Here is a 115,343-nt window from a genome sequence, read left to right as displayed (position 1 = left end):
TACGCGGCGGGCTAGCTATGCTGTCTGAGTTTAAAATAGCAAGCGTGGCGGCCTTATGGGAATGGTTGGAAGAATACTGGTTTAAGTTTGTGTTAGATTTAGGTAAATAAAGGCAAGATGGCACAATCAGCCACCTTATCCCATTGGCAGACTCTGATAGAATCGGCAACAATTCGTCTATCGTCAGATACCATGGCAACATTTTGCGCACAACTGCTGCACAACAAGGAATGCAAATGAAGAAACTGCTCCCCCTTCTTATCGGACTGAGCCTTGCCGGTTTCAGTACCATGAGCCAGGCAGAGAACCTGCTGCAAGTTTATAAACAAGCGCGGGACAGCAATCCCGACTTACGTAAATCTGCCGCTGACCGTGATGCTGCATTCGAAAAAATCAATCAATCTCGCAGCCCGCTGTTACCACAGCTCGGTTTAGGCGCAGGTTATACCTATACCAACGGTTTCCGCGATAACAATGGCGTAGACAGCAATTCCACCTCAGGATCGCTGCAACTGACCCAAACCATTTTCGATATGTCAAAATGGCGCGCGCTGACCTTACAAGAAAAAGCTGCCGGTATTCAGGACGTTTCGTTCCAGACCAGCGAACAATCGTTAATCCTGACCACCGCTACCGCCTATTTCAACGTACTGAGAGCGATTGACTCTCTGTCTTACGTTCAGGCGCAGAAAGAATCGGTATACCGTCAGTTGGATCAAACCACTCAGCGTTTTAACGTCGGTCTGGATCCAATCACCGACGTACAAAACGCCCGCGCCAGCTATGACACTGTGCTGGCCGATGAAGTGACGGCGCGTAATAATCTGGATAACGCACTGGAAGTTCTGCGTCAGGTCACCGGCGTTTACTACCCGGAACTGGCCTCTCTGAACGTTGAACGTTTGAAAACCGATAAACCAGACGCAGTCAATAACCTGTTGAAAGAAGCAGAAAAACGCAACCTGGCGTTGCTGACTGCTCGCTTAAATCAGGATTTGGCTCGTGAGCAGATTAAAGCGGCCGAAACTGGCTATATGCCAACGATTGATCTGACCGCTTCTTCATCAATTACTAATACCCGTTACAGCGGTAGCGCCAGTTCGCAGCAAATCAATAATGACGCTGGTCAGAACAAAATCGGCGTGCAGCTTAGCCTGCCATTATACAGCGGCGGAGCAACCAACTCGGCGGTTAAACAGGCGCAGTTCAACTTTGTTGGCGCCAGCGAGCAGTTGGAAAGCGCACACCGTGGCGTCGTGCAGAACGTTCGTTCCTCGTTTAACAACATTTCGGCATCAATCAGCAGCATCAATGCCTACAAACAGGTTGTGATTTCAGCCCAAAGTTCATTGGATGCCATTGAAGCCGGTTATCAGGTAGGAACTCGTACCATTCTGGATGTGTTGACTGCAACCACCACGTTGTACAATGCAAAACAGCAGTTAGCCAATGCCCGTTATGACTATCTGATCAATCAGTTAAACATTAAATCTGCTCTGGGTACTCTGAATCAGAACGATTTGATGTCGCTGAACGCAGTATTGGATAAGCCGGTTCCAACTGCACCAGACGCTGTGGCGCCCGAGGGTAAACAGCAACCTGCGGGCAGCTACGCACAGACCGCGTCTCAAACTGTGCCGGTGACTCAGCCAGCGGCGGCGACAACCCGCAGTTCTGGTAATCCATTCCGCAACTGATTCTGACGTCGGCCTTTCCCCAAGGCCGACATTCTTCGGGCGTAGCATTGTATACGCCCGATTATTACTTTTCTCATGATTTCCTCCACTTTAGGGACAAGCATTTTTCATCGATGAAAAAAGAGAGCTAGCCCGCAGCATTTCGTATAGCAATGTAAAGTATGCCGCTGACCTCCCCCTGCGCTTTAATTTTATACATCTTTCCCCTATTCTTATGGCCACGCTATATGACTATAAATGGGATAAAGGGCAAAAAGCCCGGACACAGGACCAATGACGATGAAACGGACTAAAAACATCAATCAAGAGACATTCCGTAAATCCTGGCGTAACTATCGCTTAGCGCCTGTCGCGTTGGCGGTCAGTGCCGTATTTATGCTTGCCGGTTGCGAAAAAACCGATGAAACCGTCTCTCTGTACCAGAATGCAGACGACTGCTCACAGGCAAATCCATCTAAAAGCGCCGAATGCACTGCGTCTTACAATAATGCCTTGCAGGAAGCGGCTAAAACCGCGCCTAAATATGCAACGCGTGCAGACTGTGTGGCTGAATTTGGTGAGTCTCAGTGTACTCAGGCACCGGCTCAGGCCGGTATGGCTCCGACTTCAGCACCCGCAGAAGCTGGCGCAACGGCGCAGCCACAGCAGAGCGGCAGTATGTGGATGCCTCTGATGGCCGGTTACATGATGGGCCGAATGATGGGCGGCGGCGCAAGCCAACCACTGTTTACCTCTAAATCAGCAGGCAGCCCGGCTAACGGCAAATTTGTTGACGCAACCGGTAAAAACTACGGCCCTGCTACCACCGGTCGTACCATGACCGTGCCTAAAACCGCGCTGGCACCAAAACCTGCGGTAACCAACACTATCACTCGCGGTGGCTTCGGTGAATCAGTAGCCAAACAGACCTCTATGCAGCGCAGCAATGCTTCATCATCCAATTCCAGCTCGCGCAGTATGGGTGGCTAAGGTCTGATTAATGAAACGTTTACCGATTACCGAGCGTCCAGACTGGCGCGAAAAGGCGACCGAGTTTGGCTTTAAATTTCACACCATGTATGGCGAGCCGTACTGGTGTGAGGATGCCTACTACGAATTTACGCTGGCGCAGATTGAAGAGCTGGAAGATACCACGGCAGAATTGCATCAAATGTGCCTGCAGGTGGTAGAAAAGGTCATTAATAGCGATGAGCTGATGGCAAAATTCCGCATTCCTAAACATGTTTGGGATTTCGTCCGCACTTCGTGGCGCACCAACCAGCCTTCTCTCTATTCCCGCCTTGATTTAGCCTACGACGGTAAAAGTCCGGCCAAGTTACTGGAAAATAACGCAGATACGCCAACGTCACTGTATGAAGCGGCATTCTTCCAATGGCTGTGGCTGGAAGATCAGATCAACGCTGGCAATCTGAGCGGCGATGCAGATCAGTTCAACAGCCTGCAGGAAAAGCTAATCGAACGCTTTACTGAACTGCGGGAAAACCACGGTTTTAGCCTGTTGCATCTGGCCTGCTGTCAGGACACCGAAGAAGATCGCGGTACGGTGCAATATCTACAAGATTGTGCTCTTGAGGCCGGATTACCAACCGAATTCCTGTTTATGGAAGAAATCGGCCTGGGTGAAAAAGGGCAATTTACCGATCTGGATAACCAGGTTATCAGTAATTTGTTCAAGCTCTATCCATGGGAATTCATGTTCCGCGAAATGTTCTCCACCAAGCTGGAAGACGCGGGCGTTCGCTGGCTGGAACCGGCGTGGAAAAGCATTATTTCCAACAAAGCACTGCTGCCGCTGCTGTGGGAGATGTTCCCTAATCACCCAAATCTACTGCCAGCATACTTTGCCGAAGACGACCATCCGCCGTTGGATCACTATGTGACCAAGCCTTTGTTCTCACGGGAAGGTGCCAATATCCAGATCGTGGAAAATGGCAAAGAAGTGGCCCGCGTGGATGGCCCTTACGGTGAAGAAGGCATGATCGTACAGCAATTCCATCCGTTGCCACGCTTTGGCGATAGCTACACGCTGATTGGCAGCTGGTTGATCAACGATCAGCCCTGCGGTATTGGTCTGCGCGAAGATCGCGAATTGATCACGCAGGATCTGTCTCGATTCTACCCACATATTATTTTTGGCTAATCCCCAACTATGATGTGCAAAAGGGAAGGCAATCGCCTTCCCTTCTTATATTTATAAAACCACTTATATCAATCAAATCATTAGCCTAAACGAACCGACAGCATACTCAGCGATCCCATTTCGATTCCTTCGGTCGGTAGAGAAATAGCTTCTTTTCCGTCCCAGGCTCCCAAAATATACAGCAGCGGCAGGAAGTGTTCCGGAGTCGGGTTTGACAGCGCCGCGCCCTCATGATCCATAAAATGGACCAGTGGATGGTTATCCCCCTGATAATCAAGGTTATCCCTGACGTACTGTTCAAAAGATTCGGCCCACGGATAAGGGCTAGCCTCTCCCTTCCAGTTAACCATTCTCAGGTTATGAACCACGTTACCACTGGCCACAATCAGCACACCCTGCTCACGTAGCACCGCCAGCTTACGCCCTAATTCATAGTGATAAGCCGCTGGCTGGGTACCATCAACACTGAGTTGCACCACCGGAATATCGGCGTCAGGGTACATTTTAATTAACACTCCCCAAGCTCCGTGATCCAAACCCCATTCGCGGGTATCGGCCATCACTTCAGCAGGTTTCAGCAGTTGCTGAATTTGCTCTGCAAGCTCAGGCGAACCGGGAGCCGGATACTGAGTATCAAACAAAGCCTGTGGAAATCCGCCAAAATCGTGAATAGTCCGCGGTTTTCCCATTGCTGTTACCGCAGTTCCACGGGTATACCAGTGGGCGGAAATAGCCAAAATCGCTTTCGGCCTAGGAATCGCCTTACCCAACGCACGCCATGCCAAGGTATGACTGTTTTCTTCCAGCACGTTCATCGGGCTACCGTGGCCGAGAAACAGTGCAGGCATACGAGAGGTGTTCATAGGAAATCCTTACAGTTAAATGAAATTATCAGGCTCTAGCTACAGGTTGGTCGCCAGACCTTGCAACTACATTACGCGCTTTCTTTTCATTGCACAGCCGGATAACCATGAAGAAGATAGTCAAGAAATTTGAATGTATAGCGAGGGAAGACAAAGCGGGAATCCACAGCGGAAACAGAAATGAAAAAACCGGGCTATTTTACCTGTTAAGGAAAATAAAACCCGGTTAACTCAGTCAGTTAAATCAGACAGCATTCAGAATGCTGCTAACCAAACTCAGCTGGCTTTCTGTGCATGAGCCAAGCGGTATTCCGCCAGGTCATCAATAGTGACTACTGGCATATCATGCTGTTTAGCAAAGGCAATCACTTCTGGCGCATGCGCCATGCTGCCATCGTCATTGGTCAATTCGCACAGTACGCCTGCGGGTTTAAAACCGGCCAGCGTTGCCAAGTCAATGGATGCTTCGGTATGACCACGACGAGTCAGTACGCCACCCGGTTGACCGCGCAGTGGGAAAACGTGGCCTGGACGGCTAAGATCCGCAGGTGCCGCGTTATCCGCAATGGCCGCACGAATGGTGGTCAAGCGGTCAGCGGCAGATACGCCCGTAGTAACGCCTTTAGCGGCTTCAATAGTCACGGTGAATGCGGTCTGGAACTGGCTGGAGTTGTTGGTCACCATCATTGGCAACTCAAGCTGCTGACGACGTTCTTCGGTGATACACAGACACACAATCCCACTGCCGTGACGAATTGTCAGAGCCATTTGTTCTACGGTCATGGTTTCTGCGGCGAAGACAAGATCGCCTTCGTTTTCGCGGTTTTCGTCGTCTAGCACCATCACACCTTTGCCATTACGCAAGGCGTCCAATGCACGCTCTACACGCTCGAAAGGCGTGCCAAAATCTGATAGAAGGGTCTGATTCATGGTAAAAAACCTCATTAAATTATGGATTACCAGAATCAGGGCGGTCTTGAGGAGTGTTCGCCAAATATACGGCAAAAATAACGCAAGCGGGCAGTATGCCCGGCAGATACCGTTACTCTCTCCCATCCGGACTATAACCGTCGGCCCCGGAATTACACCGGATCTGCTGACCTCTACGCTGAATGAAATTAACCACTCAATGTGAGCGCTCGCGGGCTTCCACAACGCGATACAAAAGTACCTAACTATGGTTTACCGCCGGTGGGGACTTTCACCCCGCCCTGAGAATAAGCGTAAAGACTATAACGCTAATGATTCGTCCGGGCAATTGGCAAAATGCAGAATTAAACCCTGGTCACAAAGGTTTATAGAATTGACGCCAGGCATTACACTATTAGGCAATCACTAAACATCAAATTAGGGAAATACCATGATTGACCCGAAAAAAATTGAACAAATCGCCCGCCAGGTGCATGAATCCATGCCGAAAGGTATCCGCGAGTTCGGGGATGACGTCGAAAAGAAAATCCGCCAGGTGCTGCAATCGCAACTGACTCGTTTGGATTTGGTTAATCGTGAAGATTTCGACGTGCAAACGCAGGTGTTACTGCGCACCCGCGAAAAACTGGCAATGTTGGAACAGCGGATGAGCGAGCTGGAAGCCAAATTTAACGCGGCGCCAGTTGCTGCGCAGGACGAAGCCGAGAAAACCAGCGAGTAATTATTTCCAGCGTTCAGCTTAAAGGGGCTAGAATGCCCCTTTTTTCGTTGATAAAAAACATCTTAATGTTAGCCGATGAGTCAGCGATCAACCGTTGATATGGTTGTTTTTGGCAAAATGAGCCAAAGTCCCGCAAACATAACCAGAGCGTATAAACTCTTCCACCCAATCATCAACAGCAATATGCAGCACAGCAGGCTGCCAATCATCGCCATCCAGCGTGAACGCCCTTTCAACAAGCGAATACCCGCCAACATACACAGCAAATAAATCAGCACGAAAATACCGTTGGCGTAGACGATCAGCATATCCAGCGGCAGAGAAAACCAATAAGTCAGCAACGTAGCAGCCAGACAGCAACCCACTACGGCGCTAAGGGCATTGACCGGCGTTTGGCCAGCGGATAAGCGAGCCAAAGGGCTTTCTGGGCGACTGACAGCCTGTGACCACACCATGCGAGCAAAACTCTGGGTATAAATATTCACACTGGCGAAGCACGCCAGATAGCCAATAATACAAGCGACCCAAAGTGCGCGCTGACCAAAAAGTTGCACCACTATGCCCGGTAGAGATGCGGCCGCGGCCTGCTCTGTGCCATAGGCATGGAAATGGAGTACGGCAACGGTACAACCCCAGTAAACCGCACCGGCCACCAACATGCCGATCAGCAAGGCGCGAGGAAAATCCCGTTTAGGATGGCGGAATTCTGTCGCCAGATGCGCAAAGGCTTCCAGACCGACAAAACACCAGAACATTACCGCTAATGCATTGAATATATTAGGAGGAGAAACATCGGTAATCGCTGGCCAGGGAATCTGAGCGGGGCTGATATCCCCCCGCCACCAAATCGCCGCAACCAGAGCGATAATCAACAGGGCAATCAGAGTTTGAATATTGGCGCTGGAACCTGCGCTACGGGTGCCCAGTAGCCAAATCACCAGTAAAGTAGCCAGTTGCACTATCAGCAAGCCGGTAGCACTCCAGCCAAAGATGGCCTGCCAGAAGCCAGCGGCAATCTGCAATGCCGCTGGTAACCCCACGGGAATCACCGATAAAAACAGCCAGCCCGCCACTTTACCCAAACGTGGGCCAAACGCCATATTGACGAAATGAGCCGCGCCACCAGCACTAGGGAAATGACGCCCCAGCGCGGCGAAGGCGATAGCAATAGGGAACACCAGGGCAATCAGCAGTGGCCACGCCCATAGGCTGTCGTCGCCCGCCAGCATGGCGGCTAACGCCGGTACAGCAAATACGCCGGTGCCCAGCAAGGACGTAGATAACAAACCAACGCCCTGCGCCAACCCCAACTCCTGCTTCAATCCACTCACCGTACCGCCTTATGCCATTGGCCATGGCGCAGCATCCTTACCCTGATTCAGCGGATTGAGTTAACCGCGCCCGTTTTTGATCGACTGAATAATATTAGTAGTGGAAACACCGTCTTCAAAGTTAAGTACCTTAACTTCACCGCCTGCGGCCCAGACTTCAGCGCTACCGGCGATATCTTCAGGCTTATAGTCTCCGCCCTTCACCAGTAAATCTGGTAGAACACCAGCAATTAAGCGCTGTGGCGTGTCTTCTTCGAAAGAAACGACCCAATCAACAGACTCCAACGCACCCAACACAATCATGCGTTGATCCAACGGGTTAACCGGACGTTTCTCTCCTTTCAGGCGTTTAGTGGACGCATCACTGTTAACCGCGACAATCAAACGATCGCCCAGTTTACGGGCGTTAGCCAGATAAGAGACATGACCTGCGTGCAGGATGTCAAAAATCCCGTTGGTCATGACGATTTTTTCGCCGCGCTGACGCGCCTGAGCCACCGCAGTTTTAAGCTGTTCTTCGGTCATCACGCCAAAACCAGTACTGGCACGGCCACGGATGGCGTTTTCCAGTTCGATCGGAGAAACCGTTGAAGTACCCAGCTTGCCCACCACGACACCTGCGGCGGCGTTCGCCAGGAAGCAAGATTCTTCCAGCGTTTTACCCGCGGCCAATGCCGAAGCCAATACGCCAATCACAGTGTCACCCGCGCCGGTTACATCGAACACTTCCTGCGCCTGAGTTGGTAAGTGCAGCGGCGGCTGCCCCAGTTGCAACAAGGTCATTCCCTGCTCGGAGCGCGTCACCAGCAGCGCTGACAGCTCGAAATCAGCAACCAGTTTCATACCGCGACTCACTAACTCATCTTCGGTTTTACAATGCCCTACTACCGCCTCAAATTCAGACAGATTAGGCGTCAGCAGGGTTGCACCGCGATAGCGTTCAAAATCACTGCCTTTCGGATCGATAAGCACTGGTACCTTAGCCGCACGCGCCAATTTTATCATCTGCTGAACGCTAACCAGAGCGCCTTTGGCGTAGTCAGAAAGCACCAATGCGCCAATATGAGGCAATGCCTGCTGGATACGATCAAACATAGGCTGAGGATCGACACCGTCAAATCCTTCTTCAAAATCAAGGCGGATCAACTGTTGGTTACGGGAAAGCACCCGCAGCTTGGTAATGGTGGGATGCGTTGGCAGAGACACAAAATCACAGCGCACGTTGACTTCATTCAGCTTGCTGGTCAACGCCCGCGCCGCATCATCAATGCCGGTTAAGCCAACCAACTGTGACGCGGCACCCAGGGAGGCGATATTCATAGCAACGTTAGCTGCACCACCCGGACGCTCTTCGATAGTGTCCACTTTCACCACTGGCACCGGTGCTTCCGGCGATATCCGACTGGTCGGCCCATACCAATAACGGTCCAACATCACGTCGCCAACCACCAGTACACCAGCGCGGCGAAAATCGGGCAGTGTAACTTTCATCCCATAGCTCCAAAACAGGTCATTATATTGTGGCGGATAATATCACAGGCTTTCGTTTACCAATAAAATCGGTTTTGCCTTATTACCTCAGGTAGATGAATTTCAGTACAGGCAAAGGGATTTGAATAGCGGTTTTTTCCCCTTTTGCGCAGTGCATGGCAAAAAACCGGTGTCAGAGGCAACATGCCGCAATGAAAAGGGCTATCCACTTCCCATCCACTGCCAATTTCAATTTACAGGTCAGAAAAAGGGGCGATATTCGCCCTACAGACTATTTCCAATAGATAATTAATAAAAATGATAAGAAAAGTGAAATAGTTATCCCAGCCAATGTTGCCAGCTAGCGGCCACCTGCTCTCTCTCGGCAATAAAGCAATCGGCGGCAACTTTGCTGGATAGCTCCTGTAAAGCCAGATGGTGAATCTCATCCCGCATGGTGACGTAGGCTTGGGTCAACGCCACCGCTTCCTGCTGTTCCATAATGCCGTAATTGGCCATCAGCTCGAAAATACGCACGTTATCAGACCAACGGGTTAAACGCGGCTCACCGGCGGCGTAGCGCAATACCAGATACTGGGCGATAAACTCGATATCGGTAATACCTCCCGCATCGGCTTTAATATCAAAGGTATCCCGCTGTTTACTGCCTAAGTGATTGCGCATTTTCTCACGCATTTCGCGAACTTCCTGCTGCAATGTCAGATCGTTACGCGGTTGACACAAAATACGCTGGCGAATGGCCACAAATTCCTGCTGCAGGCTTTCATCGCCATACACCATGCGTGCCCGCACCAGCGCCTGATGTTCCCAGGTCCAAGCTTCGCTTTGCTGATATTCTGCAAAGGCTTCAATGGTGCTCACCAGCATCCCTGACTCACCGGAAGGGCGTAACCGTGCATCCACTTCATATAAAATACCCGATGAAGTGCGGGTGCTAAACAGATGCATCACGCGCTGCGCCAGACGCAGATAGAACTGGCGGCCATCGATACTGCGCTCGCCGTCCGTCATCACATCTAACGGACAGTCCAGCAGGAAAACCAAGTCTAGATCAGAGCTATATCCCAGTTCCCATCCGCCCAGTTTGCCATAACCAATGACGGCAAAACCGCGCCCTTCCCGATTTTGTAAATGAGTTGGCTGGCCGTAGCGTTTGACCATTTGATTCCAGGCTTGTTGAATCACCGCGTCAATAATGGCTTCGGCAAGATAGGTTAAGTGATCGCTCACTTTCATTACCGGCAGTGCTTCAGTGATATCGCCGGCAGCAATTCGTAGCTGCTGCGCCTGTTTAAACTGACGCAACGCTTCCAGTTGTTGCTCCTCGTCATCCTCCGGCACCCGCAGTAAATACTGACGCAATTCATCACGATAAGCGCCAGGAGCAAGGGGTTGATACAGCGAATGAGGATCGAGTAATTCATCCAATAAAAGCGGGTAACGCGCAAGCTGGCTGGCCACCATCGGTGAAGCGGCGCACAGCTTAATAACGTGAGTCAGCGCTGCATGGTATTCCAGCAGCAGCTCCAGATAGGTGGTACGGGTCACAATGCTCAACAGCAGTTGAATCAGGCGGCTTAGAGCGATATCCGCATCGCGACGCGGACAAACCTCCGCCAGCAAACGCGGCATCAGTTGATCCAGCTTATCCCGACCGCGCGGCCCAATGGTGCGTTTATCCACGTCATGACGGAAAGAAGCGAGCGTGCTAAGGAAGTGTCTGCGCGCATGTTCATCTAAATGCGGAGTCAAGGGCGCCAAATCACCTTCATCCAACGCATCCTGCCACAGACTGTTATACGAAACATAGCAGGCATCTTCGCCAACATCAGGGGTATCATCGCCAATTAGATCGTCAAATACCAAACGAACGGACTGCATGTGATTGTCCAGCGTATCCGTCAGCTCCGCCCAATTCCGTTTCCCCATTCCCCACGCCAGACGCGCTTGATTCAGCCCATCACTCGGCAAAGTTTGGGTTTGTTCATCACCAATCGCCTGTAAAAGATTCTCTAAACGGCGTAAAAACAGGTAGCTGGTGCAGAGATAGTCAACCTGCCGCTGAGTGAGTAATCCCAGCTCTGCTACCGCCTGTAGCGTGGGCAGCAACGCTCGTTCCTGCAAACGCGGCTCGCGGCCACCGCGAATCAATTGGAATACCTGCGTAATAAATTCGATTTCCCGAATTCCACCTGCGCCCAGTTTTATATTGTCTTTTAGGCCGCGGCGTCGTACTTCGCGGGCGATCATGCCTTTCATATTACGCAGCGATTGAATCACGCTAAAATCTATATAGCGACGGAATACGAAAGGCCGCAGAGTTCGACGCAGCTCCTGGCTATAATAATCCTCCGCACCGCCCATCAGCCGCGCCTTCACCATCGCATAACGTTCCCAATCGCGACCTTGTTCCTGATAATAGTCTTCCAGCGCGGCGAAGCTCAGCACCAGCGGGCCGCTATCGCCAAAGGGACGCAGCCGCATATCGACCCGATAGACAAAACCATCAATGGTTTGCTGATCCAACGCCTTTATCAGCCGCTGCCCTAAACGAGTAAAGAACTGCGCGTTATCCAGCTCCCGACGGCCACCTTGGGTATGGCCATTTTCCGGATAAGAGAAAATCAGATCGATATCAGAGGAAAAGTTCAGTTCTCCGCCGCCTAGCTTTCCCATCCCTAAAATCAGCAAAGGTTGTGGAACTCCCTCGCTATTACAAGGCGTTCCCCATTCTTTGCAGCAGGTTTGATACAGCCAATCGCGGCTGGCAATAATAATGCTTTCCGCCAGCCCGCTCAGCTGTTGCAAGGTTTCTTCCGTGGTACTGGTCTGCAACGCCTGCGACCACGCAATACGCACCATCATTCGCCGCCTGAATAAGCGCAGTGCCTTCATCAGCGCGGCTTCATCCTGCACTTCGCTCAGCACCTGGCCCAGCCAATCCGGGTATCGTTGCCACTCATCCGCCTGCGGCGGCTGCTGGTGTAGCTCATCCAACCATTCGGGATGAATCAACAACATATCACTGACAAAATCACTTAGCGTCAGCACTGCAACGTCTTCTTCTGTTAACGTCCGGCTTATCGGAAGCTCATGAAAACGCTGTACAATACTTTGCGCTTGCACCTGTAATTCTGAGGAGAGTGGCAACATTTCGAATCCCTATACAAAACAGCCTGCAAAAAGCAGGCTGTTAATCAGTTAACGCGCAGCTCCGTTGAGCCAGAAAGCGGGCTGAGCCAACGCCTCTTTACGGGCGGTATCACGCCAGTGTCCCTGACGTTCAACAATAGCCTGTTGCAGACCAAACCATCCATCAATGTATGGATGCCATTCGCTCTGCGGATAGAAACCGGATAATAGCTGGAAAGAAAGAATCTGACGATTCAAGCGAGGCAACTGCGCCAGATAGCCATCGTCATCCATATGATGTGTAAAGGCTTCTTTCAAATCTGCAGCGCTGCGACTCAGCATAATATCGGCAAAACGCTTAAAGGAACCCTGTAGCTTTGACTGCCCTTTAGCATCGAGGAACGGACGCCAGCCAGCGTTAACCAGCCAAGATGTGAGCGCCAACTTACATTTAAGATAAGCGGCGCTGTAGCACAATTGTTCCGCCTCGGCATTTTTCGCCGCCAGTAAAGGTTCCAGCTCGGTCAAGAGTGCCCGCAGCTCAGTGCTGGCTTTACGTGGCACCAAACCACCAAATACCGTCATGATCTGACGAATCATCGCTAACGCTTCGATTATCATGGCTTTTGCTGATTCATCGCCACGCAGCCACAGTTCTTCATGGTATTGCCAGTGATCCAAGGCCATTTCCAGACCCGCAGACATTCCCTGCTCAACGGTAGACTTAGGCGCAGGCTGCACCACCAACAACGGACGAACTTCCCGCGCCGGATTGCCTTTTGCCAAATGGTAGCCGCGCGCAGCTTTACTCAGGCTCCCCTGACGCAGACCGCCGTTTTGCGCCAGTTCTGCCGCCAACGCCAGAAGATCCGCCTGATTCCCCTGCTTTAGCTCCAGCTCCACTTCGTGCAAAGCTTCGCTGAGATCGTTGGCTGTAACATTGCCCAGATCCAAAGCCAGTTCAATCAGGCTTTGCTGGTAAGTAACTACCCACTTTTCACGCACAAAGTCGGTCTGGAATAGTGGTTTCAGTTCAGCCTGAAGCGCGGTGACATCCCAGCCTTCCGGCCAGATTTCCACAGGAAATTGCGCCAAATCCAACTCTGGTTTATCAATAGTGACATTATATTCTGGGCGCTGATGCAAACCGCCGACCACCTTGCCACCGGTTTTTATCGTCATTTCAAATTGCCCATCACAGCCGCGAATACGTAAGCCCATATCATGCTCGCGCAGGCGACCGTCTTCGGTTTCAAAGTAGATATTGGTCAGCGTTTGTGGCGCGAAATGTTCATGTGGCCAGGACGCAATCTGGCCCGGCAAGGCAGCAATGGCTGCTGGAGTAGCGATAAATTTTAATTCTATTTCAACGGTCATAATTTCATTCACACCGATATTTGCGAGATTATGGGCATTATGCGCCATTCGCGATAATTTGCCTGTTTTACACCGCTTTTTCTGTACGAAAAGTCTCGTGCAGCAGGCGAGTCAAACCCTATTTTAACCTGATTTGCCGAGTCTGCCCTACTAGCTTGATCAGACTAATTTTAGTTTCTGAAAAACCGGCGAAAATCGCGCTAAACCCGCACTGGCATTGAGAGTAAGATAGTTCTCATTCCGGTTTATGCGTTGCGTCGGCAAACTGAACCCTCTACTATCGTTCCATAAATTCACTCATAAACGATGATCTAATGCAGAAATTACGCCTAATTTGTCTCGCAGTGCTAAGTCTAAGCATCAGTTGGGGCGCGCACGCTGAAGAAAAACGCTACATCTCCGATGAGCTAATCACCTACGTCCATAGCGGCCCCGGTAACCAATACCGCATTCTCGGCACGCTAAATGCCGGCGATGAAGTCACCCTGATCAGCGTTAACGAAGCGGCAGATTATGGCCAAATTCGCGACAGTAAAGGGCGTACCACTTGGATCCCAATGGATCAATTGAGTCAGTCGCCAAGTATGCGAGTGCGTTTACCTGATTTGGAACAACAGGTTAAAACCCTGACGGACAAACTGGCTAATATTGATAATAGCTGGAATCAGCGTACCGCTGAAATGCAGCAGAAAGTTGCGGCCAGCGACGGCGTGATTAACGCGCTGAAACAAGAAAATGCAGCGCTGAAAAACCAATTGGTTGTCGCGCAGAAGAAAGTGAACGCCGTCAACCTACAGTTGGATGACAAGCAGCGCACCATTATTCTGCAATGGTTTATGTACGGTGGCGGCGTTGCCGGTATCGGTCTGCTGCTGGGTCTGGTATTGCCGCACCTTATCCCAAGCCGTAAGAAAAATAACCGCTGGATGAATTAATCGCGGAAACTGTAGATTGAATCCTATCGGCTGCCATCAGGCGGCCGATTTTATTTGCTCGCCCCACCTCGCTATACTCTGGTCAGGCCTTAAGCCTCTTATTTCAGAATCATCGATACAATCGGTATCAGGAGAATAACAGTGAATATCTACCTGGTCGGCGGTGCCGTACGCGACAATTTATTAAATCTGCCGGTCACCGAGCGGGATTGGGTAGTGGTCGGTGCCACTCCTGAGCAGTTGCTTTCTCTAGGTTATCAGCAGGTCGGCAAGGATTTCCCGGTATTCCTTCATCCGGTCAGCCGTGAAGAATATGCTTTGGCACGTACCGAGCGAAAATCCGGTCAGGGTTACACCGGCTTTACCTGCTATGCCGCACCGGACGTCACGCTGGAAGAAGATTTACTCCGTCGGGATCTGACCATCAACGCCATTGCCCGTAGCGCGGAAGGCGAACTTTTTGATCCTTATCATGGCCAAAAGGATCTGGAAAACCGCATTTTGCGCCATGTTTCTGACGCCTTTGGCGAAGATCCACTACGCGTACTGCGAGTCGCCCGCTTTGCCGCTCGCTTTGCTCATCTGGGCTTTTCTATCGCGCCAGAGACTCAGATATTAATGCGCCAAATGGCCGACAGCGGCGAGCTTTCGGCGCTCACGCCAGAGCGCGTATGGAAAGAAACAGAAAAAGCCTTAATCAGCCAGAGTCCACAAACCTATTTTCAGGTTTTACGCGACTGCGGCGCGCTGGCTGTGCTGTTCCCGGAAATTGACGCGCTGTTTGGCGTGCCTGCTCCGGAGAAATGGCATCCAGAGATTGATACCGGTATCCATACTTTGATGACGCTGGCCATTGCCGCACAGCTTAGTCCAGACATTGATATTCGCTTCGCCGCACTGTGCCACGATTTAGGCAAGGGACTGACGCCCAAAGAATTCTGGCCGCGTCACCACGGCCATGGCCCCGCAGGTGTCAAACGGGTAGAGAAAATGTGCCAACGCCTGCGAGTACCCAATCCTATTCGGGATTTGGCAAAACTAGTGGCGGAATATCACGATTTGATTCATACCGTCGATAAATTGCGCCCGGAAACCCTACTCAAGTTGTTTGACGCCATTGACGTCTGGCGCAAACCGGAACGTTTAGAGCAAATGATTATGACCAGCGAAGCCGATGCCCGTGGACGCACCGGTTTTGAAAATAATCCTTATCCGCAGGGCGATTATCTGCGCGCGGCCTATCAGGTTGCTAATGGCGTGTCGATCAAGGAAGTGGTTGCCAGCGGCCTGCAAGGTCTGGCGATTAGGGATGAAGTCAAACGTCGCCGCCAGCAAGCGTTGGCAGACTGGAAACTGACTCTCTGCGAAACTAACCAGAACAGCGAATTTCAATAAACAGGTGTAAAAAAGCCCTGTTAAATCAGGGCTTTTTTTGGCATTTATTAACTTAAAAAGTTTACATAAATACCCAATACACTGCCGCGGCCACTACAAAACGGTAAATAGCGAAAGGCACAAACGAGATTCGCTTAATCAATGACAGGAAGGTTTTGATAGCAATCAGCGCCACCACGAATGCCGTAGCAAAACCAACGGCAAACATCGGTAAATCGCCCAAAGTCAGGAAGTGCAGGCTCTTATACAAATCCAATCCGCTGGCACCCAACATCATAGGTACGGCCAGAATAAACGAAAATTCAGATGCTGCATAACGGCTCACGCCGGTCAGCATACCGCCAGAAATGGTCGCCCCAGAGCGGGAGAAGCCCGGCCACAGAGCTAAACACTGGAAGCAGCCAATCATAAATGCCTGACGATACGTAATATCGTCCAACCCAACCGCTTTAGGGTTTTTAGGTTTCAGCCATTCCGCCGCCAGCAGCAGCAGGCCGCCGACCACCAAGGCGTACATCACACTTTGAGGCTGAAACAATGACTTTATCGCATCGTGGAATACCAGACCCAAGACGACCGCCGGAATCATGGCCAATAATATGTGCCCGAGCGTTAAATGACCGCCGGTCTGGCCATCGTTAGCCACTTTCTTACCGCCAAAGTGGATACCGATCAGGCCGAACAACCTGCGCCAGAACACCACGACCACGGCCAGAATCGAGCCTAACTGGATGATAACTTCGAAAGTTTCAGCTTTCTCACCGGTAAAGCCCAAGAGATGGCCCACGATGATCATATGTCCGGTTGATGATACTGGTAGAAACTCGGTTAAACCTTCGACCACGCCCAGAATAAATGCCACAAACAGCGAATACATATCCGTCATCTACGCTACCCATACCCAATAAGAGAAAACCACAAAAAACGGCAATGTTATAGAAAAACACTGCCGTTTAAATTCTATTAAATTGAAAACATCAACCGCCGTAATATGACCAGCTTATCAATGGATGGTTTCATTTTTATGGCACTTTGTCGCCAGAAAAATCAGCAGGTTCGCTCACCGCGTTCAATTATTACGCCGACGTTGCGAGCTTCCGCTACTGCGCCAGGTTTGCTGACCTTGATTCTCACCCAGGGAGAAGCAAAACGCTGCAATAATATTTCGGCAACTTCTTCTGCCACTCGCTCAACCAACGCAAAACGCTGGCCTTCGACGTGTTTCAAGATGGCATCGCTGATATCAGCATAGCTTAAACAATCGCTGACATCGTCACTGGCGGCCGCTTTGCGGTTATTCCATCCCATTTCGATATCGAACACTAACTTCTGTTTAATAGTCTGTTCCCAGTCATAAACACCGATGGTGGTAATCACGCTGAGTTCTTCAATAAATACGATGTCCATCACGTCATTCTCTGTTTTTGTGCCTACCGGATATCACTTCCAGCCGAATATGCGTATTATCCACTGATGTTGCGATTAAAACGACCATTATTAAACGGGGCGGCGTTATGAGTGCTATCGCGCTTGGTATGATTCTCTTCGCGTATTTGTGTGGCTCAATTTCCAGCGCGATTCTGGTGTGTCGAATCGCTAAATTACCCGATCCGCGTGAAAACGGTTCAGGGAATCCCGGAGCGACCAACGTATTACGCATCGGCGGCCGCACGGCAGCGGCGGCAGTATTAGTGTTTGATGTGATAAAAGGTATGCTGCCGGTATGGATCGCTTATCTTCTGCATGTTTCCCCTCTTTACCTTGGCATTACCGCTATCGCCGCCTGTCTGGGCCATATCTATCCGGTATTCTTTAATTTTCGCGGTGGCAAGGGCGTAGCGACGGCTTTTGGTGCTATCGCACCTATCGGCTGGGATCTCACGGGTTTAATGACAGGAACCTGGCTGCTAACAGTACTGTTGAGCGGTTACTCCTCATTAGGTGCGATTGTCAGCGCCCTGATAGCCCCGTTTTATGTCTGGTGGTTTAAACCACAGTTTACCTTCCCGGTCGCTATGCTTTCCTGCCTGATTCTGATGCGTCACCACGATAATATTCAGCGTTTATGGCGCGGTCAGGAAAGTAAAATTTGGGACAAGTTGAAGAAGAAAAGACAGAAAACCGCTGCCGAAGAAGCAGAAGAACAGGAGTTGGAAGACTGATTTAGCGCTCGTCCGCTCCCGTAACTCAGTTCTGATGACAGAGCGAGAGCGAGGCAAGCGCTGAGGATTAAAAAAGCGGAGTGAGTGGGCTAAAATCCATGAACATTTTGAATGACTGCGGCAACGCAGCCGCAGCCCTGCCTAGACTTTCGGAAGTTCAGCCAACGGCCAACGTGGCCTAACCGACACCGTCAACTCGCTATTCACACCAGTTTTCAGCCTAATCATGCCCGCATAAGCGATCATCGCGCCATTATCTGTGCAAAATTCAGGACGAGCGTAGAACACTTCGCCGCCGCGTTTTTGCATCATTTCGGCTAATTTACGACGCAATGTGGTGTTGGCGCTCACCCCACCGGCGATAACTAAACGTTTGAAGCCGGTTTGATCCAGCGCCCGTCTACATTTGATTGCTAATGTATCCACGACCGCATCTTCAAAGGCGCGAGCAATATCGGCGCGAGTCTGATCGTCATTACCGTTGGCGCGAATGGTATTGGCGGCAAAGGTTTTCAGGCCGGAAAAGCTAAAATCTAGCCCCGGACGGTCAGTCATTGGCCGAGGGAACGTGAAGCGGGAAGCATCCCCTTGTTGAGCCATACGTGACAGCATCGGCCCGCCGGGATAATCCAGACCTAACAGCTTTGCGGTTTTATCGAAAGCTTCACCAGCCGCATCATCAACGGATTCACCAAGCAGTTGGTATTCGCCAATGCCGGTCACGCTGATTAATTGCGTATGACCGCCGGAAACCAGCAAAGCGACAAACGGAAACTCTGGCGCGTTTTCTTCCAGCATAGGCGCCAACAGGTGGCCTTCCATATGATGAACCGGCACCGCAGGCACATTCCAGGCAAAAGCCAACGCGCGGCCAATGGTGGCACCAACCAGCAAAGCACCGACCAAACCCGGCCCGGCGGTATAGGCTACGCCGTCGATATCTTCCGGTTTCAGATTGGCTTCTTTTAAAGCAGCCTGAATCAGCGGTACGGTTTTTCGCACGTGATCGCGCGAGGCCAGTTCAGGAACTACGCCGCCGTAATCTGCGTGTAATTTGACCTGACTGTATAATTGGTTGGCTAACAGACCGGTTTCATCGTCATAAACTGCAATTCCGGTTTCATCGCAGGATGTTTCTATACCCAAGACTCGCATTACATTTCCCATCATTCACGTGCGGCGGACAGTTTACCACAACCGTGAGGACAGTCATGGTTTCTGCTATTGACTGTTTATTTAGTTTTTCAGAAAACATCATTTCCCTATGCAATGGCCTGATTTCTCTGCGGAAGGTCGCCAGAATGTTGTTGAGTCTCACTATAATTGAAAAAATTGTTGATTCGTTCGACCCGAACCGCTGTTTAGTATATAATCAGCGCCCGCCGCACTTCTGATAATAAAACAGTGGTCGGTCATACAGGGGCGTGCCTGTTTCAATTTGCTGTGGTGCTTTACAACGCAGCATCCATTGAAGTAAAATTCCGCACCATTTTGAGAAGGCTGGCACTTGGCCAGCAGAAACCGATTTCTATTGAGGTGAGAGGCACATGCCGGTAATTAAAGTACGTGAAAACGAGCCATTCGACGTAGCTCTTCGTCGTTTCAAACGTTCCTGCGAAAAAGCAGGTGTTTTAGCTGAAGTTCGTCGTCGTGAGTTCTATGAAAAACCGACTACCGAACGTAAACGCGCTAAAGCTTCTGCTGTAAAACGTCACGCGAAGAAATTGGCTCGCGAAAACGCACGCCGCACTCGTCTGTATTAATTCTTCGGGGGCAACCCCGCAGCGTGATTTGTTAGTTTCTAAGAACGCGCAGACCGAGTAGTTGCAACGAAGGCCGTGCTTTCCGAAAGGAATGCGCGGCTTATTCTCGTTTATGGACTAGCGAATAGGGGCTTATGGCTGGACGAATTCCGCGGGTATTTATCAATGACTTGCTGGCTAGAACCGACATCGTCGATCTTATCGATGCCCGGGTAAAGCTGAAGAAGCAAGGCAAAAATTATCACGCGTGTTGTCCGTTCCATCATGAGAAAACACCCTCATTCACCGTTAATGGCGAAAAGCAGTTTTATCACTGTTTTGGCTGTGGTGCCCACGGCAACGCGGTAGATTTTTTGATGAATTACGATCGACTGGAGTTTGTCGAAAGTATCGAAGAATTAGCTACCATGCACGGGCTGGAAGTGCCTTACGAGGCAGGAACCGGCAGCACGCAGATCGAACGTCATCAACGACAAAGTCTTTATCAATTGATGGATCAGCTTAGCGCTTTCTATCAGCAGTCACTCAATAGCCCATCAGCTAAACAGGCACGTGGTTATCTCGAACACCGCGGTTTGAGTGAAGATATTATCCACCATTTCGCCATTGGTTTTGCTCCCGCAGGTTGGGACAATGCCTTAAAACGCTTTGGTCGTGATGCCGAAAGTCGTACCGCACTGAACGATGCCGGTATGCTGGTGACTAATGATACAGGGCGAACTTACGACCGTTTCCGTGAACGCGTTATGTTCCCAATTCGCGATAAGCGCGGGCGAGTAATCGCTTTTGGTGGTCGTATTCTGGGGGACGGTGTTCCCAAATACCTCAACTCACCGGAAACAGAAATTTTTCATAAGGGTCGCCAGTTATACGGCTTGTATGAAGCACAGGTTATTCATCCCAATCCAACGCGTTTACTCGTGGTGGAGGGGTATATGGATGTGGTGGCGTTAGCGCAATTTGGCATTGATTATGCCGTTGCCTCACTTGGAACCTCAACGACGGCTGAACATATTCAGCTGCTGTTCCGCGCCACCGATCAGGTTATTTGCTGTTATGACGGCGACCGGGCTGGCCGAGATGCCGCCTGGCGGGCATTGGAAACCGCTCTGCCCTATTTGAACGATGGCCGTCAGCTACGTTTTATGTTTTTACCTGACGGAGAAGATCCCGATACGCTGGTGCGTAAAGAAGGTAAAGAGGCGTTCGAACAAAGGATGGAGCAGGCGCAGCCGCTATCAACCTTCTTGTTCGAAACTCTCATGCCGCAGGTCGATTTGAGCAGCCCCGATGGGCGAGCCAAATTAAGTACCTTGGCGCTGCCTTTAATCAGCCAGGTGCCGGGAGAAACGCTGCGGCTTTATCTGCGCCAGCAGTTAGGTAACAAATTAGGCATCCTGGATGATAGTCAGCTAGATAAGCTGATGCCTAAACAGGCTGAAAACACGAATACCTACCAACCGCCCCAGCTAAAACGCACAACCATGCGTATACTTATAGGGCTACTGGTACAAAACCCGCAACTGGCTACACTTATTCCCTCACTACAGGGAGTTGAGCAGGCGAAACTGGCTGGATTACCGCTATTTATTGAGCTGGTAAATACCTGTTTGGCTCAGCCGGGGCTGACGACAGGCCAATTGCTGGAACAGTATCGTGATAATAAATTCAGTCAACAGCTTGAAACCTTGGCAACTTGGAACCACATGATTGCTGAGGAGATGGTCGAGCCGACCTTTGTCGATACGCTGGCGAGTCTGTATGACTCAATTTTGGAACAGCGTCAGGAAACATTGATTGCCCGCGATCGAACACATGGATTAAACGCCGAAGAACGTAAAGAGCTTTGGTCTTTGAATCTTGCGTTAGCCAAGAAGAAATGAACTACCCAACGGCTTAATTGCCGATAAATGCGGGGGCGAATCCCTGCAATATGCCGCCATAGCGGGCAGCGGCGAAAAAAAAAGCCCCAAATGCTATTGTTGGCGGTTTCGCCGACCGACACCAACCCAAATACTCTGAAGTGTGGATACCGTCTTATGGAGCAAAACCCGCAGTCACAGCTGAAGCTACTTGTCACCCGTGGTAAGGAGCAAGGCTATCTGACCTATGCTGAGGTCAATGACCATCTGCCGGAAGATATCGTCGATTCCGATCAGATCGAAGACATCATCCAGATGATTAATGACATGGGTATACAGGTGCTGGAAGAAGCACCTGATGCCGATGATTTAATGCTGGCCGAAAACACCAATGATACCGACGATGATGCGGCTGAAGCTGCTGCACAGGTGTTGTCCAGTGTCGAATCCGAAATTGGTCGTACGACCGATCCGGTCCGCATGTATATGCGTGAAATGGGTACCGTTGAGCTTCTGACCCGTGAAGGCGAGATTGATATTGCCAAGCGTATCGAAGACGGTATCAATCAGGTGCAATGTTCTGTTGCAGAATATCCTGAAGCTATTACTTATCTGTTAGAGCAATACGATCGCGTTGAAGCTGGCGAAGCCCGCCTGTCCGACCTGATCACCGGCTTTGTTGACCCGAATGCCGAAGAAGATATTGCGCCAACCGCAACCCACGTAGGTTCAGAATTGTCCGCCGAAGAGATGGACGATGATGACGACGAAGATGAAGACGAAGACGACGACAGCGAAGACGATAACAGCATCGATCCGGAACTGGCGCGTCAAAAATTCAGCGACCTGCGCGAACAATACGAAAACGCACGGAAAGAAATCAAGAAAAATGGCCGTAGCCATGCCAGCGCTGCCGCTGAAATTCTGAAACTTTCTGAAGTTTTCAAACAGTTCCGCCTAGTGCCTAAGCAGTTTGACTATCTGGTCAACAACATGCGCACCATGATGGATCGCGTTCGTACTCAAGAACGTATCATCATGAAGCTGTGCGTTGAGCAGTGCAAAATGCCGAAGAAAAACTTCGTCACGCTGTTTGCCAGCAACGAAACCAGCGATACCTGGTTTGCTGCGGCTGTCGCGATGGGTAAACCATGGTCTGAAAAACTGAAAGACGTAGCGGAAGATGTCCAACGTAGCCTGCAAAAACTGCGTCAGATCGAAGAAGAAACCGGTCTGACCATCGAGCAAGTGAAAGATATCAACCGTCGTATGTCTATCGGCGAAGCGAAAGCTCGTCGTGCGAAGAAAGAAATGGTCGAGGCGAACTTGCGTCTGGTTATTTCTATCGCTAAAAAATACACCAATCGCGGCCTGCAATTCCTTGATTTAATTCAGGAAGGCAACATCGGCTTGATGAAAGCGGTAGATAAGTTTGAATACCGTCGTGGTTATAAGTTCTCGACTTATGCCACTTGGTGGATTCGTCAGGCAATTACCCGTTCCATCGCAGACCAGGCGCGCACCATCCGCATTCCGGTGCATATGATTGAGACAATTAACAAACTCAACCGTATCTCCCGTCAGATGTTGCAGGAAATGGGTCGTGAACCTACCCCGGAAGAATTAGCAGAACGTATGCTGATGCCGGAAGACAAGATCCGCAAAGTGCTGAAGATCGCGAAAGAGCCGATCTCAATGGAAACGCCAATTGGTGATGATGAAGATTCACATCTGGGCGATTTCATCGAAGATACTACGCTGGAGCTGCCGCTGGATTCTGCTACCTCAGAGAGCCTGCGTTCCGCAACTCACGACGTGTTGGCTGGCTTGACCGCTCGTGAAGCGAAAGTTCTGCGTATGCGTTTTGGTATCGATATGAACACTGATCATACTTTGGAAGAAGTTGGTAAGCAGTTCGACGTAACCCGTGAACGTATTCGTCAGATCGAAGCCAAAGCGCTGCGTAAACTGCGCCACCCAAGCCGTTCAGAAGTTCTGCGTAGCTTCCTTGACGATTAATCGTCAGCGCACTTGAGTCAAAAAACCCCGGTTAACCGGGGTTTTTCTTTATCTATTATCTATTCTGCATCAACTTTCATCGGCTTTTTCGTTCAGCCGAAGATAAACCTGACGATAGGCAGCTACTAGCTCGTCCAGCGTCGCACGATTCAATCCGCTGGGATTAGGCAATACCCAAACCTCAGTATTACCGATCTTTAGCTCCTGACGCCCCCACTGCATTTTACGTACGCCAAAAGCACTGCTAAAGGCCTGCTTGCCTAAAACAGCCAGAATCCGAGGTTGGTATAGGGTTATTTTATCAATCAGTTCCTGCGCGCCCTGACGCAATTCTGCCGCAGATAACTCCGCTGCCGCTACCGTGGGCCGTTCTACCAATGCGGTAATGCCACAGTCGGTATCCAGTAGTTCTAATTCATCCTCAGGAGCCAACTGGCGTTTAGTGAACCCGGCCAAATGGATAACTTTCCAAAAGCGATTGCTCCTATTGGCAAAGTGAAAACCGCGATTGGCGCTGCTCAGCCCCGGATTAATACCGCAAAATACCACTTTCAACCGTGGCCGCAGAATATCTGTAATCATAGGCACCCCTGAATGAATGTATAAACCATCACTCATTCTATCAACAAATACAACCATCTAGATTTGCACATAAAACACGCACATAGCTCGCTAACTGTAGACCTATGGCTAAAAACTACCGTATAATCGCCGCCACATATGGCCCCTTAGCTCAGTTGGTTAGAGCACGCGACTCATAATCGCTTGGTCACTGGTTCAAGTCCAGTAGGGGCCACCAAATTTTAGCTGTTAAATCAGTATATTAAGCCACTTCTTCGAGAGTGGCTTTTTTGTTTTCGGGGATTTTTTTGTTTTTGGGGCTAATGCCCCCAAAGTGCCGCCAGCCACCAGATCTGCGGTTCGCGACGACAGTTTGGTGCTTTACCTATTAACCGGCTTTACCTATTTACCTATTTACCTATTTTATCGGCTTAACCGGCGATCTCTGGTTTTTACAATTTAGTCTTGCAGGCCTATCTCTCGTTACGAACCTTCTGCGCGGTAGCACTTCTCATACAGTTTGCCCTGGACGTAATACCAGAGTTCGTTATCCGAAATAACTTGTATTGCCTCCGGCTGCCCGCTCCCCAACACATGGTAATAAATGCTGCCGTCTTCTTTCTTGGCATAGAAAATTTCGTGTCCCGGACGCTGTAGCGATAACAGGTTGGCGTCCCTCGTCATCTCAAGGTGCTCAACCTTGCTGTCAAACATCTGATTTTCGCATACATAATCACTGGCCGATGCCTGGAAAACACATAACGACATTGCAGCCATACCCAACTTCCACAACATTATATTTCTCCCTAACACGGATAGGCTTCCTGAGATAAAAGCTATCACAATGATAAAAAATAATAACCTAAACGAAAGCTTTAATATAAATACCTACATTTAATAATACATCTTGCTTATATCTCATCTGCCAAACACCCTTAAATCAGATTTTTTCCCATTTTTTGTCCTATATTTATACGTGATATTAACCTGTGCAATGGAGCCCTGTGTTTGGGAGATAATATGAAAAAGAAAATCTTGGTTGTTGTCACCAGCGTTGAGAAATACCCTACTCTTGAGCGCGCAACCGGCCTGTGGCTTGGTGAAGCAGTGCATTTTGTGAAAAAACTGCAGAATGCTGGCTATGAAATTGACTATGTCAGCCCCAAAGGCGGCTACACGCCAATTGACCCCCACAGCCTGAGCATGGCAGATAAAACCGATTGGGAGTGGTATCAAAACAAGGACTTTATGAATAAGCTCGGCGCAACGCTGAAGCCAGAAGAAATTAAACCGGAAGATTATGACGTTATTTATTATGCCGGCGGCCACGGCGTCGTGTGGGACTTCCCGGATAATAAGCCGCTGCAAGAGATCAGCCGTAAAATATATGAAAATGGCGGCATTGTCTCGTCAGTATGTCACGGTGCCGTTGGCCTGCTGAATATTAAACTGTCAGACGGTTCTCTGCTGATTAAAGATAAAACCGTCACCGGCTTCAGTAATGAAGAAGAAAAGCTGGCTGAGCTGGATAAATATGTCCCGTATTTGACCGAAACTGAAATGGTTAAACGCGGCGCTCAGTACCAAAAAGCAGACAAAGCATGGGACGCTTTCGCCGTAGCTGATCGTCGGGTGATTACCGGTCAGAATCCAGCCTCTGGCGGTGCGGTTGCCGACGAAGTGCTGAAAGCTCTAGGCAAATAAGTACAACTCGTGCGGTTTGATCCGCCGTGATAATAAGCCACTCTCTGCGAGTGGCTTATTAGTTTCTATCCGCTATATCATTGCCTCAATATCATCAATTCTGGCTCATCTTAATGAAATCTGAAGCCTTAAAAACCCGCTTACGCGGGCTTATGAATAATGACATCACTTTGGATAATTAACTTTTGCAGTCGTTAATCCGTACATCGTTTTTATAGATACAGTTTGAAACCAGTTTGCCTTCTTCATTCCAGACCTGCGAAGCGCCCTCCTGTTTACCAGCAACATAATTTGTCACCATCTCTTTTTTACCATCCGCATACCAGCGTTTTACGGCACCGTTCAATTCACCGTCTTTATAAGGTTTTTCTTCTTTCAACTGGCCGTTGGAATGCCACTGTTTCAGAACGCCAACCTCTTTATGATCGTTATCCCACTGCCATTGCAGGGTTTGCACGCCCTCTTCATTCCATTGACCCAGGCTACGCTGCGCGCCTTTAACGTAAAAGTCTTTGCTTTCAACCTTACCATTTGGGTAATAGCTGATAGACCAACCTTCCAGCTTGCCGTCTGCGAATACCTGTTCATTACGTAAGGTGCCATCTTCGTAATAGCTTTTCGTCGGCCCATGCGGCTGCCCTTTTACATAGGGGTTGCTGCTGCGCACTTTTCCATTCGGGTAATATTCCAGATTAGTGCCGTCAAAAACGCCGCCCCGATAACTAAATTTGGCGGATAACTTACCCTTTTCGTCATAGCTCTCATCAATACCATCAACCGGTTTATCATTATGGAAAGTGCTGGATGTCGCCTTGCGCCCGTTCTCATGATAAAGAGTGGTTAAACCCTCACGTAAGCCATTGGCGTCTAAGCTGCTGTCTACGCTGACTTTGCCATTGCTGAAGTAGGTTTTATAGGGATGAACCATTTTGCCGGAAGCAAAATCTTCCGCATCAATATAACCTTCAACGTGTAGTTTGCCGGTGTTGACGTCGTAGACTTCCATTTTCCAGGCCTTCAGCTTTTGGTCATAAGGCATTGGCATTTTTTGTACGTACTGAGCGTCAGCTTCTCTTACCGGCTCCAGTTCTTCACTCAGATAAAGCATGCCTTTAGTAACCGCTTTAGGAGCAAACTCTGGGCAAGTTTGAGCATTGCAATCGTCAGCGCCGTGTACCATGGCTACGCTGCCCTGACAGTCAGCCAGAAACATCAGCATTGGAGTTTGATCGTCCATCAACGCTTTGAGCTTGCCCGCAACTGAGCCAAACTCTTTGGCTGGCGCGCCGATAGACTCCGGCGTGATGTAGGCAATATTGTTTCCGCAGGCGTGCTTGGAAGACAGCGTTAACCGCAGCGCCGGGCCGCTGTAATCCATACTTGCCGGTAATTTTGCGTTGGCCTCCATGCCAACAATAATCGCAGGATGGTGAGTTTCCAAACGCGCAGCCGCTGGCCACATTAATGCGATGCTCAGTGCCGAACCCACGCAAAGATTCCAGTGTTTCATTGACTTTCAGTTCCCTCTAAGGTGCCGTTTACGGCTAATTTAAGTGCCAAGCTGCTGGCATATCGAACGCAATGTCCGAGTTACTCTCAGCAGCGCTATACAGGCTGCTAATTTTTATAGTGCTATTCTATTCGTTGGCGATATTCATATAACCAGTCAATTCCAGATAACCAAAGAATAGAGCGCAATAATGTGAATTATTTATGATTACGATGCAGAAACGCACGAATGACCAACGTGCCGTGCACCGTGAGCATGCTCAGCACGATTAGTGCCAGCCAGAACGCACCTATTACCTGCCAGGGATGTTCCTCGGGCTGCACCAATACCACAGGAATAGCGTCTTTTGATAAGCCGGTAGCGCCAATAAAGGACACATGATGCTCACCGGCGCTGCTTGCCTGCGAACGGAAAAAAGCCAGAGTGGGCAGCCATCCCCCCACTTTCTCAGGTGGTTGCACCAACAGGTCTTCCCGATTCAATCCCACAATTTTTACCGCATGTTCACTGGGAACAAAGGACGCGACCTGTTTACGCAGCACCGGACGTATATAAATCCCCATGGCATCCGCGCTTTGATCCAACATTTCGACTTTATGATTACTGGAGAATGCCGCAGGCTGCTCAAACGCCCCCAACTCTGACATTGCCAGTAGGTCATACCAATCGTCTGATTCCGTGCCGTAAGCGTCGTTAATGCTGATTCTCAAGCGATCTTTCATATAGTTACAATCAACGTTGGTACAAGCAGTGTTAATCATTGCCAACGCCTGAGGAATATTTGCCAAAAAACCATAATGGGTATCATCAACATAGAATTCACCGGTCGCCAGACGCGCCACGGTCTCATCCAACGGAATGATCGGTAACGGGTGCGGAGCATCCCAAATCAGGCGGCTACAGTCTGCATAGACTTCGCGATACGGCTTTTGTGAGCGAGTTTCGTCGGTGACGTTAATGGTTTCAGGTAAAATCATTTCACAGCGCGCTGTCCCTTCCACCGTAACCCGCTCTCCCGGCGGCAACTGAGCGTCCCGTAAAGCCGTAGAAGAAGTAAAATGAACCGGTTCGCTACCTGCAAGTTGATGATAACCCAGCGCAATCCGAGCTAAAGGCGCCCGCCATTCGCTCCACGCCACGCCCAGTACCAGCAACGCCACAATCATGATGGAAACATGATGGCGCCAGAACCTTGGCCTAACGTTATTCATTCCCTGATCGATAGCCCGACCATTGAAACGTAGAACGGTAAAATCTTCGGTACTGAGATGAACCTCAACCTCACCGGCAGGTGCCGTTACAGCGCCCCAGGATTCAGGGAATACCAGCAGCAGGTGGTCTCCCAGCCATAGCAAACCCTCCTGCTCATACACTTTCCCTCGCATAATGTTCACCGCGCCAGGAAGGCCGCGACGACGCAGCAGCAGGAAATACCCGAGCGGCAGAAGGCACGCAGCAGCCCCCCACCAGGCGATGATCCACTCGGTGGTCAATGTGCTGGCCAGTAATGCTCCTAAACCTAGCAGAATCAGAAACGTAGGAAAAATACGCCAGCCGGAACCTTTGCGCAGAATAAATTCACTTTCGGTTTCTTTGCGCTGCCTGATTAGCTTGATTGGCTCGCTGGAAGAATCTTCTGCAATCGTTCCCGGCGTACCCTTGGCCCAGTTCTCCCGCACGGTTTCAGCGCCCATAAGACGCTCCAGTCCCTCTTCAATCCTGAAACTGTTGTTGAGGGAAACAACCAACCCAATGTTGCCGATAAAAATCACTTCTGCCCGATTATGGGGCTGTAGAAACGCATCTGAGTCAAAGGGTAAATACACCTCGACGCCACCCAGAGTTTCATGCTTTACCTGCCCGCCGCCGCTCAAACCGTGGCTGGAATACTCACCTTCGATAATCCGCACGTCATGATTATTCAGATCAGACAGATTTGGCGGCTGGCGAAATGGATCCAATAGCAGCAGCTTATCCGTCACCGGGCCGAAAGTTATCTCTATCGCGGCGAGTTCCGCGCTGGTCAGGCTGCGCACGACAGGAAGTTGACGAGCCTGCCGCAGTTTAAAGCGATCGCGAAAACGCCTACCGCCATAGATCAGAACAGAAATAAGGGAAATAGCGCAGATAACCAACGGCAAAAACTCGTTAAAACTCATAATCCTTTACGACTCCAGCTTCCATGCTCAATAAAATGTTATCGGCTACACAGAAAAATCTAAAACCGGTATCGGCGCATTACCGAAACACTTGAACCTTTTCTATCAATGGATAGAGAGGAAATATTCTATAAGCGGCTAATTTAACCGACACATTTATTTACACGGCGCATATTATCAGTTCCTGACAATACCGAAAGTTATCCTTTTCTTTGGTTCTCATCTTTTATTCCTTATTTTTTATAAGGATAAACAAGTCTTTTCAGCCCTATCTGCGCTTTCACCACCTTTATGTTCAAAAAAACGATAACCTGCGGCGCTCCTTAAAACCGCATATTCATGACGGCTATCACATTCGCTACAGAGAAATTTCCCAAGCCAGACCACAGCGTCTAGATTGAAATAAAAATCTCATCCGACCACTTGCCCGAGAAGCTGCGAGGAGGGGAAATAATAATAACAATTTGGTGGTATCTAATATCACCAAAGCACTCGATGGAGACTGCAATGATCGCTTATCCCAACCTGCTCGCCCCGCTGGACCTCGGCTTTACTACACTAAAAAACCGCGTTCTGATGGGCTCCATGCATACCGGGCTGGAAGAACTACCCGATGGACCTGAACGTATGGCTCGGTTTTATGCCGAACGGGCAGCTGCTGGCGTTGGCCTAATCGTGACCGGCGGTATCGCGCCCAATAAAAAAGGGGTGGTTTATCAAGGCGGTTCGATGCTGAGCGATGAAGGTCAGGTGGCTCATCATCAAATTGTCACCGATGCCGTTCATCAGGCTGGAGGGAAAATAGCGCTGCAAATTCTTCACGCTGGACGCTATAGCTACCAAAAACAGCCCGTAGCTCCTTCTGCCCTGCAAGCGCCAATCAATCCTTTTTCACCTCAGGCACTTACTACGGAAGAAATTGAACAGACCATCGCGGATTTTGCTCGCTGCGCGCGGTTGGCTCAGCTGGCGGGCTATGATGGCGTCGAAATCATGGGCTCAGAAGGTTATCTGATTAATCAGTTCCTCGCCGCTCGCACCAATCAACGTACCGATGAATGGGGCGGAAGTTTTGAAAAACGGATGCGTTTTGCCGTGGAAATTGTGCAGGCAGTGCGTCAGGCAACCGGTGAGAAATTTATACTGATCTATCGGTTATCCATGCTGGATCTGGTAGATGAAGGCTCAGACTGGCATGAAATAGAACAACTGGCGCTGGCAATTGAACAAGCCGGAGCCACTCTGATTAACACCGGTATTGGCTGGCATGAAGCCCGGATTCCGACCATCGCCACCATGGTGCCACGCGCCGGATTTAGCTGGGTAACGCGCAAGTTAATGGGCAAAGTCACGATCCCATTGATCACCACCAATCGCATTAACGATCCGGCGGTCGCAGAAAAAGTGCTGGCCGACGGCTGTGCCGATATGGTTTCCATGGCACGCCCTTTCCTCGCCGATCCGGAATTTGTCCGAAAAGCGGCAGAAAACCGAGCGGACGAAATCAATACCTGTATCGGCTGCAATCAGGCCTGTCTGGATCAGATATTTGAAGGCAAGCTGACCTCTTGTCTGGTTAATCCTCGCGCCTGCCGCGAAAGCGAGATGCCGATACAAGCGACACCCGTACCCAAGCGCCTGGCCGTTATTGGCTCTGGCCCTGCCGGTCTGGCTTTTGCGACTACCGCAGCCAGCCGCGGGCATCAGGTGACCTTATATGACGCAGCCGACCGCATCGGTGGGCAATTCAATATCGCCCGACAGATTCCCGGCAAAGAAGAATTTAACGAAACTTTGCGTTATTTCCGGCGACAGCTTGAAATTCAAGGCGTGAATACGATGCTAGGGAAGCATATTCAGGCTGCGGAACTGGCAGAGTTTGACGAAGTTATTCTGGCCTGTGGCATTGTGCCACGCTTACCCGTTATTGAGGGAATCGAGCACCCGAAGGTTCTCACTTATCTCGATGTATTGCGTGATAAAAAACCGGTTGGTCAACGAGTGGCTATTATCGGCGCTGGCGGTATCGGCTTTGATACGGCGGAATACCTCAGTCAATCCGGGGAATCGACCAGCCTGAACAGTGAGGCTTTCAACGCCGAATGGGGAATTGACCAAAGCTTGAATCACCGCGGAGGTTTGGCTCCTCAAGGCCCCGAACTATCGCCTTCTCCACGCCAAATTTTCCTGTTGCAACGTAAAGCGAGCAAAGTGGGCGAAGGATTGGGAAAAACCACCGGTTGGATTCACCGCACCAGCCTGACCATGCGTGGCGTAAAAATGCTGAATGGCGTGAGCTATGACCGGATTGATGATGAAGGTTTACACATGACCCGCGGCGAGCAATCGACCTGTCTGCCGGTGGATAACGTGATTATTTGTGCCGGACAGGAGCCACGCAGAGAACTGTATCAACCGCTGCTGGATATGGGGAAAAAGGTGCATTTAATCGGTGGAGCAGACGTGGCTGCCGAGTTGGATGCACGGCGCGCCATCGATCAGGGCACGCGATTGGCTTTAGCTATCTAATATTGCGGATCAAAAAGGGGAGCCTCAGCTCCCCTCTGCACGATTAAAAATCGCTGTAAGACATATCCAGGCTGCCTGAGCCGCCGCCCTCGGAACGAGAGCTGGAGCTGGTTTTCACCGCTTTCAATACGACAAATTTCTGATTGGAATCGATGGTTTCACAGTTACCAAACAGGCGATTCAGCTTATGGTAGTAGTCCAAATGACGGTTACCAACAATCATTAGCTCACCACCGGTTTTCAGGCAACGTTTCGCATCACAAAACATCTGCCAGGCGACGTGATCACTGACGGTATGTTGTTGATGGAAAGGAGGATTACAGAAGACCATCTGCAAACTTTCACGTTCTACGCCAGCAAGACCGTGGCTCACCATAAACTCGCAGCGCGCCAGATCCTGCGGCAAATTGCGCTCAATATTCAAACGGCTGGAAGCCACCGCCATATAAGACTCATCCACGAACAGCATTTCTGCATCCGGATTCTGCTCAACGGCAATCAGCCCGACCACGCCGTTCCCACAGCCCAGATCGGCCATTTTTCCACTCAGATTGTACGGCAGGTTTTCCATAAAGAAACGCGCGCCGATATCCAGATTGTTGCGAGAGAAAACGTTAGCGTGATTATGAATTACATAATCAGTGCCGCCCAGCTTCCAATCGGTGGTTTCAGGTGTTTCTGTCAGCGGTAAATCAGCCACTTCACAGTGAATCAGTCGCGCTTTTTTCCATGCCAGGCTGGTTTTGGTTGGGCCTAAAATACGCTCAAACAGCTGCAAAGTAGAATTGTGTACGTCACGGGCTTTGGCGCCAGCAATAATAATGGTATCGGGAGCCACCACGCGACGCAGCGCCTGAAGTTGATGTTCCAGTAATGCCAACGCTTTAGGAATCTTAATCACAACCAACGCCGGAGCCTCAGGTAAGGCATCCATACTGCTCAGCAAAGTCACCGCGTTATCATCCAGACGGTTCAAATGCAGATTGTGCGCGGTACCCAACTGGCTCATATAAGAATCGCTGACGCTATACGGGTTGGACGCGTGTAATGCACAGGCCAAAGCACCAAATTGATCGTTGAACAGCAGCACCGGGCGTCCGCCAACTTTACTGATGTCGATGTTTTTTAACAGATATTCATCTGCTGCTTCCCACGCCTGTAGGTTGCTGGAATCTTCCTGCTGTGGGAAACGTTCAAGTCTTAGGCTTTGCGTTTCCAGATCGAGTTGGCTCATCGCCGCTCCTGAATGATAAATTTGGGCTGTTTATCCCCTAAAAAGGGCGATCAGTAAATTGTTTTTTCGTGAATAAGGGTTTTATTGATACTGGGCTAACCAGAGGGGAATTCTTCTTATAGTTATATTATTGATGCATAGAGATATATTTAAATAACGAATAAACCTCAAAAAATTCTACAGTTTATCCCATTTTTAGTTCTCTAAGGATATTGCAGCTATCAAATCGAAATAGGCAAATATACAATCCGCCAACTTATTACAATCGGAAAGGTTATATAGTCAATACCGATAATACATTATTAATGAAACAAATTAAAGAACTAATTAATGGGAAACTGCCTGTGCAATTTTCTATGCTTATCCAGCAATATAACCACGGAAGGTACTCACTCATGGATCTATTCAGCGCTTTGCCCTACACAATCCCGCCAAGTTCGCGTTTATACCAAACTCAACACTCTAAAGCCTTTCATCGTAATTGGTGTGCCAGAGGCATTGCCATTGCGCTGTTGGCAATGAGTAGCGCTAACGCCAGCACGACTTCTTGGGCTTCTCTGCCGACCTTCGAGCCACCTAGCGCACTGAGCATTCAGCCTCAGGCTGTTTACTTGCCAGCAGCTACTCCCCATTGGCCTACTGCAACTCCGCGCTGGCCTGCTGCTGCTCCCCGTTGGCCTGCCAGTCGAATCGATACTCCTGTCAATGATGTTGTGGAAATCATCACTTCTGGTGTTGAACATATTCATGAGTTCCTGATCAAAGAATTCAACAATGAACTTTATCTACAATTTAAGATTTCAGGTGCTCTATCCTCTATAACGCCACTTAATCATTTATCTCCTGCGTTAGGAATTAATGTTACTGATGATCTTATTACAGAAGAAAACATTTATAACCATATCAATAGCTCGGCCAGTCCCAAATCTATTGATGCATCTTCAGATGAAGATATGAATCAAAACAAAACAACCGAAGTAGCGGTTAATACCCCCCCTCAGCATGTTGATGTCGTTCCCAACGACGTAATACACCCGGTTGTGATTAATCCAAATTTGAATAACGATATCTGGACAATAGATGATGAGTCCATCATTGAAAATTTATCTTTAAGCAATAACTCAAAAATAGTCATTTTGCCCAGCAGCGAACTGGGGAGTTATATTTTTTACATGAACGAGTACCAATCTGATAATAGCCAAAATGAAATACACTTCCACACACAAATTGGTAATAACGAATACCCAGGTGGATATCTTTGGATTAATAGTGACAGCGCAGGCACAACTTTTGTCACTATCCATAATCACCGAGTCAACGAATCAATAAATAAACACGATCAGGATATTCAACTCATAGAGGTTTCAGGCGAAATAAAAGGCAACTTTATTCAGCGTGGTCGCGTTATATACGGCGCTTATGATTATCGATTGTTACGCGACGGGCCAGCTGGCAAAAGCTGGTATCTCACCAATAAGGTCTCCCTGGATCCTAAAGTGGCAAACTCTACCGCACGGGTGTACCGCCCAGAAGCGGCAGGTTATATAGCCAACCAGATAGCCGCTAACAAACTCTTTATCAGCGATATTCACGATCGCTTTAATCAAACCGATTATGTAGATCCTCTCAGCGGCCAGAAAATGGCGCCCCCAATGTGGATGAAAACATCCGCAGGTATTCATCGTTTTAAGGATTCATCGGGCCAGTTGGCCAGTAAATCCACATATTCCTCTATTCAGTTAGGCGATATCTTGAACCAATGGTCAACCAACGATAACGATGTTGGATACTTTGGTATTACTGGCGGATATGGAAAGGCCAATGCTAATAGCGAATCGAATATTACCGGTTATCGCGCCCATTCCAACACTCACGGATATAACTTGGGGCTTTACACCACATGGTTTGCCGATCGCTCCACTAAGCTAGGTGCCTATATTGATATTCTGGGGCAATATAGCTGGTTTAAAAATAGCGTCGAAACCCAGGGAGAAGGTAATGAATCATATAAAAGTAAGGGATTTACTACCTCTATAGAAACTGGTTTTAAACACCCACTGATTGATCAGGAACAGTTTGGTTTATTTATCCAACCTAAAGCTCAGGCCGTTTGGCAGGGAATTAAAGCTAAAAATCATGTTGATGCTTATGGCACGCTGATTTCACCTAAAGACAACCACCATTGGATGACAAACGTCGGCTTACGCAGTTATATGCAGATCAACTCTGGCACGCTGTCGGAGAAACGCACACTGTCAGTCAAACCTTATCTGGAGACAAACTGGATCCATAATAGCAAAGCTGCGGGAATCATTATGGATAACGCAAAAATTGATCGTTCGGGTGGAAAGCATATCGCAGAAGTTAAGTTAGGTATTGAAGGCATCTTTAATAAAGATCTTAACATCTGGGGTAATTTAGGCCATCAAATGGGCAAACAAGGCTACTCTGACACCAATGCGGGTCTTGGCATGAAATACCAATTCTAAACGGCCTCCAGTGCCGGGCGCGCACTCAAAACGCTATCCCGGCCTTGGTGCATTTTTGTTTAATTTAGCTGAAAACGGTACTATCGGCTGATTACTTCCAACGTAAAGCCATCATCGTTAAAATCCTAACGGTGAGGCTTATCAGCCAGAGCATACTCAGATGCAGGAATTGACCTATCTGCAAGGTTATCCCGAACAGTTGCAAACCCAGGTTCGTCAGTTAATCACCGAACAACGTTTGGGGCAGGTTCTTCGCAACCGTTATCCTCAACCGCATGATTACAATACGGATAAGTCACTTTATCAGTACACCATGGATCTGAAGAACCAGTACCTGCGTAACGCTCAACCGCTGAGCAAAGTGGCTTACGACAGCAAAATCCAAGTAATGAAACACGCATTGGGGCTACATACCGCCATTTCACGGATTCAGGGAGGGAAATTAAAAGCCAAGGCTGAAATTCGCGTAGCGACGGTATTTAAAAATGCGCCTGAGCCTTTCCTGAAAATGATTGTGGTGCATGAATTGGCGCACTTAAAAGAAAAAGAGCACAACAAAGCCTTTTATAGCCTGTGTTGTCACATGGAACCGCAATATCATCAGTTAGAGTTCGATACCCGGCTTTATCTGACCCAATTATCTCTGTTTGGCGATATTTACTAACCGCTTAATTGACCTAACGGCATCAATAAATTCTCATCGTCAGCCCTTTTTCTGGCGGCGGTTCAATGACTGACACAGTACACAGATACGGAGCTTTTATGATTCGCTTTGCTGTTATTGGCACAAACTGGATTACCGAACGGTTTATTGATGCCGCCCACGCAAGTGGCAAGATGTCGTTGGCTGCGGTCTACTCACGTCAATTGGAGCAGGCGCAAAATTTCGGCAATAAATTTGGGGTCAGCGCCTGTTTTCATTCTCTGGAACACCTAGCCCAGAGCAACGAGGTAGATGCGGTTTATATCGCCAGCCCCAACTCTCTGCACTATTCCCAAGCCTTGCTGTTACTCAGTCATAAAAAGCACGTAATTTGCGAAAAATCTCTGGCCTCTAATCTGGCCGAGGTTGAAGCCTTAATTGCCTGCGCCAAAAAATATCAGGTCATACTCTTCGAAGCGTTTAAAACTGCCTATTTGCCTAATTTTATTCAGCTGCAAAATGCGTTGCCCAAGTTAGGCCAGTTACGCAAAGCCTTTATCAATTTTTGCCAGTATTCCTCTCGCTATCAGCGTTATTTAAATGGCGAAAATCCTAATACCTTCAATCCCGCTTTTTCTAACGGCTCGATTATGGATATCGGCTATTACTGTCTGGCAAGCGCCATCGCGCTATGGGGAGAACCTCAGAGCGTACAGGCTAGCGCCACTCTGCTGCCCAGCGGAGTCGACGCTCACGGTACGGTCTGCCTGAATTACGGTGAATTCGACGTCGTATTATTCCATTCCAAAGTCAGCCAATCTCATATTCCTAGCGAAATTCAGGGCGAAGACGGCACGCTAGTTATTGAAAGAATCTCTGAGTGCCACAGCATCACCTATACTCCAAGAGGTCAGGAGATACAGGATCTGACGCTACCGCAGTATGAAAATAATATGAGGTATGAAGCTGAAGCCTTCGCCGATTTGATTGCTAAAAATCAGGTTGAGCATCCAGGTTTAGCGCTTTCAGTCAGCACCGCGCGCCTTCAAACTGAAATTCGTCGCCAGACTGGCGTAGTTTTCCCTGCGGATTCGCAGCAAGCATCATCATTAAAATGAATAGGTGTGATTGACCAACGCCCTCTTTTGAATTAATTTTGGTGCTGCAAAGGGGAGTAACTTCATTGCCGGTTTGCCGTCATTACGGTGCGAAAGCACTCGGTTACCGGGCAACCTCATCATGTAGAAGCAATTAAATCGCTTTTACATCATCAGGGTTGTAAGTGAGACCTTGCCGGAAGGCGAGGTTTGCTTGCAGCTCAGACATAGCGGCTGGCGTCTTCCGACGTTGGCCGTTTTGTTTTTTTATGAGGTTTACTCTGATGATGAACTCCGTTGGTACGCCCGTACTTTGGGTCGGTTTTGCCGTTGTAGTCGCGATTATGCTCGCCGTTGATCTTTTCCTTCAGGGCCGTCGCGGCTCTCAAACCATGACGCTACGTCAGGCCGCCGCCTGGTCGTTGGTATGGGTGAGCCTGGCTATGCTGTTTAACGCCGGTTTCTGGTGGTATCTGAGCGAAAGCGTAGGGCGCGAAATTGCGGATAAGCAGGCGCTCGCTTTCCTGACCGGCTATCTGATTGAAAAAGCCTTAGCGGTCGATAATGTCTTTGTCTGGCTGATGCTATTCAGCTATTTTGCCGTTCCTGCCAATCTACAGCGACGCATCCTGATCTACGGCGTACTTGGGGCAATCGTGCTGCGAACGGCAATGATCTTCGCAGGTAGCTGGCTGGTTTCGCAATTTAGCTGGATTCTTTATCTGTTCGGTGCCTTCCTGTTATTCACCGGCCTGAAAATGGCATTTGGCAAAGAGGATAACAGCCCCATTGGTGATAAACCCTTAGTGCGCTGGATTCGCAATCACTTACGCATGACTGACGAACTCCACGGCGAACGTTTCGTCATTCGCAAAAATGGTCTGTTGTACGCGACACCTTTGGTGCTGGTGCTGATTCTGGTTGAGCTGAGCGACGTCATTTTTGCCGTCGACAGCATTCCAGCAATCTTTGCCATCACCACCGATCCCTTTATTGTGCTGACTTCTAACCTGTTCGCGATTCTCGGCCTGCGCGCCATGTATTTCCTGCTAGCAAACGTGGCGGAGCGCTTCTCGCTATTGAAATACGGTCTGGCAGCGATTCTGGTGTTTATCGGAATCAAAATGATGATCATCGATCTGTTCCATATTCCTATCGGCATCTCTCTTGGCGTAGTTGCCGGTATTCTAGCCCTCACTTTACTAGTGAATGCCTGGGTGAATCACCGCGCCGATCAAAATACACCACACTAACTATGTGACTATCTGCCTGATAATCTATTACACGGGGTGTCTGTCACCCCGTATTTATTTGGCAGATACCACTAATCGCCAAATGTTATCTTGATCACACATATGTAAACAAAATGTTATGCAAAGTGATCAACATTATATTTCCCTAATTGTTTCTTTCCAGCCTATTCCATTCCCTTATACTAACCCTGCAAACACACTTGGTTACAGGTTTGAAGAAAAAGTACCCGGTCAGGTTCCGGCCGAGGTATGAAGCCTGTACAACGTCATTCAACACAGCGACATTCAGTTCACTGGGAAGAGGTAAATTGATATTTATGGAAAACAAAAAATCAGGGCTATTTCACTACTTAAGCCACGGAAGTCTGGTTAAACAGATATTGGTGGGTTTGGTTGCCGGTATCATTCTGGCAAGCGTTTCACAATCAGCCGCTGTCGCGGTAGGCCTGTTAGGCACCTTGTTTGTCGGCGCATTGAAGGCCGTCGCCCCGGTATTAGTATTGATGCTGGTAATGGCTTCTATCGCAAATCATAAGCAGGGTCAGAAAACCAGTATTCGCCCTATCCTGTTCCTGTACTTGTTAGGAACCTTCTCGGCGGCCCTGATTGCCGTCGCCGTGAGTTTCATGTTCCCTTCGACGCTGGTATTGGCAACCAATAATGCCGATATCTCCCCTCCGGGCGGCATTGTTGAAGTATTACGTGGGCTATTACTGAGCATCGTTGCCAACCCGATTCATGCGCTATTGAACGGCAATTACATCGGTATTCTGGCTTGGGCGGTCGGTTTAGGCTTTGCTCTGCGTCATGGCTCAGAGACTACCAAGTCTTTGATTTCTGATATGTCTCACGCCGTTACCTTCGTGGTACGAGTGGTGATTCGCTTTGCTCCTCTGGGTATTTTTGGTCTGGTAGCTTCTACTCTGGCAGAAACTGGCTTCGGCGTATTACTGGGCTATGTGCAACTGCTGGTCGTATTGATCGGCTGTATGCTTCTGGTAGCACTGGTGGTTAACCCACTGATTGTTTTCTGGAAAATTCGCCGTAATCCTTACCCACTGGTGTTTGCCTGCCTGCGTGAAAGCGGTGTAACCGCATTCTTTACCCGTAGCTCTGCGGCCAACATTCCAGTGAACATGGAACTTTGTAAAAAGCTGAATCTGAACGAAGATACCTATTCAGTTTCCATTCCACTGGGTGCCACCATCAATATGGCCGGCGCGGCAATTACCATCACCGTGTTGACGCTGGCAGCGGTACATACGTTGGGTATTGCGGTTGATTTGCCGACGGCATTATTGCTCAGCGTAGTCGCGGCTGTGTGCGCCTGTGGCGCTTCCGGTGTGGCCGGTGGTTCGTTGCTGTTGATTCCGCTAGCCTGCGGTTTATTCGGTATTCCAAATGAAATCGCCATGCAGGTAGTTGCTGTAGGCTTTATCATTGGCGTATTGCAGGATTCGGCAGAAACCGCGCTGAACTCCTCTACCGATGTGCTGTTTACCGCCGCAGCCTGTCAGGCTGACGATGCCAAACTGGCTAATCCAGACCCGCTGGCAACGCGTTAAATCTCAAGATTCTCACTTATCCAAAGGGTGGCAAAAGCCGCCCTTTTTATCCTTTCTTTTCGACCAGAAAAGGATCGATGCCCTGCAATTGCAAGCGACGGAAGCGGATGATATTAAAGCCGTTAATCAGCAGGAAACTCCCTTCAATCAGCGATCCGCCAATCGAACCCAGCCAGATATTATGAATTACCCAACAGGCGGTTGAGCACCACATAATACAGCGCGTGGTTAAGCCGTGAGTGCGGAACAGCGCCCAAGTACTGGCTACGGTGCCAATTATCGGCAAAAGCTCTACTACGTGATGCATTCGCCACAAACCTAACGTTAGTGTCAGAATGATAAACACAACCATCACTATGCTGCTACGAGTCTTGGTCGAGATCAGGGTGCGTAGAGCGTTAAGCAATGCACTGCTGCCTGCTGCACTGGCTCCCATCAGAAAGAAATGGCCACCGATGATGGCGCTATAAGCCGAAAGTTGCAGTTTGAAACGTCGTTCATCCCGGTTGAAAAACATGGTAATACCGACAAAAAATGCCAATACGCCAACAGCTTGGGCAAACCAATAGAACGTCATGGTGGGGTATTCCTGGTATAGGGGAGTCCCTATCTCTTCTGGAGTCGAACATAGCTAAAACGACGCGCTTACCGCTAATCGGGGCCCACGGTAAGCGCGCGAAAAATGAAACGTCGTTTTATTTTAATGGTTAACCATACTAGTTACAAGGTGACTCCGCTTTTAAAAATAGCTAATTCACGGAAATCATTGGCTTCATTGCGCGCCGGTTTGCCATTGGCAATGGCGACGATCAGTTCGACGAACTCTTCCAGTAAAACATCCATTGAAGTCCCTTTGATTAGTTTTCCCGCATCAAAGTCGATCCAGTGAGGTTTTTTCGCCGCCAACTCGCTGTTGGTAGCCAGTTTCACCGTAGGCACGAAACCACCATAAGGCGTACCTCGACCGGTGCTGAATAGCACCATATGACAGCCTGCCCCCGCCAGCGCACTGGTTGCCACCGCATCATTCCCCGGAGCGCTGAGCAAGTTCAGCCCCGGACGTTGCAGGCGCTCGCCGTACTTCAGCACGTCGACCACTTTGCTTTGCCCTGCTTTTTGGGTGCAGCCCAACGATTTTTCTTCCAGCGTAGTAATGCCGCCAGCCTTATTACCCGGTGACGGATTTTCGTAAATTGGCTGATGATGAGCGATGAAATACTGTTTAAAATCATTCACCATGCTAACAGTCTTTTCAAAGGTAGACTCATCGCGACAACGGCTCATCAAAATGCGTTCTGCACCAAACATTTCTGGTACTTCAGTCAAAACCGAAGTGCCACCGTTGGCAATCACATAATCGGAGAAACGCCCCAAGAGTGGGTTAGCCGTGATACCGGACAAACCGTCCGAACCACCGCATTCCAGGCCAAATTTCAGTTCGCTGAGTTGACCCGGCACACGCGGGTCGCTGCGCATTACCTGATATAGTTCTCGCAGTCGTTCCAAGCCAGCTTCCACTTCGTCGTCCTGCTGCTGGCACACCATAAAGCGAACCCGCTCATTGTCCACTTCTCCCAGCGTAGTTTGGAAAACGTCGACCTGATTGTTCTCGCAGCCTAAACCTATAACTAATACCGCACCGGCATTAGGATGGCGCACCATATTTTGCAGCATGGTTCGGGTATTTTCGTGATCCTGACCAAGCTGTGAACAGCCGAACGGATGGCTAAACAAATGCACCCCGTCAATGCCTTCCGCCTCGTTGGTTTCCTTCAGAAAACGCTGTTGGATCTGACGCGCGATACCGTTAACGCAGCCAACGGTTGGAATGATCCACAATTCGTTACGAATGCCCACGTCGCCATTTTTGCGACGATAGATCCGAACTTCTCGATCGGCCATTTGCACCGGCAGATCGCTAAATTCTGGCTGATATTGGTATTCATCCAAGTCACTTAAATTGGTTTTAGCGTTTTGAGAATGAATATGTTCACCGGTTTGAATCGGGCTAAGTGCATGACCTATCGGCAAACCATATTTCACAATCATTTGATCCGGCTGGATTAAAGTTAGCGCAAACTTATGCCCGCGGGTCACTGGCTGCGCCAGCGTGATTGCATCGCCATCAATTTTGATGACTTCTCCCTGCGCCAGATCCTGTAGAGCAACGGCTACATTATCCAGTGGGTGAATTTTTATCGTCTTTTGCATAGAAAACCTTTAGCTGTAAGCCGCAACCGCTGCTCTCATTCCACGATCCAGGATAGTTTGCAGTTGCTCTGTCACCTGTTCGGCCAACTGGGGTACTGCAGTTAAATCCTGCCCCCAATGATTCGCATCAGACAAAACGGTCTGAACCAATGCGGCGGGAGTCGTTTCGTATTGCTTCACACTGCTCCATAAGCGAGAGTAGGTTTCCAGCCAGTGAGCGTCGTCTTGCAACGGATAGGATTCTCCTTGACGTTCCCCGCGATAAAAGGCGATCAACGCGGCTAATGCAAAGGTTAAACGCGGCGGCAGCTTGCCCTTTTGCTGCTGGTAAGCCAGCAGCTGAGGCAAAATGCGGGTACGGAATTTGGTCATACCGTTCAACGCAATAGACAATAACTGGTGCTGAATGAAAGGGTTACGGAAACGGCTTAATACCGCCTGCGAGAAGGAAAGCAGTTCATCCTCAGGTAAATCCAAAACCGGAACGATTTCTTCAATCATGGTTTTTTCCACGAACTGACTGATTTCAGAATCATTCATGGTTTGCCCGACGGTATCCAGACCGGCCAGATAAGCGATAGGCACCAGCGCTGTGTGAGCACCGTTCAAAATGGCGACTTTACGCTCTTTATACGGCTTGATGTCATCCACGATGCACACATTCAGATCCAGTTGATCCAGACGCAACTCTTTTGCCAACCACTGTGGCCCTTGAATAACAAAGAGATAGAAGTATTCCGCCGTATCGAGGAAGCTGTCCTGATAGCCCAATTCAGCCTGTAAAGCGGTCACTTCATCGCGGGGATAACCGGTCACAATCCGATCCACCAACGTTGAGCAAAAAGTATTATTTTCTGTTAGCCAACGGGTAAATCCAGACGGTAACTGCCAATGCTCCGCATAGCGCAGCACCAGTTCCCGCAAGGCTTCGCCGTTATAATCGATTAATTCACAGGGCAACAACACCCAGCCTTTATCTGCCGCGCCGTCAAAATACGTATAGCGCTCAAATAATAAGCGAGTCAGCTTAGCTGGAAATGACGCCGGTGGCGCATCATCCGGTTTATCTTGCTCATTCCAGGCGATACCGGCTTCGGTCGTATTGGAAAAAACAAAGCGAATATTAGCATCGCGAGCCAGTGCCAGATACTCGTCGAATTGACGATAGATATTGATCTCCCGATTCACCGAACGGATCAGCCGAGATTCCCGCACCGCTTCCCCCTGCTCATTCAGACCGCGAATGACCGTGGTATACAGGCCATCCTGCGTACTCAAGGACGGAGGAAAATCCGTATCTATTGGCCGGATCACTACGATCCCAGCGTTAAGATCGGTATGTTCGTTCAAAAGGTCCAGTTGCCAATCGACAAAGGCGCGCAGGAAATTGCCTTCGCCAAATTGAATGACTTTGTCAGGGTAACTGCGGCCGGGAAAATCACGACGGTTCAGGGTTAGCATGTTGATCTACCTCATAACGCGTTCCGCCATAGACAGGCCACGGGCGATAAACCGGCATCATATGCACAGCCCGTCGCTTTCCGTCCCGCAGACAGCGTTGAATTAAGCAAAAGTTTGAAAGGCGGGAGGCCGATTGGCGCTCCCGCTTGGCACATTACAATTCGATAGCGAAATACTGTTTGGCGTTATCGAAACAGATGTTTTTCACCATCGCACCCAGCAGTTCAATGTCTGCCGGTGCTTCACCACCTGCCACCCAGCGGCCAATCATCTGACACAGTATTCGGCGGAAATATTCATGACGTGTATAAGAGAGGAAGCTGCGGCTATCGGTCAGCATACCGACAAAGCGGCTTAGCAAACCCAGCTGCGCCAGTTGGGTCATTTGGCGCTGCATACCGTCTTTTTGATCGTTGAACCACCAGCCGGAACCGAACTGCATTTTCCCTGCGGCACCTTCGCCCTGGAAATTGCCGACCATAGTGCCAATGACTTCGTTATCGCGTGGATTCAGGCAGTACAGGATCGTTTTCGGTAGCGCATTACGCAGACCTTGCGCATCCAGCAAACGGGAAAGCGGCTGAGCCAGCGGCTGGTCATTAATCGAGTCAAAACCGATATCTGGGCCAACCAGATTGAACATGCGACTGTTGTTATTACGCAGCGCACCGATGTGATATTGCTGAACCCATTCACGACGATGATATTCACCAGATAAAAATAGCAACACAGCGGTTTTAAACTGAGCCACTTCTTCCAGCGTTGGCTGAGTTCCCGTCAGACGACGAGCTAGAATACCGTCGAGCGTCGTTTCGTCTGCTTCACCATAGACCACCACGTCCAACGCATGGTCAGAGACTTTACAGCCGTGAGCGGCAAAGTGATCCATACGTTTGTTCAATGCGTCGCACAGGTCGGAGAATTTACTTATAGACGTATCTGCCGCAGCTTCCAGCAGCTTCAGGTAATCGCGAAAACCGGCGGCTTCAATATTGAAGGCTTTATCCGGACGCCAACTTGGCAACACTTTGATGTTAAAGCTGCCATCCGCGGCGATAGCTTTGTGGTGGCGCAGATCGTCAATAGGATCATCGGTGGTGCCGACCATTTTGACATTCATCTGTTGCATGATACCGCGCGCAGAGAAAGCCGGTTGAGCCAACAGCTCATTGCCACGTTGCCAGATTTCTTCCGATGTTTTCGGCGAAAGCAGTTTGCCGGTAATACCGAAAGGACGACGTAATTCCAGATGAGTCCAGTGATACAGAGGATTGCCAATTGTGTGAGGGACGGTTGCGGCCCAAGCTTCGAATTTTTCCCGATCGCTGGCATCGCCAGTACAGAATCGTTCGGCAACGCCGTTGGTACGCATAGCGCGCCATTTATAGTGATCGCCCTTCAGCCAGATGTCATACAGGTTTTTAAAACGATAGTCTTCTGCGATTTGTTCCGGTGGTAAATGGCAGTGATAGTCATAAATCGGCTGATCTTTTGCATAATCGTGATACAGACGACGGGCAAACTCGGTATCCAGCAAAAAATCTTCGGTTAAAAACTGCGACATATTGGCTTCCTCACATGGCTACATCGTAGAGCACTGTTTTCTGTTATCGCGAAGTTATCACACCAATTCCACTTACCGTCCAGCACTTTTTACAAGACAGTGATCGCAAAAACCTAACAAAATGAACAAATACTCAACATTTTCTATTATTTAGTCCCTTGCAGCACTAAGGCTGACGAGTTCTATTATTCCCTAATTGAAAAGTGGTTTTTGTGATGTCACTCAACTTTTAAATCTGTATGACAAGTTATTGTTGCGTCGCCCTGAGTTGTCTTATGGATACGCATCATGAGAGTTCAGGGGAAACCAAATCGAAAAAATTACAGGTCGTCGGTGAAGGAATACATCGTCAGTGTCATTTTTCTAACGGCTTAGGACCGTGGTGATACCAGGCATCGCAACCTTAGGGGCATCAGCTTGATTTAACCCCCTCGGCGTTGAGAGACACGATCAAAAAAGGAGCGTTTAGGTACCACCGGGTGCACGGGCATCGACTGGATGGACCAAATTGCGCCATGGACTGCCGCCAGACAGCACTCCATAGCAGTAATCTTAGAGACTGGGAGAGATTTAGAAATGCGTAAAATTAAAGGGTTACGCTGGTACATGATAGCCTTGGTCACCATGGGCACGATTTTGGGTTATCTGACACGTAACGCCATCGCCGTCGCCGCACCTACGCTTCAAGAACAGCTACATATCACTACGCAACAGTATTCTTATATTATCGCCGCTTATTCCGCCGCTTACACTTTGATGCAGCCGGTTGCAGGTTACGTACTGGACGTCATGGGAACCAAAATCGGCTACGCCATGTTCGCCGTTATGTGGGCGATATTCTGTATGGGTACCGCGTTAGCCAGCAGTTGGGGCGGCCTGGCCATTGCCCGTGGTGCCGTGGGTGCAGCTGAAGCAGCCATGATCCCCGCAGGCTTGAAAGCCAGTAGCGAATGGTTCCCGGCGAAAGAGCGTTCTATTGCCGTTGGTTATTTTAACGTCGGTTCATCCATTGGCGGAATGATTGCTCCACCGTTAGTGGTCTGGGCTATAGTCATGCACAGCTGGCAAATGGCTTTCATCATTACCGGTGTGCTCAGCCTGATTTGGGCTATCTGTTGGTTAATTTTCTATAAACACCCGAAAGATCAGAAACGACTGACGGATGAAGAACGGGACTATATTCTCAGCGGTCAGGAAGCTCACCACTCCACCTCCAACTCGAAAAAGATGTCTGCAATGCAGATTATCCGTAACCGCCAATTCTGGGGTATAGCCATCCCACGCTTTCTGGCAGAACCGGCTTGGGGGACGTTCAATGCCTGGATTCCACTATTCATGTTCAAAGCCTATGGCTTTAACCTGAAAGAAATTGCGATGTTTGCCTGGATGCCAATGCTGTTTGCTGACCTTGGCTGTATTCTCGGTGGCTATCTGCCTCCGTTGTTCCAAAAATACCTGAAAGTGAATCTGATTGTTTCTCGTAAATTGGTTGTGACTATGGGCGGTCTGCTAATGATTGCGCCTGGCACTATCGGCCTGTTCACTAGTCCTTATGTCGCTATTGCTCTGCTGTGTATCGGTGGTTTTGCTCACCAGTCTCTATCTGGCGCGCTGATTACCCTGTCTTCCGATGTCTTCGGTCGTAACGAAGTCGCCACTGCCAACGGGTTAACCGGCATGGCAGCCTGGACTGCCAGTACGCTGTTTGCTCTGGTGGTTGGTGCATTAGCAGATACGTTGGGCTTCAGCCCACTATTTGCCGCGCTGGCGGTGTTCGACGTACTGGCAGTCATCGTTATCTGGACGGTGCTGCAAAATCGCCCTGCCGATGACTCACAGACAGATCCGATACAACAAGCACCGGCTGAGCAAAATTAACCCGTCCGGCGACGTTCTCCAAGAGTGACGCACTGCGCACACACTAGCCCGGCAGAAGCTTGCCGGGTTTGTTTTTCTCCGCCCTACACTACCTTTGGTTAAGTATATCTGTGATAGCAATAGCTAGAACCAATCGGGAATAAGTGGTATAACAAGTCCGCGAGATATGCCGTTCGGGATAGCCTCCAAGCCCTGACAACACTGAGTCATAACATTATCTGCCTCAATTGATCCAAGAGCCTTAATCATGGAATTCACAGATACCAGACGGTTATACCAACAGTTGGCCGCAGAGTTAAAACGACGCATCGAAGCTGGTGTGTATCAGGTTGGCGATAAGTTGCCTGCTGAGCGCTATATTTCGGAAGAAATGAATGTCAGCAGAACCGTCGTCCGTGAAGCGATTATTATGCTGGAAGTCGAGGGCTACGTAGAAGTACGCAAAGGCTCTGGCATCCACGTCATGTCCAATCAGCAGAAGCATTTGGTCATGCCAAGCAATGAAATTGAGTTCGCTGCTGCCGGTCCTTTTGAGCTACTTCAGGCGCGCCAGTTAATTGAAAGCAATATCGCCGAGTTTGCAGCAACGCAAATCACTCGTCAGGATATAGTCAAACTGATTGAAATACAGGAACACGCTCGTCAGGAAGATCGTTTTCGGGATTCACAATGGGATTTGAAATTCCATGTGCAGGTCGCTCTGGCTACCCAAAATACCGCGATGGCCACTATCGTCGAGAAAATGTGGAGCCAACGGGTGCATAATCCGTATTGGATCAAACTGCATGAGCACATTGACGATAAATCCATTGAGAGCTGGTGCGAAGATCACGATCAGATCCTGAAAGCGTTAATGCGTAAAGATCCTTATGCCAGCAAACTGGCAATGTGGCAGCATCTGGAAAACACCAAGCAAATGCTGTTCCATGCCACCACTGATGATTTCGAATTTAACGTCGATCGTTATTTATTTGCAGAAAATCCAGTGGTTCATCTGGATAATCTTGCGGCCAACAATATGACGATAAACAGCAAAGCCTGAGCTGAATAGTCTCCCCGCTACTATTACCTACGTTTTTCCGCAGGAAGAATCGAAAAATAAAAGGGATACCGCCTGCAAAAATTGCGGTTTCCCTCTTATAACCTTGCATTGGCGGGATCACTCTAGTCAGTAAATGTCGAGATCTGTCAGCAAATGTAAGCAGAGAAGCTATTTCTTAAAAGCGGTACAATAAACCATCAATTAACGCCTATATTTCCCTGTTTCATATCCTGCTATTTTGCTAAAGTGACTGCTCTTTTTTTTCCCGCCACTTTGGGAGCGAAACGCGAAAGATGCGCTGGTTGTTGATCCTGCTTATTGCTGTTTCTTGCTGGACCGGTTCGGTCGCCAGCAAGCCGCTATTGGCTGGGCATTCTGATTCCACGCAGGACGTTTCTTATACCGCCCTTCAGCGCGCCGCAATTCAATACATTAATGTTGAATTCATTACTCAAAACGTCTTCCGACATAATGCGCCATTGCCCGACCAGCTGCGTCTTGGCAAGCGGATCAAAAATTTCTCAATTAAAAACCGTCTGGGCACATCTAAATTCACCGGAACAGGCAATACTTTATGGGTAAACCTGAGTTGGCATCCGTCCTGGTTCCTAACTTCACGCAATGCTCAGGCAAAAGAAATCTATAAGCAGTCCCGACAACCGTCACCATTACGCCAATCTGGCCGCTGGATGCTTCATTCAGCTGCGCAGCAAAATCGCGTGGGCGGCTGGAAAGAGAGTAATATCCTGTACAGCGGTGCACTGACTTATCACGACGCCGCAATTCTGTTTCCATTGTCATAAAAATTTATAAGCAAAAAATAGATTTACTGCATACGCATCAACGGATTGGTTCACTTTGGAAGTATCAGCACCTTTATCTGAACCGCCGCGTGAGCGCAACAAAAACAATGACGTTTTAGGAATACCAGATGGATATCATTAAAGAACTCTTACATGCCTTGTGGCAGCAGGACTACGAAACACTCGCTAACCCTTCGTTGGTGTGGGCCATTTATATCCTGCTGTTTGTCATACTATTTCTGGAAAATGGCCTGCTGCCAGCAGCATTTTTACCCGGCGATAGCCTGCTGATTCTGGTCGGCGTACTGATTGCCAAAGGGGCAATGAGTTTCCCGGTCACGCTAGTGGTTCTGACTACCGCCGCCAGTTTAGGCTGTTGGGTCAGCTACATACAGGGAAGATGGCTGGGAAATACCAAGATAGTGCAGGGTTGGTTATCCCATTTACCTGCTCACTATCACACCCGCGCGCATAATTTATTCCACCGCCACGGTTTGTCCGCCCTGCTAATTGGCCGTTTTTTAGCTTTCGTCCGGACACTGTTACCCACAATTGCTGGCCTTTCTGGCCTGAGCAACGCTCGTTTCCAGTTCTTTAACTGGGTCAGCGGCCTGCTTTGGGTACTGATTCTGACTACATTGGGGTTCGCGTTGGGTAAAACGCCGGTATTCCGCAAATACGAAGATGAAGTCATGTTCTTCCTAATGCTGCTACCGCTAGCGTTATTGTTTATCGGCCTATTTGGTTCTCTGTACGTACTGTGGCGTAAAAAGCGCAGCGTGCAGGGTGATAAAGGAAATCAGGCGTGATCCAGCTTCTGGCTCGTTTGCGCCGCCCACGCTGGCACTATGCGGTGCTAGCGTTGGGTATGCTGGTGCTTGTCGCGCTGTTTACCCCCGTGATACTGCATACTGAAAGCGCCCTGAAAATCAGCCCTAATCAACAAGGGCTGAGTCTTCCGGACGGCTTCTACCTTTATCAACATCTGGACGAACGAGGCATTCGGATTAAAAGCATTACGCCGGAGGCCGATAGTTTGGTGGTAAGTCTGGAATCACCGGAGCAGCAGAAAGAAGCCATTGAAGCATTGCAGGCTATTTTGCCGAAGGGCTACGTCATCGTGCTGAGTGAATCAACCAAACGTCATAGCTGGCTGCCAAAGTTTGGCGGTGATACGCAAAAAATAGGCTAGCTCAATCCTCTGTCGGGGGAAACTCTCCCCCGTCCCTCTGATGTCATTTCTCCCCGCGTGCTCTGATTACTCTTCGATATGTAACCGATAGGTTTCGCGCTGCCGCTAACCACGCAACAATTTGAAAAATGAAAGGGATTCCCCAATATAACCCAATAGAAAACTTGGGCGATGTTCTATTCAGCGCTATGCTTAACTTAAGTGCGGTTATCGCCATTACTGATATGTCCCATTTATTAAGCGGCATGGAACTAAGACACACCGTTGTCTTCAGGCTGCAAAAAGGAAGAAATATTATGTTGTTACGCCATTCCCTTCTGCTGGTTTTACCGGTTGTTGCATTCTGCGGCCTGGCTCAGGCTGCTACCGCTAACGGCTGCGATATCAAAGCGAAAGAAATTCAGCAGCAGATCGATTATGCCAAACAGCATGGTAATACCCAGCGCGTTGCCGGGCTGGAAACGGCTCTGAAAGAAGTGAAATCCAACTGTACTGAAGCCGGTTTACAGGCTGAGCATCAGCAAAAAGTTGCTCAGAAACAGCAGAAAGTTGCCGAGCGTCAGCAAGAGCTGAAGCAGGCGCAGGAAACCGGTGACGCAAAGAAAATCGCCAAAAAGCAGAAGAAGCTGGACGAAGCCCAAACCGAGCTAAAGCAACTTCAGGCTGAATAGATATTATTCATCGCTTTTGGTAGTCAAAAATCTGGTTAAAAAGCCATTTTATGGTGTTTTTTAGGACGAATCCGCAGGCGGATTAGCATGATTTTCCACAGGTTGGCCTTTCAACCACTCAGAAAATCCGCTATGTTAGATATTCTTCTCAGTTATGTTAAGGAGTTATTTATATGGCACAAGATAAAAACGCTGAAAATTTGCGCGCCGAACTCAAATCACTGGCAGATACATTGGAAGAAGTTTTGCATTCCTCCTCTGATAAGCCAAAAGCTGAGTTAGATAAATTACGATCCAAAGCTGAGAGTGCCCTAAAGGACACTCGTGAGCGCCTGAGCGAAACCGGCGACAAAATTGCGGCTCAGACCAAAGAAATCGCCGACAAGGCTGATAACTACGTTCATGACAACCCTTGGACAGGTGTTGGTATCGGTGCCGCAGTTGGCGTGGTATTGGGCGTTCTGTTGTCTCGTCGCTAATTATGGCAGAGCAACCTCGCACACAGGGCCCCGGTAAAGGGGTCCTTGATACCATCCATCGCATCGCCACTATCGTGGTTGGCATGGTTGAAACCCGCGTTCGACTGGCGGTAATTGAGCTGGAAGAGGAAAAGGCAACGCTGATTCAGTTGCTGATAATGGCCGGAATCACTCTGCTATTAACCGCTTTTGGTTTAATGAGCCTGCTGGTGTTAATGATGTGGGCCGTTGATCCCGTCTACCGCTTTATGGCTTTGGCTATCACCACCGGCGTGCTGTTGGGGCTAGCGTTGATAGGTGTTATCTGGACGCTGGTTAAAGCTCGTCGTTCCACGTTTTTGGGTTCTACCCGTCAACAATTGGAAATCGATCGGGAATTATTGGAGAAAGACCAGTGAGCCGCCAGTTACGGTTAGAGAAGGAAAAGTTGCTGCGTCAGATTGAACAGCAACGCCTGGATCTGGCTAACAGCGCGGCACACTGGATTGAAGTGACCGCGCCTTACGATCGCGGCTGGCTCAAAATTCTTGAAATGCGTAAGTTTCTGGTTCTGGGTTCCAGTCTGATCGCAGTTTATGGCGTTCGCCATCCCAGCCGAATGATTCGCTGGTCCCGCAGGGCGTTAAGCGCGTGGGGTACCTTCCGACTTTTCCGTCGCACATTTTCTTCCCGCTAAACTCGCCTGTCGCCACTGTCTCAGACGGCGAGTTTTATTAACTCATTCAATTTATTATTTATTTTTTATTCTCAACCCTTCCACTTATCTTTATCGGCTAACCTTTTTCGCACTTTTTGTTAAACCCATCAATTTTTTTGATAAAAACAAACAGTATTACTTGCTAACAACTTTCCTACCTCCCTACTAACATATTATTCATCAACCCGGTATGAAGCTGGAAAGCCAACGGATTGCCACGAAATATTGCCGCTAATGTTAAGCATTAGCATCAACCCTTATTTGGAGTAAGTAGTCGATGAATAAATTACAAGATACCGGTCTGTTGGTTGCACGTATTCTGATGCCAATTCTGTTTATTGTTGCCGGTTACGGAAAAATGGGCGATGCCTATGCTGGAACTCAGCAATATATGCAGATGATGGGCGTTCCCGGCTTCTTCTTGCCATTGACTATCTTGCTGGAATTTGGCGGCGGTCTGGCGATTCTGTTTGGTTTCCTGACCCGTACTACCGCTCTGTTTACCGCGGGCTTCACGTTGTTAACCGCGCTGATTTTCCACACAAACTTTGCGGAAGGCGTAAACCAGCTGATGTTCATGAAAAACCTGACCATCGCCGGTGGCTTCCTGGTGCTGGCCGTTGCAGGTCCTGGCGCATTCAGTATTGACCGTCTGCTGGGCAAAAAGTGGTAACTTTCCCCCGCGGCTAATATCCGACGCCCTATCTGATGGTAGGGCGTTGTTATTTTGTCGCCTTACTGACGAATGGATTAATACGGCGTTGCTAATCCAAACTTATTTCGCCTTCCTCTGCTCTCTGCGCTATAAAATTCGTGATTACCTCTAAATACACAGGAGTACCCAATGGGACAACTAGTTGACGGCGTTTGGCAAGACATCTGGTACGACACTAAGTCAACCGGCGGCCATTTCAAACGTAGCACCTCACAATTCCGTCATTGGATAACCCCTGATGGCCAGCCCGGCCCTCACGGCCGCGGCGGCTTTAATGCGGAAAAAGATCGTTATCATTTATACGTTTCACTTGCCTGCCCTTGGGCGCATCGCGCTTTATTAATGCGCAGCCTTAAAGGGTTAGAATCCCTTATTCCGGTTTCAGTCGTACATCCATTAATGTTGGATAAAGGTTGGACCTTTGGCACCGACTTCCCTGATACCACCGGAGATTCCCTTTACCAATCGGATTACCTCTACCAGTTGTATTTACGTGCAGAACCCACTTATAGCGGACGAGTGACCGTCCCCATACTTTGGGATAAGCAGCAGCAAACCATCGTTAGCAACGAATCCGCCGATATCATGCGTATTTTTAATAGTGCATTTGATGGTGTAGGTGCCGCCAAGGGGGATTATTATCCCGAAGCGCTGCGTGAGGAAATCGAAGAAATTAACGGTTGGGTCTACGATGCGGTAAATAATGGTGTATACAAAGCCGGTTTTGCCACCAGCCAGAACGCCTACGATGAAGCGGTAAATACGTTGTTTGTGGCGTTGGATAAATTGGAATTAATTCTGGACCAGCAGCGTTATTTAACTGGCAATCAACTGACTGAAGCTGATTTACGTTTGTGGACCACTTTAGTTCGTTTTGATCCTGTCTATGTCACCCACTTTAAATGTGATAAACGCCGAATTAGTGATTATCCGAACTTATTCGGTTTCCTACGAGATATTTACCAGATGCCAGGCATTGCTGGCACCGTTAGCTTGCCACATATTCGCAATCATTATTATCGTAGTCATGCCACGATTAATCCCTACGGTATTATTTCCGTCGGGCCAGAACAGGATTTATTGTCGGCCCACGGGCGAGATGTTCGTTTTGGTTCAGAGTAATAGTCTAACCCAATACCCTGTTATACCTTTTTTACTCGGACGGGCGACCAGCGCCCGTCTCACTATATTCCTAACCGCGCCCCAGTAATTTAGGAATTTCCCGCAGGCACCAGGACTTAGCCTCGCCCATACTGTCTCGCCGCCAGGCCATAATAATATCCACTTCTCGGCTGTACTCCGGCCCAACAACCCGTAAGCGACCCGCTTCGATATCTTTTTCGACCATTTCATAAGGCATGGTCGCCACGCCTAATCCGGCCAGCAACGCGCGTCGTTTATCTTCAATAGTACTGACCGTTAAACGCTGCTGTTTATCCAATAACTGAACGGTAATGACCGGGCGCTCGCGAGCGGTATCTGCCACGGCAATACCTCGATATTTAACCCGAGTCACTTCCGAGAGCGGCTCCGGTTCCTGATGGATTGGATGATCTGGGCTGGCCACGTAGACGCTGGTTACTTTATATAATTTTCGTGAATTGATTTCTGAAGAAGCGCGGAAATGCATATCTGGTGCGATAACAATATCAGCACGCCCCTGCTCCAATCGCTCCCAGGCTCCGGCCAGAACCTCAGTCAAAATTGAAACCTGCGTATTGGCCTTGAGCGACAGTTTGTCGATAAGCGGGAACAGTTTCCAGGCGGGCGACAACGCCTCACTCACAATTGTGATGTGTGTTTCCCAACCCCGCGCCAGCGCTTCAGCATCGGTAGTCAGTTTATCGGCAGCTTCCAATAACACCCGGCCGCGATCCAGTAGCATCCGACCAACATTTGTGAATTTAGTGCGATGCCCGGAGCGGTCAAATAGCACCACATCCAGCTCTTCTTCAAGCTTCTGCATGGTGTAGCTGAGGGCCGAAGGCACTCGACCCAGTTCATCAGCGGCAGCGGCAAAGCTGCCTCGACGATCAATCGCATCCATTACCCGCAGCGCTTCTAGCGTTAACGCCCGATCTTTGGCCATCAGTTTTCTCAGTCAGGAAATTTGAATATACCGACCAGATTAACTGGCTAACAATCCTGCGTCCAGACGCTTACCATTTGTCTATCAATTTATAGGGGCAATCATCGTCATGATCACATGCAGAACGGCAAAACAGTGCGGGCAAGCTGACTTTGGTTGGTTACAGGCCCGCTATACCTTTTCTTTCGGTCATTATTTCGATCCCAAACTGCTGGGCTACGCTTCATTGCGAGTGCTCAATCAGGAAGTTCTCGCACCCGGCGCAGCGTTTCAGCCACGAACTTATCCTCAGGTAGATATTCTCAACCTGATCTTACAGGGTGAAGCGGAGTACAGAGACAGTTTGGGTAATCATGTACAGGGAAAAGAAGGCGATGTTATTTTATTTTCGCCGCAGTCTGAGGTGAGTTACAGCGAGCATAATTTGAGTGGCTGTAAGCCATTAACCCGGATTCAGCTGTGGCTGAATGCCTGCCCTGAGCAGGATACTGATTCGAGTCAGCGTCTAGCGCTAGGCAATGAATCATATCGTTTACTGGCTTCGCCTGATGGCGATCAGGGGAGTCTGAAGCTGCGTCAGCAGATGTGGATTCACCATTTGGATATGGCGGCGGGAGATGAACATAGCATTCAGCTTCACGGTCAACGGGCGTATTTACAGTCAATTCACGGCACCGTAGAAGTGGAAGGTTCGCAGACCAGCGATCTTCAGCGTCTGACCTGCGGCGACGGCGCCTTTGTTCAGGAAGAGCAGCAGCTCACCATTAAAGCCAAAACGCCGCTACGCGCGCTGTTAATCGACCTGCCGGTATAGGTACTGATTCAAATAACAGCTGAATCCTCAAAGATCGCATCACGCTGGATTTTAGGACGTCGCGAGCTAGCCGAGTTGGGGTGCGCCCAGCACGTAGGAACCGGAACCTACACAAAGTAGGTGAGGATTCTGAGCACTGCGTCAGCCCAAAATGGCGACGCGCAGTAGCCTGTCACCTTACAGGCTCGAGCTTAGCGCACCGAGGGGCGCTCCGGCGGCTCACGCCGCTACGACCCCAGCGGCACGCTTTCACTCGCATCCGTATTAGTGTTGCTGACTTATCACGTCAAGAACCGAAGAAATTACACTCCATTGAATTTTAGGGCGACGCGCAGTAGTCAATCACCCAATAAAAAACCCCTTGTGAGGATAACCTCACAAGGGGCTCTATAATAGAGGGAGTTGACCGGTAAGCCGGGTTCTGTCGTGGACAGTCATTCCTCTAGGCCAGCAATCGCTCACTGGCTCAAGCAGCCTACCCGGGTTCAGTACGGGCCGTACCATGTGAACCCCTATTTGGCCTTGCTCCGGGTGGAGTTTACCATGCCACGGACTGTTGCCAGCCGCGCGGTGCGCTCTTACCGCACCCTTTCACCCTTACCTGATCCCACTTGCGCGGGCCATCGGCGGTTTGCTCTCTGTTGCACTTGTCGTAGGCTTGCGCCCCCCAGGCGTTACCTGGCACCCTGCCCTATGGAGCCCGGACTTTCCTCCCCTCCACCTGTCTCCCCCGAGAGGGACGGCAGTGAAGCGGCGACTGTCTAGTCAACTCCGCGGCGGATTATAGTCACATTGAAGCGGAATGTCATCTTTCACTTGAAACAAAGATTTATAGTGATTAATTATCAAACAAAGTGATTTTATCGAACGTGGCTTAACTCTGTTTTGCATATGCGATAATAAATGAAGCCTTTACCCGCGCAATTGGGTCAATGTATGGCGCGATATGTTCTCTTCCTCCGATACCGCGTGAATGACCTATTTTCACTTTATTACAGCTCAACAAACTCATAGATAATTGTAAAGATGCTGACAAAAATTACCTTTTCGATCAAAACAATACGCAGAATTTATTAGCTAGAATTAGAACTGTCAGGCCAACATTTCACTCGAGCGTTCTAGGAGCTGTACTATGAAAAGTATCGCGCTGTTCATTGCTCCACTTGCCGCAATTTTTTTGCTCAGTAGCTGTGTGGTGGAACCCGCTCGCTATCGCGAATCTGAATTTGTGGTACCGCCGGGCATAGTTTATGTCGCTCCTGAATATCCAATGCCAGGGCCGGGCTATGTTTGGCGCTATCATGAAGGCCATTCGTGGGGCTGGTATCACCCTGGGCATGGCTGGCATCACGGTTGGAAATAATGGGTAAAGAACCTGATAAAAGCCGGACATCGCGCCCGGCTTTGCACATTACTGCGCTGCGTCTTCTTCTGTCTCTTCCGCATCGCTCTGCTGGTTGAGCGCATAGCGATATAAGGCATTTTTCTTCACGCCGTGGATTTCTGCCGCCAGCGCCGCAGCTTTCTTTAGTGGAAGCTCTTTTTGCAGTAATGCCAGAGTGCGCAGTACCTCAGCCGGCAATGCATCGTCAGCCAGCGCTTTGTGTCCTTCGACAATCAGCACCATTTCACCCCGGCGGCGCATGTCATCTTCCTGCACCCAAGCCAGCAATTCGCCCACTGGCGCACCGTGGATTGACTCCCAGGTTTTGGTCAACTCTCGCGCCAAAACCACGTAGCGTTGTGGGCCGAGCACCGTCACCATGTCCTGCAAACTTTCCAAGAGACGATGGGTCGATTCATAGAAAATAAGCGTTCGTGGTTCCTCAATCAGCGCCTGCAAGGTATCCTTACGGCCTTTGGTTTTTGCTGGCAAAAAGCCTTCGTAGCAAAAACGATCTGAAGCAATCCCCGCAGCTGACAACGCAGCTATAGCAGCGCAAGCTCCGGGCAAAGGTACGACCCGAATACCCGCTTCACGACAGCGGCGCACCAAATGGTAGCCGGGATCGTTGATTAATGGTGTTCCCGCATCGGAAACCAGAGCTATACTTTGGCCTTCCTGTAGCTTCGCCAGCAGTTGGTCAGCTTTTTGTTGTTCGTTATGGTCATGAAGCGCAAACAGGCGCGCGTTGATAGCAAAGTGTTGCAACAGCAAACCCGTGTGGCGCGTATCTTCTGCCGCAATCAAATCAACGCTTTTCAGTACCTCTAACGCCCGGTGGGTGATGTCCCCTAAGTTACCGATGGGGGTGGGTACCACGTAAAGCGTAGATGCAGAAATCACTGCTCGATCGTGTTGATTCATTGTTTCATCCGGATTACCGATTTAATATTGAGCATCTTGAAAAAAACATCACTGGATACAGTATGCTTTCCTCAACATCCGTTCGTACCAAAGCAGGAATTTTCATTCCTGCTGTTCTGGCCGCTCTTGTCTTGGCTGGCTGTTCTGGCCTGGCCCCACAGACTCCGCCGCCGTCAAATATACAGGACGAAGCAAGCGCGAACTCTGATTATTACCTGCAACAATTGCAGCAAAGTAGTGATGATAACAAGGCTGACTGGCAATTACTCGCCATTCGTGCCCTGCTACGTGAAGGGAAGCTGCCGCAAGCCAGTGAGCAACTGAATACATTGCCTGAAAAAATGAGCGACACTCAGCGTCAGGAACAACAATTGCTGGCCGCCGAGTTATTGGTTGCACAGAAAAATGCACCTGCCGCCGCTGCAATACTGGCTAAATTAGACGCCAGCACATTATCGGCAAATCAGCAGGTTCGCTATTATCAGGCGCTGATCGGCGCCAGTCAGGGTAAACCGACTCTGCCGCTGATTCGCGCCTATATCGCTCAGGAACCACTGCTTAAAGATAAGGCTCATCAGGATAACATCGATGCCACTTGGCTGGCGCTGGCGCAACTGACGCCTCAGGATTTGAATACGCTGGTGATCAATGCCAATGAAAATGTCCTGCAAGGCTGGCTGGATCTGTTGCACGTATATCAGGATAACCGACAGAACCCTGATTTATTGAAAGCGGCGATCAAAGACTGGCAAACTCGCTATCCGCAAAATCCGGCGGCGAAATCATTGCCTGCGCAGCTAACTCAGATTGTGAACTTCACTCAGGCGTCCACCGCTAAAATTGCGCTGCTGCTGCCATTAAGCGGTCAGGCAAAAGTATTTGGCGAAGCTATTCAGCAAGGTTTTATGGCGGCTCAAAGCGGCCTGCCAGCACCTGCACCAACCGCAGAACCGACCATTGACGCAAGCGCGCCAGTGGACGGTGAGGCCGCCGCAACGCCGGAAGCCCCGGCTCCAGTTGCCGCACCTGTCGCTGCCAGCAATGCACAGGTTAAAGTCTATGACACCACTTCTCAGCCAATCGCTGCGCTGCTAGCTCAGGCACAGCAAGATGGTGCCACGCTGGTTGTCGGCCCGTTGCTGAAACCAGACGTTGAGCAATTAACCGCCACGCCGACCACGCTGAATATTCTGGCGCTAAATCAGCCAGAAACCGCCAAAGACAGCCCAAATATCTGTTACTTCGCTCTGTCGCCGGAAGATGAAGCGCGCGATGCCGCCCATCATTTATGGCAACAGCAAAAGCAAATGCCGCTGTTGCTAACCCCTCGCGGTGCTTTTGGCGATCGTATCGCCAAAGCCTTTGCTGAAGAATGGCAGAAGCAAGGCGGCCAGACCGTACTACAGCAGAGCTTTGGTTCCACCGCAGAGTTGAAGCAGTCCATCAACAGCGGCGCGGGTATTCGTCTGACCGGCCAACCAATTTCTGTTACACCGACAGCGGCTCCGCAATCAGTGACTATCGCCGGTTTGACTATCCCGGCACCGCCGGTTGACGCGCCGGTGATTTCTACTTCCGCAGGCGGGAACGTGGATGCCGTATATATCGTGGCAACGCCGGACGAGCTGACGCTGATTAAACCTATGATCGATATGGCGACCACCACTCGCAGCAAACCATCGCTGTACGCCAGCTCGCGCAGTTATCAGGCCGGTGCAGGCCCGGATTACCGTCTGGAAATGGAAGGCGTTCAGTTCAGCGATATTCCGCTGATGGCCGGCGCCAACCCTGCGTTGATGCAGCAGGCTTCCTCCAAGTTTGCTAACGACTATTCGCTGGTTCGTTTGTATGCCATGGGGATGGATGCTTGGACGTTGTCTAACCACTTTGCTGAAATGCGCCAGATTCCAGGCTTTAAGGTATCAGGCTCTACCGGTGAACTGACCGCATCATCAAACTGCGTGGTTAACCGTAAACTGCCCTGGTTGCTATACCGCCAGGGAATGGTTGTTCCGGCGCAATAACCGGCGTTTTCAGCCTGACTTTAGCGCCCCGTTTCCGAACGGGGGCGAAAATAATGGATTAAAACATGAGCCAAAGGGATATTGGCGCAAATTATGAACGGCTGGCTCGCCGCCATCTGGAACAAGCCGGTCTGGTCTTTCATTCTGCCAATGTGAGCGTTCGCGGCGGCGAGATAGATCTTATTATGCGCGACGGTGCGACTTGGGTATTTGTCGAGGTGCGTTTTCGTCGGAATGCGATCTTTGGCGGCGCCGCTGCCAGCGTGACTCATACCAAACAGCAAAGGTTATTACGTGCTGCAGCGGTTTGGCTGGCGCAGCGCGGAGCCAGTTTTGACACATCATCTTGCCGTTTTGATGTTTTTGCGATTACCGGTAACCAGTTAGAATGGTTGCCTAATGCTTTCAATACGGATTGATCATTTTTCTCCGGCCAAAGCCGGGCAATTCATTTTACTGAGTGGGTTAAATCAACGTGCTGGATAGAATCAAAGTCTGTTTTACCGAGAGTATTCAAACCCAGATTGCTGCGGCGGAAGCCTTACCTGACGCGATATCACGAGCGGCGATGATGCTGGTTCAATCACTACTGAATGGTAACAAGATTCTTTGCTGCGGCAATGGAACCTCGGCGGCAAACGCCCAGCATTTCGCCGCCAGTATGATCAACCGATTCGAAACCGAACGGCCAAGCCTGCCAGCTATCGCACTAAATGCCGATAATGTGGTGTTGACCGCGATTGCCAATGACCGTTTGCATGAAGAGGTTTACGCCAAGCAAGTGCGTGCTTTAGGCCAGGCCGGAGACGTTCTGCTGGCAATTTCCACTCGTGGTAACAGCCGTGATATTGTGAAAGCAGTTGAAGCAGCCGTAACCCGCGATATGACGATTGTCGCGCTTACGGGTTACGACGGTGGTGAACTGGCAGGTCTGTTAGGCCAGCAGGATGTTGAAATTCGCATTCCTTCTCACCGCAGCGCTCGGGTGCAGGAAATGCACATGCTTACAGTGAATTGTTTGTGTGATCTGATTGATAACACCCTATTCCCTCATCAGGACGATTAAAGGAGCATAAATGAAGGTTAGTTTCCCATTTTTTGCCGTGCTGTTTAGCGCATTGCTATTACAAGGCTGTGTTGGTGCCGTCGTAGTTGGCAGCGCCGCCGTGGCGACCAAATCCGCAACTGACCCTCGCAGCGTCGGTACTCAAGTTGACGACGGCACACTAGAAGCCCGAGTGACCAACGCATTGAGCAAAGACCAGCAACTGAAAAAAGAAGCCCGCGTCGTCGCTACGGCTTACCAAGGCAAAGTACTGCTAACCGGGCAAGCACCGACGACCGAACTGGCAACCCGAGCCAAGCAAATAGCCGCTGGCGTTGAAGGCACCAGTGAAGTGTACAACGAGATTCGTCTGGGCAAACCGGTCGATCTGGGCACCGCTTCATCAGATACCTGGATTACCACTAAGGTTCGTTCGCAAATACTCACCAGTGATTCGGTTAAATCTTCTAACGTCAAAGTCACCACCGAAAATGGCGAAGTGTTCCTACTCGGCCTGGTTACGCAGCAAGAAGGACAATCTGCCGCGCAGATCGCCAGTAAAGTTGGCGGCGTAAAACACGTCACCACCGCCTTTACCTACGTTCAGTAATTTACTCACTTAAAAGCAAAAGGGCTTAGTTGATACTAAGCCCTTTTTGTTTCTGCCAACTCAACCTAGCGGCCGTTTTACAGCGCATTTTCCTGTAGGAAAGTTTTGCCGCCCAGCTGACGCATTTGGCGTAAGATCCACTGTTGGCGGCTAATTACATAGCCTGAGGGTGCATTTGCCTTAAAGCGATGTGGATTCGGCAACACTGCCGCCAGCATAGCCGCTTCAGAAGCGCTTAACCGGCTAGCAGGCTTATGGAAGAAACGCTGCGCCGCGGCCTCAACGCCGAAAATACCGTCGCCAAACTCCACAATATTCAGATAAACCGTCAAAGTGCGCCTTTTGGTCCACACCAGCTCAATCCCGGCCGTCAATCCAGCTTCCAACCCTTTACGCACCCAACTGCGGCCATCCCACAGAAACAGGTTTTTCGCCGTTTGCTGCGATAACGTCGATGCGCCTCGGATGCGTTTTTGATTGCGCTGATTGTGCGCCAGAGCCGATTCAATGGCCCCCATGTCAAATCCCCAATGGTCAGGGAATTTCTGATCTTCCGCCGCCATCACGGCCAAAGCCATGTAAGGGGAAATTTCGCTCATAGGCACCCAGTCCGAATGCGCCACGTAAGAAAAATCGCCGGAAAACCAAGCTCCGAGCTGCCTTTCGACCATCACCATGGAGAAGGGCACGGGCAGGAAGGCAAAAATCAAAATAGCGGCCAGCCAAAAGCCCAACAGCGCCAAAATGCCACGCTTTAGACCACGCCAGATCCATCCTATCCCGTATTTCCCCAATTTCATTCGATTAAGCCCAGCACCTTACTCACCAGTTTGTTGATACCGACGGCTGCTTCTGAGATAGAACCGGCCAGCATATAGGCGGGCGTGGTAACGACTTTATGCTCCGCATCCACCACGACATCTTCCACCGGGCAAACGATATGTTCTCCCCCCATGGCCTCAATAGCATCGGCGGTATCGATATCATTACCAATAGTCAGGCGAATTCGCTCTCCCAACAGCTTTGGTAACATCGCTGGGGCAATACACATAAATCCAATTGGTTTGCCAGACTTATGCATTGTTTGAGTAAGCTTATATAAATCTTCGTCTACAGAACACGCCGTTCCTTCGGTTGCGAAGCGACTCAGATTCTTCGCCGCACCGAATCCGCCGGGTACAATTAACGCGTCTAACTGCGCCGAATCGGCGGCAGAAAGTGGCTGAATCTTACCTCTCGCAATACGCGCAGACTCGACTAACACGTTACGATTTTCGTCGGTAATTTCACCAGATAAATGATTAATAACATGGAGTTGCGTCTTGTCCGGCGCAAAGCATACTGCCTCGGCTCCGGCGCGATCCAAAGCCAGCAATGTTAAGACGGACTCATGTATCTCTGCGCCATCGAAAACACCGCAACCACTCAACACTACACCGACTCTTTTCATCACAATCCTCCTTTTGTTTCGCTGTCAATCGCTAACCTGTTCTAGTGACAAACAACAATCTCTATCACATATTTTAATGAATCTTGTAACAAGAGCGCTTACATTTGCTATGTTGTTGCTTGTATGATGTATCAACGAATCCATAAAACCTGCGGACACACACAGAAATCAATACGCAGGTTCACGTTTTCCCTGGTGTTGGCGCAGTATTCGCGCACCCCGGCCTCGGTCGGGGTTATTTTTTTTCAGCTTCCGCAGTCCACTCACGCAGTACCTGAACATCGTTACGCCATTCCAGTTTCAGCTCATCAATCCAATCCTGAACGTTATCCCACCATGCTGGCAATGAAGGCGTTTGAATCTGCTGTGCCAGTTGCTGCAAATGCCGTAAACCTACCGAACCTGCCGCCCCTTTAATTTTATGCGCTTCTTCGGCAATACCTTTTTGGTCACGAGCGGTCATATTGGAATCCAACACCGCCAGATAACCCGGCATCATCTGCTCGAACATTTCCAAACTCTGATGAATCAGCTGTGGTCCCACCAAATCGATGTATTGCTCCAACATCACGGTATCGAGTAACGATTCATTAGTTTGCATCGGTTTATGTTCCTGTTTTTTTGTGGAGTGGGAAGGCTGATGATCCCAGAGCTGCTTGATCATTGCCGTTAAAGCCGGGACAGACAGCGGCTTGCTCAGCACGTCATCCATTCCAGCATCAAGATATTCTTTTTTATCTTTTAGAACGTTAGCCGTAAGCGCCACCAGCGGCGGCAAGTGGCAATGGCCATAATCCGCGCGAATTTTGCGAGCAATATCCAGCCCTGTCATATCCGGGAGCTGAATATCCAATAACACTAAATCAAAGTCATCCGGATTAAACATATCCAACGCATCCTGGCCATTCATCGCCACCTCAACGCTGTTACCCAATTTTTCCAACACCGAGCGCGCCACAATCACGTTGAGTTCGATATCCTCCACCAGCAGCACGTGCAGTGCTGGCAGCGGCATATCTTCATCAGACAACACGCTAGCCGCCTCATCCTGCACCGCAGGCGCCTTGATAGACAGCGTAAAGCAGGAACCGATGCCCTGAGTGCTTTTCACGGTGATATCGCCGCCCATGCTCTGCGCCAGCCGTTTGGACACCGCCAGCCCGATTCCGGTTCCGGTAGCCGGACGCCCGCCGTTGCTGTCTTTCACCTGATAATACATAGCGAAGATTTTGTCTTGTTCATCCTGCGGAATTCCCATGCCGGAATCTTCCACTTCGAAGATCAGTCGGTCAGGATTTTCTCGTCGGATACGCACAACTATCTGCCCTTCCTGAGTGAATTTCACCGCATTACCAATCAGATTCCACAAAATCTGGCGTAGGCGAGTGCCGTCGGTGATGATTTTCTCTGGTAATGAACCCTGAGGTTCCATCAGGAATTTCAGACCTTTAGGCTGAACCAGCAAACCGGACAGGTTTTCCAGATCGGTCATAAAACCGGTAAAGTCGATCGGTTGGTTGTCCAACTGCACTTTGCGCCGTTCCAACTTATCCATTTCGATAATATCGTTGAATATATTGCCCAGAGTGATGGCACTAACATGAATGGTTTTGAGGTATTTCAGCTGTTCATCGTTTAAATCGGTATCCAGCAAGATACGACTTAGGCCGACGATGCCATTAAGCGGCGTACGCAGCTCATGGCTGATTGTTGAGATGAAAGTGGTCTTATCCCTGCTGGCGTTCTCCAGCGCGTCTTGGTAGCGCTTACGCTCGGTTATATCGCGGCCAAAGCCCATCAGACCATGCCGTTTACCCACGCGATCGTAAAACGGTACTTTACGCAGTTCAAAACAGGCCTTACGCCCATCGGGGTACACCAGCCACTGTTCGTAGGTCAGAGAAACGTTGTGGCGGAAGACTTTTTCATCGGTTTCCATTACTTTTTCGGCAATATCTGGCGCGTAAACTTCCTGTGGCGTCAAGCCGACCAGCTGTTTCTCACTTTTACCGGTCAGCAACTCCATCGCGCGGTTACAGCCGGAAAATTCATTATCTTCGTTACGGTAGTAGACCAAATCGGGGGATGCATCGAGGAAGGAACGTAATAGGGCGGATTGTTGCCCTAATTCCACCTGCGCCTGCTCACGGTGCCCCATTTCCTCTTTCAGTTTATCCACAACCTGTAGATGGGCTTTCTCCGCTTTCTCGCGTTCGATAATTTCCAGATTTAGCTGCGAGATATTTTCCTGCAATTGCTGATTCAGTTCCCGATCGCGATAACGCATGATTTCCAGCTTATCTACCAGTCTGGATAGTCGCTGACGGGATTCCTCCAGCTGTTCCACCACCACTGACAGGAAGTAAACCGCCCACGGCGTGATTAACAGGCCGAAAAAGATGGAGCGAACAAAATCGATGCTTTCGACCGAGCCGCGTAATACCAAAGTGACGGCCATTTGCACCACCATCGCCAGTATTACCAGCACCGAAGCCAGCAGCAGCGAGAAGCGCACCAGCCCTAACTTCACCATTAAATCAACGTAATACTGGGCTAATACCCTGATTTGCTTCATAACCACTCCCGTCAAACTTCATGCGATAAATCATACCGCAAAACCAGAAATAGATAAGGCGGGTTGCCAAGAAGTGTGGAAAAGACTGCAAATCAACGGGAAATTGCGAAAGTTGAGAATGGCGATGGCCCGCAGACACGCCAAAAATAATGGGCGATGCGCTGTAGCCGAGTTGGGGTGCACACAGCACGCAAGAAGCGGAGCCTGCACAAACCAGGTGCGGATTTTGATCACTGCGTCAGCCCAAAATGGCGACGCCCTAAGCCTATCTCCCAAGGCTTAGGGCGTTCGAGCGACAGTCAAACTGAGTACGCCTGCGCGCAGTGCCCCGGATTTACACCCAGTAGCACGCGAGGAGGTAGCAGTACGCGAGGAGGCCGAGCACAACCCAAGTTCAGGTGACAAACGCCTTGTAGCCGATCACCTACAAAGCGGAGGCTTGGCCTCCGTGGGCTAACATATACCGATTCAACTCCACCATACCGGTCCAGCGATTTTCGCACCACAGCGGAGCCAACAGGGTTGGGCGACGAGCACTGGCGGAAATTCGGTGATAGACAATATCGGCGGGTGTATGACGAATCATTTCTCCGGCGGTAACCACATAGTCTTCCAGAGCCAGTTCCGGCAAACGCCCTGCTCGCCAGGCTTTAGCCATAGTGCTGCCTTCCACGATATGAAGCGGATGCAGTTTTAGTCCATCCACGCCGGTATCCACAACTTGTTGCAGAGTTTGCAGGCATTGCGCTTGATTTTCGCCGGGCAAGCCAACGATCAAATGGCAACACACTTTCAGACCGCGCGCGCTGGCACGGCGAGCCGTTTGTTGGTAGCTGGCGAAATCATGGCCTCGGTTAATACGTTTGAGGGTTTTATCATTGGCAGTTTGTAGCCCCAGCTCCAGCCAGACTTCGTAACCTTGCCGATGATAACCACTCAGCAGGTCTAATACCGCATCCGGTACGCAGTCTGGCCGGGTTCCCACACAAACGCCAACGATATCCGCTTCGGCTAAAGCCTGTTGGTACATGGCTGCCAACGCATTAACTTCGGCATAAGTGCTGGTATAAGCCTGAAAATAAGCCAGATAGCGATTAGCTCGGTTAACTTTCTTCGCCTGCGCTTCCAGTTGCTCGCTAATGGTTCGTAGCTGCATTTGTTCGTCAGCAAACGAAGCCACCTGGCAAAATGTGCAACCACCACGCCCCAGAGTACCGTCCCTATTCGGGCAGCTAAAACCGCCGTGGAGCGTGAGTTTATGGATTTTTTCACCATAGCGGCGCTGTAAATCCGCACCAAACATATTGACTAATTGCTGCAACTGCATAATCTGGAGGATGCCTGTCGTAAAAGTCGCTTAGCCTAACTGGTCAGGGTGTTCCGTGCGATGACAGAGATCAACTCCCACTCCCTCGGGTGCAACTTCGCATAACCATTCACTATAAATGCAAATAAAATCATTTAGCTACCGATTAATTTTTCTAATCTCGGCAAACACCTTACCGCATCTATTACAAATTGATGAAAAATAGTTTTAAATGTCACAAAATCATTAAATCACAGAATATCACTCTGACATCCCCACCAGCACTAGCATGGTGCAGAGATTTGACGATTGCACTATAGTGAGACAGCTCACACTTCTACTGCCCATCAACGACTCTTTCACCGGGTCAAAAATGCATAAATTATTTTTAATATCATATAGATAAATCATTTTTTGTGATCTGGATATATCTTAGGCCTATATTTGACCTCGGTATTCTTTCTCGCTAAGTTGGAAGTCCGCTGGAAGCTTTCTAGACGGGCAAACGTCTAGTCATAATTATGCAGTTATTTAAGACTCCCTCTTAAAACAAGTCATATACCACTTGTGAGACCATCACGAGAGGTCATTGACGGAGGGCGGAAAAGCAGATTTGCCGCGCCAGGCGCGCCTGTCAGCCCACCCGTCACCGTGAATTGTCCCTCGCAGTCGGTTGTGAGAGTCACGCAGAGCCTGGGGAGGTTCACTGATATGTTGTACGATAAATCCCAAGAGAAGGACAATTGCGGTTTTGGTCTCATCGCCCACATAGAAGGCGAACCAAGCCACAAGGTCGTGCGTACTGCAATACACGCGCTGGCCCGTATGCAACACCGTGGTGCTATTCTCGCTGATGGTAAAACTGGCGATGGCTGCGGTTTACTCTTACAAAAACCGGATCGTTTTTTCCGCATGGTCGCCGAAGAGCGCGGCTGGCGTTTGGCAAAAAATTACGCCGTTGGCATGATATTCCTTAGCCAAAACGATGAACTGGCTAACGCAAGCCGCCGCATCGTTGAAGAAGAGCTACAAAACGAAACCCTTTCCGTGGTGGGCTGGCGCGAAGTGCCGACCAACCCTGATGTTCTTGGTGAAATCGCCCTTTCCTCTCTGCCGCGTATCGAACAGATTTTTGTTAACGCTCCGGCCGGATGGCGCCCGCGCGATATGGAGCGCCGCCTGTTTGTCGCGCGTCGCCGTATCGAAAAACGCATCTCAGATTTAGATTTCTACGTTTGTAGCTTCTCCAATCTGGTGACGATCTATAAAGGCCTGTGTATGCCTGCGGATCTGCCACGTTTTTATCTGGATCTGGCAGATTTACGCCTCGAATCGGCCATTTGCCTGTTCCATCAGCGTTTTTCCACTAATACCGTGCCGCGCTGGCCGCTGGCTCAGCCGTTCCGCTATCTGGCGCACAACGGTGAAATCAATACTATTGCCGGTAACCGTCAGTGGGCGCGCGCTCGTGCCTATAAATTTAAAACACCGCTGATTCCCGATTTGCAGGACGCAGCGCCTTTCGTCAACGAAACCGGTTCAGACTCCAGCTCGCTGGATAATATGCTGGAATTGTTCCTCAGCGGCGGGATGGATCTGATCCGCGCTATGCGTTTGCTGGTACCACCGGCTTGGCAGAATAACCCGGATATGGATACCGACCTGCGTGCCTTCTTCGACTTTAACTCCATGCATATGGAGCCGTGGGATGGCCCAGCGGGTATCGTGATGTCTGACGGGCGCTACGCCGCCTGTAACCTCGACCGTAACGGTCTACGTCCGGCGCGCTACGTGATTACCAAAGACAAGCTGATTACCTGCGCTTCCGAAGTAGGGATCTGGGATTACCAGCCCGATGAAGTGGTAGAGAAAGGCCGCGTTGGCCCCGGCGAACTGATGGTGATCGACACTCGCAGCGGCAAGATCCTGCATTCAGCCGAAACCGATAACGATCTGAAAAGCCGCCATCCGTACAAAGAATGGATGGAAAAAAACGTTAAGCGCCTGGTGCCATTTGAGGACCTGCCGGAAGATCAGGTCGGAAGCCGCGAGCTGGATGATACTCAGCTCGAAACCTATCAAAAGCAATTCGGTTATACCAACGAAGAACTGGATCAAATCATCCGCGTATTGGGTGAAAACGGTCAGGAAGCGACAGGCTCAATGGGCGATGACACCCCATTTGCCGTGCTTTCCAGCGGCCCGCGCATTATTTATGACTATTTCCGCCAGCAGTTTGCGCAGGTTACCAACCCGCCTATCGATCCGCTGCGAGAAGCTCACGTGATGTCACTGGCGACCAGTATCGGCCGTGAAATGAACGTATTCTGCGAGGCCGAAGGTCAGGCGCACCGTTTGAGCTTTAAATCCCCGATTTTGCTGTATTCGGATTTCCAGCAGCTCACTACGCTGGAAGGCGAGTATTATCGCGCCGATCGGCTGGATCTGACGTTTGATCCGAGCCAGCAAGATCTGCAACAGCGCGTTTTATCACTGTGCGACGAAGCCGAGCGTAAAGTTCGCGATGGTGCCGTAATGCTGGTGCTCTCCGACCGCTCGATTTCCCAAACCCGTCTACCGGTGCCCGCACCAATGGCCGTGGGTGCGATTCAGACTCGATTAGTAGAAAAAAACCTGCGCTGCGATGCCAACATCATTGTTGAAACCGCCAGCGCCCGCGATCCGCATCACTTCGCCGTATTACTCGGCTTTGGTGCTACCGCTATCTATCCTTATTTAGCTTATGAATCATTGGCTAAATTGGTCGACACACAGGCTATAGATAAAAAGTACCGCGATGTGATGCTCAACTATCGCAACGGTATCAACAAAGGCTTGTATAAGATCATGTCCAAAATGGGCATCTCGACGATTGCGTCTTATCGCTGCGCCAAGTTGTTTGAAGCCGTAGGCCTGCACAAAGAGCTGTCTGAACTGTGTTTCCAGGGTGTGGTTAGCCGTATCGGAGGCGCTAACTTCAGCGATTTCCAGCAAGATCTGCAAAATCTCTCCAAACGAGCCTGGCTGAAGCGTAAGCCGTTGGATCAAGGCGGTTTACTCAAATTTGTCCATAATGGCGAATACCACGCGTATAACCCGGATGTGGTCAATACGTTGCAGAAAGCCGTTCACAGCGGTGAATACAGCGATTACGAAGCTTACTCAAAACTGGTTAACGAACGTCCAGTGGCTACGCTGCGCGATCTCTTGGCAATCAAGCCGCAAGGTACGCCGATCCCAGTAGATCAAGTGGAACCAGCAGAATCTCTCTTTACCCGTTTCGATACGGCGGCAATGTCTATCGGCGCGCTCAGTCCGGAAGCCCACGAATCATTGGCTATCGCTATGAATAGTTTGGGTGGATTCTCCAACTCCGGTGAAGGTGGCGAAGATCCGGTGCGCTATGGCACCAACAAAGTCTCGCGAATCAAACAGGTAGCATCTGGTCGTTTTGGTGTCACTCCGGCCTATCTGGTTAACGCCGATGTTATTCAGATCAAAGTAGCCCAAGGGGCAAAACCGGGCGAAGGCGGCCAGTTACCGGGTGATAAAGTTACGCCCTACATCGCTAAACTGCGCTATTCCGTACCCGGTGTGACGCTCATTTCGCCACCGCCGCACCACGATATTTACTCCATCGAAGATTTAGCACAGCTGATTTTCGATTTGAAACAGGTCAATCCGAAGGCAATGATTTCGGTGAAACTGGTTTCCGAGCCGGGAGTCGGCACTATCGCCACCGGCGTGGCCAAAGCCTATGCCGATTTAATTACCATCGCCGGTTACGACGGCGGCACTGGTGCCAGCCCGCTTTCATCAGTGAAGTACGCCGGTTGCCCGTGGGAACTGGGTCTGGTGGAAACGCAACAGGCACTGGTTGCTAACGGTCTGCGTCATAAAATCCGTTTACAGGTGGACGGCGGCCTGAAGACCGGCGTTGATATTGTCAAAGCCGCGATTCTGGGTGCAGAAAGCTTCGGTTTCGGCACGGGGCCTATGGTGGCTTTAGGCTGTAAATACCTACGTATTTGTCATCTGAATAACTGCGCCACCGGTGTAGCAACTCAGGACGAAAAACTGCGTCGCGATCACTACCACGGCCTGCCGGAGCGCGTAGTCAATTACTTCCAGTTTATCGCCAGAGAAACTCGCCAGATCATGGCCGAACTGGGCGTAAGCCAACTGGTTGATTTGATTGGTCGTACCGATATGTTGATCGAGTTGGATGGCATTTCCGCCAAGCAGAACAAGCTGGACTTGTCATCCTTGCTGGCCACAGCCAAACCGCATCCAGGCAAAGCGCTGTACTGTACCGAAAACAATCCCCCGTTCGATAAAGGCTCACTGAACAAAGCGTTGCTGGAACAGGCTGAACCGCATATTGAAGCCAAACAAAGCAAAACTTTCTACTTTGATATTCGCAACACCGATCGCTCGGTTGGTGCCGCACTGTCAGGGGCGATCGCCGCGAAGCATGGAGATCAAGGGCTGGCGACCGATCCGATCAAAGCGCATTTCTCCGGTACCGCCGGGCAGAGCTTTGGCGTATGGAATGCCGGCGGCGTTGAATTAACGCTAACCGGTGATGCCAACGACTACGTCGGCAAAGGCATGGCCGGCGGTCGCATTGCGGTTCGTCCTCCGGTAGGCTCGGCTTTCCGTAGCCATGAAGCCAGCATTGTCGGTAATACCTGTCTGTATGGCGCAACCGGCGGTAAGCTCTTCGCCGCAGGTCGCGCTGGTGAACGTTTCGCCGTGCGCAACTCCGGCGCTATCACCGTAGTTGAAGGTATCGGCGATAACGGCTGTGAATATATGACCGGCGGCATCGTCTGCGTGCTCGGTCGCACCGGTATCAACTTCGGTGCCGGTATGACCGGTGGATTCGCCTATGTATTGGACGAAGACGGCGAGTTCCGTAAACGCGTTAACCCTGAGTTGGTAGAAGTATTGGATGTCGATGAACTGGCTATCCATGAGGAACATCTGCGCGGGCTAATCACTGAACACGTTCAGTTGACCGGGTCCAGCCGTGGCGAGGAAATCCTGGCTAACTGGCCGGATTGGGTTAGTAAATTCGCCTTGGTGAAACCAAAATCCAGCGATGTGAAAGCACTGCTGGGCCACCGTAGCCGTTCCGCAGCTGAGCTGCGGGTTCAAGCGCAGTAAGGGGTTAAAATGAGTCAGAATGTTTATCAATTTATCGACTTACAGCGCGTTGATCCGCCGAAAAAACCGCTGAAGATCCGTAAAATAGAATTTGTAGAGATTTACGAACCGTTCTCGGAAACCCAGGCAAAAGCACAGGCAGACCGCTGCTTATCCTGCGGTAATCCTTACTGTGAATGGAAATGTCCGGTACATAACTACATCCCAAATTGGCTGAAACTGGCCAACGAAGGACGCATTATGGAAGCCGCGGATTTGGCACATCAGACCAATAGTCTCCCGGAAGTCTGCGGGCGGGTTTGTCCGCAAGATCGTCTATGCGAAGGTTCCTGTACGCTAAACGACGAGTTCGGTGCGGTGACCATCGGTAATATCGAACGTTATATCAGCGATAAAGCCATAGAAATGGGCTGGAAGCCGGATATGTCACACGTCCATCCAACCGGTAAGCGCGTGGCTATCATCGGCGCAGGTCCTGCCGGGCTAGCCTGTGCTGATGTGTTGACCCGCAACGGCGTACAAGCGGTAGTTTTCGATCGTCATCCTGAAATCGGCGGTCTGCTGACCTTTGGTATTCCAGCCTTCAAGCTGGAAAAAGAAGTGATGATCAAACGGCGCAAGATCTTCTCCGAAATGGGCATTGAGTTTCGACTGAATACCGAAATCGGCAAAGACGTGGCGATGGAAACTCTGCTTAACGATTACGATGCGGTATTCCTCGGCGTGGGAACTTATCAGTCGATGCGCGGCGGATTAGAAAACGAAGGGGCAGCTGGCGTCTACGATGCGCTGCCGTTCCTGATTGCCAATACCAAGCAACTCATGGGTTACGCGGCAACCTCGGACGAACCTTACGTGAATATGGAAGGTAAACGCGTGGTGGTTCTGGGCGGAGGAGATACCGCAATGGACTGCGTGCGCACCTCAATCCGTCAGGGCGCAACGCACGTTACCTGCGCCTATCGCCGTGATGAAGTGAACATGCCGGGTTCCAAACGAGAAGTAAAAAATGCTCGTGAGGAAGGCGTCGAATTCAAATTCAATCTGCAACCGCTCAGTATTGAAGTAAACGATGCGGGTAAAGTTTGCGGCGTGAAAATGGTTCGCACCCAATTGGGTGCACCGGATGCGCAAGGCCGCCGTCAGGCTGAACATATTGCCGGTTCTGAGCACATTTTGGATGCCGATGCGGTGGTGACTGCCTTCGGTTTCCGTCCACATAATATGGAATGGTTAGCCGCTCACGCTGTCAATCTGGATAAACAGGGGCGTGTAGTCGCGCCAGAAAGCGCCGATAACGCCTTCCAGACCAGCAACCCAAAAATCTTTGCCGGCGGCGATATTGTCCGAGGCTCAGACTTGGTGGTCACCGCTATTGCCGAAGGCCGTAAAGCAGCCGAAGGGATTATGGGGTATCTGGAAGTCTGAATTTGTCAGTAGGTAGGCAGAAATACACTAAAAGGGCTGATATTCAGCCCTTTGTTATTTCACTCTCATATAAATGGCGAGCCATCATTTGTGGGTAACCATATATCAAATTGAAGTCTTCAATCAGCTCACCGAATCAGGTAACTAATCCTTGGGAAAAATGATTTTACCCTGATCGTCTGAAGGGCTGACTTTCTCAGAGATATGTAGAATTTCGGTCCTTTTACCCGGAATCGGTAATAAACTAAGTGAACCATTGAAAATACCTGAGAAATAGGCCTTACCACCAATCATACGCTCACCGATATTCACTCTATCTTCTGCTAATAACTCTATTTCACGATTATCTGAACCTTGAATACGCTCAAATGTCATTTCTTTTGCCTTAACAATCGCATGTTCTGCAAAATTGAGCTCACCTAATGTTATGTTTTCTTTTGCTGTCATCTTAATATTTGTAGCATTCACCGAGGCATCACTCCTGGTTTTGGTAATACTTTTTCCAGCACTCATAATGACCTTCTGTCTAGCACTTAGGCCGTTGGTAGAGATATCGCCAGACATACTAGCCAGATAAACATTGCCTCCAGAAATAGAACCTTCTGTGACTAAATTATCGACTGGTGCTAAATTTATTGTTCCGTTGGCCTCAAGAGCAGTGGCATTTAACTTACCAAAAGTCTTCATGGTAATATCTTGCTCAGCTCTAATATCTTTAACAAGCAGTGGATTTCTGGAACCACTACGATATTTAACCGAGTTGATGCCGCTGTCAGCGTTTGCTACAAAACCGCTAGATGCAGAATTTACAACACCTTTTAAGGTATCGGTTTTATTGAAATGGTTCTCTAAATAATAATCACCTCCTTTCGTCATTTCATTACCTACAGTGATAGTTTTCGCTATAATTTCTGCCCCTGCGTTACTGCTTTGTACTACGCTACCCTCGCTATTTAATACAACATCTTTTGCATTGATCATGCTTTTAATATTAGTTGAAATACCCGAATTAAGATCAATAGTCCCATTAGGGCTATTCAAACTTCCCGCCAAATGCTCAACACTCTCGCCAATCAATTTAATTCGACCATTATTACTTTCTACGACACCAGCATTAATCACATTTCTATTTACCACGGAATACCGCGCATATGGCGCTTCCGGTATTAATCTAATATTTGAGAATGCGTGCCTTTTATCTTGATTATTCCAAGATGCTGTATCAACTTTTACCGACATGCCACTATCTCCAACTGATAGTGTCATGTCATCGCCAGCAGCCAATAACACTTCATTTCCTGAATCAATAACGCCTTCATTACCAACAGCAGCTCCCATCATCACAACATTATCTTTCGCTGTGATTTTTCCCAGGTTAACAACCAAGCCACCACGAGCGTCCCCAGAAAATGCGATATTTCCACCAGGTGTAGCCATAAAATTATCATTAGTGGAATTCAAGCTAGACAGAACCAAGCTACCTACATCAATTTTGGCACCGTCGGTAATGGTAACGCCGCGCGGATTAACGACGAAAACCTGTCCGTTAGACAATAAATTACCTTGAATGTAAGTTTCAAATTGTTCGTGAACCCGATTTAAAACAGCGGAATTAGTATTAGGTTGTTCAAACTTAACGGTTTCACCTGGTGCTATACCGAAGTTAGTCCAATCAATTACCGCTCTGTCACTATTCTGCGTAATAATAGTAGTATTCTCAGGGCTTTTTTCACCAATAATTGCATTACCCGCAGTGACTTCCCCAACGCCTAATGCATAAACTTGGCCACTTAATATAAAGCTAATACAAACGGCTAGAGGTTTGGCTATTCTATTACTTTTCATGATAACTCCTTTATATGCAGCAATATCTATCCCTGATTAGAGATAGCCCCGCGAAATAATCGCGTAAGATGTTTATATAAAAATAAATGTCAACTCAGATGATAATTAAAAATAAATAACACAACCAATTTATTCATAAAAATATGATTTAAGTGAAAACATGGTTATTATGAAATTATTATTAGAAATTAATCGAACCGGTTAACCACCATCGGCCACGATCGGTAGCGCCAAGTAAATTATCTACTGCGCCAGCCCGTCTGGCATAAGTAATATCAATGTTTCCTCGATCGTGCTGATAAGTCAGCCCTGCTCCATAACCTTGTAATAAAACATGATTAGATTGACCGATTCCTTTATTTGCCAGTAAAGAGCCTTGGGCGTAATCATAGAAAGCATGAGTACTGATTCCAGGATATAACGTAGTTAGATCCAGGCGTAATGCTGGGGATAGGGAAAAACCTCGGTCTACGCTAATCGTATTCACATCATAAGCTCGGACAATCGATGGACCACCTAGCGCCATTTTTTCCACGCCGTCCATATTCTGATGACTAAATTGCCCGGAGGCACGCAGACTAGCGCCAAAATAATCGTTGAGTCGCTGTAATCCCATACCCTGGGCTTCCCACTTCCAAAATTCCCCACGGTTAGGATTATCTTGCTGCGCATCCCTTAACTTTCCACGAGTTAATCCTGCACGATAGTTAAAAATATTAGGTTGTCCAAACCATCGGTGACGAAAGTCCCCATTGAGACTCAAACTTATAGAGTCTTGCTCACGGTGAGAAATGAAGGTCAATATTTTATCCCTCATCCACTTATAATCCCCCTGTACACCCAGAGATAAATTATTGCCCGCAGTACGGATAACCGGCCAAGAGCTATAAATCGAGAGCACATCAGCATTACTGTCGATAAAACCGGTAAATCTTCCCCCCGGCTGCGACTCAACCCGACTATAAGAAATACCGCCCCGTGCGCCTTGATAACCTAAGGGTAAATCATAGGCAATATTGCCCAGGATAGTTTTGGCATCATTGGAATCTTTATTTTGCAGGAACTGAGGAACATAGAGCACCATTCCCTGTAAGCGATCCGCCGATCCTGTTGGGTTATTAATGGTCATTCGAGCAAAAGTCCGGATGCGGCCGGAATAACGCCCCCCATGATTATCCATCATCAAACGTCCGCTAATCACTGGCTCTGATGCCACGCTCACGCTCAGCTGCGAGCTCCCTACCTGTTCACCCGGTGATAATATTGAAGTTAATGGCCCGATTCCTGGCTGATCCCCTAAGCGCAGCAGCGCGCTTTCCATTTGACTAATATCTTCAGGTTGCTTATTCCCTGCCTGTAGGAATTTATTTATCAAACTATCGCGCACGTTAGATTGATTGTTGTGTAGATGAATTTTCTCTAACTGCCCTTGCACCACCTGAATATAAACATGACCTTCAGTAATATCTTGTTCTGGCAAATAAGCAAAACTAAGAAGGTCGCCACTTTTGCGCATTATCCTTTCTATTTCCAATGGAATAGCCTGTAGCTGGGATAAGCTCATATTCTGATTCTGTCGCGCGGCTAATAGCGTATTTACTTGTTCCCGATAGCGCTCCGGTAAAGATTTCACACCTAGCGTTGCCACTCGCAGCATTTGCCCCGTGTCGCTTTTCGAATTGGATTTTTCGCGTTGGTCAATGACTGGTTTCTGCTGCACCCTCGTTGTTTCTTGGGACAATAGTTGTTCATTATCTTGTAAAATAGCCGCGCTACCTGTAACGACTCCTGATAAAGACGGGGTATTTGCCCAACTTTTCTGATTCAAACCTAATAACACGAAATAAAATAAAAAGTAATGAATAGAGTGAGTAATAAATCTATTATTTTCGCGCATGGGAGAATATCCAGTCATATTATAAGTTCCTTTTAAATGCGCATTATCACTCCTTGCATTCCAATTAATGACATTGATAGATATTAATCATATAAATATCCATACTAGATCTCATCAAAGTTAACAATGGATGCTTTGCGTTTTAATATTTAAATAAATAATATCATTTCAACGTAGCCACATCATTAACTCACTACTTAATGACAATTTCAATTAATTAACCGCAGCAAGCTTTAATTAAGAATATTCTGCACTAAAATATTTACTATATAAATATAAGCAATGAAACACAATGTAATACATATAAATAAAATTTGTATCATGAAATTAAACATGGGTTTTTGTTATGTATTTAAAAATAATTACCAGCATGATTCGGATGGGAAATAAAAATTAATAATATTATCAAATGAATAGGGTAGAAAAATAAAAAAATTGTAACAATCAAGTCAACTATATTCATCGCGATCTATACATAAATAGCTATAATGACTGACTTATCTTCGTGTAAGCGCAGATATTGGCACAGGTTAGCTATTGAACAAATAAATTATTTTAATTTGTTATAGTTACAACCCGTTATTTTGATCAAGGATATCGATGATGAAAACCCCTTTGCTATTACTCGCCGGTGGTTTACTGGTCACCAGTTTCAGTTCTCTGGCTATGTCACTGAATTATCAGGAAGTAGGCTACAACATTGAAGCACGAGGAGCCAAAGCGGTAGTAGCAGAACTGGCTAAATCCGGGCAACTGTCGGCGGTAGAAAATAATATCAAGCTGGGTGATGATAACTGGATTGCGATGGCGCCGAAGCTAGTAGAAGGTGGGAATCAGAAATTTGCGCAAGGCGTTAAATCAGCACTGTCTTCAGCCCTGATTTATAATCCAGCGGCGGTCTTGAAGGCAGTAGGCGATAGCCATTCGTTAACTTTGTCCGACGTCTGTACTGCTCCGACTGATGCAACAGATAGCACCGCCAAAATCAACTTCAAACAACGGGCTTCCAGAACTCTATCGACTATCAGAAATAGCGATATGATGACCACGCGGGATAGTTGCATCGCCGAATTGCAGAAGCTGTCTTAACGATCGGCTTTTGAGCCAGAAACAACAAGGGCGGCCTAAGCCGCCCTATAATAATACGCAGAACACTCGGATTATTATTTCACAACCCGTAATGCAGGCCGTCCACCCCGTGGAGGCTGCGGAGGCTCATCATCCGGTTTGCTGCTGTCCAGCTTTGCCTGAGTCTCATCGGTGACCAGCACCAGGCTTTCGCTCGGCGCGTTTTCTTCGTTCTGGTCATCCATCTCGGCAAAATAACCTTCTGCGTCGGCATCATAAGCCGCTTCAGGTTCAAACATCGTACCCGCGCCGTTTTCTCTGGCATAAATAGCCAGAACTGCGCCCATAGGTACAACAACCTGACGAGGTACACCGCCAAAACGGGCATTGAAACGGACATCTTCATTACCCAGTTCCAGATTACCCACCGCCCGCGGCGCGACATTCAATACAATTTGACCATCACGGGCAAATTCCATTGGAACCTCTACGTCGGGCAGCGTCACATCTACCACTAGATGCGGTGTAAGCTCGTTATCAATCAGCCAATCATAAAATGCGCGCAGCAGGTAAGGACGGCGCGGAGACATATCTGACATCTCCATAACCATTAACCTTGAATGCGCAAACGCATTTCGCGCTCAGGTTCAGTCAGCGAGGCCAGGAATGCATCACGTTCGAACACGCGAGTCATGTAGCCTTTCAATTCTTTTGAACCAGCGCCGCTCAGCTCAATACCCAGTTCAGGTAAACGCCACAGCAGCGGTGCCAGGTAACAGTCAACCAAGCTAAATTCTTCGCTCATGAAATAAGGCGTCTGACCAAAGATTGGAGCAATGGCCAACAGCTCTTCGCGCAGCTGGCGACGGGCTGATTCTGCTTCCTGACCGGTTTTTTGCTCGATTTTGTACATCAGTGAATACCAGTTTTTCTCGATACGCAGCATCATCAAACGGCTTTCACCACGGGCAACCGGATACACAGGCATTAATGGAGGATGCGGGAAGCGCTCATCAAGGTATTCCATGATGATACGGGATTCATACAGAGTCAGCTCGCGATCGACCAGCGTAGGTACCGTTTGGTACGGGTTGAGGTCAATCAGGTCCTGCGGCAGGTTATCCATCTCAACCTGCTCAATCTCAACGCTGACACCTTTCTCCGCCAGTACGATACGTACTTGATGGCTAAAAATGTCGGTCGGGCCAGAGAACAGCGTCATTACCGAACGTTTGTTGGCAGCGACAGCCATGAAAACCTCCAAGTTTATCTAGAAAACAGTGCGAATAGCCAACACAACGGTTGCTATCCTGAGTAGTTTTACCGCCAGTTCACTGTCTCGACCAATACGCCGTTAATAAGCCTTGGTCGAGATAATCATTCAGCCAGGGAGATAAACGGACGTCAGCAGCTCGGCGAACAGGCACAAAAGTGTGTGATAGTTTACCAGATTTTGCTTGTTTTGTGGGGATGGTGCAGTGATTTCATGGTGATTTGTCTGACGACTCGCAGTTTAGACCGCATAATCGCAGCCCCCAATAGGGATTACTCGAATTTTAGGCATAAAAAAACCCGGTGAGGCACCGGGTTTTTAGCATTAATATGATGCCGTAAAGGCAAAAAATTAACGTTTGGAGAACTGTGGACGACGACGTGCTTTACGCAGACCCACTTTCTTACGCTCAACTTCACGCGCATCACGCGTTACGAAGCCAGCTTTACGCAGTTCACCACGCAGAGACTCGTCATACTCCATCAGTGCACGGGTGATACCGTGACGGATAGCGCCAGCCTGACCAGAAATACCACCACCTTTAACAGTGATGTACAGGTCAAACTTACCAACCATATCTAACAGTACCAGAGGCTGCATAACGACCATGCGGCCAGTCTCGCGACCGAAGTACTGTTCGATGCTACGTTGGTTAATAACGATGTTACCGCTACCCGGCTTAATAAAGACGCGTGCGGAAGAACTTTTGCGGCGACCAGTGCCGTAGTATTGATTTTCAGCCATTGCCATAATCCCGATTAAATGTCCAGAACTTGCGGTTGCTGTGCCGCATGGGTGTGCTCAGTGCCCGCGTAAACTTTCAGTTTACGGAACATTGCACGACCCAGCGGGCCCTTCGGCAGCATGCCTTTAACCGCGATTTCAATCACACGCTCAGGACGGCGGGCAATCATCTCTTCAAAGGTCGCTTGTTTGATACCACCGATGTGACCGGTGTGATGGTAATAAATCTTGTCTGTACGCTTGTTGCCGGTTACAGCAACTTTATCTGCGTTCAGAACGATGATGTAATCACCAGTATCAACGTGCGGGGTGTATTCCGCTTTATGCTTGCCGCGCAGGCGACGAGCCAGTTCAGTAGCGAGGCGACCTAAGGTCTTACCGTTCGCGTCAACAACATACCAGTCGCGTTTTACGGTTTCTGGTTTAGCTGTGAAAGTTTTCATTAAAAGCTTACCCAATTATAAGTTACACGTTGGTGAACACCCAAACGCTCAAATCAACAGTTGAGGCTCACACGACCATCAAGTCCAGCAAACCTACCCCTTCGAATAGCCTATGCTGGCACTATAAAGTTTTTGGGAAAAAAACTTTATTGTAACGTGGGGTCGCAAGATTATAGAGAAGTCGGTTGCAAAGATCGAACTGTTTTTGGCGTGAGAAGCATAAAATTACAGGTGTTCAATCGGGCGATCAACGATCGCCCTGGCGCAGAATAGCATGTTTAACCAGCAATGTGCGAGCAACGACGTCAATATACTGCAACCTGACGTTTTACGGCAGATGAGGCAGTTTAAGGTACTCTTCGCTCTGCATCTCTTGTAGGCGCGATAAACAGCGTTGATACTCGAATTTTAAGCGTTCCCCCTGATAAATTTCAAACATCGATGCTTCTGCAGAGATAATTAACTTCACTCGACGTTCGTAAAACTCATCAACCAACGCTAAAAACCGGCGTGCAGCATTTTCTTCCTTTGCCGTCATCAGGCGCAAATTGTGAAGTAATACCGTGTGATACTCGCGGGACAGCGCTATGTAATCCAACTGACTGCGAGCTTCTTCACATAATGTATGGAAATCTACCGCCAGCACGCCATCAGCAGCGCTAATAGCTGCCAGCGGGCGATGATTAATCTCCAAAACCGGCTTTTCTTCCCCCACTTTCCCCGCCAGTTTAATAAACATCTGACGCATATTTTGTTCGGTTTGCGGGTTTAACGGCGTGAGATACAAGTGTGCCTGCGTGAGTGTCCGTAACCGATAATCAATACCGGCATCGACGTTCATCACTTCGCAATATTCTTTAATCAGGGCAATAGCGGGAATGAAGCGCGCTCGCTGTAAACCGTTTTGATAGAGATTGTCCGGCGGTATGTTAGAGGTGGCAATCAACGTGATACCGCGAGCAAACAGAGCCTGCAGCAGCGTAGCCAGCAGCATGGCGTCGGTGATATCCGAAACAAAGAATTCATCAAAGCACAACACATCGGTTTGAGCTTTAAATCCGTCGGCAATTATTTCCAGCGGATTTTCATGGCCTTGCAGTTCGGCCAATTCCTGATGAACCCGCAGCATAAAGCGATGAAAATGCAGCCGAAGCTTACGATCGCCGGGCAAACTGTGGAAAAACAGATCCATTAGCCAGGTTTTTCCGCGCCCAACGCCGCCCCACATATATAACCCCTGTACTGGGGGAGTGACCGCTAAAGCGTGGTTTCTTCCTAATAAACGACTCAGGCGACCACGCAGACCCAGCGTGGGTGTCGGCCGATTTGCCCGCTCACACAAAGCCAAATAAATCTGTTCCAGTTGCTCAACCGCTTGACGCTGAACCTCGTCGGGCTGATATTCTCCAGCGGCTAAAGCCTGCTGATAACGTGCTGTAGGTGTACTAGGTTGCATGTTTTTCAACAATCCCTGATAAAATATTTATCTGTTTTTCGCTGCGCTTTTATGCTGATTTATCTGGTAATCGACGCATTTAACGACGGTAATGCCATCGGAAAAAGTATGATAACCATAGGCAAAGTTGCATCAGGATTCCACTCTGACAAGGTTAACGGTTATAGTGGGTATTATTAGTGAAAAAGCCCTACCGAACAATGAAGTCAAAAAAGGAGTCATTATGACCTGGGAGTATGCGCTTATTGGATTAGTTGTTGGTATCGCCATCGGTGCGGTAGCCATGCGCTTTGGCAATCGTAAATTGCGTCAGCAGCAAGTGCTGCAAAACGAACTGGAAAAGAGCAAATCCGATCTGGAAGAATATCGTCAGGAGTTGGTTGGTCATTTCGCCCGCAGTGCGGAATTGCTGGACAATATGGCTCGTGACTATCGTCAGCTGTATCAGCACATGGCGAAAAGCTCGAATAACCTGCTGCCTGATTTACCAATGCAGGACAACCCGTTCCGCTACCGTTTGACCGAATCCGAAGCGGATAACGATCAGGCACCGGTAAAAATGCCGCCGCGCGATTATTCCGAAGGGGCGTCCGGTTTGCTGCGTCCTGAACATCAAACCCGCGATTAATCTGACCTATCAATATGTTGTCCAGATAGCGCACTCCCCCGCGCTATCTGGTTATCTTTAATTTACCCTTCTTTTACAGTTCTATACTTACCACTCCTTGAATCACCGACCCCCGATCCCTATATGATGGAATATCACGTGGTCGCTTCTGGCGGTAATCGCAGTAGCTTTTTGAAATAAGTGAATTTTTTACCGGTCCAACGGTCTTAGCTTTCAGTGGGCCTATGCCGCAATATCACTAATTCATTCACCGTTAGGTATTGAGAGAGTTTAATCCAATGAAAAAAAAGTCATTACTTCTTAGTGCACTAGCTATAAGCGTTGGCCTTAGCCTTGCCGCTGCACCGGCGGTTACCGCAGCCCCCTTGCCAATGGCCGTCGCCGGACAACCTTTGCCAAGCCTTGCACCAATGTTAGAAAAAGTCCTGCCAGCGGTAGTCAGTGTCCATGTGACCGGCACTCAAGCGCAGCAACAGCGTTTACCGGAAGAGTTTAAATTCTTCTTCGGCCCGAATGCGCCGATGAGCAAAGAAAGCATCCGACCGTTTGAAGGCCTGGGCTCAGGCGTGATTATTAACGCCGAGAAAGGCTATGTGCTGACTAATAATCACGTTATCAATAATGCAGATAAAATCCGCGTTCAGTTGAATGATGGCCGTGAATATGATGCCAAACTGCTGGGGCGCGATGAGCAAACCGATATTGCTCTGTTACAGATTACGGATGCCAAAAACCTGAAAGCGATTCCTATCGCAGATTCAGACAATCTGCGAGTTGGTGATTTCGCCGTTGCGGTCGGTAACCCATTCGGTTTAGGCCAGACTGCAACATCCGGTATTATTTCCGCTCTGGGCCGCAGTGGCCTGAATCTGGAAGGGCTGGAAAACTTTATTCAAACCGATGCTTCTATCAACCGGGGTAATTCCGGCGGCGCGCTGGTTAACCTGAACGGCGAACTTATCGGGATTAACACGGCCATTCTGGCTCCGGGCGGCGGTAACATCGGGATCGGCTTTGCCATTCCGAGCAATATGGCGCAAAACCTAAGCCAGCAACTGATTGAGTTTGGTGAAGTCAAACGCGGCGTTTTAGGTATTAAAGGCAGTGAAATGACCGCCGACATGGCCAAAGCCTTTAATATCGACGCGCAGCGTGGCGCATTCGTCAGCGAAGTTATGCCGAAATCTGCTGCGGCGAAAGCCGGTATTAAAGCCGGTGACGTATTGGTTTCTGTGGATGGCAAGCCAATTAACAGCTTCGCCGAGCTTCGCGCTAAAGTCGGAACGACCGGGCCGGGTAAAACCATCAAAGTTGGCTTACTGCGCGACGGCAAACCGCTGGAAGTCTCGGTAACGCTGGAAAACAGCAACCCGACCTCCACCAGCGCCGAAACCCTGTCTTCATCATTACAGGGTGCGTCTTTGAGCAACACCGAAATTAAAGGCGTAGGCAAAGGCGTTAAAGTCGATAACGTCGCTAAAGGTTCCCCAGCTGCACAGGCCGGGTTACAGAAAGATGATGTGATCATCGGTATCAACCGTCAGCAAACTAAAGATATCAGCGAGTTACGGAAAGCGCTGGCAACTAAACCTGCGGTGATGGCGTTGAATATCATCCGCGGCAACGAAACCATTTATCTATTATTACGTTAATTTGTAGAAAAATCGGACACAGCACAATGCTGTGTCCGGTTAACTCATGCTATTCTGCCATCACCTATCTTTCATGCCTTAAACCTCATGTTTATTAAGCTATTGCGATCCACCATTATTGGGCTGATTGTTGCCGGTATATTACTGGCTGCGCTGCCCGTTTTGCGTTCGCCCGGTTACCTGTTCGCCGGAAAAGCAGAGAGCACAGATAGTGAAGTTCCCGTTAGCTACAACCTTGGGGTGCGCAGAGCCGCGCCTGCGGTAGTCAATGTGTACAACCGCAGCATGGGTGCCACCGCTCAGGACGGTCTGGCCATTCGCACTCTGGGTTCTGGCGTGATCATGAGTGACAAGGGCTATATTCTTACCAACAAGCACGTGGTGAATAACGCTGAGCAGATTATTGTGGCTCTGCAAGATGGGCGCGTGTCCGAAGCCTTGCTGGTTGGCTCCGACAATATGACCGATCTGGCCGTGCTAAAAATCGATGCGGGCAATTTGCCGGTTATACCGATTAATAACCACAGAATCCCACATGTTGGCGATGTGGTTCTTGCCATAGGTAACCCTTATAACCTAGGGCAAACAATTACTCAGGGCATTATCAGCGCGACTGGACGCATAGGTTTAAGCTCATCCGGTCGACAAAACTTCCTGCAAACTGATGCATCGATCAATCAGGGAAACTCGGGGGGCGCGCTGGTCAACTCTCTCGGCGAATTGGTGGGAATTAATACGTTATCTTTCGATAAAAGTAACAATGGCGAAACGCCGGAAGGCATTGGCTTCGCAATTCCTACCGTTTTAGCCACTAAAGTAATGGAAAAACTGATTCGCGATGGGCGAGTCATTCGTGGCTTTATCGGCATTACCGGCGGCGATTATCCGCCGTTCCACGCCAATACCCGCAATGCTTCCTCTAATCTGGAGCGCATTCACGGTATTAAAGTGAATCAGGTTTCGCCTAACGGCCCAGCGGCGGCGGCAAATATGCAGGTCGGTGATATTATCCTTAGCGTGAATAACAAACCGGCAATCTCTGCAGTAGAAACCATGGATCAGGTAGCCGAAGTCCGTCCTGGCACCACTATTCCCGTGGTTATTCTGCGCAATGGCGAACAAATCACCCTGAACTTAACTATCAGTGAATATCCAGACAGCTGATGGGATGAAATAATCTGAGTTACAGGCAAAAAAAGCCGGCCAGTTGAGAAACCTGACCGGCTTTTTTATATCTGGGTTCGGTTAAATCTGGCATGACTACATACCTGCCAGATTAAATCTCAGTTAGCTAAGCCGCAGCAAAGCTTACTCCCCTTGCACTCGTTCGATGTTGGCACCCAACGCACGCAGTTTGTCTTCAATACGCTCGTATCCGCGATCGATGTGATAGATACGGTCAACGATAGTTACGCCATCAGCGATACAACCCGCCAATACCAAGCTGGCTGAAGCCCGCAGGTCTGTTGCCATAACCTGCGCGCCAGAGAGCTGTTTAACGCCATGGCAAATCACGGTGTTGCTTTCTATTTCTGCACGAGCGCCCATACGAATCAATTCCGGAACGTGCATAAAGCGGTTTTCGAAGATAGTTTCGGTAATCACGCCAGTACCTTCGGCAACCAGATTCAGCAGGCTGAACTGCGCTTGCATATCCGTCGGGAAACCTGGATGCGGCGAGGTACGCAAAGTCACGGCCTTAGGACGTTCACCGTGCATATCCAGACTAATCCAGTCCTCACCTACTTCAATATCCGCGCCGGCTTCACGCAGTTTCGCCAATACCGCATCCAGAGTATCCGGACGGGTTTTGCGACACACAACTTTACCGCCAGAAATCGCCGCAGCCACCAGGAAAGTACCGGTTTCGATACGATCCGGCAGTACGCGATAAACGCCGCCGCCCAAACGCGCCACGCCTTCGATTGTGATGCGGTCAGTGCCTGCGCCGGTAATTTTTGCACCCAACGTGTTCAGGAAGTTCGCAGTATCGACGATTTCCGGTTCGCGGGCTGCGTTTTCAATAATCGTGGTGCCTTCAGCCAGTGTCGCCGCACTCATAATGGTGACGGTCGCGCCAACGCTGACCTTATCCATAACGATGTGAGCGCCTTTCAGGCGACCGTCAACGGAGGCTTTAACGTAGCCTTCTTCCAGTTTGATTTCAGCGCCAAGCTGTTCCAAACCAGAGATATGCAGGTCAACCGGACGAGCACCGATAGCGCAGCCGCCTGGTAAAGAAACCTGACCGCGACCAAAACGCGCAACCAAAGGCCCTAACGCCCAAATGGAGGCGCGCATGGTTTTCACCAGATCGTAAGGCGCGCAGAATACATCAACCCCGCTGGCATCAACAAAAATCGAGCCATTACGCTCAATTTTAGTACCCAGTTGGCTCAGTAATTTAATAGTGGTATCGATGTCCTTCAGATGAGGAACATTCTGTAATTCCACCGGTTCTTCGGCCAACAACGCGGCAAACATAATTGGCAGGGCAGCGTTTTTAGCGCCGGAAATAGTGACTTCACCACTTAGGCGAGTCCGCCCCTGCACACGAAATTTCTCCATTTGACTACTCTCTGTTGTCAGATTCGATGTCGCTGTTCGCCGTAGCCAACAGCATTAAAAGCCGTTAAGTTTGCGATCCCGCTGCCACTCTTGAGGCGTATAAGCTTTGATCGATAAAGCATGAATGCGGTTATCAGCGATGTATTCCATCAAAGGCGCATACACAGCCTGCTGTTTCTTCACGCGGCTCATATCGGCAAATAACTCACCGACAGCAATCACCTGAAAATGACTACCGTCGCCGGTCACGTGTGCTTCCTGTAGTGCCAATGCGTTCATCAGCACATCTTTAATTTCGTTGGTATCCATAATATTCATTCTATTTTCAGAGGATCATAATCAGTCAAACATAGTAGATGAATACGGCGAGCTCTTAAACTAAAGAAAAGCCCCTGTGTCGTAAGTTACGTACAGGGGCCAGAATGCCGTTATGCTCAACTAAGGTCGTGCGACGCGCTAAGTTGCCGCCGTGACTGGAATTATTTCCTGTAAATTGTATAACGTAATCAGCGTCGCCAAACGATCGCTGACGCCTGAAATTTTCAGCTCGACGCCTCGCTGATGCAACGCTTCACGTAAATGAACCAGCAACGCCAAACCTGAAGAGTCAACACGCTGTAACTGCGCCACATTCAGGCAAGTTTTATCCGCCAGCAAAGCGTTCCGCTGCTGCCACAATGGCAGCAAGGTTTCACGATCCAGATCCCCAATCAGCCACAGCGTGCTGCCTTGGGATTCCCAGCGAAGCTCATCTGCCATAATTATTTTTGATCCAACGTAATAGGCTGTTTGGCGGCGATTAACAATTGCTTAGTCAAACCGTCTACACCCTGAGTGCGCAAAATCGATGCCCATTCATTCTGCTTGGTGCTGATCATGCTGACGCCTTCCGCAATCATGTCAAAGGCTTGCCAGTGACCAGTTTGACTATTTTTACGCCATTGGAAATCCAAACGCACCGGAGGTCGTCCATTGGGGTCCAAAATGGTGACGCGGATAGCGATAATATTAGCATCACCCAGCGGGTGTTCTGGCGCAATTTGGTAAGTTTGACCGTGATATAAAGCCAATGCCTGGCCGTAGGCCTGTTCCAGATATTGGCCAAAAGCGTTGAAATAGGCTTCGCGCTGAGCTGGCGTGGCGCTTTTGTAATAAGTGCCTAGCACTAAGGCTCCGGCGTATTTAATCTGCACGAACGGCATCAGTTCTTCATGAACGATGGTGCGCAGATAATCTGGATTCTGCTTAATTTTAGGCTGTTCGTTTTTCAGACGAGTGAAAGTTTTTTGCGCTGCATCGTCCATCAGACGATAAGGGTTGGTTTGATCCACGGCATTTGCCAACGGTGCCACCACCAACAGTGCGACCATTAATAAACGTTTAAACATTCAAATGCCCTCTTAATGAATTTGAGCCGCGGGAGGAGTAGAACCCCCTGCCGGTGCAGTTTCAGGTGTTTCCTGATTATTACCGCCGCTTTTGTACAGGAACTGGCCGATTAAATCTTCCAGAACCAATGCAGATTTGGTGTCCTGAATGGTGCCACCCTCTTTCAAAATACTGGTGCCCATTTCCGGATCTTCAAAACCCACGTTTAACGCCAGATATTGTTCGCCCAATAAACCTGAGGTACGAATCGCTAAAGAGCTGGTATCAGGAATTCGGTTATATTGATCCTCTATATCAATCGCAACTCGCGGACTGTAATTTTTGGTATCAAGAGTAATATCGGCCACCCGTCCTACCACTACACCACCAATTTTAACCGGTGAACTGGCTTTCAGGCCGCCAATATTATCAAAAGTGGCATATATCCGGTAAGTAGGCTGATTGCCAACAGATTTAATATCCGCCACTTTCAGGCATAAAAAGATGATTGCCGCTAAGGCAATCACGATAAATAGGCCCACCCAGACTTCAGTTTTCTTCGTTTGCATCGACTCAATTCCCAAACATCAGTGCTGTCAGCACAAAATCTAATCCCAGTACCGCCAGTGATGAATGCACCACGGTACGGGTCGTTGCCCGGCTAATCCCTTCTGATGTTGGGATTGCATCATACCCATTGAACAGCGCAATCCAGGTCACGGTAATGGCAAATACCAGACTCTTGATCAGGCAATTCAGTAAATCTGTACGCCAATCAACCGCGCCCTGCATGGCTGACCAGAAGAAGCCGCTATCGATACCTTTCCAGTCCACGCCAACCACGGAGCCACCCCAGATACCGACTGCGACAAAAATTGCCGTCAGCAGAGGCATACTGATTAAACCGGCCCAAAAGCGGGGCGCAACAACCCGGCGCAATGGATCGATAGCCATCATTTCCAGACTGGAGATTTGCTCGGTGGCTTTCATCAGGCCGATTTCTGCGGTCAGCGCAGAACCGGCTCGCCCGGCGAACAATAACGCCGTCACCACCGGTCCTAGCTCACGTAGCAAGGACAGTGAGACCATCATGCCCAGACTGGCTTCTGCGCTATAGGTGGTCAGAATCAGATAGCCTTGCAAGCCCAGCACCATGCCGATAAAGAGGCCAGAAACGACAATAATCAGCAGGGATTGTACCCCCACGCTATAAAGCTGCTTTACCAGTAGCGGTAACTGCTTGCGCGGTTGCGGGCAACCAATTATGGCGTTGAACAACATCAATCCCGCTCGCCCGAACGTAGCGCAAATATTAATACCTTTGCGGCCTACGGACGCTAACGTCTGTACTAACATGAACACTCCATCAGCCTAATAGCTCGGTTTTATAATCGCCCGCCGGGAAACGGAATGGTACCGGCCCGTCAGCGATGCCATCCAGGAATTGACGCACCCGAGGATCGCTATTGGTTTGTAACTGCTTCGGCGTTCCTTCAGCAATAACATGCTGATCGGCAACGATATAGGCATAATCCGCGATGCTAAGCACTTCTGGCACATCGTGAGAAACCACGACGCAGGTTACGCCCAACGCATGATTCAGCTCATCAATCAGCTTAACCAATACCCCCATAGTGATTGGGTCCTGCCCGACAAAAGGCTCATCAAACATGATGAGTTCAGGATCCAATGCAATAGCCCGCGCCAGCGCCGCACGACGAGCCATACCGCCCGAAAGCTCGGCCGGCATAAGATTTGCCGCACCGCGCAGCCCCACGGCTTCCAGCTTCATCATCACCGTGCTGTGTAGCAGTTCTTCCGGTAGATGACCATGTTCGCGCAGCGGAAAAGCCACGTTTTCAAACACCGTCAAATCGGTAAACAAAGCTCCAGACTGGAACAACATGCTCATTTTTTTACGCACGTCATACAGGCGATGTCTGGAAAGTGATGGAATATTATCGCCATCAAACCAGATTTCACCGGCGTCCGGAGTTAGCTGCCCGCCAATCAAACGCAGCAGCGTGGTTTTTCCTATACCCGACGGCCCCATAATAGCGGTGACTTTGCCCTTAGGTACGGTCATGTTGATATCTGTAAAAATAGGGCGCTCTCCGCGGGTAAAACTCATCCTACGGATCTCAATCAGATTAGACACCGGCTGATTCATGCTTATTTATCCCTTCAGGCCGTTTATTACCTATTTAACCGCCAATGCTACAGTAAATGGAGTCAATAGGTGTAACGCGTAGCATTCTTACAACTTATTTGCGCTTTTTCGTAGCCAAAGTGGCCATAAGTTTTACTTTTCCGACGCCCACAGTCAAAATTAGTGCATTAAGAGAATGAGAGCGAAAGCTCAAACAAATGCCCTTTCGCCAACGGACCGGGGATTATACCCAATAAGGACTCTGCATGTTTCTTGCGATAGCATTATTAATCGTTGGCTTGGTTTTATTGGTGTACGGCGCGGATCGCCTGGTGTACGGCGCCGCCGTTTTGTCCCGCTCGTTAGGTGTTCCACCGTTAATTATCGGTATGACCATTGTCGGCATCGGCACCTCTCTACCTGAATTGATTGTTTCAGTTACCGCCGCACTCAATAACCAAACCGATATGGCCGTGGGTAACGTTATCGGCTCAAACATTACCAATTTGCTGCTGATTATTGGCGGAGCCGCGTTTATTCGCCCGCTGACGGTAAGATCAGAAATTCTGCAACGAGAACTCCCGTTAATGTTGGTGGTCACTGTTCTGTGCGGCTTTGTGCTATCTAACAATTATCTTAGCCAATGGGATGGGGTTATTTTACTGACTGCCGCCGCCGCTTTTATCACCCTGATGTTGAAGATTGCCCGTCTGGCGCACAATGAAGGTAACGATATTCTTACCCGCGAGCAATTATCAGAATTGCCTCAGGACAGCAGTAATACCGTGGCCTGTCTGTGGCTGGTGCTGGCGTTTATTATATTACCGCTTTCCGCCAAAATTGTGGTTGATAATGCCACGGTGATTGCCCGCTTCTTTGGGCTGAGTGAGTTAGTCATTGGTTTAACAGTGATTGCCATCGGCACCAGCCTGCCAGAATTGGCGACTTCTATAGCCGGCGCACTAAAAGGCGAGGATGATATGGCCATCGGTAATATCATCGGCTCCAATATTTTTAATATCGTGATCGTATTGGGCGTACCGGCGTTATTGTCTCCGGGTGCAATTAATCCGGAAGCTTTCCAGCGAGATTACTGGGTAATGCTGGTTGTAAGCGTCATATTTACCCTACTTTGCCTTGGGCGAAAACAACGAATCGGTCATCTGGCCGGCGCTCTGTTATTATGTGGCTTTATCGCGTACCTTGCGGTGCTATTTTTCGCCCCTTTCAGCGCAGTATTATAAAACGAGCGGGAACTGAGTATGTCGAACGTTGCTTTGCATCCGGATGTAGATTTTCAACAGGCCGGTAAACAGGTATTACAGATCGAACGTGATGGCCTGGCCGAACTTGATCAATATATTAATGAAGATTTCGCTCGCGCCTGCGAGAAAATGTTCCATTGTCAGGGCAAGATCGTCGTGATGGGCATGGGGAAATCTGGCCACATCGGTTGCAAAATTGCGGCCACCTTCGCCAGTACCGGTTCACCGGCCTTCTTTGTACATCCGGGGGAAGCTAGCCACGGCGATTTGGGAATGGTAACACCGCAGGATATCGTGCTGGCCATTTCTAATTCCGGCGAATCCAACGAGATTCTGGCATTGATTCCGGTGTTGAAACGTCAACGCATTCCATTGATCTGTATGACGAACAATCCAAACAGCACCATGGGCAAGGCCGCAGATATTCATTTATGCATCAAAGTGCCGCAGGAAGCCTGCCCACTGGGTCTGGCGCCAACCACCAGCACTACCGCGACCTTGGTGATGGGCGATGCATTAGCCGTCGCGCTGCTGAAAGCCCGTGGCTTTACTCAGGAAGACTTCGCGCTGTCCCATCCCGGCGGCGCACTGGGGCGTAAACTACTCTTGCGCATCAGCGATATCATGCACACTGGCGATGATATTCCCCACGTCAGTCCCGATGCTTCGCTGCGTGATGCATTATTAGAGATCACTCGGAAGAATCTTGGTTTAACCGTTATCTGTAACGACTTGATGAAGATCGAGGGTATCTTTACCGACGGCGACTTACGCCGCGTATTTGATATGGGTATCGACCTGAATAACGCCAAAATTGCCGATGTAATGACCCGCGGCGGCGTTCGGGTACGCCCGAATATTCTGGCGGTTGATGCGCTAAATCTGATGGAATCACGTCATATCACCGCGCTATTAGTGGCTGACGGTGACCAATTATTGGGCGTGGTTCATATGCATGACATGCTGAGAGCAGGCGTCGTATAAAGGATATGGAATGAGTAACACTGAGTATGCGGACACTTGCTACGGGCCGGTAACCGCAGATGTAATGCAAAGAGCGGCCAAAATCCGGCTGCTGATTTGCGACGTGGACGGCGTGATGTCCGACGGCCTGATTTTTATGGGCAACGATGGCGAAGAGCTGAAAAGCTTTAATGTCCGCGATGGTTATGGCATCCGCTGCCTGCTCACCTCTGGGATTGAAGTGGCCATTATCACCGGCCGTTCAGCAAAGTTACTGGAAGACCGAGCTAAAACCTTGGGGATTACTCATCTTTACCAAGGGCAACCCAATAAGCTTTTGGCCTATGGTGAACTGTTAGATACACTCTCCTGTCAGCCTGAGGAAGTCGCGTACATCGGTGACGACCTGATTGACTGGCCGGTGATGGCACAGGTTGGTTTATCCGTAGCGGTGGCAGATGCCCACCCTCTGCTGCTACCTAAAGCACATTATGTTACGCGGATAAACGGCGGGCGCGGTGCAGTGCGTGAATTATGCGATTTAATACTGCTCGCGCAGGATAAGCTGGAAGGTGCCGAAGGGTTGTCGATATGAGTAAAACAAAATTTTGGATCACGCTAATACTGGCGTTGATTACGCTGTCGCTGATTGGCTGGAACTTTTCCGGATTTAATCAGAAAGATCAGAATATTCCAGTCGACGATAATGAACCGACCTACCAAAGTCAGCATACGGTGACGGTAGTTTATAATCCGGTCGGTAAACTCAATTACAAACTGGTGGCGGAAGATGTTAAAAATTACACCACCAAAGAGGTGACCTGGTTTACCAAACCGGTCATGACCATGTTTGATGAAAATGCCGTAGCGACTTGGTCAGTCCGCGCCGATCGCGCCAAACTGACCGATGACAGAATGCTGTATTTATACGGTAATGTGGTCGTGGACAGTTTAACCACCACTTCGCAATTGCAGAAAATCAAAACCGATAATGCGCAGGTTAATTTGATCACTCAGGATGTATCCTCAGACGATGAAGTTACCCTTTATGGCATTGGGTTTACATCTAACGGCATGAAAATGCGTGGGAATTTGCGGAACAAAACCGCCGAGCTGATTGAAAAGGTTAAAACCTATTATGAAATCCAAAAATAAAATGCGTCACCTCCTGATTGCCAGCTCGCTTTTGGTCGCAAGCGTTCCGGCTCTGGCATTAACCGGCGATACCGATCAGCCAATTAATATTACGTCGGATAAACAAGCTCTGGACATGACCGGTAATACCGCCACTTTCACGGACAATGTGATCGTGAAGCAAGGTAGTATCGAAATTAAAGCCGATAAAATGGTTATTACTCGTCCCGGCGGCGATCAAAGTAAAACGGTGATCGAAGGTTTTGGTAATCCGGTGACTTTCTATCAAATGCAGGACAACGGGAAACCGGTAAAAGGCCACGGCCAGAAACTGCGTTATGAAGTGGCCAAAGAATTCGTTATTTTGACCGGTAATGCCTATCTGGAACAGCTGGATAGCAATATCAAAGGTGACAAAATCACCTACCTGGTGAAAGAGCAGCAAATGGAAGCCTTCAGTGATAAAGGCAAGCGAGTCACCACCGTGCTATTACCATCCCAGTTACAAGACAAAGGCCCAAACGCTAACGGCCAAAAGAAGAGTAAGTAAAAACTTATGGCAACATTAATCGCAGAAAAGCTGGCTAAGGCTTACAAAGGCCGTAAAGTGGTCGAAGACGTTAGCCTGAAAGTGAATTCCGGTGAGATCGTTGGCCTGCTGGGCCCAAACGGTGCCGGTAAAACCACCACTTTCTATATGGTTGTCGGTATCGTTCAACGGGACGCCGGGCGTATCGTGATTGATGAAGAAGATATCAGTCTGCTGCCGTTGCATGAACGCGCTCGTCGCGGGATTGGCTATCTGCCGCAGGAGGCCTCTATCTTCCGCCGCCTGAGCGTCTATAACAACCTGATGGCCGTGCTGGAAATTCGCAACGACTTGTCCGGCGAACAACGTAAAGAGCGTGCTGAAGAGCTGATGGAAGAATTTCATATCACCCATCTGCGCGACAGCCTAGGGCAATCTCTTTCCGGTGGTGAACGTCGCCGTGTGGAAATCGCCCGCGCGCTGGCAGCTAATCCAAAATTCATCCTGCTGGATGAGCCTTTTGCCGGCGTCGATCCTATTTCCGTGATTGATATCAAGAAGATTATCGAGCATCTGCGTGACAGTGGCCTTGGCGTACTGATTACCGACCATAACGTGCGGGAAACGCTGGACGTTTGTGAACGAGCCTATATCGTCAGCCAGGGGCACTTAATCGCCCACGGCACGCCGCAAGAAATTCTGGCGGATGAGCAGGTTAAGCGCGTCTATTTAGGCGAAGAATTCCGCCTTTGATGTTTGTTTTTTTGGTTCGTGATTCACTAAGGGAAATCGCCGTAATCCTATGAAGCAAGGTTTGCAACTCAGGTTCAGCCAACAGCTGGCCATGACCCCCCAACTCCAACAGGCTATCCGTTTGTTGCAGCTCTCTACGCTTGAGCTTCAGCAGGAGATTCAGTTGGCGCTGGAAAGCAACCCGCTGCTTGAGCAAACGGATGTCCACGAAGAAGTCGACGCCAAAGAGGTTGAGGAGCGGGACGATCTGGATACCCGCGAAGCCCTTGAACAAAAGGATATGCCGGAAGAACTGCCGTTAGACGCGACTTGGGATGAAATTTATACCGCCGGTACGCCTTCAGGTATGGGTAATGATTACAGCGACGATGAACTGCCGGTTTATCAGGGTGAAACGACCCAGTCTCTGCAAGATTACCTGATGTGGCAGGTGGAACTGACGCCGTTTTCCGATACCGATAGCGCCATCGCGACCTCCATCGTCGATGCGGTGGATAACACTGGCTATCTCACCGTGCCGCTGGAAGATATTCTGGAAAGCATGGGTGATGAAAGCCTGACGCTAGAAGAAGTGGAAGCGGTGCTAAAGCGCATCCAGCATTTTGATCCTATTGGCGTAGCGGCGCGCAATCTACGGGAATGTCTGTTGGTTCAGCTCTCTCAGTATGCAAAAGAGACGCCTTATCTGAACGAAGCCAAGTTGATCGTCAGCGATTATCTGGATTTGTTAGGTAACCATGATTTCCGCACGATGATCCGCTTAAGTCGCTTAAAAGAAGATACACTTAAAGAAGCGATCGCGCTGATTCAGTCTTTGGATCCGCGCCCCGGCCAGTCGATCAATACCGGTGAGTCCGAGTATGTGATTCCTGACGTTCTCGTACGCAAAGAACGCAGCGGTTGGACGGTAGAACTGAACGCGGACAGCATTCCGCGCCTGAAAATCAATCAGCAGTATGCCGCCATGGGTGGCAGCGCGCGTAATGACAGCGACGGTCAGTTTATTCGCAGTAATCTGCAAGAGGCAAAATGGCTGATTAAAAGCCTGGAAAGCCGCAACGAAACGCTGCTTAAAGTAGCGCGTTGTATTGTCGAACAGCAGATTGAGTTCTTTGAAAACGGTGAAGAACATATGAAACCCATGGTACTGGCGGATATCGCGCAGGCCGTGGATATGCATGAATCGACGATTTCCCGCGTGACTACGCAGAAGTTCCTGCACAGCCCACGGGGTATTTTCGAGCTAAAGTATTTTTTCTCCAGCCATGTGAATACCGAAAGCGGAGGCGAAGCCTCTTCTACGGCGATCCGGGCATTGGTGAAGAAGTTGGTGGCGGCAGAAAACCCTGCCAAACCACTGAGCGACAGCAAGCTAACCACCCTGCTTTGCGAGCAAGGCATTATGGTGGCGCGGCGAACCGTTGCGAAATACCGAGAGTCGTTATCCATCCCGCCGTCCAATCAACGTAAACAGTTGGTTTGACCCGAACAGAGAAGGAAGACACTATGCAGCTCAACATTACCGGACATCACGTCGAGATAACCGAACCTTTACGCGAATTTGTTACCACGAAATTTGCCAAACTTGAGCAATACTTCGATCGTATTAATCAGGTCTATGTGGTTTTAAGCTTGGAGAAAGTGCAACAAATAGCGGAAGCGACAGTCCATGTGAATGGAGGAGAGTTGCATGCAACCTCGGAACACCAGGATATGTATGCGGCCATTGACGGTCTGATCGATAAATTAGCCCGTCAATTAAACAAACATAAAGATAAATTAAAGCAACATTAAGAACATGATGACCGCCAGACTTATATGCCATACAGATTTCAGGATACAGGAAGGCCGCAAACCAAAGAAACTCATAAACTTACATCACTAAGTGATTGGGTGAATGATAGCAGCCAACACCAAGTAGTTTGAAAAATAACGGATATATAGTCTAAAGGGAAAGGTTCTTCACTCACTGTAGCCAGTCGCGCTACATTACCTGAGTCGGCGACATGGATTGACCAGCCGCCGACATCAGGAGTGAAACAGCGCTTAAGTGAAAGATGAGATGACCAACGATTTAGCCATGCAATTAGACTCGGTATTAAATATCGAGTGCACCAAAAGCTCCGTTCACTGCTCGAGTAAAAAACGGGCACTGGAAATCATCAGCGAGCTTGCTGCCAAGCAGCTTAACTTGCCGTCACAGGTCGTTTTCGACGCTGTGCTAACCCGCGAACGTATGGGCAGTACCGGTATTGGTAATGGCATCGCCATTCCTCACGGCAAGTTAGAGGAAGACACGCTGCGTGCCGTCGGCGTTTTCATTCGTCTGGATCAACCTATCGCTTTTGATGCTATTGATAATCAGCCGGTTGACCTGTTATTTGCCTTGCTGGTTCCAGCCGATCAATGTAAAACCCACCTACATACTTTATCTTTAGTCGCTAAACGATTAGCAGATAAAACAGTGTGTCGACGTTTACGAGCGGCACAAAGTGATGATGAGCTGTATCAAATCATTACAGAAGTTCCGGCTGAAACTCAATGATAAAGCTAGCTTTTCTGCCGTAACGCTCTTATTTTACCAGTGATGGATTCCGGCCTGTAAGCCGGAATAAAAGTTTCTAATTGTGGCGCATAACGCCATTGAGATACCTAGGGGAGTTGCCACATGGTGCTGATGATTGTCAGCGGCCGTTCCGGTTCAGGGAAGTCTGTTGCCTTACGTGCCCTTGAAGATATGGGCTTTTATTGCGTCGACAACTTGCCCGTTGTGCTATTGCCACAGCTGGCGCAAACGCTCGCTGACCTGAACATCTCCGCTGCGGTAAGTATTGATGTCCGCAATATGCCGGAATCTCCGGAGGTATTCGAACATGCCATGGCTCAGTTGCCGGACACTTTCTCACCGCAGCTGCTGTTTTTGGATGCCGATCGCAATACCTTGATTCGCCGCTACAGCGATACTCGCCGCCTGCATCCTCTCTCCAATAAGAATCTGTCGTTGGAAAGCGCTATCGATGAAGAAAGCGCCCTGCTGGAGCCACTGCGCTCGCGCGCCGATCTGATTATCGATACCTCGGAAATGTCGGTGCATGAACTGGCCGAAATGCTACGTACTCGCCTACTCGGGAAACGTGAGCGTGAATTGACGATAGTATTTGAGTCATTCGGCTTCAAACACGGCTTACCTATTGATGCAGACTATGTTTTCGACGTTCGTTTCCTGCCTAACCCGCACTGGGATCCAAAACTGCGCCCGATGACCGGTTTGGATCGCCCCGTTGCCGCCTTCCTCGATCGCCATACGGAAGTGCACAATTTTATCTATCAAACCCGCAGCTATCTCGAGCAGTGGCTGCCGATGCTGGAAACCAATAACCGCAGCTATCTAACGGTCGCTATTGGCTGCACCGGTGGTAAACACCGTTCAGTTTATGTTGCTGAACAGCTTGCCGACTATTTCCGCTCCCGTGGCAAAAACGTTCAGTCTCGTCATCGTACGCTGGAAAAACGTAAATAATGACCGTCAAACAGACCGTTGAGATCAAAAACAAGCTGGGCATGCACGCCAGACCGGCGATGAAATTGTTCGAACTGGTGCAAAGTTTTGACGCAGAGGTCATGCTACGCAATGACAGCGGGACAGAAGCCGAAGCCAGCAGCGTGATTGCGCTGCTGATGCTGGATTCTGCCAAAGGCCGCCAGATTGAGGTGGAAGCCACCGGGCCAGACGAAGTGTCTGCGTTGGCCGCAGTGATCGAACTGTTTAATTCCGGCTTCGATGAAGATTGATATCGGCTATTTATGCGCGATATCAGCCTTTGGTTAAAAGAGTATTTGGCTCTTTGCTGGCGTCATCGGCTGGAGCCTTCGGTTTCACCGCCTGATTTTACTCACTTCTGAATGTTTTTTACTCTTCGAGATATCTTCGCCCTGATTAATTTATCCTCGGCCCTGGTCACTCTCTTCCTCCCGCTTAACCGCCGTCGCAAAACCGCTGCGTAATAAAACCCGCTGGGTAATCGTTTGCTAATTGCAAAAAATGCACGGTTTACCCCTTGCAGAGAACGCAGGCACGAGTATAATTCGCCACAATTTGCCGGGAGAATCCATGAAAAACAGCGAGCGTTTTGTTGAATATCATCAGATTGAAAATCGACAAAATCGTCTGCCAATTGGCGGTCAGCTGCCGTGGTTTCTGCCGTTGCCAAACCGATCTTATCAGGCCCCTCGTTGAGGGGCTTTTTTTTGCCCGCCAAACGGACGGCGATGTCGAATGCCAGGCAAATAGATTCACGATTTTATATTCACGCTGATTTTATATTTACTCTGATTTTACATTCACGCTAAAGACACACCAGGGGCAGCCCCATGCCACGGGCTAGCACAGAGGAGAGCGAAACATGGCCAATCCGTTGTATCAAAAACACATTATTTCAATTAACGATCTCAGCCGCGAAGAACTGGAACTGGTACTTCGCACCGCCGCCAGCCTGAAAAGCCATCCGCAGCCTGAATTGTTAAAGCATAAAGTGATCGCCAGCTGTTTCTTCGAAGCCTCCACGCGCACTCGTCTGTCCTTTGAAACCGCCATCCACCGCCTGGGTGCCTCCGTCGTGGGTTTTTCCGATAGCAGCAATACTTCGTTAGGCAAGAAAGGGGAAACGCTGGCAGATACCCTCTCCGTTATCAGCACCTACGTTGATGCCATTGTGATGCGCCATCCTCAGGAAGGTGCCGCACGTTTGGGCGCAGAATTCTCCGGCAATGTACCGGTACTGAACGCCGGTGATGGTGCTAACCAGCACCCAACCCAAACCCTGCTGGATCTGTTTACCATTCAGGAAACTCAGGGGCGTCTGGATAATATTAATATCGCGATGGTCGGCGATCTGAAATATGGCCGCACCGTGCATTCACTAACGCAGGCGCTGGCGAAATTTAACGGTAACCGCTTCTTCTTTATCGCCCCAGATGCGTTGGCGATGCCCACTTACATTTTGAAAATGCTGGAAGAAAAAGGCATTCAATACAGCCTGCATGCCAGCATCGAAGAAGTGGTTCCAGAACTGGATATTCTGTATATGACCCGGGTGCAAAAAGAGCGTCTGGACCCATCCGAATATGCCAACGTGAAGGCGCAGTTTGTGCTGCGGGCGGCCGATCTGGCCGACGCGCGCGATCATCTGAAAGTTCTCCACCCGCTGCCGCGTATTGATGAAATCACTACCGATGTAGATAAAACGCCGTATGCCTACTATTTCCAGCAGGCCGGTAACGGAATTTTTGCGCGTCAGGCGCTGTTGGCTCTGGTTTTAAACGCTGAATTGGCTCTTTAAGGGGAAAGGTATGACTCAGGATTACAAACTACAGGTAGAAGCGATCAAATGTGGCACGGTCATTGACCATATTCCAGCACAAATCGGCTTTAAGCTACTGTCTCTGTTCAAACTGACCGCGACCGATCAGCGTATTACCATTGGCCTGAACCTGCCGTCCAATCAACTCGGCCGCAAAGATCTGATCAAGATCGAGAACACTTTCCTGACCGAGCAACAGGCAAACCAACTGGCAATGTATGCGCCACACGCCACGGTTAACCGCATCGATAATTACAATGTGGTGAAGAAGCTGACCCTTAGCCTGCCAGATCGTATTGACGGCGTGCTGACCTGCCCGAACGGTAACTGCATTAGCCGTAACGAACCGGTCGATTCCAGTTTCCAGGTAAAAGCTCTGCGAGATGAAGTGTTGCTGAAGTGCAAATACTGTGAGAAAGAGTTCGACCATCAGGTGGTGATGCAGGCCGATTAATCCGGGAAGACTCGCTGTCTCCGCCGCGACTTACTCAGCGGCGGACACTGTGAACTACCGCAATCATTTTATTTCCTTAGGTTGCCGTAATTCCCCTCCGCCCTATAATAGCGGTGATTACAGAGTATCCCTTTCCGCTTTACGTAAACCAGGAGTCAACATGTCACGTATTATCAGCACTGAGCTTGCCCCCGCAGCGATTGGTCCTTATGTTCAAGGTGTCGATCTGGGCAGCATGATCATCACTTCCGGCCAAATCCCGGTTGACCCAAAAACCGGCGCAGTTGCCGAAGACGTTTCAGCTCAGGCACGTCAATCCCTCGAAAACGTGAAAGCCATTGTCGAAGCAGCAGGCCTGAAAGTTGCAGATATCGTCAAAACTACGGTATTCGTGAAAGACTTAAACGATTTCAGCACGGTCAACGCGACTTATGAAGCCTTCTTTGCTGAACATAACGCGCCATTCCCAGCACGTTCTTGCGTTGAAGTCGCTCGCTTGCCAAAAGACGTAAAAATCGAGATCGAAGCTATCGCCGTTCGTCGCTAATCCCGACGGCGTGCCGATCACGGCTGACTCACGTCAGCCGTGATAGCTTAGCGTCACATCAGACACTCCCGTCATAACATCCCTGTCTGTTCATCCTCCCTGATTTGCTAATTCCTTCATAAAGAGAGCATCCTGCCCTTAATTGCGGCCATAGTTATAATGTCTATATAAATCAATACATTGCATAAATAAAACAGTTTATGAATAAAGTAGTTTATGGAAAAAGTAGCGCTATAATCCAAACCGGGGCGTTACTTTTTAATCCAGTAAATACCCTCATAAGGTCGAAGTTCCATCGCCTCTGGATGAACTGGGGCATCGTCGTAACTGCTCATCAGCAATGACCAACTGCCTAACTCCAGATTTTCTGGCTGCCATCCCATCGGCTTATTGCTAAGATTCGCTACCACCAGCAAACGTTTATCCTGCCAACTGCGTAAATAACACCACAGGCTATGATGTTCTGGGCAAAGATCCTGATAATCACCGTAGGTGAAAATATCCTGCTGTTTGCGCAAGGCAATCAGGCGCTGATAGGCGTAAAACACTGAGTTTTCATCCGCCAGCGCTGCGCTAACGTTAACTTCTGGATAGTTGTTGCACGGCGAGATCCACGGCGTAGCCTGGCTAAAACCGGCGTTAGCACTGTTATCCCACTGCATTGGCGTGCGGCCATTATCTCGTGACTTAGTGGCTAAAATCGCCAATAACTCATCGGCCTGACGCCCGGACTCACTCAGTTCAGCAAACATATTCAGGCTTTCAACATCGCGATACTGCTCAATCGAAGTGAAGCCAGGGTTAGTCATGCCTATCTCTTCCCCTTGATAAATATAGGGAGTCCCCTGCATACCGTGCAATACCATTCCCAACATCTTGGCGGCAGGGACGCGCAGCGGTCCTTCATCACCAAACCGGGAAACAATGCGCGGCTGATCGTGGTTACACCAGAACAGCGCGTTCCACGCCTGGTTATGCATACCCTGCTGCCAAGTGGAGAAAATACTTTTTAGTTCAACCAGATCCGGCTCGGCCAGCGACCATTTTTCACCGTTCAGATAATCCACTTTCAGATGATGGAAATTGAAAGTCATCGACAGCTCGCCACCGTTTAACGCCGCATAACGCTGGCAATGCTCTAAACGAGTGGACGACATTTCACCCACGGTCATTAAACCGCGAGGCTGGAAGACATCGCGACTCATCTCTTGCAGGAACTCGTGAATGCGCGGGCCATCGGTATAGAAGCGGCGACCGTCCCCATCAAAATCGTTGGGGAAGTCCTGCTGTTTGGATACCAAATTGATCACATCTAAACGCAGACCATCGACGCCTAAATCGGCCCAGAACTCGCAGACTTTTTTCAGCTCATCCCGTACCGGCTGGTGCTCCCAGTTTAAATCCGCCTGCTCGGTGGCAAACAGATGCAAATAATATTGGCCGCTTTCCGCATGCCACTGCCAGGCATTACCGCCGAATTTTGAGCGCCAATTATTAGGTAGCTGATCCCCTTCACCGTCGCGCCAGAGATAAAATTGACGGTACGGGCTGGCCGGATCTTTTGCCGCCTGGAACCAGGCATGTTCAGTTGAAGTATGGTTGAACACCATATCCATTACGATACGAATACCGCGCTGATGAGCGGCTTCAACCAAGGTTTTAAAGTCTTCCAACGTGCCGTAAGCCGGATCGATGGCACAATAATCAGCCACGTCGTAACCGTTATCAACCTGCGGAGAGAGATAGACCGGCGTCAGCCAAATAGCATCGACGCCCAATTTTTGCAGATAGTCCAAACGGCTAGTTACACCGGCTAAGTCACCGTAACCGTTACCGGTAGTATCCTGAAAGCTTTTTGGGTAGATCTGATAGATGACACCGTTTTGCCACCAGGGAATGGGATTATTCATAGCGTGAACTCTTATTCATTTAAAAAATTGCCCCGTAATCGGTACGGGGCTCGACGCATATCAGACCGGTAATTCCCCACGGCTGTCTTTGCGTTTATAAACCAGAATAGTCAGGAACAATGGCACAATAATCGCCACCAGCATCGCCAACGAATAAATCGCCCAGAACTTCGGCTGTATGGACAAAATTCCCGGCAAACCGCCGACGCCAATACCGTTCGCCATAACGCCACTTAAACCGCAAATTAGACCAGCGATACCGGAACCCACCATGGCACACAGCATTGGGAAGCGATATTTCAGGTTAATCCCATACATAGCCGGCTCGGTAACGCCCAGATAGGCCGAAATCGCCGCTGGAACCGAAATTTCGCGTTCGTTAACTTTGCGGCTAATAATGATAATGCCCAGTACTGCGGAAGCCTGCGCGATATTGGATAAAGCGATTAATGGCCACACCGGCGTGCCGCCCATGCTTTGAACCATTTGCATATCAATCGCCAAGGTCGTTTGATGCACCCCGGTAATCACCAACGGCGCGTACAGGAAACCAAACAGAGCCGCGCCAATCGGCGCAAAGCTGCCGGTCATTACCGCTTTCACTCCCCAAGCCACGCCATCGCCAATCATACGGCCAAACGGCCCAATCAACGTATGCGCCAGGAATACGGCCAATAACAGAGAAACAACCGGAACAATAACCAGATACAGGTAAGCAGGAATGATTTTCTTCAGATTGACTTCAATCCAACCTAAGGCTAGCCCTGCCAAAATGGAGGGAATAACCTGTGCCTGATAGCCCACTTTCTCAATGGTGAACCAACCAAAGTTCCATACCTCCGGCAGTTGCTGTCCCAGCATGTAGGAGTTCATCAACTGCGGCGAAACCAGCGTAATCCCCAGTACGATACCCAATACCGGCGTACCGCCCATTTTTTTCACTGTAGACCAGCAAATCGCCACCGGCAGATAGAAGAAAATCGCCTCGCCCAACAGCCACAGGAAATCGTAGATGGTTTTCCACGCCGGATGCGCCTGCGCCAGCGTCATTCCGTCGGACATAGGAATATCGCCGATCACATTGCGGAAACCGAGGATCAACCCGCCTGAAATCAGCGCCGGTAACAACGGGAAGAAGATCTCGGCGAAATGGGAAATACCGCGTTCAAACCAGGTCATGTTCTGCCGCGCCGCCAACTTGGTTTGCTCTTTATCGGCTTCGGCATGACCAATGGTGGCAATCAGAGCCTTGTAGTAATCATCAACATCTGGCCCGATAACCACTTGAAATTGACCGGCGTTGGTAAAGCAGCCTTTGACCATCCGCAAGTTTTCAATAGCTTTTGGATCGGCCTTGGCCGGATCGTTTAAGACAAAACGCAGCCGGGTAATACAGTGGCTGACAGTGGCAATATTCTCCCTGCCTCCCACCAATACGATCAGTTGATCGATGTCTTGTTGCTTTACTTTGCTCATTTCAACGTACCTTTCATAAGGTGGGATCCCGCGCATTGACTGAAATAAACACGCGAATAATTAAATTAGTGGCTCATTAAAGATTAGCTACTGATTTGTTTTTATGAAATGGGAACGTTCCCAAGCTGTGCCGAAGATCACAATTTAACGGCTTTTTTTGCTTACTTAACCAGCAAAAAAAGCATCAATTGGATCGATCAGATCAGTTTCCCGGGGATGATGATCTGCTGAATAGCGAGGCCATTATTTAACTGTCCGAGCAGTTGCTGAGCCGCTTGAACGCCCGCACTACCATAACCTAATTCAACAGAAAATGAGTTAGGAAACAGGAAGTTAAGCAAAGGCGCGTTACCGATTCCGCACACCTGAATATGCTGTTTCCCCTGCTGTTGCAGGTACTTACTGACGCCTAAAGCGATGGTATCCGAAGCACAAACCAGCGCAGACGTGTCGGGTTTGATCACCTGAGCTGCCTGCTGAAAACCACTTTGATAGCTGAGCTCACCTAACGTCACCGTTGGGGTCAATCCATGGCGCTGGCAGTAGTTCAAATAGGATTGATGGCGACGCATACCGGTGGTGGCATCAGAGGGTTGTACGCCGATATAGCTAATGTGCTGGTGACCGGCTTTGCGCAGTTTGTCCATCAATAACGTCACCGCACCATCATCGTCATAACAAACCGAAGAAAAACCGGGATATTCACGTGCTAGCACCACCATTTTATCCTGCCACGGCGCAAGCATTTCAGCGGTCAAGCCGGTAAAACCAAATACAATCACACCGTCAACGTTACGCTGGCGCAAAATATTCAGGTGCTCCGTAACCAGCTCTGCATCAAACTGGCTTTCCATCAAGATAGGATCATAGCCCTGCTGATAAAATAGCGGCAACATGGTTCGTACCGCCTGATTCTCAGAAGCAGAATCCAGACGCGAAACAATAATCCCTACCACTTTATCGCTCTGACCGCGCATTGCCCGCGCTGATTTAGATGGCGTAAACCCTTGTTGACGGATAACCGCCTCCACCCGCTCACGGGTTTGCGGGCTAACGCTGCCTTCATTATTCAATACACGCGATACCGTGGATTTCCCCACGCCGCTCATACGGGCAATATCTTTGATCGTCAGACGGTTTTGCATGGTTTACCTAAGGTTTAGGTTAAAAAGTATAAACTGGACTAATTATTTATCTTTACCCTGATAATAGAAAGGTTATCCCGCCTATAATCAAAAGTATGACTCATGATATACCCAATAAATTTTGAGCCACACTCAGGCCCCAATAGCGGGAATCCCTGAAAGCTTAGCCCATTAAATCGATGGGTTAAGTAAAAATAGCCAACGGCGCTATGGATCAAAAAGTGAAAGGTATCATGCCGTTAGATACACAGATTTCCTACCTTTACGCGGAGTGATTCTGTAAAGGTTTTTGTCACCGGGTGGATGTCGCCTAGCGCCTACCCTATCTTTTGTCTTACCGGAGGTTAATTACCCAGTGGACCCCGTTCCCCAATCGGCCCCCTACGGGTGGCTCTGGTAAGGTGATGCTCCGTTTTCGCTGCTGCCTTACCAGAAACAATCTGGTAGGCAGTAACGTGTCATAGATTCGCTCGTTCCTGCTTAGCAATATTTTTGCCATTACCACGGCAGTTTTGTCGTGGATGTAATCAGGTTCAGCATAATGAAAGTGAAAAACCTCGCCCGGCAAATGCTTAACGCATTGAGCCGCAGTCTGCCACGCCGCCTTATCCGCCGCGAAGCTATGCTGGACGGCTTGCCGCAAAAAGGTGTGGCCAAAGAACTTCCCGCAGAACTGGCGCAGCAACGCCTGCACTGTGCCAATGAAACGCCGCAGCAGCTCTATGACCGTTTTAGCAGTCATCCGGAGGGGCTGACAGAGCCGGAAGCCAACGCCATTCGCCAACGCCTTGGCGATAATACCATTGAAAATCAGCAAGCTGTGCCTTGGTGGTTACATCTGTGGCACTGTTATCGCAATCCTTTTAATCTGCTGTTAACGCTGCTAGCGCTGATTTCCTACGCAACCGAAGATCTGACCGCCGCGTTGGTCATCGGCGCTATGGTGCTGATTTCCACTCTGATGCATTTTATTCAGGAAGCCCGCTCCAACCAGGCCGCCGACGCCTTGAAAGCCATGGTTAGCAATACCGCTACGGTGATTCGCAGCGATGCCCATACCGGGAAAAGCGAGCATCGGGAAATCCCTATTTCCCAATTGGTTACCGGCGATATCATCAAACTCTCAGCAGGAGATATGATCCCGGCGGATCTGCGTATTTTGCTCGCCAAAGATCTTTTTATCAGCCAGGCTGCGCTGACAGGCGAATCCTTGCCGGTAGAAAAAATCGCTACCAGCCGTTATCCCGATGAATCTAACCCATTAGAACGAGATACCCTGTGCTTTATGGGAACCAATGTGGTCAGCGGATCGGCGCTGGCTATCGTTATCGGCACCGGTAATCAGACTTATTTCGGTCAGTTGGCCGAACGTGTCACTCATCAGGATGAGCAGCCAAATGCCTTTCAAAGCGGCATCAGTAAAGTCAGTTGGCTGCTAATTCGTTTTATGCTGGTGATGACGCCTATTGTTTTACTGATCAATGGCTTCACCAAAGGCGATTGGTGGGAGGCGGCACTCTTTGCCCTTTCGGTAGCCGTCGGTTTAACGCCGGAAATGCTGCCGATGATCGTGACGTCCACTCTGGCTAGAGGTGCGGTGAAATTGTCGCAGCAAAAGGTCATTGTGAAACGTTTGGATGCGATTCAAAACTTTGGCGCGATGGATATTTTGTGTACCGATAAAACCGGTACGCTAACGCAGGATAAAATCGTACTGGAAAGCCATACCGACGTCTTTGGCGCCAACAGCGAACGTGTGCTGCATTATGCTTGGCTGAATAGCTATCACCAGACCGGTCTGAAAAACCTACTGGATGTCGCGGTTCTTAGCGCAATGGCGGAATCTGCCTCCACCAAAGCGCTGCTCGATTACCGTAAAGTAGACGAAATTCCCTTTGATTTTGAACGCCGCCGCATGTCGGTGGTAGTGGCCATTCAAGCCGATTATCACGAACTGATTTGCAAAGGTGCGCTGGAAGAAATGCTCACCATCTGTAGCCATGTTCGTCAGGGCAATGAAGTTATTCCTTTGACCGAAATGCTGCTGACTCGTATTCGCCGCATTACCGATGAGTTAAATCAACAGGGGCTGCGAGTTGTCGCCGTGGCCAATAAAATCTTACCGGCGAATCATCTGGACTATGGCGTAGCCGATGAGTCCGACCTGATTCTGGAGGGTTACATTGCCTTCCTCGATCCACCGAAAGAAAGCACTGAACCCGCTCTGCGGGCGCTGAAACAAAACGGCGTGACCGTCAAAATTCTTACCGGTGATAACGAGCTGGTTGCGCGAAAAGTCTGTAAAGAAGTCGGGCTTTCCGTCGTTCAAGTACTGCTTGGTAGCGATATTGAGCAAATGAGCGACGAGGAACTGACCGCCGCCGCCCACGCTACTACGGTATTTGCCAAGCTGACACCGCTACACAAAGAACGTATCGTGCAAATTCTCCGTATTGCAGGTCATGTCGTTGGCTTTATGGGCGATGGTATCAATGATGCGCCAGCTTTACGGGCGGCTGACATAGGAATTTCCGTGGATTCTGCGGTAGATATCGCCAAAGAAGCGGCGGATATTATCCTGTTGGAAAAAAGCCTGATGGTATTGGAGCAAGGGGTCATTGAAGGCCGCCGCACCTTTGCCAATATGCTGAAATACATCAAAATGACTGCCAGTTCCAACTTCGGTAACGTATTCAGCGTGCTGATTGCCAGCGCCTTTTTACCTTTCCTACCGATGTTGCCGCTGCATCTGCTGGTGCAAAACCTGATGTATGATATTTCGCAAATTGCGATTCCATTTGATAACGTCGATGAAGATCAGTTGACCAAACCACAACGCTGGAACGCCGGCGATTTGGGGCGTTTTATGGTGTTCTTTGGCCCGATAAGTTCGATATTCGACGTGCTGACTTTTTCTCTGATGTGGTGGGTATTTAAGGCCAACACGCCAGAAATGCAGACTTTATTCCAGTCCGGTTGGTTTGTAGAAGGTTTGCTGTCCCAAACGCTGATTGTGCACATGATTCGCACCAAAAAGATTCCGTTTATTCAAAGTCGCGCTTCATGGCCTCTGTGTTTAATGACGCTGGCAGTGGTCGTGGTGGGTATCGGTTTAACCTTCTCTCCGCTGGCTGGTTTCCTACAGTTGCAGGCTCTGCCGCTCAGCTATTTCCCATGGCTGATTGTGATTCTGACCGGTTATATGGTAACAACGCAGTTGGTAAAAGGCTGGTTTGTCCGCCGCTACGGCTGGCAATAACGGTCAGATAGCCAGTATCCCAAACAGATAGCAGGAGGTTGAATATCCTCCTGCTTTTATTCTGGCAACATGATATGGGGTATTAAAAAATGGCTACGCTCTCTTATTTTCGGGATTAGATGCGCCCTAAACAATCGATCGCAATGCCTTTAAAACTTTCAAAGTTCTGGCTACTGAGCAGACGGCTCATTGAGCGTTCACGGACAAAGGTAACAAACAGATCGTAGATAGCCATCGCTTCTTCATAATCACTTTTACTGATTGCCAGCAGGAAAATAACGTAGGCCGTTTCCCCTTCCCCCCACGCAATTCCTTGCGGAGCCAAAAGCGTTACCACCACGGTCTTTTTAGCCAACAGGCCAAGGGAGTGAGGTAAAGCGATTCCTTCCCCCAGCATGGTGGAAACGATAGCTTCCCGCTCGACTACCGAAGGGTAAAAATCCGCATCGACGAAACCTTCAAGCTCTAGTTGCTGGCAAACTTTGCTGAACAACTGCGCCTGAGTCAGCGGTTCATTAACCCGCACAAAATGGTTTTCATCAAAGAACTTTTCCAACATATAAGGCCGGGTGCGATCGACTAAAACCAGTTTTCCTAATTGCTCCAGCTGATATTCCGTTGGAAAAGGCGACATCACCACTACCGGCCTATTTTTTTCCGTTAAACGCGCATTGGAGATAATAAAATCTTCGGCAATAGTCGCTATATTTTCATATTCCCGTAGAGATACCGTCCTGGTTACCACGATTTGAGGATACTTGCGGGAAATTTGCGCCTGAATCATACGAATCGTCGAATTTCCAGTATCACACACCAGCATGACCTGCGGATGACGCTCATAACCAATATTATAATGCCGCTCTAACCCTACCCCGATATGCAGTACTAAATAGCCAATTTCATTTTCACTCAGGCTGTAAGGGGAATACTTCCCCCAACTGGAAACCGCAGCCAGCGTTACATCATAGGCCATTGGGTAATGCTGTTTGATATTAGATAACAGTGGATTAGGGATAGTGATCTGATACTTAACCCGCGTAATCATCGTCTTGATATGGGTCAGCAAATCGATGCGTAATTGCTTATCATCCTGCAAATTATAGTTATAGTGAGAGTTAATATACGAAAGGATGTAATCCACCAGCGTTTCTTCATCGTCCGCGTTTATTTCGCTGGGCTGGCTGGTACTAGGCTCGCTGATTTCCATCCGCCGTGCGGCAATATTCACCCGAAGATAAGCCTCTTCTGCCGCTGAAATCTCTTTGCCAGCCAATAGCTGTAACTCATTGGCCAAACGTCCGGAAGCCAGTTTTACCGCTTCATCTACATCTTCAGCATCAAAATCAGATAGCGGATAGCCTTCAGCGATACGTTTTACCGCCACCGCACAGTAAAAAATCAGGTACTGCTCACCTTCATCAGACAATCGCACGGCGTATTGAGACAATAATTGGTGCAATAAATCGGTCAGCGCCGGCATCGCCGCATTGCTAAGAAAAACATGTTTTAACAGTGGGTTGTCGCTGTCCTGAACATGCAGCTGAAACAGTAAATCGGTCAGGCAGGAACGAATGGCTAGCTCGGTGCCAAACAGCTTCATACCATAGCGAGGCTTAGCCTCTATGGTCAGATGGTAACTTCCCAGACGCTCTCTCACCTCAGCCATATCACTTTGCAGCGTACCACGGCTTACAAACCATTCATCAGCCAAATCCTCCAGCTTCAGTGCAAAGGCTGAGGTCAGAAAGCGAATGAGCAAATACTGAACCCGCTCGGCGGCGGTACGCGGCGTCAGGTTCGTCTTAGGCGTTTGCTGCTGCAATACCTGAAAACGTTCGGCATCATCGATCATTAATCGATAACCAAATCCCCGATTATGAATAAAACGCGCACCATAGTGCTCAAGAATATCGTTCAGCGCAGTAATATCAGCTCGTACCGTTCGGGTCGAAACGGCAAAGCGCTTTGCCAGTTCATCCTGCGGCAGAGTTTCAGATTGCAGCGCATCGAACATATAAGCCAAACGTTGATAAGGAAATCTCACTGCGCCTCTCCGCTGATGTAGGGCATTTCTGCCGAATACAGGCTGCTCCTATCGGGAGGAACAGCCTGCCAGTGCTACTCTTTTGCCAATGGCGTAAAAATCATTTGCGATGGACTACCCACCGGAATGTAACCAGGAATAAAGCTCAATTTTCCGCTGCTTTGATCCACCTTGAACCGGGTTATGTTATCGCTACGTTGATTCATTGCGTACAGGTAGTGACCACCGGGATCTAAAACCAACGTACGCGGGTAATCACCACGCGTCCATACCTCCTCAATGGCTTTGAGATCCCCCTCGCCATTTACTGCAAACTGCCCAATGCTGTTATGCAAACGGTTTGCCACGTAGAGGAAACGCCCATCTTTTGACAGTGTTAAACCCGCTGCAAAATTGGTTCCTCGAAACGCTTTTGGTAGCGATGACACACTAACTACTTGTTCCAACGTCCCTTTCTGAGTGTCCAGACGGTAACTGGTCAGCGTAGAGGCCTCTTCATTAATCAGAAATAATACTTTTCCATTCGGATGGAAAACAAAATGACGTGGGCCAGCGCCCGCAGAAGATGCACTGATATAGGGCGGTTCATTGGGTGTTAATGCACCCGTTGTTGGATCAAAATGCCATTGATAGATCCGATCCAGACCCAGATCGGTGGAAAAAACAAACTTCCCGCTGGGATCGCAGGCGATCATATGAGCATGAGGGCCGTTATGATCGCTGGCGGCAAAACTACCTTCAACCGCAGCAGCCGGTTTAGCCGCTCCCGCTGGGCCTTCATCTTGATGAACAGAGCTGGCCGCCTCTATTTTTCCATCCGTAGCCAAAGGAAAAACCGCCACAGAACCACTGACATAGTTCGCCACAAATAAATGGCTCCCCGAAGGCGTCAGAGACAAATAAACCGGCCCCGCACCTTGCGCATCAACCTGATTTAACAGAGTTAAGCCGCCGTCTTGCGGATCGACACGGTAGGCTGCAATTGAACCGTGTTTACCGCCGTTGTAATCCGATACCTCACTGGCGACATACAGCGTCTTCCCCTGAGCGTCCGCCACTAACTGAGCCGGATTCGCCAGTTCACTAACCAGCGTTTTATTCTTTAATTCACCGGATGCAGGATCGAGCTGTAGTCGATAAACGCCTTGGCCGTTCGGGTTATAGGTGCCGACATACGCAAATTGCTTCAAATTTTCCGCTCCGCTAGATTTTTATGCCCCATAAGAAGATGGATGAAATCCTGCCAATAGAGCCAAAGAAAGGCCAACCGCAAGTAAACGCGGCGGAATGACATTAGACGCAGGGTATGTTTCAGAGAGGAATGGCCTGTTACGCATATTTTTCCCTTATCACTATGACGCGACCAGGGTATGGGTCTAGCTAACCTAACATCCAGATTTACAGGTAAAAACAGCCTACACCACACCCGATAAAGAATGAGGCATCTCAGCGATGCCCCTTCTGAAAGCTTATGCCACGATTCTTTTTACTATGTTCAGCAACGTGATAACGTCCTGCGGGCGTGTATCACCCGTTTCGCTATCGATAATTGAACTATAGATATGAGGAATAATTTTGCTGACTCCGGCATCGAGAGCGATCTGTAAAATTGTCTCAAAATTCTCCAGATCGATGCCGCCCGTCGGCTCCAGCCAAAAATCATGTTTGGCGCAGGCCTCGGCCACACAGCGGTATTCCTCAATGTGTTTTAACCCACCCATCGGGAAAAACTTAATCGAGCTGCCGCCCATATCTTTCAACATGGCAATGGCGGTTTCTACCGGAACAATCCCATCCGGCGCAGCGGCGCTCAGTGGGCCAGTGGATATCTTCACGTATCCCACTTTTCCAGTCGGTGAAATCAATCCATTCACTATGGTTTCCCACTGACCAAGCAGCGCCCGGCTTGGGCCTACGCCGGTAAATACCTGATTAACATGCTGTGGCTGCACCTGTTGAGCAATTAAACTCACCATAGCGGATTGATTTGGGTCCCCTGCGCCAAGCCCTACTGACAGCGCATTGTCTATCCGTTCAGCATATTCGCGCATATCGCTGACCGCACTTTCAACGTCCGGATAGTTTTTAGATAAAACACCAACCAAAACATGACCTTCAGCCGCCTGCCAAATAGCCTGCGCGTTGGATTTGGAACCCGCTAGCACATTGAGGCAAACTCGATTTCGGTAATAATTAGGGGTCAATTTCATCGATTAATCTCCCTGAACCAAGCGTTGAATGCAGGTAGAAATGACCTCAAGCTGTGCTGACGTGACACTGCGCACGTCCACCTCAATCTTGCCTTCATTTGCTTTGTACGCGCGGAAATAAATCGCCGGATCGCCGTCCATCAAAGCTGCGACCAACTCTGGCGTTGAACGCCCAATTTTGACTTCGTCGAAGCTGATTTCGGTTCGGGCAATATCCCGACCGGCACTATCCCATACCACTTTGGCGGAGATACCTGGCAAAGCATTCAACTGACTGATAAATGGCGTCATTTTTTCAACCATTTGCTGGCCGGTGGTCTGTTCCTGTTGAATATAGCTCTCGATAGCCTGAGTCAGGCCAATAATGCTTTCCTTACCCACTTTCATCGCCCGACCAATACCATTCGACTGTAGCTTAACCCAATCTACGTAGGTCTTTTTGCCCAAGACTAACCCGCTCGTTGGCCCTTCAATTGCCTTCGCGCCACTATAAATCACTAAATCAGCGCCCATCTGATAGTAGCAGGCCAGATCTTCTTCGGCGGCCGCGTCTACAATCAGTGGCAGTTGGTGCTTACGCGCGACCACAACTGCCTGTTCAACTGACAAAATGCTTTTTTGTACGCAATGGTGGGATTTTATATACAAAATCGCCGCAGTATTCGGCGTGATCGCCGCTTCAAGCTGATCGGCAGAGCATTCATTGGCATAGCCCGCTTCCACCACTTTACCGCCACCGAGGGTCACCATCGTATCCACCGGGGCGCCGAAATTAACGTTGTGCCCTTTTGGCAACACGATCTCATGGGGGACTTGCAATACCGCAGCTTGCAGATTAACCAATAAATTGGCGTTATCTTTCACGATAACGGCAGCTACTGACTGCGCAATTCCTGCCGAAGCGCAGGAAACGACCACCGCGCTTTCCACATTCAGTCGCTCTGCAATATAAGCACCGGTTTTATTCACCAGATCTTTAACTTCGAAGAAGTGATTTAGCCCGAATGCAACGGCTTCGACCACGTCCTGCCGCGGTGTAGAAACGCCCAAAATCGTCATCCGACCGGATGCATTAATCACGCTTTTTAGCTGGTACTTTTCATAGATCGA

Annotated in this window: 101 protein-coding genes, 1 tRNA gene, 1 other RNA gene, 1 pseudogene and 1 riboswitch (2 of these 105 cut by a window edge); of the genes and pseudogenes, 57 read left to right on the top strand and 47 right to left on the bottom strand. The window is 49.4% G+C overall.

All coding sequences use genetic code 11. The annotated features are described in order from the left end of the window. Positions 1-236 precede the first annotated feature (236 nt). The 3 genes from tolC to ACQ4OC_RS09495 all read left to right on the top strand — a co-directional run bounded on the left by tolC (position 237) and on the right by ACQ4OC_RS09495 (position 3,837). Entirely contained in the window at positions 237-1,697 is a 1,461-nt protein-coding gene (gene tolC / locus ACQ4OC_RS09505) for an outer membrane channel protein TolC (protein ID WP_120805757.1), read from the top strand. Positions 1,698-1,976: 279 nt separating this feature from the next. Further along, positions 1,977-2,666 carry a DUF1190 family protein gene (locus ACQ4OC_RS09500; protein WP_064515172.1) on the top strand — a complete coding sequence of 230 codons (690 nt, stop codon included), beginning with the start codon at positions 1,977-1,979 and terminating at the stop codon, positions 2,664-2,666. Positions 2,667-2,676: 10 nt separating this feature from the next. After that, on the top strand, positions 2,677-3,837 hold the full coding sequence (locus tag ACQ4OC_RS09495) for a glutathionylspermidine synthase family protein (protein WP_064515174.1): 1,161 nt from the start codon (positions 2,677-2,679) through the stop codon (positions 3,835-3,837). A gap of 80 nt (positions 3,838-3,917) precedes the next feature. Here ACQ4OC_RS09495 and ygiD read toward each other — a convergent pair whose 3' ends face one another. Next, entirely contained in the window at positions 3,918-4,700 is a 783-nt protein-coding gene (gene ygiD, locus ACQ4OC_RS09490) for a 4,5-DOPA dioxygenase extradiol (RefSeq protein ID WP_064515177.1), read from the bottom strand. A gap of 276 nt (positions 4,701-4,976) precedes the next feature. Next, a complete protein-coding gene (gene ribB / locus ACQ4OC_RS09485) occupies positions 4,977-5,630 on the bottom strand; it encodes a 3,4-dihydroxy-2-butanone-4-phosphate synthase (RefSeq protein ID WP_064515179.1) in 654 nt (217 codons plus the stop codon). A 110-nt stretch (positions 5,631-5,740) separates the two neighbouring features. Continuing rightward, positions 5,741-5,923: riboswitch (FMN riboswitch) on the bottom strand. Positions 5,924-6,060: 137 nt separating this feature from the next. Here ribB and ubiK point away from each other — a divergent pair. Beyond that, positions 6,061-6,351, top strand: a complete 291-nt coding sequence (gene ubiK, locus ACQ4OC_RS09480; protein ID WP_430971124.1) for a ubiquinone biosynthesis accessory factor UbiK — start codon at positions 6,061-6,063, stop codon at positions 6,349-6,351. Positions 6,352-6,431: 80 nt separating this feature from the next. Here the strand turns inward: ubiK and yjeH are convergent, their stop codons facing one another. The 4 genes from yjeH to ACQ4OC_RS09460 all read right to left on the bottom strand — a co-directional run bounded on the left by yjeH (position 6,432) and on the right by ACQ4OC_RS09460 (position 13,682). Next, positions 6,432-7,682 carry an L-methionine/branched-chain amino acid transporter gene (gene yjeH / locus ACQ4OC_RS09475; protein WP_064515183.1) on the bottom strand — a complete coding sequence of 417 codons (1,251 nt, stop codon included), beginning with the start codon at positions 7,680-7,682 and terminating at the stop codon, positions 6,432-6,434. A gap of 60 nt (positions 7,683-7,742) precedes the next feature. Then, positions 7,743-9,173, bottom strand: coding sequence for a bifunctional D-glycero-beta-D-manno-heptose-7-phosphate kinase/D-glycero-beta-D-manno-heptose 1-phosphate adenylyltransferase HldE (hldE, locus tag ACQ4OC_RS09470; RefSeq protein ID WP_064515184.1), 1,431 nt, complete (start codon positions 9,171-9,173; stop codon positions 7,743-7,745). 318 nt (positions 9,174-9,491) lie between these two features. Next, positions 9,492-12,326 carry a bifunctional [glutamate--ammonia ligase]-adenylyl-L-tyrosine phosphorylase/[glutamate--ammonia-ligase] adenylyltransferase gene (gene glnE / locus ACQ4OC_RS09465; protein ID WP_430971123.1) on the bottom strand — a complete coding sequence of 945 codons (2,835 nt, stop codon included), beginning with the start codon at positions 12,324-12,326 and terminating at the stop codon, positions 9,492-9,494. Between the two features lie 48 nt (positions 12,327-12,374). Beyond that, complete coding sequence (locus ACQ4OC_RS09460) at positions 12,375-13,682, bottom strand: inorganic triphosphatase (protein ID WP_064518378.1); 1,308 nt, start codon at positions 13,680-13,682, stop codon at positions 12,375-12,377. A gap of 314 nt (positions 13,683-13,996) precedes the next feature. Here ACQ4OC_RS09460 and ACQ4OC_RS09455 point away from each other — a divergent pair, with 314 nt between their 5' ends. Further along, a complete protein-coding gene (locus ACQ4OC_RS09455; RefSeq protein WP_064515188.1) occupies positions 13,997-14,617 on the top strand; it encodes a TIGR04211 family SH3 domain-containing protein in 621 nt (206 codons plus the stop codon). A gap of 141 nt (positions 14,618-14,758) precedes the next feature. After that, positions 14,759-16,012, top strand: a complete 1,254-nt coding sequence (locus ACQ4OC_RS09450) for a multifunctional CCA addition/repair protein (protein ID WP_064515190.1) — start codon at positions 14,759-14,761, stop codon at positions 16,010-16,012. Between the two features lie 61 nt (positions 16,013-16,073). On the opposite strand, the gene bacA is transcribed toward ACQ4OC_RS09450, so the two are convergent. Next, a complete protein-coding gene (bacA, locus tag ACQ4OC_RS09445; protein WP_049597795.1) occupies positions 16,074-16,898 on the bottom strand; it encodes an undecaprenyl-diphosphate phosphatase in 825 nt (274 codons plus the stop codon). A 161-nt stretch (positions 16,899-17,059) separates the two neighbouring features. Then, positions 17,060-17,419, bottom strand: a complete 360-nt coding sequence (folB, locus tag ACQ4OC_RS09440; protein ID WP_064515192.1) for a bifunctional dihydroneopterin aldolase/7,8-dihydroneopterin epimerase — start codon at positions 17,417-17,419, stop codon at positions 17,060-17,062. Positions 17,420-17,526: 107 nt separating this feature from the next. Between folB and plsY the strand changes: the two genes are divergently transcribed. Further along, positions 17,527-18,174 (top strand): glycerol-3-phosphate 1-O-acyltransferase PlsY, encoded by a 648-nt coding sequence (gene plsY, locus ACQ4OC_RS09435; protein ID WP_064515195.1) that lies wholly within the window; start codon positions 17,527-17,529, stop codon positions 18,172-18,174. 141 nt (positions 18,175-18,315) lie between these two features. On the opposite strand, the gene tsaD is transcribed toward plsY, so the two are convergent. Then, positions 18,316-19,329 carry a tRNA (adenosine(37)-N6)-threonylcarbamoyltransferase complex transferase subunit TsaD gene (gene tsaD, locus ACQ4OC_RS09430; RefSeq protein ID WP_064515197.1) on the bottom strand — a complete coding sequence of 338 codons (1,014 nt, stop codon included), beginning with the start codon at positions 19,327-19,329 and terminating at the stop codon, positions 18,316-18,318. A 392-nt stretch (positions 19,330-19,721) separates the two neighbouring features. Here tsaD and rpsU point away from each other — a divergent pair, with 392 nt between their 5' ends. The 3 genes from rpsU (at position 19,722) to rpoD (ending at position 23,818) form a co-directional block, all read left to right on the top strand. Then, positions 19,722-19,937, top strand: a complete 216-nt coding sequence (rpsU, locus tag ACQ4OC_RS09425) for a 30S ribosomal protein S21 (protein ID WP_001144069.1) — start codon at positions 19,722-19,724, stop codon at positions 19,935-19,937. A 134-nt stretch (positions 19,938-20,071) separates the two neighbouring features. Continuing rightward, positions 20,072-21,820: a DNA primase gene (gene dnaG / locus ACQ4OC_RS09420; protein ID WP_049597799.1), complete on the top strand. Its 1,749-nt coding sequence runs from the start codon at positions 20,072-20,074 to the stop codon at positions 21,818-21,820. 156 nt (positions 21,821-21,976) lie between these two features. Further along, positions 21,977-23,818, top strand: a complete 1,842-nt coding sequence (gene rpoD, locus ACQ4OC_RS09415; RefSeq protein ID WP_064515199.1) for an RNA polymerase sigma factor RpoD — start codon at positions 21,977-21,979, stop codon at positions 23,816-23,818. Positions 23,819-23,887: 69 nt separating this feature from the next. Here rpoD and mug read toward each other — a convergent pair whose 3' ends face one another. After that, complete coding sequence (gene mug / locus ACQ4OC_RS09410) at positions 23,888-24,400, bottom strand: G/U mismatch-specific DNA glycosylase (protein ID WP_064515201.1); 513 nt, start codon at positions 24,398-24,400, stop codon at positions 23,888-23,890. A gap of 140 nt (positions 24,401-24,540) precedes the next feature. Here mug and ACQ4OC_RS09405 point away from each other — a divergent pair. Further along, a tRNA-Ile gene (locus ACQ4OC_RS09405) sits at positions 24,541-24,617 on the top strand. 245 nt (positions 24,618-24,862) lie between these two features. Here the strand turns inward: ACQ4OC_RS09405 and ACQ4OC_RS09400 are convergent. Next, positions 24,863-25,174, bottom strand: coding sequence for a hypothetical protein (locus ACQ4OC_RS09400; RefSeq protein WP_064515264.1), 312 nt, complete (start codon positions 25,172-25,174; stop codon positions 24,863-24,865). 225 nt (positions 25,175-25,399) lie between these two features. Between ACQ4OC_RS09400 and ACQ4OC_RS09395 the strand changes: the two genes are divergently transcribed. Then, complete coding sequence (locus tag ACQ4OC_RS09395) at positions 25,400-26,083, top strand: type 1 glutamine amidotransferase domain-containing protein (protein WP_064515266.1); 684 nt, start codon at positions 25,400-25,402, stop codon at positions 26,081-26,083. 178 nt (positions 26,084-26,261) lie between these two features. Here ACQ4OC_RS09395 and ACQ4OC_RS09390 read toward each other — a convergent pair whose 3' ends face one another. Continuing rightward, positions 26,262-27,593 carry a toxin-antitoxin system YwqK family antitoxin gene (locus ACQ4OC_RS09390; protein WP_064515268.1) on the bottom strand — a complete coding sequence of 444 codons (1,332 nt, stop codon included), beginning with the start codon at positions 27,591-27,593 and terminating at the stop codon, positions 26,262-26,264. 197 nt (positions 27,594-27,790) lie between these two features. Beyond that, complete coding sequence (locus ACQ4OC_RS09385; RefSeq protein WP_430971122.1) at positions 27,791-29,752, bottom strand: IgaA/UmoB family intracellular growth attenuator; 1,962 nt, start codon at positions 29,750-29,752, stop codon at positions 27,791-27,793. A 507-nt stretch (positions 29,753-30,259) separates the two neighbouring features. On the opposite strand from ACQ4OC_RS09385, the gene ACQ4OC_RS09380 reads away from it, so the two are divergent. Then, positions 30,260-32,281, top strand: coding sequence for an FAD-dependent oxidoreductase (locus ACQ4OC_RS09380; protein WP_430971121.1), 2,022 nt, complete (start codon positions 30,260-30,262; stop codon positions 32,279-32,281). Between the two features lie 43 nt (positions 32,282-32,324). Here the strand turns inward: ACQ4OC_RS09380 and rlmG are convergent, their stop codons facing one another. After that, the gene (rlmG, locus tag ACQ4OC_RS09375) at positions 32,325-33,515 is read right to left on the bottom strand and encodes a 23S rRNA (guanine(1835)-N(2))-methyltransferase RlmG (protein WP_064515274.1); all 1,191 of its coding nucleotides are present in this window, start codon (positions 33,513-33,515) and stop codon (positions 32,325-32,327) included. 305 nt (positions 33,516-33,820) lie between these two features. Between rlmG and ACQ4OC_RS09370 the strand changes: the two genes are divergently transcribed. From ACQ4OC_RS09370 to sstT, 5 genes are all read left to right on the top strand, one after another. Beyond that, on the top strand, positions 33,821-36,004 hold the full coding sequence (locus tag ACQ4OC_RS09370) for an autotransporter outer membrane beta-barrel domain-containing protein (protein ID WP_430971120.1): 2,184 nt from the start codon (positions 33,821-33,823) through the stop codon (positions 36,002-36,004). Positions 36,005-36,164: 160 nt separating this feature from the next. Then, positions 36,165-36,668: a M48 metallopeptidase family protein gene (locus ACQ4OC_RS09365; protein ID WP_430971119.1), complete on the top strand. Its 504-nt coding sequence runs from the start codon at positions 36,165-36,167 to the stop codon at positions 36,666-36,668. Positions 36,669-36,766: 98 nt separating this feature from the next. After that, complete coding sequence (locus ACQ4OC_RS09360; protein WP_064515280.1) at positions 36,767-37,765, top strand: Gfo/Idh/MocA family protein; 999 nt, start codon at positions 36,767-36,769, stop codon at positions 37,763-37,765. A gap of 263 nt (positions 37,766-38,028) precedes the next feature. Next, entirely contained in the window at positions 38,029-38,997 is a 969-nt protein-coding gene (locus tag ACQ4OC_RS09355) for a TerC family protein (protein ID WP_064515282.1), read from the top strand. 317 nt (positions 38,998-39,314) lie between these two features. Continuing rightward, positions 39,315-40,562, top strand: coding sequence for a serine/threonine transporter SstT (gene sstT, locus ACQ4OC_RS09350; protein WP_064515284.1), 1,248 nt, complete (start codon positions 39,315-39,317; stop codon positions 40,560-40,562). Between the two features lie 46 nt (positions 40,563-40,608). On the opposite strand, the gene ACQ4OC_RS09345 is transcribed toward sstT, so the two are convergent. From ACQ4OC_RS09345 to uxaC, 4 genes are all read right to left on the bottom strand, one after another. Beyond that, positions 40,609-41,139, bottom strand: coding sequence for a YgjV family protein (locus ACQ4OC_RS09345; RefSeq protein WP_064515286.1), 531 nt, complete (start codon positions 41,137-41,139; stop codon positions 40,609-40,611). Between the two features lie 143 nt (positions 41,140-41,282). Further along, on the bottom strand, positions 41,283-42,773 hold the full coding sequence (locus ACQ4OC_RS09340) for a UxaA family hydrolase (RefSeq protein ID WP_064515288.1): 1,491 nt from the start codon (positions 42,771-42,773) through the stop codon (positions 41,283-41,285). A gap of 9 nt (positions 42,774-42,782) precedes the next feature. Further along, the gene (locus ACQ4OC_RS09335) at positions 42,783-44,234 is read right to left on the bottom strand and encodes a tagaturonate reductase (protein WP_430971117.1); all 1,452 of its coding nucleotides are present in this window, start codon (positions 44,232-44,234) and stop codon (positions 42,783-42,785) included. A 154-nt stretch (positions 44,235-44,388) separates the two neighbouring features. Continuing rightward, positions 44,389-45,798, bottom strand: coding sequence for a glucuronate isomerase (uxaC, locus tag ACQ4OC_RS09330; RefSeq protein ID WP_120805686.1), 1,410 nt, complete (start codon positions 45,796-45,798; stop codon positions 44,389-44,391). Between the two features lie 576 nt (positions 45,799-46,374). On the opposite strand from uxaC, the gene ACQ4OC_RS09325 reads away from it, so the two are divergent. The 11 genes from ACQ4OC_RS09325 to ACQ4OC_RS09275 all read left to right on the top strand — a co-directional run bounded on the left by ACQ4OC_RS09325 (position 46,375) and on the right by ACQ4OC_RS09275 (position 54,397). Further along, positions 46,375-47,676 (top strand): MFS transporter, encoded by a 1,302-nt coding sequence (locus ACQ4OC_RS09325; RefSeq protein WP_064515294.1) that lies wholly within the window; start codon positions 46,375-46,377, stop codon positions 47,674-47,676. A gap of 247 nt (positions 47,677-47,923) precedes the next feature. After that, entirely contained in the window at positions 47,924-48,718 is a 795-nt protein-coding gene (gene exuR / locus ACQ4OC_RS09320; protein WP_049597832.1) for a transcriptional regulator ExuR, read from the top strand. A 293-nt stretch (positions 48,719-49,011) separates the two neighbouring features. Further along, positions 49,012-49,521 carry a hypothetical protein gene (locus tag ACQ4OC_RS09315; protein ID WP_120805684.1) on the top strand — a complete coding sequence of 170 codons (510 nt, stop codon included), beginning with the start codon at positions 49,012-49,014 and terminating at the stop codon, positions 49,519-49,521. A 128-nt stretch (positions 49,522-49,649) separates the two neighbouring features. Then, positions 49,650-50,330 (top strand): DedA family protein, encoded by a 681-nt coding sequence (locus ACQ4OC_RS09310; protein WP_064515298.1) that lies wholly within the window; start codon positions 49,650-49,652, stop codon positions 50,328-50,330. Continuing rightward, positions 50,327-50,713: an EnvZ/OmpR regulon moderator MzrA gene (gene mzrA, locus ACQ4OC_RS09305; protein WP_064515300.1), complete on the top strand. Its 387-nt coding sequence runs from the start codon at positions 50,327-50,329 to the stop codon at positions 50,711-50,713. Before ACQ4OC_RS09310 ends, mzrA begins: the two co-directional genes overlap by 4 nt. 296 nt (positions 50,714-51,009) lie before the next feature. Continuing rightward, positions 51,010-51,384, top strand: a complete 375-nt coding sequence (locus tag ACQ4OC_RS09300) for a DUF1090 domain-containing protein (protein ID WP_064515302.1) — start codon at positions 51,010-51,012, stop codon at positions 51,382-51,384. A 173-nt stretch (positions 51,385-51,557) separates the two neighbouring features. Next, complete coding sequence (locus ACQ4OC_RS09295) at positions 51,558-51,863, top strand: DUF883 family protein (protein ID WP_064515304.1); 306 nt, start codon at positions 51,558-51,560, stop codon at positions 51,861-51,863. 2 nt (positions 51,864-51,865) lie between these two features. Then, positions 51,866-52,261, top strand: a complete 396-nt coding sequence (locus ACQ4OC_RS09290; protein ID WP_064515306.1) for a phage holin family protein — start codon at positions 51,866-51,868, stop codon at positions 52,259-52,261. Continuing rightward, the gene (locus ACQ4OC_RS09285) at positions 52,258-52,539 is read left to right on the top strand and encodes a YqjK-like family protein (RefSeq protein WP_064515308.1); all 282 of its coding nucleotides are present in this window, start codon (positions 52,258-52,260) and stop codon (positions 52,537-52,539) included. Before ACQ4OC_RS09290 ends, ACQ4OC_RS09285 begins: the two co-directional genes overlap by 4 nt. 298 nt (positions 52,540-52,837) lie before the next feature. Beyond that, positions 52,838-53,233 carry a DoxX family protein gene (locus ACQ4OC_RS09280; RefSeq protein ID WP_049597845.1) on the top strand — a complete coding sequence of 132 codons (396 nt, stop codon included), beginning with the start codon at positions 52,838-52,840 and terminating at the stop codon, positions 53,231-53,233. A 171-nt stretch (positions 53,234-53,404) separates the two neighbouring features. Continuing rightward, positions 53,405-54,397 carry a glutathione S-transferase family protein gene (locus tag ACQ4OC_RS09275; RefSeq protein ID WP_430971116.1) on the top strand — a complete coding sequence of 331 codons (993 nt, stop codon included), beginning with the start codon at positions 53,405-53,407 and terminating at the stop codon, positions 54,395-54,397. A gap of 70 nt (positions 54,398-54,467) precedes the next feature. Here ACQ4OC_RS09275 and ACQ4OC_RS09270 read toward each other — a convergent pair whose 3' ends face one another. Then, positions 54,468-55,364, bottom strand: coding sequence for a LysR family transcriptional regulator (locus tag ACQ4OC_RS09270; protein ID WP_049597848.1), 897 nt, complete (start codon positions 55,362-55,364; stop codon positions 54,468-54,470). 109 nt (positions 55,365-55,473) lie between these two features. Between ACQ4OC_RS09270 and ACQ4OC_RS09265 the strand changes: the two genes are divergently transcribed. After that, positions 55,474-56,178 carry a pirin family protein gene (locus ACQ4OC_RS09265; protein ID WP_064515312.1) on the top strand — a complete coding sequence of 235 codons (705 nt, stop codon included), beginning with the start codon at positions 55,474-55,476 and terminating at the stop codon, positions 56,176-56,178. Between the two features lie 394 nt (positions 56,179-56,572). Here ACQ4OC_RS09265 and rnpB read toward each other — a convergent pair. Then, positions 56,573-56,951: RNase P RNA component class A (rnpB, locus tag ACQ4OC_RS09260), an RNA gene on the bottom strand. 359 nt (positions 56,952-57,310) lie between these two features. Here rnpB and ACQ4OC_RS09255 point away from each other — a divergent pair. Further along, positions 57,311-57,541, top strand: a complete 231-nt coding sequence (locus ACQ4OC_RS09255) for a hypothetical protein (protein ID WP_064515314.1) — start codon at positions 57,311-57,313, stop codon at positions 57,539-57,541. Between the two features lie 48 nt (positions 57,542-57,589). On the opposite strand, the gene rsmI is transcribed toward ACQ4OC_RS09255, so the two are convergent. Continuing rightward, positions 57,590-58,486, bottom strand: a complete 897-nt coding sequence (gene rsmI, locus ACQ4OC_RS09250) for a 16S rRNA (cytidine(1402)-2'-O)-methyltransferase (RefSeq protein ID WP_064515316.1) — start codon at positions 58,484-58,486, stop codon at positions 57,590-57,592. Positions 58,487-58,548: 62 nt separating this feature from the next. Here rsmI and ACQ4OC_RS09245 point away from each other — a divergent pair, with 62 nt between their 5' ends. The 4 genes from ACQ4OC_RS09245 (at position 58,549) to dolP (ending at position 62,165) form a co-directional block, all read left to right on the top strand. Next, positions 58,549-60,510: a penicillin-binding protein activator gene (locus ACQ4OC_RS09245; RefSeq protein ID WP_430971115.1), complete on the top strand. Its 1,962-nt coding sequence runs from the start codon at positions 58,549-58,551 to the stop codon at positions 60,508-60,510. Between the two features lie 65 nt (positions 60,511-60,575). Continuing rightward, positions 60,576-60,929, top strand: coding sequence for a YraN family protein (locus tag ACQ4OC_RS09240; protein WP_430971114.1), 354 nt, complete (start codon positions 60,576-60,578; stop codon positions 60,927-60,929). A 56-nt stretch (positions 60,930-60,985) separates the two neighbouring features. After that, complete coding sequence (gene diaA / locus ACQ4OC_RS09235) at positions 60,986-61,576, top strand: DnaA initiator-associating protein DiaA (protein WP_049597857.1); 591 nt, start codon at positions 60,986-60,988, stop codon at positions 61,574-61,576. 10 nt (positions 61,577-61,586) lie between these two features. Beyond that, entirely contained in the window at positions 61,587-62,165 is a 579-nt protein-coding gene (gene dolP, locus ACQ4OC_RS09230) for a division/outer membrane stress-associated lipid-binding lipoprotein (RefSeq protein WP_049597858.1), read from the top strand. A 77-nt stretch (positions 62,166-62,242) separates the two neighbouring features. Here the strand turns inward: dolP and mtgA are convergent, their stop codons facing one another. From mtgA to ACQ4OC_RS09210, 4 genes are all read right to left on the bottom strand, one after another. Continuing rightward, positions 62,243-62,965: a monofunctional biosynthetic peptidoglycan transglycosylase gene (mtgA, locus tag ACQ4OC_RS09225; protein WP_064515320.1), complete on the bottom strand. Its 723-nt coding sequence runs from the start codon at positions 62,963-62,965 to the stop codon at positions 62,243-62,245. After that, complete coding sequence (gene elbB / locus ACQ4OC_RS09220) at positions 62,962-63,615, bottom strand: isoprenoid biosynthesis glyoxalase ElbB (RefSeq protein WP_430971113.1); 654 nt, start codon at positions 63,613-63,615, stop codon at positions 62,962-62,964. Before elbB ends, mtgA begins: the two co-directional genes overlap by 4 nt. Positions 63,616-63,850: 235 nt before the next feature. Further along, the gene (gene arcB / locus ACQ4OC_RS09215; protein WP_064515324.1) at positions 63,851-66,190 is read right to left on the bottom strand and encodes an aerobic respiration two-component sensor histidine kinase ArcB; all 2,340 of its coding nucleotides are present in this window, start codon (positions 66,188-66,190) and stop codon (positions 63,851-63,853) included. Between the two features lie 424 nt (positions 66,191-66,614). Next, on the bottom strand, positions 66,615-67,517 hold the full coding sequence (locus ACQ4OC_RS09210) for a TIGR01212 family radical SAM protein (RefSeq protein WP_064515326.1): 903 nt from the start codon (positions 67,515-67,517) through the stop codon (positions 66,615-66,617). A 690-nt stretch (positions 67,518-68,207) separates the two neighbouring features. On the opposite strand from ACQ4OC_RS09210, the gene gltB reads away from it, so the two are divergent. Together gltB and ACQ4OC_RS09200 are read left to right on the top strand one after the other, a co-directional pair. Continuing rightward, entirely contained in the window at positions 68,208-72,665 is a 4,458-nt protein-coding gene (gene gltB, locus ACQ4OC_RS09205; RefSeq protein WP_064515327.1) for a glutamate synthase large subunit, read from the top strand. A gap of 9 nt (positions 72,666-72,674) precedes the next feature. After that, complete coding sequence (locus ACQ4OC_RS09200) at positions 72,675-74,093, top strand: glutamate synthase small subunit (RefSeq protein WP_064515329.1); 1,419 nt, start codon at positions 72,675-72,677, stop codon at positions 74,091-74,093. 144 nt (positions 74,094-74,237) lie between these two features. Here the strand turns inward: ACQ4OC_RS09200 and ACQ4OC_RS09195 are convergent, their stop codons facing one another. Both ACQ4OC_RS09195 and ACQ4OC_RS09190 read right to left on the bottom strand, forming a co-directional pair. Beyond that, positions 74,238-75,938, bottom strand: a complete 1,701-nt coding sequence (locus ACQ4OC_RS09195) for a filamentous hemagglutinin N-terminal domain-containing protein (protein WP_430971112.1) — start codon at positions 75,936-75,938, stop codon at positions 74,238-74,240. 181 nt (positions 75,939-76,119) lie between these two features. Then, entirely contained in the window at positions 76,120-77,658 is a 1,539-nt protein-coding gene (locus tag ACQ4OC_RS09190) for a ShlB/FhaC/HecB family hemolysin secretion/activation protein (protein ID WP_158513761.1), read from the bottom strand. Between the two features lie 780 nt (positions 77,659-78,438). Here ACQ4OC_RS09190 and ACQ4OC_RS09185 point away from each other — a divergent pair. Continuing rightward, a complete protein-coding gene (locus ACQ4OC_RS09185; RefSeq protein ID WP_064515334.1) occupies positions 78,439-78,924 on the top strand; it encodes a hypothetical protein in 486 nt (161 codons plus the stop codon). A gap of 74 nt (positions 78,925-78,998) precedes the next feature. Here the strand turns inward: ACQ4OC_RS09185 and sspB are convergent, their stop codons facing one another. From sspB to zapE, 5 genes are all read right to left on the bottom strand, one after another. Further along, complete coding sequence (gene sspB, locus ACQ4OC_RS09180; protein WP_064515336.1) at positions 78,999-79,508, bottom strand: ClpXP protease specificity-enhancing factor; 510 nt, start codon at positions 79,506-79,508, stop codon at positions 78,999-79,001. 5 nt (positions 79,509-79,513) lie between these two features. Beyond that, the gene (sspA, locus tag ACQ4OC_RS09175) at positions 79,514-80,155 is read right to left on the bottom strand and encodes a stringent starvation protein SspA (RefSeq protein WP_049597875.1); all 642 of its coding nucleotides are present in this window, start codon (positions 80,153-80,155) and stop codon (positions 79,514-79,516) included. A gap of 372 nt (positions 80,156-80,527) precedes the next feature. Continuing rightward, positions 80,528-80,920 (bottom strand): 30S ribosomal protein S9, encoded by a 393-nt coding sequence (gene rpsI, locus ACQ4OC_RS09170; RefSeq protein ID WP_038241165.1) that lies wholly within the window; start codon positions 80,918-80,920, stop codon positions 80,528-80,530. Positions 80,921-80,934: 14 nt separating this feature from the next. Further along, a complete protein-coding gene (gene rplM, locus ACQ4OC_RS09165) occupies positions 80,935-81,363 on the bottom strand; it encodes a 50S ribosomal protein L13 (protein WP_049597880.1) in 429 nt (142 codons plus the stop codon). 328 nt (positions 81,364-81,691) lie between these two features. Beyond that, positions 81,692-82,819, bottom strand: coding sequence for a cell division protein ZapE (gene zapE / locus ACQ4OC_RS09160; RefSeq protein WP_064515338.1), 1,128 nt, complete (start codon positions 82,817-82,819; stop codon positions 81,692-81,694). 223 nt (positions 82,820-83,042) lie between these two features. Between zapE and zapG the strand changes: the two genes are divergently transcribed. From zapG to degS, 3 genes are all read left to right on the top strand, one after another. Next, positions 83,043-83,447 (top strand): Z-ring associated protein ZapG, encoded by a 405-nt coding sequence (zapG, locus tag ACQ4OC_RS09155; protein WP_049597883.1) that lies wholly within the window; start codon positions 83,043-83,045, stop codon positions 83,445-83,447. A gap of 278 nt (positions 83,448-83,725) precedes the next feature. Further along, complete coding sequence (gene degQ, locus ACQ4OC_RS09150; RefSeq protein ID WP_120805669.1) at positions 83,726-85,099, top strand: serine endoprotease DegQ; 1,374 nt, start codon at positions 83,726-83,728, stop codon at positions 85,097-85,099. 87 nt (positions 85,100-85,186) lie between these two features. Then, on the top strand, positions 85,187-86,263 hold the full coding sequence (gene degS / locus ACQ4OC_RS09145) for an outer membrane-stress sensor serine endopeptidase DegS (RefSeq protein WP_064515342.1): 1,077 nt from the start codon (positions 85,187-85,189) through the stop codon (positions 86,261-86,263). Positions 86,264-86,407: 144 nt separating this feature from the next. Here degS and murA read toward each other — a convergent pair whose 3' ends face one another. From murA to mlaF, 7 genes are all read right to left on the bottom strand, one after another. Continuing rightward, on the bottom strand, positions 86,408-87,667 hold the full coding sequence (gene murA / locus ACQ4OC_RS09140; RefSeq protein ID WP_064515344.1) for a UDP-N-acetylglucosamine 1-carboxyvinyltransferase: 1,260 nt from the start codon (positions 87,665-87,667) through the stop codon (positions 86,408-86,410). Between the two features lie 54 nt (positions 87,668-87,721). Beyond that, complete coding sequence (gene ibaG, locus ACQ4OC_RS09135; RefSeq protein ID WP_025381593.1) at positions 87,722-87,976, bottom strand: BolA family iron metabolism protein IbaG; 255 nt, start codon at positions 87,974-87,976, stop codon at positions 87,722-87,724. 147 nt (positions 87,977-88,123) lie between these two features. Continuing rightward, complete coding sequence (gene mlaB / locus ACQ4OC_RS09130; RefSeq protein WP_064515346.1) at positions 88,124-88,426, bottom strand: lipid asymmetry maintenance protein MlaB; 303 nt, start codon at positions 88,424-88,426, stop codon at positions 88,124-88,126. 2 nt (positions 88,427-88,428) lie between these two features. Beyond that, entirely contained in the window at positions 88,429-89,055 is a 627-nt protein-coding gene (mlaC, locus tag ACQ4OC_RS09125) for a phospholipid-binding protein MlaC (protein ID WP_064515348.1), read from the bottom strand. A gap of 12 nt (positions 89,056-89,067) precedes the next feature. Further along, on the bottom strand, positions 89,068-89,604 hold the full coding sequence (mlaD, locus tag ACQ4OC_RS09120) for an outer membrane lipid asymmetry maintenance protein MlaD (RefSeq protein WP_064515350.1): 537 nt from the start codon (positions 89,602-89,604) through the stop codon (positions 89,068-89,070). A 4-nt stretch (positions 89,605-89,608) separates the two neighbouring features. Further along, on the bottom strand, positions 89,609-90,391 hold the full coding sequence (mlaE, locus tag ACQ4OC_RS09115) for a lipid asymmetry maintenance ABC transporter permease subunit MlaE (protein ID WP_064515352.1): 783 nt from the start codon (positions 90,389-90,391) through the stop codon (positions 89,609-89,611). A 10-nt stretch (positions 90,392-90,401) separates the two neighbouring features. Next, positions 90,402-91,205 (bottom strand): phospholipid ABC transporter ATP-binding protein MlaF, encoded by an 804-nt coding sequence (mlaF, locus tag ACQ4OC_RS09110; RefSeq protein ID WP_064515354.1) that lies wholly within the window; start codon positions 91,203-91,205, stop codon positions 90,402-90,404. Positions 91,206-91,450: 245 nt separating this feature from the next. Between mlaF and ACQ4OC_RS09105 the strand changes: the two genes are divergently transcribed. From ACQ4OC_RS09105 to ridA, 15 genes are all read left to right on the top strand, one after another. Further along, entirely contained in the window at positions 91,451-92,428 is a 978-nt protein-coding gene (locus ACQ4OC_RS09105; RefSeq protein WP_064515356.1) for a calcium/sodium antiporter, read from the top strand. Positions 92,429-92,446: 18 nt separating this feature from the next. Then, the gene (gene kdsD / locus ACQ4OC_RS09100) at positions 92,447-93,433 is read left to right on the top strand and encodes an arabinose-5-phosphate isomerase KdsD (protein ID WP_064515358.1); all 987 of its coding nucleotides are present in this window, start codon (positions 92,447-92,449) and stop codon (positions 93,431-93,433) included. 10 nt (positions 93,434-93,443) lie between these two features. Further along, positions 93,444-94,007: a 3-deoxy-manno-octulosonate-8-phosphatase KdsC gene (gene kdsC / locus ACQ4OC_RS09095; RefSeq protein ID WP_064515360.1), complete on the top strand. Its 564-nt coding sequence runs from the start codon at positions 93,444-93,446 to the stop codon at positions 94,005-94,007. After that, positions 94,004-94,567, top strand: coding sequence for an LPS export ABC transporter periplasmic protein LptC (gene lptC / locus ACQ4OC_RS09090; RefSeq protein ID WP_049597901.1), 564 nt, complete (start codon positions 94,004-94,006; stop codon positions 94,565-94,567). The genes kdsC and lptC overlap by 4 nt, the downstream gene beginning before the upstream one ends. Next, positions 94,551-95,096, top strand: a complete 546-nt coding sequence (lptA, locus tag ACQ4OC_RS09085) for a lipopolysaccharide ABC transporter substrate-binding protein LptA (protein WP_064515362.1) — start codon at positions 94,551-94,553, stop codon at positions 95,094-95,096. Before lptC ends, lptA begins: the two co-directional genes overlap by 17 nt. 6 nt (positions 95,097-95,102) lie before the next feature. Further along, positions 95,103-95,828 carry an LPS export ABC transporter ATP-binding protein gene (gene lptB, locus ACQ4OC_RS09080; protein ID WP_064515364.1) on the top strand — a complete coding sequence of 242 codons (726 nt, stop codon included), beginning with the start codon at positions 95,103-95,105 and terminating at the stop codon, positions 95,826-95,828. A gap of 49 nt (positions 95,829-95,877) precedes the next feature. After that, on the top strand, positions 95,878-97,311 hold the full coding sequence (gene rpoN, locus ACQ4OC_RS09075) for an RNA polymerase factor sigma-54 (protein WP_064515366.1): 1,434 nt from the start codon (positions 95,878-95,880) through the stop codon (positions 97,309-97,311). Between the two features lie 23 nt (positions 97,312-97,334). After that, entirely contained in the window at positions 97,335-97,622 is a 288-nt protein-coding gene (gene hpf / locus ACQ4OC_RS09070) for a ribosome hibernation promoting factor (protein ID WP_004722398.1), read from the top strand. Between the two features lie 268 nt (positions 97,623-97,890). Beyond that, positions 97,891-98,373 (top strand): PTS IIA-like nitrogen regulatory protein PtsN, encoded by a 483-nt coding sequence (gene ptsN, locus ACQ4OC_RS09065; protein WP_049597907.1) that lies wholly within the window; start codon positions 97,891-97,893, stop codon positions 98,371-98,373. A gap of 123 nt (positions 98,374-98,496) precedes the next feature. After that, positions 98,497-99,348, top strand: a complete 852-nt coding sequence (gene rapZ, locus ACQ4OC_RS09060; RefSeq protein WP_064515368.1) for an RNase adapter RapZ — start codon at positions 98,497-98,499, stop codon at positions 99,346-99,348. Continuing rightward, positions 99,348-99,620: a PTS phosphocarrier protein NPr gene (gene npr, locus ACQ4OC_RS09055; RefSeq protein ID WP_064515370.1), complete on the top strand. Its 273-nt coding sequence runs from the start codon at positions 99,348-99,350 to the stop codon at positions 99,618-99,620. The genes rapZ and npr overlap by 1 nt, the downstream gene beginning before the upstream one ends. A gap of 319 nt (positions 99,621-99,939) precedes the next feature. Next, positions 99,940-100,065 (top strand): hypothetical protein, encoded by a 126-nt coding sequence (locus ACQ4OC_RS09050; protein WP_268806850.1) that lies wholly within the window; start codon positions 99,940-99,942, stop codon positions 100,063-100,065. Positions 100,066-100,231: 166 nt separating this feature from the next. Continuing rightward, the gene (pyrB, locus tag ACQ4OC_RS09045; protein WP_064515372.1) at positions 100,232-101,167 is read left to right on the top strand and encodes an aspartate carbamoyltransferase; all 936 of its coding nucleotides are present in this window, start codon (positions 100,232-100,234) and stop codon (positions 101,165-101,167) included. Positions 101,168-101,177: 10 nt separating this feature from the next. Beyond that, on the top strand, positions 101,178-101,642 hold the full coding sequence (pyrI, locus tag ACQ4OC_RS09040; protein ID WP_049597915.1) for an aspartate carbamoyltransferase regulatory subunit: 465 nt from the start codon (positions 101,178-101,180) through the stop codon (positions 101,640-101,642). A 160-nt stretch (positions 101,643-101,802) separates the two neighbouring features. Beyond that, on the top strand, positions 101,803-102,189 hold the full coding sequence (ridA, locus tag ACQ4OC_RS09035) for a 2-iminobutanoate/2-iminopropanoate deaminase (RefSeq protein ID WP_064515374.1): 387 nt from the start codon (positions 101,803-101,805) through the stop codon (positions 102,187-102,189). A gap of 251 nt (positions 102,190-102,440) precedes the next feature. On the opposite strand, the gene treC is transcribed toward ridA, so the two are convergent. The 3 genes from treC to treR all read right to left on the bottom strand — a co-directional run bounded on the left by treC (position 102,441) and on the right by treR (position 106,720). Further along, the gene (gene treC, locus ACQ4OC_RS09030) at positions 102,441-104,099 is read right to left on the bottom strand and encodes an alpha,alpha-phosphotrehalase (protein WP_430971111.1); all 1,659 of its coding nucleotides are present in this window, start codon (positions 104,097-104,099) and stop codon (positions 102,441-102,443) included. A gap of 60 nt (positions 104,100-104,159) precedes the next feature. Next, a complete protein-coding gene (gene treB, locus ACQ4OC_RS09025) occupies positions 104,160-105,575 on the bottom strand; it encodes a PTS trehalose transporter subunit IIBC (protein ID WP_064515379.1) in 1,416 nt (471 codons plus the stop codon). 197 nt (positions 105,576-105,772) lie between these two features. Continuing rightward, complete coding sequence (gene treR, locus ACQ4OC_RS09020; RefSeq protein ID WP_064515381.1) at positions 105,773-106,720, bottom strand: trehalose operon repressor TreR; 948 nt, start codon at positions 106,718-106,720, stop codon at positions 105,773-105,775. Positions 106,721-107,261: 541 nt separating this feature from the next. Between treR and mgtA the strand changes: the two genes are divergently transcribed. Next, positions 107,262-109,979 (top strand): magnesium-translocating P-type ATPase, encoded by a 2,718-nt coding sequence (gene mgtA, locus ACQ4OC_RS09015; protein ID WP_430971110.1) that lies wholly within the window; start codon positions 107,262-107,264, stop codon positions 109,977-109,979. A 115-nt stretch (positions 109,980-110,094) separates the two neighbouring features. Here mgtA and ACQ4OC_RS09010 read toward each other — a convergent pair whose 3' ends face one another. Further along, positions 110,095-112,023 (bottom strand): BglG family transcription antiterminator, encoded by a 1,929-nt coding sequence (locus tag ACQ4OC_RS09010; RefSeq protein WP_430971109.1) that lies wholly within the window; start codon positions 112,021-112,023, stop codon positions 110,095-110,097. 74 nt (positions 112,024-112,097) lie between these two features. Beyond that, a pseudogene (locus ACQ4OC_RS09005) lies at positions 112,098-113,270 on the bottom strand (lactonase family protein). Positions 113,271-113,492: 222 nt separating this feature from the next. Continuing rightward, positions 113,493-114,233, bottom strand: coding sequence for a 2-dehydro-3-deoxy-phosphogluconate aldolase (gene dagF / locus ACQ4OC_RS09000; protein ID WP_064515387.1), 741 nt, complete (start codon positions 114,231-114,233; stop codon positions 113,493-113,495). Positions 114,234-114,236: 3 nt separating this feature from the next. Continuing rightward, a protein-coding gene (locus ACQ4OC_RS08995) for a DgaE family pyridoxal phosphate-dependent ammonia lyase (protein WP_120805657.1) crosses the window boundary here: on the bottom strand, positions 114,237-115,343 show its 3' portion. It continues 6 nt past the right edge of the window; 1,107 of the gene's 1,113 nt are visible here — the last part of the coding sequence; the start codon falls outside the window, past its right edge — the gene reads right to left on this strand; its stop codon occupies positions 114,237-114,239. Further along, a protein-coding gene (locus ACQ4OC_RS08990; RefSeq protein ID WP_064515390.1) for an amidohydrolase/deacetylase family metallohydrolase crosses the window boundary here: on the bottom strand, positions 115,333-115,343 show its final stretch. It continues 1,141 nt past the right edge of the window; only the last 11 of its 1,152 coding nucleotides appear in the window; its start codon lies off the right edge, out of view; its stop codon occupies positions 115,333-115,335. Before ACQ4OC_RS08990 ends, ACQ4OC_RS08995 begins: the two co-directional genes overlap by 17 nt.

It is taken from the genome of Yersinia sp. J1 (assembly GCF_050586585.1).
Taxonomy (GTDB): domain Bacteria; phylum Pseudomonadota; class Gammaproteobacteria; order Enterobacterales; family Enterobacteriaceae; genus Yersinia; species Yersinia entomophaga.
The sequence above is the reverse complement of the archived record's forward strand: the minus strand, read 5'-3'. Positions and strand labels throughout refer to the sequence as shown.

What these genes read in the sequence shown, in the direction of transcription:
- tolC (WP_120805757.1), top strand. Translation starts at nt 237, where the DNA reads ATGAAGAAACTGCTCCCCCTTCTTATCGGACTGAGCCTTGCCGGTTTC.
- ACQ4OC_RS09500 (WP_064515172.1), top strand. Translation starts at nt 1,977, where the DNA reads ATGAAACGGACTAAAAACATCAATCAAGAGACATTCCGTAAATCCTGG.
- ACQ4OC_RS09495 (WP_064515174.1), top strand. Translation starts at nt 2,677, where the DNA reads ATGAAACGTTTACCGATTACCGAGCGTCCAGACTGGCGCGAAAAGGCG.
- ygiD (WP_064515177.1), bottom strand. Translation starts at nt 4,700, where the DNA reads ATGAACACCTCTCGTATGCCTGCACTGTTTCTCGGCCACGGTAGCCCG.
- ribB (WP_064515179.1), bottom strand. Translation starts at nt 5,630, where the DNA reads ATGAATCAGACCCTTCTATCAGATTTTGGCACGCCTTTCGAGCGTGTA.
- ubiK (WP_430971124.1), top strand. Translation starts at nt 6,061, where the DNA reads ATGATTGACCCGAAAAAAATTGAACAAATCGCCCGCCAGGTGCATGAA.
- hldE (WP_064515184.1), bottom strand. Translation starts at nt 9,173, where the DNA reads ATGAAAGTTACACTGCCCGATTTTCGCCGCGCTGGTGTACTGGTGGTT.
- glnE (WP_430971123.1), bottom strand. Translation starts at nt 12,326, where the DNA reads ATGTTGCCACTCTCCTCAGAATTACAGGTGCAAGCGCAAAGTATTGTA.
- ACQ4OC_RS09460 (WP_064518378.1), bottom strand. Translation starts at nt 13,682, where the DNA reads ATGACCGTTGAAATAGAATTAAAATTTATCGCTACTCCAGCAGCCATT.
- ACQ4OC_RS09455 (WP_064515188.1), top strand. Translation starts at nt 13,997, where the DNA reads ATGCAGAAATTACGCCTAATTTGTCTCGCAGTGCTAAGTCTAAGCATC.
- bacA (WP_049597795.1), bottom strand. Translation starts at nt 16,898, where the DNA reads ATGACGGATATGTATTCGCTGTTTGTGGCATTTATTCTGGGCGTGGTC.
- folB (WP_064515192.1), bottom strand. Translation starts at nt 17,419, where the DNA reads ATGGACATCGTATTTATTGAAGAACTCAGCGTGATTACCACCATCGGT.
- plsY (WP_064515195.1), top strand. Translation starts at nt 17,527, where the DNA reads ATGAGTGCTATCGCGCTTGGTATGATTCTCTTCGCGTATTTGTGTGGC.
- tsaD (WP_064515197.1), bottom strand. Translation starts at nt 19,329, where the DNA reads ATGCGAGTCTTGGGTATAGAAACATCCTGCGATGAAACCGGAATTGCA.
- rpsU (WP_001144069.1), top strand. Translation starts at nt 19,722, where the DNA reads ATGCCGGTAATTAAAGTACGTGAAAACGAGCCATTCGACGTAGCTCTT.
- dnaG (WP_049597799.1), top strand. Translation starts at nt 20,072, where the DNA reads ATGGCTGGACGAATTCCGCGGGTATTTATCAATGACTTGCTGGCTAGA.
- rpoD (WP_064515199.1), top strand. Translation starts at nt 21,977, where the DNA reads ATGGAGCAAAACCCGCAGTCACAGCTGAAGCTACTTGTCACCCGTGGT.
- mug (WP_064515201.1), bottom strand. Translation starts at nt 24,400, where the DNA reads ATGATTACAGATATTCTGCGGCCACGGTTGAAAGTGGTATTTTGCGGT.
- ACQ4OC_RS09400 (WP_064515264.1), bottom strand. Translation starts at nt 25,174, where the DNA reads ATGTTGTGGAAGTTGGGTATGGCTGCAATGTCGTTATGTGTTTTCCAG.
- ACQ4OC_RS09395 (WP_064515266.1), top strand. Translation starts at nt 25,400, where the DNA reads ATGAAAAAGAAAATCTTGGTTGTTGTCACCAGCGTTGAGAAATACCCT.
- ACQ4OC_RS09390 (WP_064515268.1), bottom strand. Translation starts at nt 27,593, where the DNA reads ATGAAACACTGGAATCTTTGCGTGGGTTCGGCACTGAGCATCGCATTA.
- ACQ4OC_RS09385 (WP_430971122.1), bottom strand. Translation starts at nt 29,752, where the DNA reads ATGAGTTTTAACGAGTTTTTGCCGTTGGTTATCTGCGCTATTTCCCTT.
- ACQ4OC_RS09380 (WP_430971121.1), top strand. Translation starts at nt 30,260, where the DNA reads ATGATCGCTTATCCCAACCTGCTCGCCCCGCTGGACCTCGGCTTTACT.
- rlmG (WP_064515274.1), bottom strand. Translation starts at nt 33,515, where the DNA reads ATGAGCCAACTCGATCTGGAAACGCAAAGCCTAAGACTTGAACGTTTC.
- ACQ4OC_RS09370 (WP_430971120.1), top strand. Translation starts at nt 33,821, where the DNA reads ATGAAACAAATTAAAGAACTAATTAATGGGAAACTGCCTGTGCAATTT.
- ACQ4OC_RS09365 (WP_430971119.1), top strand. Translation starts at nt 36,165, where the DNA reads ATGCAGGAATTGACCTATCTGCAAGGTTATCCCGAACAGTTGCAAACC.
- ACQ4OC_RS09360 (WP_064515280.1), top strand. Translation starts at nt 36,767, where the DNA reads ATGATTCGCTTTGCTGTTATTGGCACAAACTGGATTACCGAACGGTTT.
- ACQ4OC_RS09355 (WP_064515282.1), top strand. Translation starts at nt 38,029, where the DNA reads ATGATGAACTCCGTTGGTACGCCCGTACTTTGGGTCGGTTTTGCCGTT.
- sstT (WP_064515284.1), top strand. Translation starts at nt 39,315, where the DNA reads ATGGAAAACAAAAAATCAGGGCTATTTCACTACTTAAGCCACGGAAGT.
- ACQ4OC_RS09345 (WP_064515286.1), bottom strand. Translation starts at nt 41,139, where the DNA reads ATGACGTTCTATTGGTTTGCCCAAGCTGTTGGCGTATTGGCATTTTTT.
- ACQ4OC_RS09340 (WP_064515288.1), bottom strand. Translation starts at nt 42,773, where the DNA reads ATGCAAAAGACGATAAAAATTCACCCACTGGATAATGTAGCCGTTGCT.
- ACQ4OC_RS09335 (WP_430971117.1), bottom strand. Translation starts at nt 44,234, where the DNA reads ATGCTAACCCTGAACCGTCGTGATTTTCCCGGCCGCAGTTACCCTGAC.
- uxaC (WP_120805686.1), bottom strand. Translation starts at nt 45,798, where the DNA reads ATGTCGCAGTTTTTAACCGAAGATTTTTTGCTGGATACCGAGTTTGCC.
- ACQ4OC_RS09325 (WP_064515294.1), top strand. Translation starts at nt 46,375, where the DNA reads ATGCGTAAAATTAAAGGGTTACGCTGGTACATGATAGCCTTGGTCACC.
- exuR (WP_049597832.1), top strand. Translation starts at nt 47,924, where the DNA reads ATGGAATTCACAGATACCAGACGGTTATACCAACAGTTGGCCGCAGAG.
- ACQ4OC_RS09315 (WP_120805684.1), top strand. Translation starts at nt 49,012, where the DNA reads ATGCGCTGGTTGTTGATCCTGCTTATTGCTGTTTCTTGCTGGACCGGT.
- ACQ4OC_RS09310 (WP_064515298.1), top strand. Translation starts at nt 49,650, where the DNA reads ATGGATATCATTAAAGAACTCTTACATGCCTTGTGGCAGCAGGACTAC.
- ACQ4OC_RS09300 (WP_064515302.1), top strand. Translation starts at nt 51,010, where the DNA reads ATGTTGTTACGCCATTCCCTTCTGCTGGTTTTACCGGTTGTTGCATTC.
- ACQ4OC_RS09295 (WP_064515304.1), top strand. Translation starts at nt 51,558, where the DNA reads ATGGCACAAGATAAAAACGCTGAAAATTTGCGCGCCGAACTCAAATCA.
- ACQ4OC_RS09290 (WP_064515306.1), top strand. Translation starts at nt 51,866, where the DNA reads ATGGCAGAGCAACCTCGCACACAGGGCCCCGGTAAAGGGGTCCTTGAT.
- ACQ4OC_RS09280 (WP_049597845.1), top strand. Translation starts at nt 52,838, where the DNA reads ATGAATAAATTACAAGATACCGGTCTGTTGGTTGCACGTATTCTGATG.
- ACQ4OC_RS09275 (WP_430971116.1), top strand. Translation starts at nt 53,405, where the DNA reads ATGGGACAACTAGTTGACGGCGTTTGGCAAGACATCTGGTACGACACT.
- ACQ4OC_RS09270 (WP_049597848.1), bottom strand. Translation starts at nt 55,364, where the DNA reads ATGGCCAAAGATCGGGCGTTAACGCTAGAAGCGCTGCGGGTAATGGAT.
- ACQ4OC_RS09265 (WP_064515312.1), top strand. Translation starts at nt 55,474, where the DNA reads ATGATCACATGCAGAACGGCAAAACAGTGCGGGCAAGCTGACTTTGGT.
- ACQ4OC_RS09255 (WP_064515314.1), top strand. Translation starts at nt 57,311, where the DNA reads ATGAAAAGTATCGCGCTGTTCATTGCTCCACTTGCCGCAATTTTTTTG.
- rsmI (WP_064515316.1), bottom strand. Translation starts at nt 58,486, where the DNA reads ATGAATCAACACGATCGAGCAGTGATTTCTGCATCTACGCTTTACGTG.
- ACQ4OC_RS09245 (WP_430971115.1), top strand. Translation starts at nt 58,549, where the DNA reads ATGCTTTCCTCAACATCCGTTCGTACCAAAGCAGGAATTTTCATTCCT.
- ACQ4OC_RS09240 (WP_430971114.1), top strand. Translation starts at nt 60,576, where the DNA reads ATGAGCCAAAGGGATATTGGCGCAAATTATGAACGGCTGGCTCGCCGC.
- dolP (WP_049597858.1), top strand. Translation starts at nt 61,587, where the DNA reads ATGAAGGTTAGTTTCCCATTTTTTGCCGTGCTGTTTAGCGCATTGCTA.
- mtgA (WP_064515320.1), bottom strand. Translation starts at nt 62,965, where the DNA reads ATGAAATTGGGGAAATACGGGATAGGATGGATCTGGCGTGGTCTAAAG.
- elbB (WP_430971113.1), bottom strand. Translation starts at nt 63,615, where the DNA reads ATGAAAAGAGTCGGTGTAGTGTTGAGTGGTTGCGGTGTTTTCGATGGC.
- arcB (WP_064515324.1), bottom strand. Translation starts at nt 66,190, where the DNA reads ATGAAGCAAATCAGGGTATTAGCCCAGTATTACGTTGATTTAATGGTG.
- ACQ4OC_RS09210 (WP_064515326.1), bottom strand. Translation starts at nt 67,517, where the DNA reads ATGCAGTTGCAGCAATTAGTCAATATGTTTGGTGCGGATTTACAGCGC.
- gltB (WP_064515327.1), top strand. Translation starts at nt 68,208, where the DNA reads ATGTTGTACGATAAATCCCAAGAGAAGGACAATTGCGGTTTTGGTCTC.
- ACQ4OC_RS09200 (WP_064515329.1), top strand. Translation starts at nt 72,675, where the DNA reads ATGAGTCAGAATGTTTATCAATTTATCGACTTACAGCGCGTTGATCCG.
- ACQ4OC_RS09195 (WP_430971112.1), bottom strand. Translation starts at nt 75,938, where the DNA reads ATGAAAAGTAATAGAATAGCCAAACCTCTAGCCGTTTGTATTAGCTTT.
- ACQ4OC_RS09185 (WP_064515334.1), top strand. Translation starts at nt 78,439, where the DNA reads ATGAAAACCCCTTTGCTATTACTCGCCGGTGGTTTACTGGTCACCAGT.
- sspB (WP_064515336.1), bottom strand. Translation starts at nt 79,508, where the DNA reads ATGGAGATGTCAGATATGTCTCCGCGCCGTCCTTACCTGCTGCGCGCA.
- sspA (WP_049597875.1), bottom strand. Translation starts at nt 80,155, where the DNA reads ATGGCTGTCGCTGCCAACAAACGTTCGGTAATGACGCTGTTCTCTGGC.
- rpsI (WP_038241165.1), bottom strand. Translation starts at nt 80,920, where the DNA reads ATGGCTGAAAATCAATACTACGGCACTGGTCGCCGCAAAAGTTCTTCC.
- rplM (WP_049597880.1), bottom strand. Translation starts at nt 81,363, where the DNA reads ATGAAAACTTTCACAGCTAAACCAGAAACCGTAAAACGCGACTGGTAT.
- zapE (WP_064515338.1), bottom strand. Translation starts at nt 82,819, where the DNA reads ATGCAACCTAGTACACCTACAGCACGTTATCAGCAGGCTTTAGCCGCT.
- zapG (WP_049597883.1), top strand. Translation starts at nt 83,043, where the DNA reads ATGACCTGGGAGTATGCGCTTATTGGATTAGTTGTTGGTATCGCCATC.
- degQ (WP_120805669.1), top strand. Translation starts at nt 83,726, where the DNA reads ATGAAAAAAAAGTCATTACTTCTTAGTGCACTAGCTATAAGCGTTGGC.
- degS (WP_064515342.1), top strand. Translation starts at nt 85,187, where the DNA reads ATGTTTATTAAGCTATTGCGATCCACCATTATTGGGCTGATTGTTGCC.
- murA (WP_064515344.1), bottom strand. Translation starts at nt 87,667, where the DNA reads ATGGAGAAATTTCGTGTGCAGGGGCGGACTCGCCTAAGTGGTGAAGTC.
- ibaG (WP_025381593.1), bottom strand. Translation starts at nt 87,976, where the DNA reads ATGGATACCAACGAAATTAAAGATGTGCTGATGAACGCATTGGCACTA.
- mlaB (WP_064515346.1), bottom strand. Translation starts at nt 88,426, where the DNA reads ATGGCAGATGAGCTTCGCTGGGAATCCCAAGGCAGCACGCTGTGGCTG.
- mlaC (WP_064515348.1), bottom strand. Translation starts at nt 89,055, where the DNA reads ATGTTTAAACGTTTATTAATGGTCGCACTGTTGGTGGTGGCACCGTTG.
- mlaD (WP_064515350.1), bottom strand. Translation starts at nt 89,604, where the DNA reads ATGCAAACGAAGAAAACTGAAGTCTGGGTGGGCCTATTTATCGTGATT.
- mlaE (WP_064515352.1), bottom strand. Translation starts at nt 90,391, where the DNA reads ATGTTAGTACAGACGTTAGCGTCCGTAGGCCGCAAAGGTATTAATATT.
- mlaF (WP_064515354.1), bottom strand. Translation starts at nt 91,205, where the DNA reads ATGAATCAGCCGGTGTCTAATCTGATTGAGATCCGTAGGATGAGTTTT.
- ACQ4OC_RS09105 (WP_064515356.1), top strand. Translation starts at nt 91,451, where the DNA reads ATGTTTCTTGCGATAGCATTATTAATCGTTGGCTTGGTTTTATTGGTG.
- kdsD (WP_064515358.1), top strand. Translation starts at nt 92,447, where the DNA reads ATGTCGAACGTTGCTTTGCATCCGGATGTAGATTTTCAACAGGCCGGT.
- kdsC (WP_064515360.1), top strand. Translation starts at nt 93,444, where the DNA reads ATGAGTAACACTGAGTATGCGGACACTTGCTACGGGCCGGTAACCGCA.
- lptC (WP_049597901.1), top strand. Translation starts at nt 94,004, where the DNA reads ATGAGTAAAACAAAATTTTGGATCACGCTAATACTGGCGTTGATTACG.
- lptA (WP_064515362.1), top strand. Translation starts at nt 94,551, where the DNA reads ATGAAATCCAAAAATAAAATGCGTCACCTCCTGATTGCCAGCTCGCTT.
- lptB (WP_064515364.1), top strand. Translation starts at nt 95,103, where the DNA reads ATGGCAACATTAATCGCAGAAAAGCTGGCTAAGGCTTACAAAGGCCGT.
- rpoN (WP_064515366.1), top strand. Translation starts at nt 95,878, where the DNA reads ATGAAGCAAGGTTTGCAACTCAGGTTCAGCCAACAGCTGGCCATGACC.
- hpf (WP_004722398.1), top strand. Translation starts at nt 97,335, where the DNA reads ATGCAGCTCAACATTACCGGACATCACGTCGAGATAACCGAACCTTTA.
- ptsN (WP_049597907.1), top strand. Translation starts at nt 97,891, where the DNA reads ATGACCAACGATTTAGCCATGCAATTAGACTCGGTATTAAATATCGAG.
- rapZ (WP_064515368.1), top strand. Translation starts at nt 98,497, where the DNA reads ATGGTGCTGATGATTGTCAGCGGCCGTTCCGGTTCAGGGAAGTCTGTT.
- npr (WP_064515370.1), top strand. Translation starts at nt 99,348, where the DNA reads ATGACCGTCAAACAGACCGTTGAGATCAAAAACAAGCTGGGCATGCAC.
- ACQ4OC_RS09050 (WP_268806850.1), top strand. Translation starts at nt 99,940, where the DNA reads ATGAAAAACAGCGAGCGTTTTGTTGAATATCATCAGATTGAAAATCGA.
- pyrB (WP_064515372.1), top strand. Translation starts at nt 100,232, where the DNA reads ATGGCCAATCCGTTGTATCAAAAACACATTATTTCAATTAACGATCTC.
- pyrI (WP_049597915.1), top strand. Translation starts at nt 101,178, where the DNA reads ATGACTCAGGATTACAAACTACAGGTAGAAGCGATCAAATGTGGCACG.
- ridA (WP_064515374.1), top strand. Translation starts at nt 101,803, where the DNA reads ATGTCACGTATTATCAGCACTGAGCTTGCCCCCGCAGCGATTGGTCCT.
- treC (WP_430971111.1), bottom strand. Translation starts at nt 104,099, where the DNA reads ATGAATAATCCCATTCCCTGGTGGCAAAACGGTGTCATCTATCAGATC.
- treB (WP_064515379.1), bottom strand. Translation starts at nt 105,575, where the DNA reads ATGAGCAAAGTAAAGCAACAAGACATCGATCAACTGATCGTATTGGTG.
- treR (WP_064515381.1), bottom strand. Translation starts at nt 106,720, where the DNA reads ATGCAAAACCGTCTGACGATCAAAGATATTGCCCGTATGAGCGGCGTG.
- mgtA (WP_430971110.1), top strand. Translation starts at nt 107,262, where the DNA reads ATGAAAGTGAAAAACCTCGCCCGGCAAATGCTTAACGCATTGAGCCGC.
- dagF (WP_064515387.1), bottom strand. Translation starts at nt 114,233, where the DNA reads ATGAAATTGACCCCTAATTATTACCGAAATCGAGTTTGCCTCAATGTG.